A 113,672-nucleotide genomic window follows, 5' to 3' on the forward strand; every position below is an offset into this window, starting at 1 on the left:
GACGCGTGCCGCCTTGAAGAGTTCAGGCGGAAGCGAGGCGAAGTAGTTGCGGAACAACAGCGTGTTGATCGGCATGCCGAAGATGGTGTGCACGAGGACGATGCCGCCGAGCGTCGAAAACAGCCCAAGTTCGCGCAGCACCATGACGAGCGGATAAAGCATGACCTGATAGGGAATGAAGGCGCCGAACAGCAGGATGGTGAAGAAGATTTCCGATCCCTTGAATCGCCAGTTGGCGAGCGCATAGCCGTTGACCGACGCAATGGCGATCGAGACGATGACGCTCGGAACGAGGATCTTCACCGAATTCCAAAAGCCGACCTGGATGCCGTGGCAGTAAAGGCCGGTGCAGGCTTGCGACCAGGCTTTCACCCAGGGCTCGAAAGTAATCTCCATGGGCGGAGCAAAGATATTGCCCATGCGGATTTCCGGCATGCCCTTGAGCGAAGTGACGACCATCACATAGAGCGGCAGGAGATAGTAGAGCGCGGCCAGCCCGAGTATGCCATAGAGCATGATCGTGCGCGGGGCAAAGCGGCGCCTGGGCTTGGTGCCCGAAGGTTCGATGGTAGCGGCAAGTGCCATGGTTTCCTCCCTTACCGGCGCTTCTGGCGGAACTCGATGAGAGCCCACGGCACGACGAAGATGAACACGGTCACCAGCATGACGGTGGAGGCGGAAAGCGCCTGACCGAGATTGGAGCGCTGGAACATGAAGTCGTAGACATATTTAGCCGGCATTTCGGACGCGAAGCCCGGCCCGCCTGATGTCATGGCGACGACGAGATCATAGACACGCACGATGCCTGAAGCGACGATGACGAGCGTGGTGACGAAGACGCCTCGCATCATTGGAATGACGACGAAGATATAGGTCCGCCAGGCTGGAATGCCGTCAACGCGCGACGCCTTCCAGATCTCGCCGTCAATCCCCCTCAGGCCCGCCAGCATCAGCACCATGACAAGGCCGGTGCCCTGCCAGAGACCGGCAATGACGAGCGCATAAAGCACGGTCTTCTGATTGCCGAGCAGAGCGAAGTTGAAACTTGTAAAGCCCATATCCTGCATCAGCTTCGGCAGCCCGAGCGCAGGATCGAGGATCCACTGCCAGACGAGGCCGGTCACAATGAAGGACAGAGCGAAAGGATAAAGGAAAATGGTTCGGAACGTATTCTCGAAGCGGATTTTCTGATCCATCAGCACGGCCAGAAAGAAGCCGACGACGAAAGCGAAAACCAGGCTGAGAATGCCGTATGTCGCAAGATTGCCGATCGAGATGTTCCAGCGATCGGTACCCCACAGACGCTGATACTGCGCCAGACCGACAAAATTGGAGCTCGGCAGCAGCCTTGAATCTGTGAACGAATAGATGACGGTCCAGAGCGTGCAACCGACGAAGACGACGATCACCGTCAGCACCATAGGAATGGCGGCGATCTTCGCATTCAGGTTACGGAACAGACCCAGTGGCCGGACAGCGTTAGCCATCGATACCTCCGTTGGTGACCTGCCTCAGGACAGGCGAGATCCCTCGCCCGCCCCGATGCCGGCCATCGCGATTGATAGATGGTCGTCTTGCTTACTGCGCCTGCTTGAAGATGGCGGCCTGCTTCTCGATCGCCTCATCCACGGTCATCTTCGACGAGAAGAACTGCAGTCCGAGATCGGTCATCTGACCGCGCGTATCCGGGTCGATCAGCTGAGTGACACCCGGCACCACGTTGTCCGGATTCTTGAGGATTTCCAGACCCTTCTTCATGCAGCTGCTGGCCGCGCTCAGATCGATATCGCCACGCACCGGCAGGGAGCCCTTGGCGAGGTTGAACTTGACCTGGGTTTCCTTGGAAACCAGCATGCTGGCAAGCTCGAGCTGCGCCTTGGTAATGTCAGGATTGCTGTTCTTCGGGAAGTAGAAGCTATCACCGCCGGTATCGAGCAGGCCATGGAAGCCTAGACCCGGAAGGCAATCATAGTCCTTGCCGGCAACCTGCTTGGCAACGCCAAACTCGCCCTGCGCCCAGTCGCCCATGATCTGTGCGGCGGCCTTGCCTGTGATGACCATGTTGGTGGCGACATTCCAGTCGCGGCCGGAATAGCTCTCATCAACCAGATCGCGCGCCTGCGCGAAAGCGTCCCAAACCTTGCGGTTTTCGGGGCTCTTCACAGCGTCTGCGTCTTTCTTCTGGTAGATCGCCAGATAGGTCTCCTTGCCGCCGATGCCGATCTGCATGACGCTGCGCATGCCGTCAACCTGCCACGGGGCGCCGGTCGCAAGCGGGGTGATGCCCTTCTCGCGCAGCTTCGGCGCGTCGGCAACGAATTCATCCCAGTTGGCCGGGACCTTCATGCCGTTGTCTTCGAAGACGTGACGATTGACCCACATCCACTGCCAGGAGTGAATGTTGAGCGGCACGCAATAGACCCGGCCCTCATAGGTGCAGGAATTGAGGAGGCTGGCCGGACGAATGATGTCCTTCCAATGTTCCTTCTCGGCAAGGTCGGTCAGATCGGTCATCAGGCCGGCCTTGACCAACTCTTCGGCGTCGCGGCCCGTGTTGAGCTGCGTTGCACCCATGGGATTGCCGCCCAGGATACGGCTGACGATGAGGGGCGTTGCGGTCGAACCGGATCCGGCGATCGCGCCGTCGACCCAGTGATTGTCGCCCAAGGCGTTGTATTGCTCAGCCAGAACCTTCACGGCAGCTGCTTCGCCGCCCGATGTCCACCAATGCGTTACCTCAAGATCGGTCGCATTTGCTGAGAAAGCGGGAAACGCGACAGATGCAAGCAAAGCGGCAGCCATCAAACGAATATTCATGAGTTCTCCTCCCTCACTGAAACGTTGCCGGAAAAACGTATTCGAATCATTTTCAACGCGCAACCGCCTGACCATAAATTTTTCATGACTGCGTGAATATACAATCATTGATTACATTTTACCTGTGGAAGATAACTTCATTCCATCGTGATATTGGTCGCCAAAAAATCTGAAAACTCTCCACAAATAGCTGATATTAAATATTTTATCTCGGGGACGCACTCATGCGGCCCTCTTGCATAATCTTGGTCGACTCAATTTTCGAGACAGGAGTCGCGAATACAACCACGAGAATAGGCATGAAAATGGGCGTAAAAATAGGGCTCGACTTTTCAACTGTATCGTTACAGTTTTTCTCATCGCATTGGCGAAGCCGCATGGCGTCTATGCTTGCGGTGGCCATGTAGGCAATATAAGCGGATTGGCTGCGGGAGGCGGCCGGGAGGCAAGCGTGAGCGAAATGGACAATAAAAAAATGTCAGGGAGCGGCGCGCCAGCCACTCCCGAACGGCCGACATTGAAAACAATCGCCTTCATGACGGGGTTAGGGATCACCACCGTTTCTCGCGCATTGAAGGATGCCCCTGATATCGGAGCCGAGACCAAGGAGCGGGTGCGCATGGTCGCCCGACAATTGGGTTATCAACCGAACCGCGCGGGCGTGCGCCTGAGAACCGGCAAGACCAATGTGATTGCCCTGGTGCTGAGCATCGATGAAGAAATCATGGGCTTCACCAGCCACATCGTCTTCGGCATTTCCGAAGTTCTCGCCGGCACGCAATATCACTTGGTCATCACGCCGCATTCGCACAGCAAGGATCCACTGGTGCCGGTGCGCTACATTCTCGACACCGGCTCGGCCGATGGCGTCATCATATCGCGTACGGAGCCGGATGATCCGCGCGTCGAGCTCATGCATGAGCGCGGCATGCCTTTCTCGACGCATGGGCGGACGGATATGGGCATCATCCACCCCTTCCATGACTTCGACAACGAGGCCTTCGCGCATGAGGCCGTGCGGGCACTGGTCGCAAGAGGTCGGCGCCGCCTGGCCTTGCTGCAGCCCTCCAGCAAGCTGACCTATTATTCGCACACCCGCATCGGCTTCCAGACGGGCTTGCATCAATATGGCGCCGAAGAAATCCCCTTGAGGATTACGACCGACAACGCGCTGGCCGATATCAAGGACACGGTCGAGGCGTTGATGCGCTCACCGCATGCGCCTGACGGGATCGTCTGCTCCAGCAGCGGCGGTGCGATTGCCGTCAATGCCGGCATCGAGGCGGCCGGCTTCCGCCTGGGCCGCGATATCGACATGGTCGCCAAACAATCGACAGACGTGCTGAGCTGGATCAGGCCCGAGATCATTACGGTATCGGAGGATTTCCGCCATGCCGGCCGCGAACTCGCCAAGGCGGTCATCGCCCGTATCGACGGTGTCGAACCGGAACTGCTGCAAAGCATCAGCCCACCCGTCTGGCCGACGAGCTGACAGCGAAAAGCCCGCCGGATTCCTCCGGCGGGCTCTTTCATAATCCCATCCGACTGTTTTCTCAGCCCTGAGCCCCGCTGCCCCATGGGCCATGGTGAATGTCCTTGCCGTCGACGCGGTCGAAGCCGTGTGCGCCGAAAAAGTCACGCTGGGCCTGGATCAGGTTGGCGGTGCCGCGCGCCTGGCGATAGGCATCGAAATAGGTCAGCGCCGAAGCAAGGGCTGGAACCGGCAGGCCGGATGCGGTCGCAGCCGAAACGATGCGACGCAGCGACGGGATCGATTCCTTGACCATCTCGGCAAAGGCCGGGGTGACGATCAGGTTCGCCGCATCCGGGGTCTTGGTGAAAGCGCTGGTGATCTCGTCGAGGAACTGCGAACGGATGATGCAGCCGGCACGCCAGATCTTAGCGATGACAGGCATCGGCAGCGACCAGTTGAACTCCTTCGAGGCCTCGGCCATGACGGCAAAGCCCTGGGCATAGGCGCCGATCTTGGCAGCGAAGAGTGCCAGCTCCAGGTCCTTCAGTAAGTCGGGACCGAAGGCGATCGGGAACTTGTAGTCGGGCGTGCCAAAAATCTTCTCGGCTGCTTCGCGCTGGCTCTTGATCGCCGAGAGGCTGCGGGCGGCAACGGCAGCCTCGATCGCCGTCGCGGGAATGCCCATGTTCTGGGCTTCGATAGCAGACCACTTGCCGGTACCCTTTTGGCCGGCCTTGTCGAGGATGATATCGGGCATGGCGCTGCCGGTTGCCGGGTCCTTCGCAGCCAGAACCTTCTCGGTGATCTCGATGAGGTAGGAGTTGAGGCGACCCTTGTTCCAGTCGCCGAAGATCGAGCTGATCTCGGCCGCGCTCTTGCCGAGACCGTCACGCAGGATGCCGTAGATTTCGGCGATCATCTGCATATCGGCATATTCGATGCCGTTGTGGATGGTCTTGACGAAGTGACCGGCGCCATCATTGCCGAGCCAGGCAACGCATGGATCGTTGTTGTATTTCGCAGCGATCGAGGTCAGCACCTTCTCGACGCGCTTGTAGGACTCTTCCGTGCCGCCGACCATGATCGACGGACCATGACGCGCCCCTTCCTCGCCACCGGATACGCCCATGCCGATGAAGGTCAGGCCGGTATCTTTCAGACGATCGAAGCGAGCGATCGTATCGCGGAAATTGGCATTGCCGGCATCGATCATGATGTCGCCCTTGTCGAGATAGGGCTGCAGCGCCGCCATCTGCTGGTCGACCGGCTCACCAGCCTTGATCATGATGATGATCGGCCGTGGCGGGCGGATCGCCTCGACGAATTCCTCGATCGTCTTGCAGGGAATGATCTTGTCCTTGAGTGCGCCCGCATTCGCATAGAATTCATCCGTTACCTGAGGTGTACGGTTGAACACCGCGATCTTGTTGCCTTTCTCGGCGATGTTGAGCGCCAGATTCGATCCCATCACAGCAAGACCGATCAGCCCGATTTCTGCCTTTTCCACGACAATCCTCCAATGAGCCGTTGACTGCGCCCGGCCCCACCCTGAAGACCCGGAAGACACAGCAACATCCGATATGACGCAATGCCACCGACGCTCGACGCGACCGGCGACAGCCCTGCGTTGGGGCTGTTGTTGCACTCCGGACGGAAAACGGCAAGTCTTCGAAAGCCGTGAATCGTTCTCTTTGCAGGACTGTGCAACAATGTTGCGGAATTCGCGATTCATCCGTTTCCGAACTAACGTTTTTTCTGCCGATCGCAGTCCTATGAGGGTGATATAGAGGAGGAAACCATCATGTCGACCATGAGCGCGCAGATCGTACATGTCTCCATCGCTCGCGACTGGAGGGAGGTCTACGACTACGCCAGCCGCCCGGAAAACATGCCTTTCTGGGCCTCTGGCCTGGCATCGGGACTGACGCAGGATGGGGACGACTGGATCGCCGAAGGCACGCTCGGGACTGCACGCGTGCGCTTCGCGCCTCACAATGACTTCGGCGTCATCGATCATTGGGTAACACTGGAATCGGATTTGCAGGTCTACAATGCCTTGCGCGTCGTACCGAACGGCGACGGTTGCGAGGTCATGTTCAATGTGCTCCAGCTACCAGGCATGGATGAAGCAAAATTCGCAGCCGATGCCGCGCATGTCATGCGCGATCTGAAGACACTCAAAGAGTTGATGGAGCGCTGATCGCCCTTACAGCGAGCGCAATGTCCAGTCGACGAGTTCGCCGGTCACGCCAGCAAATGCAGCGTCGAGCGCGCGGACGAAATCGGGATTGCTGCCACCACTGACCGGCACGACCTTCCGGAACACGTTCTGGGCCTTCACCGTGCCGGTGCGATCGTTCAGGATCTTTTCGGAGATCTCGACGATTGCCGTCTTCTGGCCGCCAGACGCATTGATTTCGAAGGAGCGGATATCGGTGACGATCTGATAGTCGATCGCAAGCCCCTGCCCTGGCACGCCGACGCCGCCGAGCTTGCCGGTGTTTTCGAAGGCCTCGACCAGTTTCGATTGCACCATCTTGCTCAGCTTGTCGCTCCATTGCGATTTGCCGAGGTATTGAATTTCCGAGGGCGAGACACGAATGACGATCTGATTGCTGTCCAACGCCTGCAGCGCGGTTGGCGGCGGGATGAGGATCTGGCGGCTTTTGACCGAAGGTCCATTCGCCTTCGCCGACGCGGAAAGATCGTAGGTATCGTTGTTGGAGGAAGTTCCACAGCCCCCCAGCAAAGCTGCAAGCAACGGCAACGCGATCACAGCTTTCCACACCTGATGACGCTCACTCGACACGCAACCGACCATATTTCGCTTATCCCCTGGAGACCAGATGTCGCTCTTCATCAATGCCGCGCGCGGCCGTCATAAGTCTTGACCGTATCCCCGCCGAAAATCAGTCGTTGCGGATTGCGATCGAAATTAGTGATTGTACTATTCAGGTTGTCAACCGTGCCCCGCATGTCGTTGATGAGGGTCTGGGCATCGCGCAAGCCGCTGCTCGAAAATTTCTGCAGATTGTCGGCGATCGGCCCAATGCGGGAATTGAGATTGTCCGCCATCTTCTTGAAGGATTCGAGCGTGTCCTTGGCTTCTGCGAACAGTGATTTCGTACTGTCGTCGCCGAGCAGGGAATTGACCTTGGTCAGGATGCCGTCGACCTTGCCGGAAGCCGCGTTGAGTTTGGTGGAGATGTCGCGGGCATTGGCGATCGTCTGGTCGATATCCTGCTGATGCGCGGCAACGGAATTGGCGACGTCGCGGATCGATGCGACCGCCGTGCGCGCCTGTTTCGTCACGTCGGCAATATCATCAACCGATCCCTTGATCTTGGCCGGATCGATCTGTGCGACGATCGCATCGACCCGGTCCAGCGTCTTTTGTGCATTCTGACCGAACGTCGTATAGGTGTCGGCCGTCTGCTTGAAGCTCGCAATCGTCGCCTTCAGGTCGGTCGTCGCGTCGGCAACATTGGCCGTGATCTTGTCGGCATTGGCGATGACGTCGTTGACCTTCTGGGCATCGACCGCACGCACCAGCTTCTCGATCGCATCCAATGTCGAATCCACGCGGACCGAAACCGTCTTGAAGGTATCGGAAAGCTGCCCGACGCTTGCCAGGAACTTGTCAATATTGTCGGAATTGTCGGCGATGGCCTTCGAGAATTTCTGCGCATTGCGCACGGTATCCGTTAGCGGCCCGCGCGAATCCGAGACGAAGCCCTGAATGTCGCCAATCGTATCATTGGCGCGGTTCAGGATCTTATCGGCCGTCGTCAAGAGATTGGTGACGCTCGATTGATCCGCAAGCAACACCGCCCGCTTACCCGTATCGATCGAACGCTTCAAAATATTCTCGTCGCCATTGCGTCCGCCCGAAAGCTCGATATAGGCGGCGCCCGTCAGACCCTGGATCTCAAGAATGGCCTTGGTCGAGGTATAGACGGGCGCATCTGCACGCACCTGCGTGAAGGCAAGCGAATAGTTCGGATCGTCGGCATCGATCGACAGACCCTGCACCGAACCAACCTGAATACCGTTGAAGCGAACTGGCGAGCCGACGCTCAAGCCGTTTGCCGAGCCGGGAATGCGCACGACGAGCTCGACCATCGGGCCGCCGCGGCCATACTCGGCCATCCAGTAGACGAAACCGAAGGCAGCCGCGATGACGAGCAGCGTGAAGAACCCAACGATCGTATAATTGGCTTTGGTTTCCATAGTCTCCAGTCACTTCTCGCGGCTGTGGGCGCTTGCGCCTTTGTCGTCGTTGTGCCCCTTGATGTCCTCGCGCGGCACGATCGAACGTGCGCGTTTACCCCTGAAGTAGGATTGCACCCAGGGATCATCACAGGCGAGCATGTCCTCAACCGTACCTTCCACCAATACCCGCTTCTGTCCGAGGACAGCAATACGGTCACAGACGGAAAATAGGCTGTCGAGGTCGTGAGTCACCATATAAACGGTCAGGCCGAGCGTGTCGCGCAGCTTGGCGATCAGTTCATCGAATTCCGACGCACCGATCGGATCGAGACCCGATGTCGGCTCATCGAGGAAAACGAGATCAGGGTCGAGCGCCAGCGCTCTGGCAAGCGCCGCGCGCTTGATCATGCCGCCGGAAAGTTCGGAAGGATATTTGTCGGCGGCATCAGCGGCCAGACCCACCATGCGGATCTTCATCAGCGCCAACTCGTCCATCATCTCCTTGGGCAGGTCCAGATATTCCCGCATCGGCACCTGGATGTTTTCCTTGACCGTCAGTGAGGAAAACAGTGCGCCTTGCTGGAAGAGAACGCCGAGCCGCATGTCGAGGCGGTTGCGGTCCTGCTCGTCGAGCTTGTCGTAATCTTCGCCGAGAATCTCAATCTTGCCCGAGCGGCGCGGCAATAGCCGCAGCACCGTTCGCAGCAGCACGGACTTACCCGCCCCGGAAGCGCCGACGAAACCGAGAATCTCGCCGCGATAGATGTTGAGGTTCAGTTTGTCGAGGACGATTTTCGATCCGAAGCCAACGGTGACATCCCGTGCCGACAGCACGATGTCCCTGCCCTGCTCATCCTTTTCCAACGGGATTTCCGAGTGAAGCGCGCTCATCGTTATCTTCCCTCAGAAATCGATTGCTGCGTAGAACATGGCGAAGAGCCCGTCCATGAGGATAACGACGAAGATCGACTTCACCACCGATGACGTCACGTGCTGACCAAGAGACTCGGCACTGCCTCCCACCTTCAATCCCTCGACCGCCGCGACGATGCCGATAACGAGCGCCATGAACGGCGCCTTGATCATGCCCGAAATGACCGTCGAAAGGCTGACGGCCTCATGCAGTCGCGAGATGAAGGTTGCAAACGTGATGCCGGAATATGCCCAGGACACCAGGGCGGCACCAAAAAGCGCAGCGAAGTTGGCAATGACGGTCAGCAGCGGCAGAGCAACCGTCAGCGCCACCAGCCGTGGGAAAATCAAAACACCAATGGGATTGAGACCCATGACCTTCAGCGCATCCACTTCCTCGCGCATTTTCATGGAGCCGATTTCGGCCGTAATTGCGCTGCCGGAACGGCCGGCGATCATGATCGCGGTCAGAAGCACGCCGATTTCGCGCAATTGCAGGATTCCGACGAGATCGACCACAAAGATTTCCGCGCCGAAATAGCGCAGCTGGAAAGCGCCCTGCTGAGCGATGATCGCACCGATCAGCGACGACATCAGCAGGATGATTGGAACGGCGCGCACTGCCATGTGGTCGATCTGATTGATGATCGAGGCCGGCGAAACGCCACTGCCGCGGCCGAATTTGAGCTGCGCGCCGCGGACGGCGGAACCCAGAATGTACATGGCGGCAACGAGATTGCCCCAGATCTCGTAGACGGTTTTGCCGATGGGCGCCAATATGCGCTCCGCCAATGATGTCCTCGGCTTTGCAGCCGCCGCCTCATCGTCCGGATGCGCATCGAACGCGGTCAGCAATTCATCGATATGCGGATTGGAACCCTCGATCGTGACATGGGCCTTGTGCGCTTCCTGACTTTCCTTCAGCCGGCGGATCAGCAGCGCACCCGCCGTATCGACATCGGAAAGACCGGAAAGATCGATCACGACGTCGCCGCCGGAACTGCGCTTGGACAGCTGCTCGATCTGCCGCAGCACGCCATGCACACTGGCGCTGCGCCAATTGCCTTGCAGCCGATAGCGATGGCCTGCGCCCTCGGGCGCATCATCGATCTTCGGTGCATCGGACCTTTGCTCGGCTGCTTTCAAACTCATGCGTCTTTCAAATCTGGCACAACATACGCCGACTCGGTGAGTCCGCATGGTCAGTGCTTAATACACCGACTATGCATGGAATTTCCATCTCGCGCCGGCGCCAACATATGTCACGGCTTTTTGATATCCAAATGAATTTGTTGCACCGCGTCAGGATACGCCGTGAGCGCCTCCGCCGATTGCCGGCTTTCTCGCCTGCAGCCCATAGGCAAAAACGACCATGGCGAGCCCAAAGGCGGCGATGCCGGCCATGACATAGTAACTCGTCAGGTCGAGCCAGGCGTAGAGATAGCCGGATGCAAGCGTCATCAATCCCAGGAACATGCCATTGTAGAAATAATAGGCGCCTTGAGCCGATGATTCCTGCGTCTCATGGACGGACGCCACGATACGACGCTGAACGCCGGTATGGACGCAGGCATAGGTGCATGAATGAAAACATTGCAGCACAAAATAGCCGATGAAGCCGAAATTGCTCGGAAACAGGACCCAGCGCAGAATGCACATGGTCGAACCGAAGAAGATGAGCGTCCAGGCGCTGAACCTCCTGCTCAGTTTTCTCGACAGGAAAAACACCATCACCTCGGCCGTGACGCCAATGCTCCACAGCACGGCTATCTCGGCGCCGGAAAAGCCGAGCTTATGCCAGTAGATCGACGCAAATGTATAGAGCATCGCATGGCTCGATTGCTGTATCGATACGCCGATCATGGTTATAAGCAATTGCGGCGAGCGCAGATTTCCGGTCGGCGATTGCAGATTGATCGGTTGGTTGCGCCGGCGCGTCGGCCCGATACGTGGCGCGAAAAAGCCCATCATCGTCGTCAGAATGAACCCCGCCACCATCACGGGCAATACTGTCGTGCCGCCCCACATGCCGATCAGCTGGCCGCCGAGAAGGGTCGACAGGATAAAGGTGATCGATCCCCAGACCCGCATGGAACCGTAGTCGAAACCCCAGCGGCGCACACCCGACATGGCAATCGATTCGACCACCGGTACGTAAGGCGCGTAAGTAGCGCCCTGAATGCCGTAGACCAGAAGCACCGGCCAGAAATCGCTGGTCCAGTAAAGCGCGATTGCCGTCAGCAGCGACAAGGCACCCGACCATAACAATACATCGGCCCGCTCTCTCATGTGATCGGCCAGTACCGCGATGATGGGTGTCACGAGGACGCGCACGACCATGGGAATGGCGATCACCAGGCCAATCTCGTGATCGTTGAAATTCAGCCCCGCCAACCAGACGGGAAAGAAGGGTACGGCAATGCCGTTGACGAACAACGGAGCGCAATAGGACAAGGCGGCGCGCAAGCGGAAATAAGGAGGCGCACCCTCGCCCTGGAAGGACTTGATCGCGGGAATCATGACAGACCTGAAGGGGAACGTACTTGTCCCTATCATGCTATCGAGAATACGACTATGGCGAGAAATGGCCAAAACCGTAACGTTTCGGAAAAATCCGAAGCCAGGGCTGTCTTGCAGCGATCAATAATTATGACAAGCCATTATCAAGCCTGTGAAGAGCCAGAAATCAGGCCGCCTGTGCGCCGAGGGCCTGCGGTATTTCTCCGACCTGCGAGCCGACTGGCTGCGTTTCGAGAATATTCTGCCACGTGATCAGCTCGAACGTGCCGTCTTCGTGTTCGGCAATCGCCGTGCAGCTTTCCACCCAGTCGCCCGTGTTGATGTAACGGATCCCATCGAGATCCTCGATCACGGCATGGTGGATATGACCGCAGATGACGCCATCTGCATCATTGCGCTTGGCCTCTTCGGCCACGACACGCTGAAACTCGCCGATGAAATTGACGGCGTGCTTCACCTGCAGCTTTGCCCAGGCCGAAAAGGACCAATAGGGCATGTTCAGGCGTCGGCGCACCGCCGCAAGTCCGATATTGATCAAGATGGCCATGTCGTAAGCCCAGTCTCCGAGATAGGCGAGCAGGCGGGCATTGCGGACAACGACATCGAATTCGTCGCCGTGCAGGATGAGATATTTCTTCCCGTCGGCCGTTTCATGCATGGCGCGCTGCGCCACCTCGATACCGCCGAAGTGCATTCCGGGGAAGTCACGCAGGAATTCGTCGTGATTGCCGGGGATATAAACGATGCGCGTGCCCTTGCGCGCCTTGCGCAGGAGCTTCTGTACGACGTCGTTGCAATCCTGGGGCCAGTACCAGTTTCGCTTCAGCCGCCAGCCATCAACGATGTCGCCAACCAGGAAGATGGTATCGGCCTCGTGATAACGGAGAAAATCGAGCAGGTAATCCGCCTTGGCGGCCTTCGAGCCGAGATGCACGTCAGAAATGAATAGCGTTCGGAAATGCCGGGGGTCCATGTTTTCATTCACGAACTTTATGTCCGTGCCCTATCCTACATTGGCTATTCCAAAACCAGACTCGTGTTTCAGGAAGATGACAAACCCTGTGCTTGGCGGCCCAGCGGCGACGTTCAACCAAGTTTCGCGGCAACTGCGAGGTCAGGACGATTGCTTGTAAAGCTGGCGATACCAAGGCGAAACATGGCCCGCGCCGCCTCGCTTGGATGAGCCGCCCATCTGTGCACTTTCACGCCATTCTTTCCAAGATGACGCGTTCGCAGCCTTCGACTTGCGGAAAGGACATCGCGCGATCTGCGATCATTGCGGAAAAGGCAATTCAGTTTTGCCACGACAAAAACGCCTTGTGACCTCAATTCCATACTGTGAAGGCGAAGCGATTGATGTATGCAGAAGACTCAAAGCGCAGGCAGGAATGGAGACGCAAGTTGGATACGAACGACACTTCGAAAGCAGCCAAGAACATGGCGAGCGGAAATTTCGACGAGCAGGCGCTTTATTTCCATCGTTATCCCCGTCCCGGCAAGCTCGAAATTCAAGCGACCAAGCCGCTGGGCAATCAGCGCGATCTGGCACTTGCCTATTCCCCCGGCGTCGCTGCCCCCTGCATCGCCATCCGCGACAACCCCGAAACGGCAGCTGACTATACATCCCGCGCCAATCTCGTAGCGGTGATTTCCAACGGTTCCGCCGTGCTCGGGCTCGGCAATATCGGTCCGCTCGCTTCGAAGCCTGTTATGGAAGGCAAGGCCGTTCTCTTCAAGAAATTCGCCGGCATCGACGTCTTCGACATCGAAATCGCAGCACCGACGGTCGATGAGATGGTCAATACCGTCTCGGCGCTCGAGCCGACCTTCGGCGGTATCAATCTCGAAGACATCAAGGCGCCGGAATGCTTTGACGTCGAGCGCCGCCTGCGCGAGAAAATGGAAATTCCGGTCTTTCACGACGATCAGCACGGCACCGCCATCATCGTCGCCGCCGCCATCCTCAATGGGCTGGAACTGGCCGGCAAAAAGATCGAAGACGTCAAGATCGTCGCTTCCGGCGCGGGGGCGGCGGCGCTCGCCTGCCTTAACCTGCTCGTCATCCTCGGCGCCAGGCGCGAGAACATCTGGGTCCACGATATCGAGGGTCTGGTCTACAAGGATCGCAACGTCCTGATGGACGCGTGGAAATCCGTCTACGCTCAAGATAGCGACAAGCGCGTGCTCGCCGAATCCATTCCGGGCGCCGACGTCTTCCTCGGCCTGTCGGCTGCCGGCGTGCTGAAACCCGAATTGCTGGCGCAGATGGCCGAAAAGCCGCTGATCATGGCGCTCGCCAACCCGACGCCGGAAATCATGCCGGATCTCGCCCGTGCCGCCCGTCCCGATGCAATGATCTGCACTGGCCGCTCGGACTTCCCGAACCAGGTCAACAACGTCCTCTGCTTCCCCTATATTTTCCGCGGAGCGCTCGATTGCGGCGCCAAGACGATCAACGAAGAGATGAAGATGGCCGCCGTGCGCGCCATTGCCGCGCTTGCCCGCGAGGAACCTTCCGATGTCGCCGCCCGCGCCTATACAGGCGAAACGCCGGTCTTCGGGCCCAATTACCTGATCCCCTCGCCCTTCGACCCGCGCCTGATCCTGCGCATTGCGCCGGCTGTGGCGAAGGCAGCCGCGGAAAGCGGCGTCGCCCTGCGCCCGATCAAGGATTTTGACGCCTATATGGACGAGCTCAACCGCTTCGTCTTCCGTTCGGGCTTCGTGATGAAGCCGATCTTTGCGGCTGCGAAGATTGCCGAGCGCAAACGCGTCGTCTTCTCCGAAGGCGAAGATGAGCGCGTGCTGCGCGCCGCCCAGGTCCTGCTCGAGGAAGGCACCGCCGTCCCGATCCTAATCGGTCGTCCTTCCGTCATCGAGACGCGCCTCAAGCGCTACGGCCTGAAGATTCGCCCTCATACGGATTTCGCTGTCATCAATCCCGAAGACGATCCGCGCTTCCGCGAGTATGTCGAACTTTATTTCTCGCTGGTCGGCCGCGCGGGCGTTATCCCAGAAGCAGCCCGCACGATCGTCCGTACCAACACAACCGTTATCGGCGCGCTTGCCCTCAAGCGCGGCGAAGCTGATGCGCTCATCTGCGGTCTCGAAGGCCGTTATGAGCGTCATTTGCGCATCGTCCGCCAGGTCATCGGCAAGCGGCCTGATGTTCGGGATTTCTCGGCATTGAGCCTGCTCATTTCGCAGCGCGGCGCCACCTTCTATACCGATACCTATGTGACGTTTAATCCGTCCGCCGAGGAAATCGCGGAATCCACCTGGCTGGCAGCCGAGGAGATCAAGCGCTTCGGTATCGAGCCCCGCGCCGCTCTCGTCTCCCATTCCAACTTCGGCTCACGGGAGTCGGAAAGCGCTACCAAGATGCGCGAAGCGCTGGCTCTCATTCGCGAGGCAGCGCCGGATCTGGAGGTCGACGGCGAAATGCATGGCGACAGTGCCATTTCCGAGAGCCTGCGCCGGCACGTAATGCCGGACAGCGCGCTCTCCGGCGAAGCCAATCTACTGGTCTTCCCCAATCTCGATGCGGCCAATATCACGCTCGGCGTGGTCAAGACCATGACCGATGGTCTGCATGTCGGCCCGATTCTGCTCGGGACGGCGCTCCCGGCCCACATTCTCTCGCCGTCTGTCACTTCGCGCGGCGTGGTCAACATGGCGGCGCTCGCCGTCGTCGAAGCCTCGCAGATCGCCTGATATCACGTCTAGCAGCCACAGCCAGAATGACACCGCGTTTCATGCATTCGCGGTGTCGCCTATCCCCTGGCTATCGGCGGCTGCGACCTGCAATTTCACGAAAATCCTCTCGAAATCCGTGCTTTTTCATGGATACGTTGTTAAGCTGCTGCGTGTAATCTTCAGCGACTTAAAACCGCTTTCGAGAGCAGAACCGTGAACCGCGGCATAAAACAAGCTTCCATTGCCTTCTTTTCCCTGCTGACGGCCACATCGGCGGCCCTCGCACAGGTCGATCTCTGCGACGAACTGCGCGGCCGCTATGTCGACATCAGCGAAGTGATCGGCGCCAGCCAGGAAACACGCCAGCTCTCGCGCGCCATCGTGCAGCAGAACCTGATGATCCGCCGGACGATGAGCGATCTGCGCAACCAGGGCTGCGTCGAAGGCGACGATGGCGTTTTTGACGGCCAGGACAGTCAGGGCGTCTGCGATGACATCAGGCAATCGATCGATCAGATGCGGCACGATCTCTCCCTGCTGATGGATCAGCGCGAGCAGAGCGTTGGCCGCGTCGATGCCGTTGCCATGCAGCGCCGGCAGTTGCTGGACACGATGCAGCGCAACGGCTGCAGCCTGCCGGCTTCGGCAACGCCGGATATTGTCATCGATACCCACACGAAAATGGATGCCTATGCGCCGCAGGAGCAGTCCCTGGCCAAGCCCGAAAGCTCCATTACCGTCATCGAGACGCCAAGGCTCCAGAAGAATTCCAGCCTCGAACAAAAGCAGGCACCACCGACGGCGGCGCCCAAGGTAACACAGGCGCAGCCGCAGCAATTTCCGCCGGATCGCCCCTACGATCCTTCGGCCCATAAGGTTCGCCAGGTCGGCCCGCAATTTCTCGCGACCGACCAGGGCAGCATCGACCTTAAACATCCGAAAGAGGCCGGGCCGCAGCCGGCACAATAATGCGTGGGCGGATGTTGCCCATCTCCGCCCGACTGCGTTGATTTCATGTCGTTCAAGGCTGGCGCAACAAGGAGATGATGGCCTCATCGCCCGTCTCTCTCGCGAGATCGCGATAGGACTGTCCGGAAACATCCCTGACCGAGCGATCCGCACCCTTCGCCAGCAGGATGCGCACCGCCTCGCCGCAGCGATTGACAATGGCAAAGCCAAGCGGCGTCATCCAATCGCGATCGGTGGCCTGCCCATGAGGGCGGAAGTCTCCGAAGCGGATATTCACCTGTTCCGGATGCCTATCGAGAATAGCAGCCAGCTGATCGACCTGACCGAAAGTGGCCGCCGCGAAAATATCGAGCGGATAGGCCTTCAGAAACTCGACCATCTCATCCTTGCCGTTATATTCGGCCCAACCGATCGGCGGCGCATGAAAATTGGGATCACGAACGGTGGTGTCCGCTCCATGCTCGATCAGCAGCTTCGCCATCTCCATATGGCCATGCAGCGCGGCTTCATGCAGCGGTGTTCGGCTTGTCATTGCATTGACGTCAAAATCCAGCGCCAACATGAGACCCACGGCGCGCAGATCATTTTCGCCAGCAGCCTCGTGCAGCATGTCGGGATGAGCTTTATCCATCGCTGCTACGATATTAAGATTGTTTCCGCCCTGCTGCTTGAAAAGCATCATGATCTGCTCTGCGTCGATGTCACCCGCCTTAATCTGAAGATAGGCCCAATCCTCCAGCTTCAGGCGAACCGCGACGGCACCCTTCTGAATAAGGTATGCTGCCAGCTTGCTATCGCCACTCAGGCGAACCCATTCATAGGGAGTCCTGCCGTTAATGGGCTTATGGACATCAGCGCCATTCTCCACCAGCAGACGTACCCGCTCGCCCATGCGATGTTCCAGCGCCCAGGCAAGCTGATAGTCGAAAACAGTCTGCATGTTCTCGACGAATTTGCCGTCTTCGCGCACGAACCAATTGTTCTTATCCCTAGCGGACAAGCCATATTCGATCAGCAATTTCAGGCATGTATCGTCCCGCTCGAACATGCGGTTGTAGAGCGCCTGACTATCATTGGCTTCAGCGCCCGCATCGAGCAGCAGCCGCGCGAATGCCTCGCATTCCGGATGCGGCGGCTGACGATCCTTTCCCGCCTCGCCTTCGCCGAAGACGCCGGTCAAAACGGTGAAGCGATACTGACCGGCATCGAGAAAGAAGGCGTTGACATCGGCCCCGCGCCGAACCAGCTCACGGGCTGCCGGCAGGCTGGAACGACCCGGCACGCGAGCATAGGCTGCGTACATCAGCGGAGTGAGATCATGCGGCCCGCCCCTGCGATCGAGAAGCTGTGGCTGTCGATCAAGCCAGCGACCTACCCGGTCGGCGTCGCCAAGCGCGGCGGCGACATGGATGCTTTCGTCGGCAATCTCCGGATGGGACTCCAGCAGCATTAGCGCCTCATCGAAGCGCGCGGGATCGGCGGGAATATTGGCAAAATACGAAACGGTCGCCAGCGACAGGAAACGGTTGGCGAGCTGATCCCGTGGGATATGCTTGCGATCGCCGCTTTCCAGATGTGCCTTGAGCTTCGCCCAACTCGAAAAGCCGAATTCGCGGGCAAGAACGAGCTGAATGTCCTGCAGTCCAACGCTGGCTATATCCGCAAAATAGGGCATAACGCGGCTGCGCGCCGAAGTATCGCCGGCTTGAACGGCCTTAAGGAAAGACTTGGCCTGCTTTTTAAGGGAATCGAGAGTGGCGTCGACAGCCAAAGAGCGCGTGGTCACGGTAGACCTCCTTCCATTTACGTCCGGTATCCGCGCCCACAGACTGAAAAGAGGTGTGGCAGTCTCACTTTAAATGCATCAGGTGGGCCTAGCCCTTCCCGCGGATCGGATGCGCCCTGAGAACGCATCCAGATCTATCGCGCCGGTTGCGCTCTGTCCAGAGCTCAGGCAGGCTCGTAGCGGACATAGGCGAACTCGTCCCCATCCGGTGACCAGTTCGGCACATTGATCGATCCCTGCCCGCCAAAGAGCTCGAACAGCGTCGTCAGGTTGCCGCCATCCATATCCATCAGCCGCATCCGCACATTGAGATCGCGCGGATGATCAAAGACGTCAGGATCATAGGAGATCAGGACCACCTTGTCGTTCTTTGGCGACGGATGCGCGAACCAATTGCCGTAATTATCATGGGTCACCTGCTCGAGGCCGGTGCCATCAGGATGGATGCGCCAGATTTGCATCAGGCCGGTGCGGCTCGAATTGAAATAAATCCATCGCCCGTCGGCCGAATAGTCAGGTCCGTCATTGCGGCCCTCGCCATGCGTCAGGCGGGTCTCTTCGCCGCCATCGATCGAGATCGTATAGATATCGAAAACGTCGTTGCGGATGCCGCAGTAGGAGAAGCGCTTTCCGTCCGGCGACCAGCCATGCCAGTAAGAGGGCAGATTGGTCGTCACCTGCCTTGGCGTGCCGCCCTCTGCCGGCAGAACATAGATGCAGGATTTGCCATGCTGCGTCTTGTCGGAAATGGCAATCAGTGAACCGTCCGGCGAGATGCCGTGATCGTTGTTGCACAGGGTCGCAAAGCCGGTATCGATCTGGACGATCCCACTGCCATCCAGCGGCAGCCGATAGAGCAGCCCGTCGCCATTCAGCAGCAGATAGCGGCCGTCAGGCGAATAGTTCGGCGCCTCGATCAGCTGGTCCGTTTGCCAGACGATCCGGTTCGCACCCGTGCGGATATTATAAATCTCGACCGAGCTGCGCATTCTTCCTCTCCCTTGCCGTTGGATGCCGCGATCAGCGATCGCGGAACCGGTTGGTGATCGGATAGCGGCGATCGCGACCGAAATTCTTCTTGGTGATCTTCACACCCGGCGCAGACTGGCGGCGCTTGTACTCGGCGAGATAGAGCAGATGTTCAACGCGATGTACGGTCGCGACATCATGGCCTCGGGCCACGATCTCCTCCACCGACATCTCCTTTTCCACCAGGCATTCGAGGATATCGTCAAGCACCGGATAGGGCGGCAGTGAATCCTGGTCCGTCTGGTTCGGCCTTAGTTCCGCCGAAGGCGCCTTGTCGATGATATTATGGGGGATGACCTCGCCCGAGGGGCCGAGCGCGCCCGGCGGCACGTGCAGGTTGCGCCAGCGCGACAGCGCGTAGACCTGCATCTTGTAGAGATCCTTGATCGGGTTGAAGCCGCCGTTCATGTCGCCATAGAGCGTGGCGTATCCGACAGACATTTCCGACTTGTTGCCCGTCGTCACCACCATCGAACCGAACTTGTTGGAGATCGCCATCAGGATGGTGCCGCGGGCGCGGCTCTGCAGGTTTTCCTCGGTGATGCCGCTTTCCGTGCCTTCGAAAAGATCGGACAGAGCCGAACTGAAGCCGGTAACGGGATCCTCAATCGGCACGATATCGTAGCGGCATCCGAGCGCCTTGGCGCAATCGGCCGCATCCTTCAGCGAATCCTGCGAGGTATAGCGATAGGGCAGCATGACGGTGCGCACACGCTCTTCGCCAAGCGCATCGACGGCAATCGCCGCGCAGATCGCAGAGTCGATACCGCCGGACAGGCCAAGCACGACCGACTTGAAGCCATTCTTGTTGACATAGTCGCGGAAGCCCAGCAGGCAGGCGCGATAATCCGCCTCCTCGCCCTCCGGAATATGGGCCATCGGCCCTTCGGCGCAATGCCAGCCATCGCCATTCTTCTTCCAGGTCGTCACCGCCAGCGCGGTCTCGAACTGGCTCATCTGGAAGGCCAGGGTCTTGTCGGCATTGAAACCGAAGCTGGCGCCATCGAAAACCAGTTCGTCCTGGCCGCCGAGCTGGGCGGCATAGATCATCGGCAGGCCCGTCTCGATGACCTGCTTCAGCACGACCTGATGGCGCACGTCGACCTTGCCGCGATAGTACGGCGAGCCATTCGGCGACAGAAGGATTTCCGCACCGCTTTCAGCCAGCGTCTCGCAGACGCCGAGCTCGCCCCAGATGTCCTCGCAGATCGGGATACCCAGTCGCACGCCGCGGAAATTGACCGGACCGGGCATGGCGCCCTGATCGAACACGCGCTTCTCGTCAAACTCGCCGTAGTTCGGCAAGTCTACCTTGTCACGGATCGCAATCACCTTGCCGCCATCGAGAACGGCAATCGAATTGTAGCGGCCCGTCTCGTCCTGCCGGGGAAAGCCGATGATCACGCCAGGGCCGCCATCGGCCGTATCGGCAGCCAGAGCTTCCACCGCCTTCCAGCAGGCGCGGATGAATGCCGGCTTCAGCACGAGATCTTCCGGCGGATAGCCGGAAATGAACAACTCCGTCAGCAGGACGATCTGCGCGCCTTCGCGCGCCGCTTCGGCCCGGGCCTCACGCGCCTTGGCGAGATTGCCGGAGACGTCGCCGACCGTCGGATTGAGCTGCGCGACGGCGATGCGGATGGTGTGGGTAATCTGGCTTTGCTCTGTCATGCCATACATTTAGCGATGCCATCTTTCTTCCGCAACCGCCTTCCTTCCCGCACACGCATCAAAGATCGCACTACGCGCAGAGGAGGTATTTTTGCCCCAAAAAATACCAGGCCAGCCTTGCAGTTCATGAAGAATTCATGACAGAAGCGTGACACTTATATGAATATTTTGTAGCTTTTGGAGAAAGCATTGGTCGCATTGGTCATCGAGTCCGCCTTGGCGGGCAAGCTTGCCCTTTTCCAGAAGATCGGCGCGGCAAAACAGAAGTCTGCCGCTCTGCGCCTGCTTCTGAGCCTTACGCTGACCCTCCTTTTCTCCCTGTCCATCGTTATGACGGTCGAATGGGTTGCACGCGGCGAATTCGCCTCCGCTTGGACCTATCTCCTTTCCCCGTCCCGTCCGGGCCTTGCCACCATCGGCGTTGTCATGCTGACCATGCTGACACTGGATGCCTTGATCGGTCGCGCGCATCTATCCGCTTTGATCGTCGCTCCAGTGCTGCTCATACCGGCCTTCATTTCCAGCCAGAAGCAGAATTTTCTCTCCGATCCGCTCTACCCTTCGGACTTCCTGTTTGGGCGGCAGATCATGGAGCTGATGCCGGTCATGGTACGTGATCGCCCTTGGACGGCGATTGCCCTGGCAATCGGCATCATCGCCGGCACCGGCGCCATGATCCTGTTCTGGCGCTATATCCGGAGCCACACGGTCGCACTTTCGCGAAACGAGCGCCTTGCCCGGCTTTCGATCTGCCTGCCGCTGGCAGCACTTTTCGCCTCACAGATGGACCCCACACAATATTCCTATGTTCGCGAGAAGCTGGGGATCATACCGATCGTCTGGGACCAGACGGAAAATTACAACCACAACGGCTTCATCGTCGCCTTCGCGCTGAACCTGCCCATGGCCGACATCAAGTCACCGGCCGGATACGGCGCTGGCGCCATCGACACCATGCCCGCAAGAAATTACGGCTATCTCTCCGGTCCGCGCCAAAAGCCCGACATTATCATGCTGATGAGCGAATCCCTCTGGGATCCGACGCGACTTTCCAACATCGCCTTCACACCGGATCCGATGCCGACGATCCGCGCCAGACAATCGGGCAATGTCTTCTCGCCGGAATTCGGCGGCATGACCGCCAATGTCGAGTTCGAGGCACTGACGGGCTTTTCCAACGCCTTTCTCCCTTATGGCAGCATTCCCTATCAGCAATATGTGCGCCGCCCGCTGCCGTCGCTTGCCACTTTCTTCCGCGGCGAAGGCTATACGGCGCGCGCACTGCATCCCTTCAGCGGCTGGTTCTGGAACCGTAACGAGGTCTACAGGGCTTTCGGCTTCGAAGAATTTCATACCCAGGAGACTTTGCCGCCCATGGATAAACGCGGCATGTTCGCAGCCGACGACTCCCTTATGAAGGAAATCATGAGCGAAGGAGACGCCGCCGAGCGTCCCTTCTTCTTCTTCGCGGTCACTCTTCAGGGACATGGGCCTTACGAAGCCGACCGCTATTCTGAGAATACCGTCGATATCGCGGGCAATTTGAACGACGATGACCGTGCGGCGCTCGCTACCTATGCACAGGGCGTTCGCGAAGCCGATGACAGCCTGAAGATGCTGATGGATTGGGCCGAAAAGCGCGACCGGGAAACCATTATCGTCCTCTGGGGCGATCATCTGCCGCCGCTCGGCAGCGTCTATCCAAACACCGGCTACATGCCGCAGCAGGTGGCAACCCGCAAGGCGCCGCTCGACGTCATGAAGAAGGAGCACGAAACGCCGCTCGTCGTCTGGTCGAGCAAGAAGGGCGTTCGCAAGGACATCGGTACCATCAGCCCCTCGCAGCTGCCTTATCACCTGCTGAAAACGGCAGGCTATGAGCATCCTTTCTATACGGGCTTTCTCGGCCGCGTGCAGAAGAAATACAACATCGTCGACCGCTATCAGCTGGCAACCCGCGACAGCCAGACCTTCCCCGATTGGGGCCGCAAGGAGCCGGAGCTTGACCCGACCGTGCGCGACTATCGCTATCTGCAGCACGACATGATGTTCGGCCACCAATATGGTTTGGAGCGCTTCTTCCCGTCTCATGCGGAGCTAATGGGCCAGGAAGACAGCTAGCCCATTATAAACATGAGTTAGTGCGGGTGTTTTTTTGCGATAACAGTACGCGCAGCAGCTCCATGCGCAATCGAGTTTGAAACCCTTCCCTCGTTGCATTTTTCCCCATTGGTCGAATAGTTGCATTCAATGCCACAAGGACCTTGGAGCCCTCCCAATGCATAATCTTCCCAACTTCGTTCATCTGCATTTTGACAAGACAGCCGATCAGCTCGGCGATATCGAAAAGCGCGTTCTTAAAAAGGCGCACGAGCGGAAAATCATCTCCACCGATATCAACGCCGCCATCTCGGCGGAATCCTCCCGGGGGCAGCGTCTCGCAGACAGCATCGCCCGTGTCGGCGGCTCATGGTCCTTCATTATCGCCTTCCTGCTGTTTCTGGCCTTCTGGTGCGTCATCAACACGATCCTCCTCACCACGAACGCCTTCGACCCCTACCCCTTCATCTTCCTGAATCTCGTTCTCTCCATGCTCGCCGCGATTCAGGCGCCGATCATCATGATGTCACAGAACCGGCAGGCCGAGCGGGATCGTTTCGAGGCGGCCAAGGATTATGAAGTCAATCTCAAGTCCGAGCTGGAAGTGCTGTCCCTGCATCAGAAGATCGATATGCAGGTGTTGACCGAGCTTGCGGTGGTGCGTGAAGAACTCGCCAAACTGAGCAAGCTCGTTGCTGAAAAAGGCACCATCTAAAGGTCAATCGGAGGGGCCTGCCGTCAACAGCCCCGGTCGCCCCTGCCGATATTGCGGCAGTCCGTCGCTGATCTCGTAATAATCGCCCTTGTCGGCGCAATAGATATGATAGCCCATCTCAAGGCCGCTCGGCTGATCGAACAGACCGGCCATGATCGATATTTCATCGGCGCCATCGGCCACCCAAAACAGAGCCGAGCCGCAGATCCTGCAAAAGCCGCGGTGAGCGAATGTGCTGGCACGATACCAGGTGATCGCCTCTTCTCCCTCGATGACAAGATTTTCGCGTGCGACATTGGTCGCGGCATAATAGAGCCCGGTCTGTTTGCGGCACTGCGAACAATGGCAGGCGACCACTTCGCGCAGTTTTCCGTGCGTCCTGAAACTTACACTGCCGCAGAGGCAGGCTCCCGTGTGTTCGTGGCTCATCATCGCTCCCCTTATTTTGAGGCAGCCTTGCCGAGAACGGAAGTTGGGTCAATTTCAAAGAACTGAAGCGTCTTTCAGCCAAGCTGATCGCTCCTAGCGCAAAAGCGAACGGGCCGGTTTTCGCCGGCCCGTTCGAGAGATCATGAATGCGGCTTCGCTCAGCCGTGTGCGCGCATACGCTTCTCGTCCCGACCGCCCTTCATCCGCTCAGCGAGCAGGAAGGCAAGTTCCAGCGCCTGGTCGGCATTGAGACGCGGGTCGCAATGTGTGTGATAGCGATCCTGGAGATCCTCGGCGCCGACCGCGCGGGCGCCGCCCGTGCATTCGGTCACATCCTTGCCGGTCATCTCGATATGGATGCCGCCCGGATGCGTGCCCTCGGCGCGATGGATCTGGAAGAAGCTTTCCACTTCCGACAGGATGCGTTCGAACGGACGCGTCTTGTAGTTGTTGAGCGTGATCGTATTGCCGTGCATCGGGTCGCAAGACCAGACGACCTTGCGGCCTTCCTTCTCAACGGCGCGAATGAGGCGCGGCAGGTTGTCGGCAACCTTGTCGTGACCGAAACGGCAGATCAGCGTCAGGCGGCCAGCTTCGTTCTGCGGGTTCAGGATGTCGATCAGATTAAGCAGATCGTCCGCCTGCAGCGAAGGACCGCACTTCAGACCAATCGGGTTCTTGATGCCGCGGAAATATTCGACATGGGCGTGGTCGGCCTGGCGCGTACGGTCGCCGATCCAGAGCATGTGGCCGGAGGTGGCGTACCAGTCGCCGGTCGTGGAATCGACGCGGGTAAAGGCTTCTTCATAGCCAAGCAGCAGCGCTTCGTGGCTGGTGAAGAAATCGGTTTCGCGCAGGCTTGCGTTGCTCTCGGCGGTGATGCCGATCGCACGCATGAAATCCATGGTCTCGCCGATACGATCGGCAAGCTTGCGGTAGCGCTCGCCCTGCGGGCTGTCCTTGACGAAGCCGAGCATCCACTTCTGGACGTTTTCCAGGTTGGCATAGCCGCCCATGGCGAAGGCGCGCAGCAGGTTCAGCGTCGCGGCAGATTGACGGTAGGCCATCATCTGACGGTCGGGATTGGGAATGCGTGCTTCCTCGGTAAACTCGATGCCGTTGATGATGTCACCGCGATAGCTCGGCAGCGAGATGCCATTCTGCGTTTCGATGTTCGACGAGCGCGGCTTGGCGAACTGACCGGCAATGCGGCCAACCTTGACGACCGGCAGCTGCGCACCGAAGGTCAGCACGACGGCCATCTGCAGGAAGGCGCGGAAGAAGTCACGGATCGTGTCGGCACCGTGCTCTGCAAAGCTTTCGGCGCAATCGCCGCCCTGAAGCAGGAAACCATTGCCCTCTGCGACATTGGCGAGATGCGCCTTCAGGCGACGGGCTTCACCGGCAAAAACGAGTGGCGGATAGCTTGCAAGCTGCGCTTCGGTCTCTGCCAGCGCTACCTTGTCCGGAAAATCCGGCACCTGTTGGATCGGTTTCTGCCGCCAACTGCTCGGGGTCCAATTCTGTGCCATCTCACTCACCTGCTTGTACGCCCGATCTCGGTCGGGCGGCCCGTCGTCGTAAATAACGCGCGCTTATAAACCTTTGCCGCCCGCTTGCAAAGGCGGGCAAACTACTGTGCGAATCTTTTATGGTGCAGTCGATCTCAGAGCCAAAACGAGCGCGTTACACGCGCTCGCCGTTGCGAATGCGATAGCTCGGCGAATACATCGTCACCAATTCTTCCGCCGCCGTCGGATGCACCGCCATGGTGCGGTCGAAATCGTCCTTGGTACAGCCGGCCTTCAGTGTGATGCCGAGAAGCTGCGCCATCTCGCCGGCATCGTGGCCGAGAATATGGGCGCCGATCACCTTGCGGTCCGCGGCGTTGACGATCAGCTTCATGATCATCTTCTCGGCTCGGCCCGAAAGCGTCGCCTTCATCGGCCGGAACTGCGCCCGGTAAACTTCGAGCTCCGGATAACGCTTGGCAGCGTCTTCCTCGGTCAGGCCGACCGTACCGATCTCCGGCTGCGAGAAAACGGCCGTCGGGATGAGTTCGTGATCCGGCCGGGTCGGATTGTCCTTGTAGACCGTCTCGATGAAACACATGGCCTCGTGGATCGCCACCGGTGTCAGCTGTACCCGGTCGGTGACGTCGCCGAGCGCGTAGATGTTCGCAACGGAAGTGCGCGAATATTCGTCGACGATAATGGCGCCCTGGTCGTTGATTGCGACCCCGGCAGCCTCAAGCCCGAGATTTTCGGTATTCGGCGTACGGCCGAGCGCCAGCATGACGGTATCGACCGTCAGGAGCTTATCGTTCTTCGTCCGAACACTGAGCCTGCCCTCTACCTTCTCGACGTTCTCAATGATGTCATGGCAGAGAATACGGATGCCCTTCTCCTCCATGGCCTCGTGAAGGCCTTTGCGCAGGTCCTGATCGAAGCGCGAGAGTATCTCGGCGCCGCGATAGATCAGCGTCGTCTCGACGCCCAGACCATGAAAGATGTTGGCGAACTCGACGGCGATGTAGCCGCCACCGGCAATGAGGATCGATTTCGGCAGTTCCTTCAGATGGAACGCTTCGTTCGAGGAGATGCAAAGCTCGTGACCCGGCAGTGCCGTGTGCAGATTCGGCCGACCGCCAGTCGCAATGACGATGGTCTCGGCGGTCACGGTCTGGCCGGTCTTCAGCAGCCTGATCGTGTGGGCATCGACCAGCTCGGCGCGGGTATCGAAGATCTCCGCCTTGGCATTGTCGAGCCCCTTGCGATAGAGGCCCTCCAGTCGGGCGATTTCCTTGTCTTTCGCCTCGATCAGTTTCTTCCAGTCGAAGCTGCTGTCGCCGACCGTCCAGCCGAAACCGGCCGCATCCTCGAAATGCTCGCTATATTGCGAAGCGTAGACGAACAATTTTTTCGGCACGCAGCCGCGAATGACGCAGGTGCCGCCATAGCGATATTCCTCGGCGATCCCGACCTTCTTGCCAAGCGATGCGGCCACGCGCGCGCTGCGCACACCGCCCGAGCCGCCGCCAATCACGAAAAGGTCGAAATCAAACGAAGGCATGGATCGCTCCTGTAGACATCAAGTTGCGCGCGAAGCGCCATTGGGGGTCGGCACTCATATAGGGAGCCGAGACCCAAAAAGAAAAGCCCGGAATCGATCCGGGCTTCGAATTTGTAACTGCTTGCCGCAGATACCGAAAACTACAAACCTAGCTGTCGAAACCGCTGCGGCGGCGAACCGTTGATTACTGCTTCGGCGCCGGCTGAGCGGCCGCACCGGCATCCGGCGTAACGACCGGCTGCTTGACGACCTTCTGCAGGGCATCGTTGCTCTGCTTTGCGAGATCGCGCGAAATGCCCTGGCTCCAGATATCGGCCGCCTTGTAGAGTTCGCGGGTGGCGAGCGGACCGTCCTTGAGAAGCTTCTTGCCTGCCGCCGAATTGTAGAAATCTGCAATCGCCTTCAGTTCGTCGGCAGAGAAGGCCTTGGCATAGGTGATGGCCGCTTCACGCTCCAGATCGGCACGGCGCGGTGCGAGCGCGAGCGCGGTGGCGTCGACGGTCGAGTTGATCGCATCGCCGAAATTCGGGTTTGCCTGGATCATCGTGCTCTTCAGCTGCTCGGCGAGGTTCGGCAAGATGTTGTCGAACTGGTTGGTGATGCCGAGAGCATTGATCGCGGCGCGGGCAGCCTTGATCTGATCCTCGGAAACCTCTTGAGCGCTTACGGAACCGAAAGCAATGCCGGAAAGAAGGATGGTTGCAGCGGCAAGACGGCCAAGACCCGCAAATTTGATCATGAGATGAGTGCTCCTATGTATTGTTCGCCTGCAACGTGCGCGCACCGGCGGGGCCGGCAATGATCGCTTGTGTCGCCATATGGATAAAGAGCCCGTGTTCGACAACGCCGGGAATCGAATAGAGCTCGCTCGACAGCGCCTCTGCATCAGGAATACGGCCGAAAGATGCATCGACGATATAATGCCCCCCATCGGTGACAAAGAGGCTGTCGCCCGCGCGGCGCATGTTGAGCGCGCCGGAAAGCCCAAGACGCGAGGCCGCCTTCTCGATGAGGATGCGAGTGGAAACGAGACCGAAGGGATTGACCTCGATCGGTAGCGGAAAGGCTCCGAGGGTCTCAACGACCTTGCTCTGATCCGCGATCACGATCATGCGGGCTGAGGAAGCAGCAACGATCTTCTCGCGCAGCAGCGCGCCGCCGCCGCCCTTGATCAACGTCAGCGCACCATCCAGCTCGTCGGCTCCGTCGATGGTCAGGTCAAGTTCCGGAAGATCGTCGAGCGACTTCAACGGCACGCCGAGTTCGTTGCAGAGCTTGGCCGTTCTTTCAGATGTGGGAACGCCCTCAATCGAGAGGCCGGCGGCGACCTTTTCGGCGAGCAGGCGAACGAATTCCTCCGCCGTGCTGCCGGTGCCGATCCCGAGCCGCATGCCGCTTTCGACGTGAGCGAGCGCGGCTCTCGCAGCCTCGATTTTCATCTGGCGGGCGTCCATGCGCCACCTGCTCCCATTGTTACGTTGGTCTGCTGTTTACACGGCTCTCCAGCCAAACGAAAGCCAAAATAACGGCATGATATAGAAATCCCCGAGGCCTTCCCGCCTAGGCTTTCCGGCGCTTCGGTTGCAATTGCCCGCGCGATCTTTTAACTCCGGAAGACGCACTCTTTTCTATGCAAAGGCCGATTCCTCGTGAAATCTCCCCTTGTCGTATTCGATCTCGACGGCACGCTGCTGGACACGCATGCGGACCTGATCGTCAGCCTGAACCATACGATCGCCGCACTCAAGCTTCCGCCGGTCACTTACGACGACGTGACGCATCTCGTTGGCAACGGCGCGCAGGTGATGATCGAGCGGGCCTGCAAGCTGCATGGCTATACGCTGACATCGGAAGAATTACCGGCTCTGCTACAGCGCTTCATAACCCATTATTCCGAGACGATGCCCGGCGTCACGCAGCCCTACCCCGGGCTCCTGGCCGCGCTTACAACACTGCGGAACAAAGGCTACAAGCTCGCCGTCTGCACCAACAAGATGGAATCGCTCGCGCGCACACTTCTCGACCGGCTCGAACTGACCCAATATTTCGAGGCCATTACCGGCGGCGACACCTTCACTGTCCGCAAGCCGAATGCCGAACACCTGATCGGCACCATCGAGCGCGCGGGCGGCGACATCGCCCGGACGATCATGATCGGTGACAGCATCAACGACATCCTTGTCGCCCGCAATGCCGGCGTCCCCTCCATCGCGGTCCCCTTCGGCTACTCCGATGTCGGCATCGAAACGCTTGGACCGAACCGCATCATCTATCACTATGACGAGCTGACGCCTGAACTGGTCGAGGGACTGCTGGCGGCCTGAGAATACTAAAATCCCTGTTGGTTCGAACGGCGCGGTTGTAACGGGTCTTGCGCGATTCACGCGCTTCAGCCACAACTTATCGACGTTCTGCTATCAGCGTCATAACCGCGCAAGCGAAAGGCCCGCTGCGCGATGTTGCCGAGGTGGGACGATCACTCGATAGCGGAGCGCTCCCCCTTGCTCGTAGCAGATCCTGAAGACCGTAACGCCGGTAGATTGCCAAGCCGCAGGGGGTGGTTTGCTCCTATTGTCCGAACATTGATTATCTGTGGTGCACTATGCGCAGGTATTTGGTTCTACATCTACGGCGACCGCATTATAGGGTACGTCGAGACGGAAACCGGAGCTGGAGCCAAACCCGATGCCGCTCTGACCGCGGTCTATAAGCATTTCGACATCGCACCTTTGCCGAATATTGTTGCAGGCAGACCCGCGATGGCAGCCGATCTCGATATGTTACGGCGAGAGCATTGTGATTGGAACGCGGTCTACAAATTCGCAGATGAGCTAACGAAGCAGGGCTATCGCCGCGAAGCGGCCAAAGTCTTCATTGCCTTCTCCGACAAGTGCAAGCCGTCGAACATCGCCTTGAGCTCAGCGGCACAAATTCTTGACGATCTCAGCGACTTCGACGAAGCGCTGAAAGTCTCTAACCAAGTGATAGCAATGTCCCCGGGGATGCCCGATTTCTATTTCCAGCGAGCGCGAATTCGCCAAAATGCCAAGAAATATCGGGACGCCATTGACGACTACTATTCGGTCATCGGCCTTACCGACAATATCGCGATACTGAATAGTGCCGTATTTGAGGGAATCTCCGCCAGCTACCGCGAGCTTGGTGAATATTGCGAGGCGATCGGACCGCTGCAACTCTGGGTTTCAACTAACCCCGATAGAAACGACACAGCGGTCGTGCGTGGGATCATTAAACTCTATGAAACAATGGGCAAATGCGCCTCGACTTACGCGACAGGCAGCGATCGATTTCCGACGCAGGGCAAGAACGTCATCCTTGCCAAGGTCTCGATCAATGGCACAGACGGCGTGTTCATCGTCGACACCGGTGCAAGCTTCGTCGCGGTGAGCAAAGCTTTCGCCGCACGAGCCAAGCTGCCGGTCGACGGCAACAACGGAATATCTCTTCAAACGGCAAACGGCGTTTCTCAAGCCACACGCACAACGGCGACCACCGTGAAGGTCGGTCATGTCCAAGCTAGCGATATCACGGCCGTGGTTCTCGACGACACCGCGGCACTTGGCGCCGAAGTCGACGGACTACTCGGTCGTTCCTTCCTCTCCCGCTTCGACGTTACCTTCGGCAGCAGGGAATGGCGGATCGAGGCGAAGAATTGAACTGAAACGCCCGCTGACGCTGCGTGATATTCTCATACGACAGGCAACAAAAAACGGCGGCACATGGCCGCCATTTTTGTTTTCGCCACTGAACAGACTTTAGATCTGAGCAGTCCGCGCCTTTGAGGTCGCATCGAGCGCCTTCTGTGTGGCAGCATCGCGATCGTAGACATCGTTGAAATACTGGATTACGCCGTCCTTGTTCGGCCAGGCGGTGAAATAGGCGATGTAGATCGGGAACTTCTGCGGCACGGCCACAGCCTTGTTCTGGCCGGTAGCGATCTGCTTGGCGACGTCATCAACCGTGGTGTTCAGTACGGCGGCGGCCATCGCGCGCGGATCGGCAAGACGGACACAGCCGTGGCTGAGTGCGCGCATATCCTTCTTGAAGAAGCTCTTCTGCGGCGTGTCGTGCATGTAGATGGCGTGCGAGTTCGGGAAGAGGATCTTCAGTTCACCGAGTGCATTGTCGCTGCTCGGCGGCTGGCGAACCGAAATGCTCTTCGTCGAGCCATACCAGTCGACGCTGGACGAAGCGACGGCGCGACCGCCCACTTCGACCTGATAGCCCATGCGATCGAGATAGTTCGGATCGGAACGCAGCTTCGGCAGCATCTCGTTGATGATGATCGACTGCGGAACGCCCCAGAATGGGTTGAATTCGACCGTCTGCACCTGATTTTCGAAGAAGAAGGTCTGGTGCTGCTTGCTGCCGACGACGACGCGCATCGACAGCTGCTCCTGATTGTTATTGTAGTAATAGACCATGAAGGCCGGCTGATTGATGAAGACGTAACGCGGGCCTAGTTCGTCCGGCAGCCAGCGCAGCTGCTCCATGGCGATGACCAGCTTCTGGATCTTCACATCGTTGTTCTCGCCGACCATCGCGCGAACGGAGGACGGGCCGATCACGCCGTCGGCCGTCAGACCCTTTTCGCGCTGAAAGTCCTCGACCAGCGACACGAGCTCGGGCGTGTAGCTCGGCGTGCCCAGATAAGCGGAGAAAAGATCGGCGTGAGCCGTTTTCAGTGCATTCGAGCCGCGATGCTCTATCGCCTTGACGATATTGGCCATTTCCGGCGAGCTATCACCCGGCTTCAGCGTACCGGCGAGCGAAATGGAAATGTGACTGCCGTCCGTTCCGGCCTCGGAACGCAGCTTCGCAAGCTCCGCCTTCAATTCCATGAATTGCGGGTTGGACGGGCTGCGGCTGTTGAGATAGGCGGCAGCATCGGGGCTGGCGCGCAATACATCGAGCATAGCCGTCAGATTGACGTCCTTGCGCTTGAAGTCGTGATAGCCGGAGATCTTGTTCGGGTCGAGACGACCGCGAACCGTATCCTGGACGAACATCAGCACCTTGCTGGAGAGCGTGAGCTCAAATTGCATGAGAGCCCGATCACGCAGCACCGGGTCGGCATTTGCGGCATTGTCGCCGGGCAGTGTTACCGCATAGTCGGCAGGATCGAGGCCGACGGAACCAGCATCGGCAAGGACCGCCATCGCGGCCTTCGCCTTGTCGCTGACGGCATGATCTGCAACCCAGAGAAGCGGCTTGCTCTGATCGGCATAATAGGTTTCGATCGCCTTGGCGATATCGTTGGTCGCCATGACACGGGCATCCGCCAGATAGCGGCGCTGCGAGACTTCGGCATCAATAGCAACCGGCGTGGGAGAGGCATCTGCAACGGCGCCGGTCACAACCGGATCGGCGAAATGCACTGTCGACACCAGCCGCATCTGGTCGGCCTTGTAAGTATAGTATTTCGGCGCATCGACGGTCGGCAGCGGCTGCTTTGCCCGCGGAGGCTCAACGGAGTTCAGCGTCTGCGCCGGGTTGACGGGAACCGGAGCCGAAACCTGCGTGCTCTGCTGACGGCCCTGACCGCCACGGATAAAATCCATGAGGGTCATAGCACTTGCGGAGGTTGCGCCAATCGAGGAAAGGCAGCAGGAAAGAGCCAGGACGGATGCTGTGGCTTTGATGGCAAGTTTCATTCTCTAATCAGTCCCTGTATCGTACGGTAACTTCGAGCTCGACGGTGCTGTTTTCAACTCGGCCGCGATGTCTCAGACATCATACACCCACTACACTGAAAACGACGAGACCCCGCCTTTCGTTCAATGCCTCAACTTCACGTGACGAAGCAGTGGCGTCTTCCGCGCTTAGTCCACACCGAATTATGAAATTATTGGTTAATCTTTTATTGAAATTTCCCTGGCTTTTTGAGGGGCGTAAAATGCGCCTCCGCGAATATATGCCAGGCGTGTTAAAAAGGGCACGCCCGACGACCGCATTGAAAACATGATTTTTATAATCATGAATGGCGCTTTGATGTTTTCATGAGCACGGTTCGCACCTATATGGCTGCTATCTGTCTCAATGGAAAGCAGGACCACGAAGATGACGTCCACCCGCACCGAAACCGATACCTTCGGCCCGATCGAAGTCGCCAGCGACCGCTATTGGGGCGCGCAGGCGCAGCGCTCGCTCGGCAATTTCAAGATCGGCTGGGAAAAGCAGCCGCTCTCGGTCGTCCGCGCCCTCGGCATCGTCAAACAGGCGGCTGCGCGCGCCAATATGGAGCTCGGCCAGTTGGATCCGGCGCTCGGCAAGGCAATCGTCGATGCGTCACAGGAAGTCATAGATGGCAAGCTTAACGATCATTTCCCGCTTGTCGTCTGGCAGACCGGCTCGGGCACGCAGTCGAACATGAATGCCAACGAAGTGATCTCCAATCGCGCAATCGAGATGCTCGGCGGCGTTATGGGTTCGAAAAAGCCCGTGCATCCGAACGACCACGTTAACATGAGCCAGTCGTCGAACGATACCTATCCGACTGCCATGCACATCGCCTGCGCCGAGCAGATCGTCCATCACTTGCTGCCGGCGCTCAGGCACCTGCATGCGGCCCTGGAAAAGAAGGTCGCCGACTTCGCCCATATCATCAAGATCGGCCGCACTCACACGCAGGATGCAACGCCACTGACGCTCGGCCAGGAATTCTCAGGCTATGCCGCCCAGGTCGCCTCGTCGATCAAACGCATCGAGCTGACCCTGCCGGGCCTTTGCGAACTCGCCCAGGGTGGCACCGCGGTCGGAACCGGCCTCAATGCGCCGATCGGCTTTGCAGAGAAGGTCGCTGACGAGATCGCCAAAATCACCGGCCTGCCCTTCGTTACCGCCCCGAACAAGTTCGAGGCGCTGGCCGCCCATGATTCGATGGTCTTCAGCCATGGCGCCATTAATGCCGCGGCAGCCGCACTCTTCAAGATCGCCAACGACATCCGCCTGCTCGGCTCCGGCCCGCGCTCCGGTCTCGGCGAACTGGCGCTGCCGGAAAACGAACCGGGCTCGTCGATCATGCCGGGCAAGGTCAATCCGACACAATGCGAAGCGCTGACGCAGGTCTGCATTCACATCTTCGGCAACAATGCAGCCCTCACCTTTGCCGGCAGCCAGGGCCATTTCGAGCTCAACGTCTACAATCCGATGATGGCCTACAACTTCCTGCAGTCGGTGCAGTTGCTCGGCGACGCCGCCGTCTCCTTCACCGACAACTGCATCGTCGGCATCGAAGCCCGCGAGGACAATATCAAGGCCGGTCTCGAACGTTCGCTGATGCTGGTGACGGCACTCGCGCCGAAGATCGGCTACGACAATGCCGCCAAGATCGCCAAGACCGCTCACAAGAACGGCACGACCCTGAAGGAAGAAGCTCTGGCGAGTGGATTGGTATCATCGGAAGAATACGATGCCATCGTCCGGCCGGAAACGATGATCGGTCCGAAGTAAGTTCCTCCTTCAGCGATTACCAGGCATAGTCCTCCAATGCCAAAGCCGTGTGCATGGCTCCTCTCCCCGCTCCTGCGGGGAGAGCGAGTTTATCGTGCAAGATCAGCAGCTTCAGTCGGTGCTGCAAATGCGAAACAAGTCCCTCTCCTCGCAAGCGGGAGAGGGTTAGGGTGAGGGGCCGGGCACAGGGCCTCAGCATCAAAAAAGACTCACCCCGTCCTGCGCATACCCGTCGACAATCTCCCATTTTGAAATGTCGACCGACAGCCAAACAATTGCTTTTGCCTCAAGCCGGATTTAGATCGTTTCCAAACATCTTCCCCGCCATCCGGCTTGAAAGGTTTCCCAAATGGCTGACGATCTGTTTCCTCTCGGCGACGACACGACCCCCTACCGCAAGATTTCGGGCGATTACGTCTCCGTCGACACCTTCAAGGGCCAGGAAATCCTGACCGTCGAACCCGAGGGCATCCGCCTGCTCGCCGAGACGGCTTTCGCCGATATCAACCACCTGCTGCGCCCCGGCCACCTGAAGCAGCTCGCCTCGATCCTGGAAGACCCGGAAGCCACCGATAACGACCGCTTCGTCGCCTACGATCTGCTGAAGAATGCCAATATCGCCGCTGGCGGCGTGCTTCCCATGTGCCAGGACACCGGCACCGCCATTATCATGGCCAAGAAAGGCCGCCGCGTCTGGACCGAGGGCGGCGACAGCAGCGCGCTGGCAAAGGGCGTACTCGATGCCTATGAGAAGAAGAACCTGCGCTACTCGCAGCTCGCACCGATCAAGATGTTCGAGGAAAAGAACACCAAAAACAATCTGCCCGCCCAGATCGATATCTATGAGGAAGGCACCGACGCCTATGAATTCCTCTTTGTCGCCAAGGGCGGCGGCTCGGCCAATAAGACCTTCCTCTATCAGGGCACTCCGTCGCTTCTGACGCATGACCGCATGCTGGATTTTCTGAAGGAGAAAATCCTGACGCTCGGTACGGCCGCCTGCCCGCCTTATCATCTCGCCATCGTCATCGGCGGCACGTCTGCCGAGATGAACTTAAAGACGGTCAAGCTCGCCTCGACACGGTATCTCGACTGTCTTCCCACGGAAGGCTCCGAAAGCGGACATGCCTTCCGGGATATCGAAATGGAGAAGGAAATCCACAAGCTCACGCAGAGCCTCGGCGTCGGTGCCCAGTTCGGCGGCAAGTATTTCTGCCATGATATCCGCGTCATCCGCCTGCCCCGTCATGGCGCATCGCTGCCGATCGGCCTCGGCGTCTCCTGTTCTGCCGATCGCCAGGCCAAGGGCAAGATCACGCGCGACGGCATCTTCATCGAGCAGCTCGAAACCGATCCGTCCAAGTACATGCCCGAGATCGATGAAGCCAAGCTCTCGGAGTCCATGGTCCGCATCGATCTCAACCGGCCTATGGCGGATATCCTGGCAGAACTATCCGCACATCCCGTCAAGACACGGCTGTCGCTCACCGGCACGATCATCGTGGCACGCGACCTGGCGCATGCCAAAATCCGCGAGCGCCTGGAAAAAGGCGAAGGCATGCCGGAATACCTGAAAAACCATCCGGTTTATTACGCCGGCCCGGCAAAGACACCGGCTGGCTATGCTTCCGGTTCCTTCGGCCCGACAACCGCGGGCCGCATGGATAGTTACGTCGACCAGTTCCAGTCCTTCGGCGGCTCCATGGTCATGCTCGCCAAGGGCAACCGCTCGCGTGCCGTACGGGAAGCTTGTAAGAAATATGGCGGCTTCTATCTCGGTTCGATCGGCGGGCCGGCTGCCCGCCTTGCTCAAGATTGCATCAAGAAGGTAGAGGTTCTCGAATATCCGGAACTCGGCATGGAAGCCGTCTGGAAGATCGAAGTAGAGGATTTTCCCGCCTTCATCGTCATTGACGACAAGGGCAACGATTTCTTCCAGGAACTCAATCTCGGATAGAAAAAACCACTTGCGATCGAACATATCGAAAGGGGCGCATCAGCGCCCCTTCTGTAAAACCATCCTTCAATTGTAATTATTTCCGAATAAAACCGTAATCACAGAGGATTTTTCACAATCACGTCCTTAATATTTTCTCAAAGAATCTTTGCATAGATAAAGAAGGGATTTAACCAATACATGTTACGGAGCTCACGATGAGTACGGCGATTGCGCCCAAGGCGCAAATTCCCGACGTGGCAGGGCAGATTACATACGCCATGCGATCCATGGGGATCGCACCTATTCCGCGCAATTACGAACTTTTCTATGAAGCTTATATAGGCTCCAATCTCGCTCTCACCCGTGAACTGGCAGCCCTCGGCAAGAGCGCCACCCAGGAAGAGCTGGACGACATCGGAGCCAAATATTTTCCGCATCACGCGGGTCGTGTCTTCGACGATGCGCATACCCGTCTGACCACCGAACTCGATGCCGTCCTGCGCGCCCTGCGCCAGGAACAGACGACGCTCCAAAGCTACAATCGCCTGCTTGGCGAGACCTGTGAGAGCATAAGTTCGAGGAGCCACAACAGCGCCGAACTGCTGCGCGGCGCCATCGACATGCTCGCCGCAGCGACAGGCGACACCATGGCTCATGGTGAAAAGACGGTCGAGAACGTCGTCCAGCGGAGCCAGGAAATGGAGCTGGTTCGCAAGGAACTGGACGAATATAAGCGCATCGCCAATACCGACGCACTGACCCGGCTTTCCAATCGTCGCGCCTTCGAGGACCGGCTGGTCTCGATCTTCGACAATCAGCTGACCAGACCGACGACCGCTCTGGTGCTTGCCGATATCGATCATTTCAAGCGGATCAACGACACTTTCGGCCATCCGGTCGGCGACAAGATCTTGGCGACCGTCGCCTCGATCATCCGCGCCAATGTGCGCCGCGACGTTTTCGTCGCCCGCGTCGGCGGCGAGGAATTCGCCCTCATTCTGGAAGCCACCAGCATCGAGGACGTTACGACAGTCTGCGAACGGGTACGTCGCACCTTGGAAGCGACGCCGTTCAAGAATTCGCGCACCAGGGTCGATTATGGTCCGATCACTCTCTCCCTCGGCATCTGCATGGCTTCGGAAGCAGCCGATTCGGGAGAGCTGTATAACAAGGCCGATCTGGCGCTCTACTGCGCCAAGAATGCCGGCCGCAATTGCAGCAGCGTCTATCAGGACGGCATGCAGAAGGATTTCACCAAAAGTTGGCTCATCTACAAGAATTAGAAGCGAAGCCAACCAACCGCCGGCGCTGCTTTCCCAGGCATGCCGGCGGCTTGTTTACCAAAGCGTCTTGGCGGCCCGCGCCGGCGCCTCGCGGTCATAGGTTTCCTGATCGAAATCGGCCTTTGCAGCCTTGAGCATCATGCCTGGACTCGGCAGACTTGCCGGATCGACGAACCGCTCCGCATTCCACAGCTCGGCCCGCATCACCGCTCGCGCGCACTGGAAATAGACTTCCTCAATCGTGATGACGACAACGCAGCGCGGATGCTTCCCATCCATCTCGAAACTGTCGAGCAATGCTGGCTCGATCGAGACGACAGCCCGACCGTTGAGCCGCATCGTCGTATTCGATCCCGGGATGAGAAACATCAGCGCTATGCGCGGATCGCGCACGATATTCGCAAGAGAGTCGACGCGATTGTTGCCGCGCCAATCCGGCAGATGCAGGGTCTTCTCATCCTCCACGCGAACGACTCCACCCAAGTCGCCGCGCGGTGAACAATCAAGCCCTTCAGGCCCGACCGTTGCCAGAGCCATGAAGGGCGATACTTCGATCATCCGGCGATAAAGTGGTGTCAGGACACTCGTTACCTTCGTGATCGACGCTTCGCCGGCGTCGCCATAGAGCTGCTTCAGTTCCTCGACGGATGTGACGATGTGCATGCGGCCTCACGCTTCTCTATGGCAATCCACTCAGATCCGAGGCAGCGCAGACATCGTTATGACGAGCGACGCAGCGGAGTTCGGTAGAACGATAGCACCGTCCCGTCATGATTTTCGAGCGAATTTTCCTCCTCGATATCTTCGGCAAGGAAGCTCTGGATGGCGTCAAGCACGGGTGCAGCACTCACAATGCGCCGGTGCCCGAAACCGTTGGCCCAGAAGATACGGACATGCGCGCCCTCGGCGGCATAGCCGCGCGCGTGATCGGCGCTCACTTCCTTGTCATCCTCGGCATGGACGACAAGAACTGGCCGGCTCGGATCGAGCCGGTCGCGCTTCTGGTCATAGGAAGCGAGCGTCCTGCCCGTTACCAGGCGAACCTCGTCTTCCAGGGCCGCCTGCGTCGCTGGTCCAAGTCGCATCAGGCGGCCGAAATCCTTAAACAGCCAGCCCATGGCGCTCGGCGCGCCGATCAACACCAGTTTGCCTGGCCAAATCGGTTCGATGCCAGGCAGAAAGCCTGCAGATGCCAGCGTCAGCGATGCGCCGCCGAAAGAATGTCCGATCGCGGCATCGAAGGCTCCGAAACGGGCCGACGCCGCGGCAATGGCGGAGACGGCCAAACGCACATTCAAGAACCGCCCGCCTGAGCGACCATGCCCGGGAAGATCGAGCGAGATCACCTCCGCTCCATCGTCGGCAAGGAATGCGGCCAGTTCGGACATGTATTCACTGCTGGAACCCCAGCCATGGACCACGAGATAGCGCTTGCGCGTTCCCTTGGCTCCGCCGTTGAAGCGGTAGGCCATGGCACGGCCGCCCGGAAGCGGCAGCATCACCTGCTCTGCTGCGAGAAGACGCTGCCTGCCTTCCATATGCGCCGCCTTGGCCTTCGAGCCGCGTGGGCGACGCGAAGGCGTCAGACAGAAAAGCCGGAAAGCCGCCTTGCCGGCGAGCCGCGGAGACAGCCTTTCGAGACCGGCGAGACTCGACCGGGTGACCTTGAGCGCAAAGGATGGCATAGTGGGAATCCGATAATGTTCAACTATGAACAATAAAGTACAACGATGAACAAAAATCAACCCCTTCCCTGGGACCATCCGCGTTTTCGAAGCTGGATCGCCGTGGCGCGCGCCTGCCAGCTGATGCAACAATCACTCGGACGGGCATTGGCGCATCTCGACATCAAGCCGCCGCACCTCGACATTCTCGTCAACCTGTTTCGCTTTGAAGGCATTTCCCAGCAGGAACTCGCCCGCAAGCTATTGGTCGGCCGCTCCAACATGAGCATGTTGCTGCCGCAGATGGAAAAGCGGGGGCTGATCGAACGGCGCGGCGACAAGCAGGACAAACGCGTGCTCCGCCTCTACCTGACGGAGGAAGGGCGCCGTGTAACCGAGGAAGCCATGATCATCCAGACTGCGCTCATCGACCGGATGCTCTCGGATGCGCCGATCGAAGAGTGTGAAGCGATCACCGTGCATATGGAACGCGTCGTCAGTCTCCTGCTACAGGAAGAACGTGAACCGCTAGAGCTTGCTGGCGATCAATGATCGCCGGCTGAGCGCGCCGAAGGAACGACCCGGTTCAGCGAGGCGAATTCCCAGATCGCAACGACGACGAGTACGGCCGTGGCGAGGATGCCGAGCTGATAGACCACAACCATCGGCAAGGTAAGCAGCAACAGCGCCAGCCCAACAAGCCCCGCCATATGCGATAGCGGCGGCCGGCCGGTGGTTACCCCTTTGAACCAGAGATTTCCAAGGAGAAAGACCGCCGGTCCGCCGAGTAGCGCGGCTGCAGCGTGCATGTCGGCGGCATCATGTGGATGAGCAAAGAGAAATTCATCTCCGACGACGCTCAGGATAATGCCGGCGAGGATGGGAATATGCGCATAGGTAAATGCCTGCCGCGCGAGACTACCCGGCATGTCGTCATGCTCGATGCGATGAGCCGCCCTTTCATGCCCAAACTGAAAATAAATCCACCACAGCGCAACCGTGCCGACGAAGGCGGTGATAAACACCGCCACGATCAACGGCGTAACCGGCTGCTCGGCAAAGGTTTTGCCAGCCTGCAGCACTGCTTCGCCGAGGCAAATGATAACGAAGAGCGCGCAACGTTCGGCCAGATGCGCGCCCGACACATTCCAGTCCGCCGGCGTCGATTTGCCAAGCCCAGGCACCCGGAAGCCGAGCGCAGGGGCCGAATATTCGATGACGAGAGCGATCAGCCAAAGCACAATAAGAGCATCGCCTTCGATCAGCGCGCCCGAAATCCAGAAAATGCCGGACAGGACGAGCCAGCAGGTGATCCGCAGGAAATTGCGATGGTTGGCCGCGCTGGCATTCTTGAGAGCGTAGACTGTGAACAGCGAGCGCCCGACCTGCATGAAGACGTAGGCGCCGGCAAAGAAAATCGCTTTCTCGCCAAAAGCCTCGGGAATAGCGGCGGAGAGGATAAGTCCCGCAAACATCAGCGTAAACAGCATGATACGCACCGGCATGCGGTCGGGATCGAGCCAGTTCGTGACCCACGCCGTGAAAATCCAGACCCACCACACTGCAAAGATCAGCATGATGGCTTCGAGCGCTCCCAATGGGGTGAAATGCTCGGCCAGCGCATGCGCAAGCTGCGAGATCGAGAAAACGAAAACCAGATCGAAAAACAGCTCGACGAAGGAAACCTTGCTCTCGTTCTTGCTGCCCTTGGCGCGAAGCCAGTTTTCCCTACCCCCAAGGATCATGCTTACGCCCCCTATCCGTTATCGGAGTTTGCTAGTGCGACCTTCCAGCCGGGTCGCGGCTGAGACCCTTTTCCTTCAGCTCAGCCTCATAGGCCGCGAAAAGCTCCTGGCCCCTTTCTCCAAGCTCGCGCAGATAGGACCATGTGAAAATGCCGGTATCGTGCATGTCGTCGAACCCGATGCGAACGGCATAGTTGCCGGTCGGCGTCATGGACATGATGCCGACATTGCGCTTGCCCGGCACGGTAACCTTTTGTCCCGGCCCATGTCCCTGGACCTCGGCGGAGGGGGACAGCACCCGCAGCATCTCGGCCGGCAAGTTAAAGCTCGCGCCGTTATCGAACGTCACGATGAGGTGACGGCGATCCTTCGAGACCCGCAATTCGGTCGGCCAAACGTCACTCATCGATTTTCCCATGCCTTTCAGTGTGTTTTCGAGAATTATGCCGCCACAGCTCCACACGCAAGTATAATTGAAAGTCATTTTCCTTGACGCAACAATCGCCTATGCACACATTAGCAGCGTGATGGAGATTTGAGTGAACAGCATTGTCGGTACGATAGGCGGCGCCTCGCCGCTGGCAGCGGATAGAAGCCCGATGATTGACCCTTTCGGGCGCGCGGTCACCTATTTGCGCGTTTCCGTCACCGATCGCTGCGATTTCCGCTGCACCTACTGCATGGCCGAACACATGACCTTCCTGCCCAAGAAGGATCTGCTGACGCTGGAAGAACTCGACCGGCTCTGTTCCGCCTTCATCACCAAGGGCGTGCGCAAGATCAGGCTTACCGGCGGCGAACCTCTGGTGCGCAAGAATATCATGTTTCTGGTCCGCAAACTCGGCGAGAGCGTGAAAAATGGCGCACTCGACGAATTGACCCTGACGACCAACGGTTCTCAGCTCGCCCGCCATGCCGAAGAACTTTACGATAGCGGCGTCCGGCGCATCAACGTGTCGCTCGATACTTTGGATCCTGATAAATTCCGTACGATCACCCGCTGGGGAGATTTCTCCAAGGTGATGGAAGGCATCGACGCGGCGCAGAAGGCCGGCCTGAAGATCAAGCTGAATGCCGTCGCGCTCAAAGGCTTCAACGATACCGAAATTCCCGACCTGCTGCGGTTCGCGCATGGTCGCGGCATGGACCTGACCGTCATCGAGACCATGCCCATGGGCGAGATCGACGAAGACCGCACCGACCAGTATCTGCCGCTCTCCCAGTTGCGCGCCGATCTCGAAGATCAGTTCACGCTGACGGACATCCCTTACCAGACGGGCGGCCCTGCCCGCTATGTCGAAGTCACAGAGACCGGCGGTCGCCTCGGCTTTATCACGCCGATGACCCATAATTTCTGCGAGAGCTGCAATCGCGTGCGGCTCACCTGCACGGGTACGCTCTATATGTGCCTGGGGCAGAACGATGCGGCCGACCTGCGCACAGCGTTGCGCGCAAGCGAGGATGACGCCCTGCTCCACGCCGCAATCGACGAAGCCATTACCCGCAAGCCCAAAGGTCATGACTTCATCATCGACCGCACGCACAACCGCCCAGTGGTCGCGCGCCACATGAGCGTTACCGGCGGCTAAATTAAATCGAGACAATCTACATGCAGCTTGAGCTTATTCGCAACGCGACGCTGAAGATCAGCTATGGCGGCCATGTGCTGCTGATCGACCCTTACTTTGCACCGCGCCATAGTCTTCCGTCCTTCACTGGCCGCTCTCCCAATCCGATGACGGAACTGCCACGTTCGATCGACGATATTCTCCAGGGCGTCGAGCTGGTGATTGTATCGCATCTGCATACCGATCATTTCGATGCTGTGGCCAAGGAGCGCGTGCCGAAAACATTGCCGATCCTTTGCCAACCCGGTGACGAAGGACGTATCCGCGACGCCAGCTTCACAAATGTGACCCCGCTTGCGCAATCGATCACTTGGCAAGGGCTGACAATCACGCCCCGGCAGGGCAGCCACGGTGTCGGGCCAGTAGTGGAAAAAATGGGGCCGGTCATCGGCCTCACGCTGGAAGCTGCCGGCGAACCTACCGTCTATTGGGCTGGCGATACCGTGCTTTACCCTCCGGTCATCGAAACGATCCATGAATTCTCGCCCGATATCATCGTCACCCATTCCTGCGGCGCCCGTTGGGACGGCGACCTGATCGTCATGGATGACAAACAGACGCTCGAAGTCAGCCGGCTCGCACCGCAAGCGACTATCGTCGCAACCCATATGGAAGCGCTCGATCACGCGACCGTCACACGCCAGGATCTTCGCCAAACCGCAGAAGCAGGTGGTCTCGATCCGTTGCGCCTGTTAATCCCCGCCGATGGTGAAACGCTGAATCTCGGCCGGTAATTCGTCCGCGGCGCCGTGATCGCGACAGTAAGCTTCAATCAAAATGCGCCGAACCATTAGCCCGGCGCATCAATCGGTTATTGGCCTTATCTAAAGCACCGCTTTATGCGGCGCGATATCGCGCATCCGTACTGCTGTAGCTCGCATATTCCACCTCGCCATCGCCGGTGCGGAAGCGATCAATCTTTTCCGACAGCATGTCGACCCGCTGGCGAAGGCCGTGGATCTCCGCGTTGTTCTCCTCAACCATCGCCGCGTTGCGCTGCGTGATCAGTTCGACTTCGGAAACGGCACGCGTCACTTCCTCGATACCAGTCGACTGCTCGGTGGTGGCAGAGGAAATATCGGCAACCAGCCTCTGGACGCCGGTGACATGGTTGATGATCTCAGCCAGTGCCGCGCCGGTCTGCTCGACCAGATGTACGCCATTCTGCACTTGGGCAGAACTTGCCGAAATCAGGCCCTTGATCTCCTTCGCCGCATTGGCACAGCGCTGCGCCAGTTCGCGCACCTCCTGGGCGACGACGGCAAAGCCGCGGCCCGCTTCGCCGGCACGGGCTGCCTCGACCCCTGCATTTAGCGCCAAGAGGTTGGTCTGGAAGGCGATCTCGTCGATGACGCCGATGATCGTGGCGATCTTCTCGGAGGAACGGTTGATCTCGCTCATGGCGCCCACAGCCTTGGCAACCACTTCGCCCGACTGCGTCGCATAAGCCTGCGTCTCATTGACGGAGGTCGCCGTCTGCCGTGCACGATCGGCGGTCGAGCGCACGACGTCGCTGAGGCGATGCAGCGCCCGCGAGCTTTCCTCAAGAGCGGCCGCCTGCTGTTCGGTGCGCCGCGCCAGATCGTCAGCCGACATGGCAAGGTTGCCGGTGCCGCCCTTGATTTCCTCGGCCGTATAGCGAACGTCCGTCAGGGTTTCGCGCAGAGCTTCGACCGCATGATTGTAGGTGAAGGCCATTTCCACGAAATCGGCGGAAAGATCCTCACGCATGCCCTCCTCCAGATTGCCGTCGGCAAGCTTGGCGAGAACATCGGCCAGCGCATTGAGCGCCTGCTTCTGCTCGGCTTCGATGCGGGCGCGCTCGGCGGCGCGGCGGGCGGCCTCTTCGGCGGAGAGCGCACGGGCGCTTTCAGCCTCCCGCTCCAGCCGGACATTTTCGAGCGCGGCATCGCGGAAGACGCTGACGGAGCGCACCATGTCGCCGATCTCGTCGCCGCGATTGCGGCCGTCGATCGCGACTTCCAGGTCACCGCTGGCAAGGCGTGTCATGACGTCGGTGACACGCTTCAGCGGTCCACGCAGGGTTTCCACCAGCATCAGTCCGCCGATGATGGCAAGCAGCGTGCCGACGATCATGGCGATGACCGAGACATTGGCCGAGCGTTCGCTGTCTTCCTTGCCGAGTTCCTGCGCCTGGGCGACAAAGCCACGCAGCGAGGTCATCGCATCGGCCAGTAGGGTATTGGACTGAACGCGCGTCGTCTTCCAGTCGGCTGCCGTCTGAAGCAGATCGGCCGATCCATTGGTCAGGCCGTCGATCAGCGGCTTCATGTGAGCGGAAAAATCACGCATGGTGGCGTTGGTCTGGCCAAGTTCCGAGATCCTGGCAGCAACGCTCTGCAGATCCTTGAGGTCCGTAAGCACTGGCTCGCGCGATGCAGCATCGCGGACATTTTCCATACGCGAGGCATGCAGGGTCAGGCGATCGACGAGACCGAGCGCCTGATCCACGTGATCCAGAAGCTCCTTCTGGCCATCGATGATCTTGTCCAGACTGACGAAACGATCGGCGGCTGTATCGCTGTTCTTGGCCGATTGCAGCGTCATCTCGCCTTCGATCTTCACGAAGCTCTGCAGGATCGGCGCCATGGCCTCGACCTTTTGGTCGGGCGTACCGGAGCCCTTCAGGACCGCGTCGAGCTTGTCGGCAGCATCGGAGGCATTCGCAACGAGGCTGGCGCCGCGCTTCGAAACCAGTGCCTTTGAAACCGTCACCTGCTTCAAGATGGCATCGGCGTAGGTGCGTGCATCGGAAATTTCTTCCGTGGAGTCGGCTGCCATTTGGACTTGAATGCGCAGATTGCTCATCTTCTCCGAAAGGCCCTTATAAGCGGCGGCATCGTAGAGCAGTTCTTTGGCAAAGGTCTCCTTGTCGCTGAAATCCTTGCGGATGATGTCGATCTGCTTGCCGGCCGCCTTGGCGGTCGCCTCGACATTTTGCACCGCCTTCCGGATGGCTTCGACGTCGCTGTCCTGCTTCTGTTTGATAGACCAGAGCGTGGCTTCCTGCGTGCGCATCTTGGCGGCGAGCTCGGTGACCGGAACGATTTTGGCGCGCTGATCGTCGCTGAGCAGCCCGCTCAATCGACGGACACCCTGTTCCTGCGCATCGACCTTGTCGGCCAGTGCCTGGCGCGTATCATCGGAAGGTGACCCCGTGAATTCCTGGAGGGCAGCCTGCAGGTTCTCGAAATCGCTGATATTTTCGATCGTGGCGCGCGTCACGGTCATGTGACCGTTCAGAATATTGGCGGTGTGATAACCGACGAGGCCGACACCGGCGATGAGAACCACCAGCGGTACCACGAAAATTAGGACTTTGGTGACAATCCTGCGGCCTTGCAAAAGACGATCAATGAAAAACATGCGGCGCCTCAACTGGATTATTAAAAATCTCCAGCGGAGGCGGGATCGTCATTCCTGCTGCGCTGCGGTAGGTGCTTCTGCCTCATGCAAAACCGCTGTGAGCCTCGGGAAATAAGATTGAATAAGGATTAATCGCCTGCCCGAAACTCTTCGCATTGGCAAAAAAATTACAACCGCCGTATCATTTCGCGACCATTACGCGAAAAACCAACCTTTCTTTCGCAGCAATTTCGCCGCACTGCACAATCGAATTCAACTGCACCCAAAGCACAGCCGATTCCAATTTGCCGAAAACGGCGCTAATCCAGATGGGTATATCGGGGACTCATCTCTTATGCGACTGACCAAGAATACGCAGGGTGCGCTCTTCATGGCGGCTGCCATGGCCGGCTTCTCCTGCAGCGATGCGCTGTCCAAGACAGTCATCGCCACGATGAATGCAGGCGAAATCATCTTCATCCGCGGCCTGTTCACGAGTTTTTTCGTCTATCTGCTCGCTCGCCGAATGGGCGCTCTGCGCAATTGGCGCGTCATCCTGCAGCCGATGATTGCGCTGCGCATCGCCTGCGAAGCACTGGCGGCGGCAACCTATATCACCGCTCTTGGAATGATGCCCATCGCCAATGCCTCCGCCATCCAACAGGCAGTACCGCTTGCCGTGACGCTTGGCGCGATGATTTTCCTGAAGGAGCCTGTGGGATGGAGGCGATGGACGGCCATTGTCGTCGGCTTCGTCGGCGTGCTGATCATCATCAGGCCCGGCCGGGACGGGTTCACGACAGCGGCCCTCCTTGCCATCGCCTGCATGTTTGCGACCGCCGCCCGCGATCTGGCGACACGCTGCATCGATAAGAATGTGCCGTCGCTGATGGTCACGCTCTGTACGGCAATTTCCATTTCCATATTCGGAGCATTGTGCATCGTCCCCTTTGGCGGTTGGCAGCCAGTGAGCACGACATCGCTCCTGCAGATCCTGCTGGCCTCCGTGCTGGTGCTGATCGGCTACCAGAGCGTCATCTTGGCCATGCGCACGGGCGAAATCTCTTTCGTCGCGCCCTTCCGCTATCTCAGTCTCATCTGGTCGGCCCTGCTCGGCCTGATCGCCTTTGGCGAGGTGCCGGACGGATGGTCTGTTTTCGGCGCTGCCGTTGTCATCGCCTCCGGCATCTATACTTTCTATCGCGAAAGCAAACGGCGGGCGGCCGAGCCCATCGCGCAGGAATCAGAACCCGGCGTTCCCGCCTGAGGTCGCAACCATGTCCGACTTCATCGCCAATCCCGAAGATATTCCCGTCGTTCTGCTTGCGGGCGGCCGTTCCAGCCGCATGGGCGCAAACAAGGCCTTCGCACCGCTCGCCGGCGAAAGCCTGCTCGCCCGCATCGTCTCCAAGATTGAGCAACGGCAAAGCAAGCCAATCGCACTGAATGCGGATGCCGATTGGCCGGACGCTATGGGGATGCTGCTCATACCGGACACAATTCCCGGTAAATTGGGGCCGCTCACAGGTGTGCTCGCTGCGTTGCAGGACGCGCGGTCGCGTTACCTAGAGGCCTCGCATATCGCCACTCTCCCCATAGACAGCCCCTTTTTTCCAGCCGATCTTATCGCCCGCCTCGCCGAGGTCATTCACGGCCCTGACGAGATTGCCATTGCCGCATCTCTTGGTCAGGATCATCCTGTTTTCGGTCTCTGGCCCGTCTCCGCAGCCGACGATCTGGAGCGATGGATCGCCACGGACGCAAAGCGGCGCGTGAGAGATTTCCTCGCCCGGCATAAAGTGCGGCGGGTGGAGTTTCCCGCGATCCAAACGGCAATCGGGCCTCTCGACCCCTTCTTCAACATCAATACACCAGCCGATCTCGCAGAAGCGGAGGCATGGCTGGCAGCTTTGGAACGCACGTCATGACGAAATCTCGGCCCAAAATCTTCGGCATCGCCGGCTGGAAGAATTCCGGCAAGACGGGGCTTGCCGTGCGGCTGGTCACCGAGTTCACCCGGCGTGGCTATCGCATCTCGACCATCAAGCATGCGCATCATGATTTCGATATCGACAAGGTTGGCGCCGATAGTTTTCGTCATCGCGAGGCTGGCGCTCATGAAGTCACCATCGTTTCAGGCACGCGCTATGCCATCATGCACGAATTGCGCGGCGCGCCCGAACCGAGCTTCGAAGAAATACTGGCGCGTCTCGCCCCCTGCGACCTCGTTTTGATCGAAGGTTACAAGCGCGAACCGATTCCGAAGATCGAGGCGCGCCGGCTGGAAGCGGCAAAGCGCGAACTGCTCGCCCCGCAAGACCCTCACATCGTGGCCATCGCCGCGGATCATCCGGTTGAAGACGCCGGTTCGCTCGTCGTTTTCGACCTCGACGACACGATCGCCATCGCCGATTTCATCGCTGCAAAAGTGGGCCTCGGCAACCCGACGAAATAGAAGGGCCGCCGGTTTCCCGGCGGCCTTGCCGTTCAGCTGTAAGCTGATCCTTACCGGTTCGATGCGACCGGGCGCACCAGCGGCGTAATGCGGCGGATGGTGACGCGGCGGTTTTCCTGCGACGGACCGAGCGTATTCACCTTGAGATACTGCTCGCCATAGCCCTGAGTAACCAGGTTTTCGGCAGGAATGCCGTAGACATCCGTCAGTACGTTGGCAACCGATTCCGCACGTTGGTCCGACAGGATCAGATTGCTCTGGGCCGAACCCACCGCATCCGTATGGCCCTCGATCAGGAAGGTTTCTGTCGGATCGCGCTTGATGATCTTCAACATGCCATCGGCGACACCGCGAAGGGTGCTCGCCTGCGACATCGGAATCTCGGCGCTGCCCGTTGCGAAGGTGATCGTGTCGAGGTCGATGCGGCGGATCTTGTCTCGGATACGAGCCGAATAGCGGACTTCGTTGACCGAATAGATGCGCTCGACCGGCTCGACCGGAGGCTCACGCAGGAAGTCGTAATAGTCGGCGTTGCGGTTCGATGCCGTGTCGATGATGTACTGGCTCAGCGGAATGAGCAGTCGCATCGGCGGCAGGCTGTCGCCCGGATCGCGGAAGTAGTCGTCATTGTCCGGACGATCTTCCAGTTCCGGCGAGTAGAACAGCACATATTCGCGGCCGCTGGCGTCGATGCGCGAGCGCTGGATGATGTCGCCGTAGCGGTTGCGGATCGTCACGACGCGATCGCCATCGGGCTGATCGATCGTTTCACGATAGCGGTCGCGCGACAATTGTTCGTAGACCGGCCGCTCGCCACCTCGGATGAAGCGCTCGCTGTCGTCGTGACGAACGACATAGGTGTTGTCGACATTCACGATGGTCCGGTTGTCCTGATTGATGATGGTCTGGACCGTCGTTCCCTGCGGTGGGGCAAAGTCCGGCCGGCGATCGATGCGGCGGCCCTGCTCGCTGGTCACGGCTTCCATCTTGACCGGGGGTTGCGGCTGGGCGCCGGCTGCCGCGCGCTGCGCCTCGGCATCGGAGGTCGGCGGCTTGGTGTAGGCCGGTGGTGGCTGCTGGGCCGGAGCATTCTGAGCCTGTCCGCTCTGCTGAGCCTGACCCGCCTGTCCACCACCACCCTGGGCGCCCGGAGCAGCGGGGTTCTGTCCGTTGTTCCGATGCTCGCCTCGACGAACCGCATCCTTCTGGCTGTCCAGAACCGCGCTTCCGTTTTCGACCGGCAGGATGACGGGACCATTGGCAGAGGCTGGGTTTTCCGCGATCTTCTTGCGGCGCTCCAGTTCCTGCGGCGAGACCTGCTCGGCCGGAGGCACCTGGATTTCGCCAGCTTGCTGGCCATTGCCGTTTGCGGCGGGAGCCGTTGCACTACCTTGGGCCGGCGTCGCGGCGCCATTGGCGGGCTGCTGCTTGCCGGGCTGCGACGTCGCCGGGTTGCCAGCCTGAGCGGGTTGTCCTTGCGGCGTGCCCTGCTGGGCCGGCTGCTGCGGATTGGCTGCGGGCTGCTCGCCCTGCTGCTGGTTCTGCGGCTGCTTACCGTGAGTTTTATCGCTACCCTGCTTCTGGCCCTGCTGGGCGCCAGGTGTCGCTGGTGTCCCGGGCTGGGTCTCAGGTTGCGCCTGCGTCTGGGGCTGAGCTTGCGTTCCCGGCTGTGCCTTATGTCCCTGGGTAGGCTCGCCGGCCGGTGCCGGCTGCTGCTCGGCAGGCTGCTTTGCCGGAGCCTCGGTCTGACCTTGCGGCTTGGGATGGGCGTTCTGTTCGGGCTGCGCCTGCTTTCCAGGCTGAGCCTCCTGATTCGGCTGTTCGCTGGCGGCGGGAGCCTGCTTCTCGGTCGGAGCCGGCTGCTGTGCCTTCGCACCAGGCTTGGCCTTCGGCGGCTGGGCTTCCGGCTGCGCTTCCGTAGCAGGCTGCTGCTCTACCTTCGGCTGCGGCGCTTCGGCCGGCTGCTTTTGCGGCTTCGGTTGCTCTTGCTCCGCAGGCTGTTTTGCTTCCGACTGCTTGGCCTTCTGCTTCGGCTGCGGGGCTTGTGGCTCTGCCTCGGGAGCGACGGCCTTAGGCTGCGGTTTGGCTTCGGGCTGTGCCTGAGGCTGCTCTTCAGCCGGCTGCTGGCGCTGCTTCTTCGGCTCGGGTGGGGCTTCCGCGGCCGGTTGCTGCTTCTGCGGCTTGGGCTGCTCCTGCTCCGCTGGCTGCTGATGTTCGGCCTTCGGCGGCTTGGCTTCCGGCTGCTGCTGCTTCGGCGCCTTCTGCTGCGGCTCGCCTTCAGGCTCGACCTGCTTCATCTGGTGCTGCTGCTCGCCGCCACCCTGATGCTTCTGACCCTCTCCGCCTTCGGCAGGCTTCTTGTGCTTGAGCTGCTCCTCATCGGGCTGAGCTGCCGGCGCTTCCTGCTGCGCCACCTCGAAACTGGTGTCGAGGGCCATCGCGGCCACATCACCGATGCCATTGTTCAGCGGTGCTATGGGCTGTTCACGAAGTGCCGCCGCTGCTGCCGGCTCGAAGGCGAGCGATAGCGAAAGCAGCGGAAACGCGGCGCTGGCAAATAGTCTGGATCGCTTTCCCATAGGGGTCTCCTCTTATGATCTTTGTCCGCCGAATTGCGAATCTCAGCGGCAAGGCGATTGCCTCAAGATCCCGGCCAATTTTCGGTTCTCGTGAGGCTGAATCGCGGCAAGCCGCTATAAGTTCCCGCACTATTAGGTTGCCGCAATTAACCCTGGCTGAACGCAGCGGATGGGTTTCGTTCAGATTTCCCTTTGGCGGGCTTGCATTGCGCAAAGGCAGGTTGCCTTCGTAATTCCAGTTGCATTTTCCAGAAAAAAAGTACGAATATCGCCGCAAGGCGGGCTACCGGCCCGCTCCACTCGAGCCGTCTGCCAAAAACAATAATGGGCTGCCGGCCACCAACAGAGAGGGTCAATATGCGCATCTCCACTCGTCTTCTTGCCGCCGCGTCCTTTGCCGCGATGTCGCTTGTCGCCGGCGCGGCGCTTGCCGACGGCGACACGCTCGTCATCGGCACCGACGCGACCTATCCGCCGTTCGAATCACTCGATGCAGGTGGCAAGTTCGTCGGCTTTGACATCGATATAGCCAATGCGCTTTGCGATCAGATGAAGGTCAAGTGCACCTTCGTGAACCAGGATTTCGACGGCATCATTCCGGCTCTGCAGGCCAAGAAGTTCGACGCGATCGTTTCCTCGATGTCGATCACGCCCGAACGTGAGAAGATCGTCGACTTCACCAACAAGTACTACAACACGCCGCCGGCGATCGCCGTTCCGAAGGACTCCACCCTCAAGGAAGCCACCGACGAAGCCCTGAAGGGCAAGACGATTGGTGCGCAGTCGTCCACGACGCATGCGAACTACGCCTCGGCGCACCTGAAGGATGCCGAGCTGAAGCTTTATCCGTCGGCCGACGAATACAAGCTCGACCTCAGCAATGGCCGCATCGACGCCGCCATCGACGACGTGGTCGTGCTGTCGGAATGGGTAAAGTCCGATGCAGGCAATTGCTGCAAGATGCTCGGCACGCTGAAAATCGATCCGGTCATCAACGGTGCGGGTGCAGGCATCGCCGTCCGCAAGGGCGATACGGCTCTCAAGGACAAGCTGAACGCCGCGATCGCTGCGATCCGCGCTGACGGCACCTATAAGAAAATCCAGGACAAGTATTTCGATTTCGACGTCTACGGCGACTGATCGCCCGTCGATTCCCTGGGAAAAGACGACGGCGGAAGCTTGCCCTTCCGCCGTTTTTGTTTGACAACGAGAAGAATATAAGCAGAAACGCGGCAAAAGCCGCTAGGGGAAATATAGCATGAGCGGATTGTTTTCCGCCCTTGGTTCCTTGTGGACCTGGTTGAGTACGATTTTTGATCCATTGTGCGGTCCTGCGGGACTGTTCACCGTGTTCAGCATGTTCCGACCGGATACCATGCTCGCTTGCGGCGATACGGGCTGGGGCGACGAACTGGCCGGCGGATTGAAGATAACCATAGCCGTCTCGGTCCTGACGCTGCCGCTTGGCGTCATCATCGGCTTCTTCGTCGCGCTCGCGCAGCAATCCGAGGAAAGGCCGTTGCGGCTTGCGGCAGGTGTCTTCACGACGATTTTCCGTGGCCTGCCGGAACTGTTGACGCTTTTCATCATCTACTACGGCATGCAGATCCTTCTGCAATCGCTACTCGCCAAGTTCGGCTACAATGGCCCCGTCGAGATCAATGCATTCGCGGCCGGCATGGTAGCACTGGCGATCGTCTTTTCCGCCTATTGCTCGGAAGTCCTCCTCTCTGCCTTCAAAGCCATTCCCAAAGGTCAGTATGAGGCAGGTGATGCCCTTGGATTTCATCGGGCGCGAACCATGCGGCTTATCATCGTGCCGCAACTCGTACGTATTTCCTTGCCAAATCTCGGGAACCTCTGGATGAACCTGCTGAAGGATACGTCTTACGTGTCCATCATCGGCCTTGCCGACATCATCAGGCAGACGGGGATTGCCGTTCGTGCCACCAAGGCACCTTTCACCTTCTATTCCATCGCTTGCCTGTTTTATCTGACACTGGCCGTCATCTCTTCCGTCGGCCTCTTCTATCTCGATCGATGGGCTAAACGCGCGGAGGTCCATCGATGAGCCATGCCGAAGTTCTGATCGCCGCGCGACCGGCACCGCCGGAGACGGTCAGGAAACTGTCCAAAGCGCGCATTGCCGGTTATTTCTTTTTGACCCTCTGGGCCATTCTCGGTATTTCGCTGCTGGCGATGATCGTCTTCGGCTGGGACGTCGACAAGCTCGAAACCTACGGCCCGAGGCTTCTGCATGGCCTGGGCATTACGATCAAACTGGTCGCCACATCCTTCATCCTCGGCGCCATCCTCTCGATACCGCTCGCTTTCGCCCGTATGTCGAGCAATAAATTTCTAAGCACGCTGACCTATTGCTATGTCTATCTGTTTCGCGGCACGCCGCTGCTGGCCCAGATTTTCATGGTCTATTACGGTTTCCCGAGCTTCCGCTGGTTGCTGGAAGACATAGGTCTCTGGTGGTTCTTCAAGGATCCCTTCTATTGCGGCGTCTTCGCCATGACACTGAACACGGCCGCCTATCAGACGGAAATCGTCCGAGGCGCCATTCAGAGCGTGCCGAGGGGCCAGCGGGAAGCCGCCAGCGCGCTTGGTATCCATACCTGGATCGCCTTCCGCAAGATTATCATTCCCCAGGCGCTCATCGTGGCGCTCCGCCCTTACGGCAATGAGATCATCCTGCTGATCAAGAGCTCGGCCACCGTCTCCATCATCACCGTCTACGACCTGATGGGCGAGACCCGCTATGCCTTCTCACGCACCTATGATTACCAGATCTATCTCTGGGCAGCGATTTTCTACCTCGTGATCGTCGAACTCATGCGGAATGGCTGGGCACGGATGGAAGGCCGGCTGACGCGGCATCTCAAGCGCTGATCTCGCCAAGGCTGCGCCCAGGCGCAACCTTGGCAGCACTCCCACATAGATGCTGCTAACACATTGATTTCTGTGAATAAATTTAGTTCATGACATTTTTGTAAAGCTTGAGTTTACCATCTGCTGTTTCCATATTTGAGTGACCATGAGTCACGAAAAAATGGGAACGGAAAGAGAAAGCTCATGCATAACGACATGCAAAAGCAGTTGCAGGGTTATGGGTTGACCACGGCGCAGATCTTCTACCGCCTGCCCGATCATCCGCAATTCCTGCAGACCTATATCTGGCAGGACTATGATCTCGCCCCGAACTTCCCGGAAATGCGCGGCTTCCTGAAATTCTGGCAGGAAACGCTGGATGGCCCGCTGCATTCCGTGCGCTATGTCCATCGCAAGCTGATTTCAGCAACCGAATGGCGGGCGCTAAAAGGAGAATTCATCCTGCACTAAGCAGCCGGATCGCCTGGACGACGTCGCGATCGGCTGTGCCGCCGTCAGACATGCGCCTCGCCATGGATGAAATCCCCGTCGTCCGGCCCGCGACGGACCGCACCGTAGAGGACGAAGGCATAGAATACCGCGACGAGGATGATGACCGCTTCGCCGGGCATCGGTCCGAGTGCCGCATTCTCGATAATATAGCTCCACGAGTGCGGCATCTCTTGCACGCCACCATTCGTCTGGAGTCTCGGTGTTGAAATCTTCAATATCCAAGCAAGGAGCAGGATTCCATACATCCAGCAGTAATTGCGCCTTAACCGCCGCTGCGCCGCCTCTGCATAGCTGAGTAAAAGCCGCGGAGACCGAAGGCTGGCCGCGATCGGCAGCGCCCAATCGGAACTGAGTTCGGCCTGCGGCGCCAGAATCTGGGCGAAATAGTGCCGCTCCAATTGCCGCACCCGCGAGCGGTAGACATCGAAGAAGCGATATCGCCGCGCCTCGATCATCAGCAGCAGAGTGATCAGCATCATGCCGAACAGCAAAACACCGTGATGCGATGTCGGCGTCGACAGCGACACGGACAGTAGAGCCGCAACCACCGTGATCGCCCAGTTCGATGTCCGGTCGATGCGATCGCGCCAACTCGTCATCCTCCCCAATTCACCCCGATAATAATGAGTCAGCGTATTGGTGACTTCAGCCGACGTCGACGGCAAGGAGGGGCGGCCGCGCTCCGCCGGGCCGCTTGTCGGGTTGGGTGCGGTGAGTTCATTGTCCATGGTGATTCCTCCCTTATTTTTTGTTCGGATAGCGCCCTCCCCAAGCCGCCTATGCCGAAGGTCATATTCTGCGCCTGCACGGCAAGCATTGCAAAAGCCGATCAGGCATCTTAATGCCTGCGTGACAAAAGGAAGGGCCTGTAACCATGGCAAAGAAGAAGATCGACGAAGACGCTCTGGCGGAAGCCTATAACCGGGCATTGACGCTGGAGAAGGCCGGCGATATCGACGCTGCGGTGCAGGCTTACGAGCATGTTCTGGCTCTCGACCCGGAGGATCATGGCGGCGCAGCCGTGCGCATCGCCTCGATGGGACGCGGCGAAACGCCGGTCAAGGCGCCTGATGCCTATGTCGAGACGCTCTTCGATCAGCATGCCGAGGTTTTCGAGGATGTGCTGGTGGAGCAGCTCGGCTACCACGTCCCGGTTCTCGTGCGCCAGCGCCTGCAGGCGCTTGGTCTCGGCCCCTTCAAGCGCATGCTCGATCTCGGCTGCGGCACGGGCCTGACGGGTGGCACGTTGCGCGATATCGTCGAGGATATCACCGGCATCGATATTTCCGAGAACATGGTCGAAGTCGCCCATGAGAAGGACATCTACGAGACGCTCTTCGTCGCTGAGGTCGAGGATTTCCTTGACGACAACGATGAGGATGCCTTCGATCTCATCACCGCGACGGATGTCCTACCCTATCTCGGCGCCCTGGAACCGCTCTTTTTTGGCGCAGCCGAAAACATGACGCCGGGCGGCCTCTTCATCTTCTCTTCGGAGACCCTGCCTGAGGCGACCATGGCTGGACGTCCCTATATGGTCGGCCCGCATCAGCGCTTCGCCCATTCGGAAGCCTATGTACGCGAACGGCTGACTGCGACGGGTTTCGAACTCGTCGAAATCACCGACATCAACGTCCGCATGGAAGATGGCCAGCCAACGCCCGGCCATCTGGTCATTGCCCGTCGTCTCGCCGATTGAAGCGAAATACATCACGCCGAAAATAGTTATCCATTTGGATAACTATTTCCTTGCGCGGCAACCAGCAACCTGATACTTAGCCATTCAGATAAGTATCAGCTCGGAAGGTTGTCGCATGTCCCTTATTCTCTATCAGCATCCGCTCGCCTCGTTCTGCCACAAGGTCTTGATGGCGCTTTATGAGAACGGAACACCCTTCGAAAGCCGCATCATCGATCTCGGCAATGCGGAATCGCGTGCCTCGCTGGTGCGCCTCTGGCCTCTCGCCAAGTTTCCAGTCCTGCGCGATGAAGCACTCGACAGCACCGTTCCGGAGACCAGTATCATCATCGAATATCTCGACCGGCATTATCCCGGCGCAACGCAGCTGTTGCCGACCGAACTTTCGGATGCCCTGTGCGTCAGGCTCTGGGATCGCTTCTTCGATCTCTATGTGCAGGAGCCGATGCAAGCGATCGTCGCGGACGTCCGCCGCACAGACGAGAATCGCAGCCCGCAAAGCGTCGCCGACGCCGAGACCTTACTGCGCACCGCCTACGGCATGATCGAAAAGCAGCTGGACGGAAAGATTTGGATCACCGGCGACAGCCTGACCATGGCGGATTGCGCCGCCGCGCCAGCTCTGTTCTACGCTGAAACCCTTGTCCCCTTCGCCAAAGAGCATGGTCGGCTGAGAGCTTATTATCAACGCCTTATCGAGCGCCCGTCCTTCGCGCGCGTATTGCAGGAAGCAATGCCTTATTTCCATATGTACCCTTATAGTGACAAGCTGCCGGCGCAGTTCCGGCCGGAAAAGCCGAATGCTTGAGGAAACACAGGCACTCGACCGGATGTTCCAAGCCCTGTCCGACCAGAGCCGGCGCGGCATGATCGACAGGCTCGGACGTGGACCGGCCTCGGTCACGGAACTGGCACAGCCGCTCGACATGGCGCTGCCGACCGTGATGAAACATCTGCAGGTGCTGGAGACGAGCGGACTGGTACTATCTGAAAAGACCGGCCGGGTGCGCACCTATCACCTGCGCAAGGAAGCGCTGGCAGCTGTCGAGCGCTGGATTGCCGAGCGCAAGGCGTCCTGGAACAGGACCTTCGACCGGCTCGACCTCTTTCTCGCTGATACATCGACGGAGACGACAGACGAATGAGCATCAGATCGACAGACCATACGACCATCACCATAGAGCGTTATTTCAAGGCGCCCCTGCCGAAGGTTTTCAATGCCTGGGCAATCCCCGAACAGAAGCAGCGATGGTTTGCCTGTCACGGCGAATGGAAGCAGCTGGATTTCCAGCTCGATTTCCGCACTGGCGGCAGCGAAAGCAACCGTACTGCCTCCACGGATGGCGTCGTGCATGCCTATCAGGCGCGCTATATCGACGTCGTCCAGAACGAGCGCTTCATCTATGCCTTTGACATGATGCTCGACGACGTCAGGATTTCCGTGTCGCTCGCAACTGTCAATTTTGCCTCAGAACCCGGCGGCACGAAAATGACCTTCGTCGAGCAGGTCGTTTTCCTCGACGGCTATAGCGACAATGGCTCGCGCCTCATGGGCACGGAAATCGGCTTTGACAATCTCAGGCTCTACGTCGAGGGGAACGATAGCGGGCCGAATTAACCCCGTGCGTCACCAAGGATCGCCGCCAGCAGCTGCCCTTCGAGCTCTGCCAGCGCCGGATTGCCATGGCGGCGCGGATGCGGATAGGGAATGGCAAGATCGAGCACGATCCTGCCCTCGTCCAGCACCACGACGCGATCGGCCAGATGCACGGCTTCGCTGACGTCGTGGGTAACAAGCACGGCGGTAAAGCCCAATTCACGCCAGACGCGGTTCAGCAATTCCTGCATGCTGATGCGGGTCAAAGCATCCAGCGCACCGAGCGGTTCATCGAGCGCGAGGATACCGGGTTTGCTGACAAGCGCACGGGCCAGCGCCACGCGCTGCTTCTGTCCGCCGGAAAGGCTGGACGGCCATTCGCCGGCCTTCTCGGCCAGCTGCACCTCGGAAAGAACGGCGGCCGTTTCCTTGCGTGAAATATCCTGCGGGACGCCCTCGCCCAGACCTACCGCAACATTGTCGGCGACAGAAAGCCAAGGCAGCAAACGCGGCTCCTGAAACACGATGCGCGTATTCGGTTGCGCGTCACTGCGGTCGGCTGCCTCAAAGCGCAAATGGCCCGCACTCGGCTCTTCCAGCCCCATAAGGATGCGCAGCAGCGTGCTCTTGCCGCAGCCGCTCTTGCCGATGACGGCGACGAACTGGCCGGCGGGAATATCGAGATCGATGCCACGCAGGACGCGGTTGTTGCCGAAACTCTTCTCCAGACCCTTGATATGGATGGCTGCCGCGCCCGTAACTTGGGAGGCGACATTTTTGGCTTCCGCCCGCGGGCGATCGAGTGTGTTGACGCTCATGGGAAGCTCCTCAATTCTGATAGGCCGGGTTCCAGCGCAAGGCCCTGCGCTCGATTGCCCGTGCGACGACATCGGCGAGCTTGCCGAGGATGGCGTAGATGACCAGCGTCAGCACCACGACATCGGTCATGCCGAACTCGCGGGCATTGTTGGCCATGTAGCCGATGCCCGACGATGCCGCGATCGATTCGGCAACGATTAGCGTCAGCCACATGATGCCGAGGGCAAAGCGCAAGCCGACCAGGATGGACGGAAGGGCGCCGGGGAAAATGACCTTCCGAAACAGCGTCCAGTTGCTCATGCCATAGACCCGCCCCATTTCGATCAATCCACGGTCGACATTGCGCACGCCGTGATAGGTATTGAGATAGATCGGGAAGAGCACGCCGAGCGCCGTCAGGAAAAGCTTCGATTCCTCGCCGATCCCGAACCAGAGGATGACGAGAGGCACCATGGCGAGATGCGGGATGGTGCGCAGCATCTGAAGCGTCGTATCCGTCAGCTGTTCAGACAGCCGCGAGACGCCATTGGCGATACCAAGGAGGAAGCCGATCGAACCGCCGACAAGCAGGCCGGCAAAGGCGCGGCCGGCGCTGACAAGGATATTGTTCGGCAGCTGCCCGGAAATCGTGGTCTGCCAGAAGGCGACCACGACTGCCGCCGGCGACGGCATAATACGGGTGGAGATCCATCCAAGCGACGAGCCTAGCTGCCATGCCGCGATGACGACCACCGGCAGCAGGAACGGCAGAAATCTCTGGAACGAGATGCCTTGCCGCGCGACCCTGGCCTGGCGCGTGCGCCGCTCCGAGGCCACGCGGACGAAGGACGTGTCGAATGCCGACATGGGGATCTCCCTTTTGAGCTGGCGTTACGAGCCGGAAACGACCTTCAGATTGCCGCCATGGCTGCCGCCGGCGAAAATCTGCTTGGCGCCGAATTCGTTGCGGAACCCGGCACGTTGCTCGTCACGCTTCAACCCCAGCTCGGGGAAGAGAAGCTCTGCAACACGATAGGCTTCCTCCAGATGCGGATAGCCCGAGCCGATCACGGTTTCGATACCGAGCTCCTGATACTCCCGCAGCCTCGCGGCAACGGTCTTCGGTGAGCCGACAAGCGCCGTACCGGCGCCAGCACGCACCAGACCGACGCCGGCCCAGAGGTTGGGCGACACCTCAAGCTTGTCGCGGCGGCCGCCATGCAGTGCGGCCATGCGCTTTTGCCCGACGGAATCGGACTGGTTGACGAATTGCTCCTGCGCTTCGCGGATCGTCTCGTCGTCGAGCTTGGAAATCAGCTTGTCGGCCGCAGCCCACGCCTCTTCGTCCGTCTCGCGAACGATGAAATGCAGACGGATGCCGAAGCTGACTTCGCGTCCCCGCTTGGCAGCGGCCGCCCGCACCTTTGCAATTTTCTCGGCGACCTGTGCCGGCGGCTCGCCCCAGGTCAGATACTTGTCGACGCGACCGACTGAGAATTCGATGCCGGCATCGGAAGAGCCGCCGAAATAGAGCGGCGGGCGCGGCGCCTGCACCGGCGGTAGGCCGAGCCTTGCATTGGTGGCCTTGATATACTTGCCCTCGAAAGTGGACGAGCCCGTCTCCAGAAGCTCTTCCCAGACATGGAAGAATTCATCGGCATGGGCGTAGCGCTCATCGTGTTCCAGATGAATGCCGTCACCGGCCAGCTCCGCCGGGCTGCCGCCTACGACGATGTTGAGCAGCACTCGGCCATTCGAGACACGATCGAGCGTCGAGGCGAGACGGGCATAATAGGCGGGCGACGCCGTACCCGGGCGGATCGCCACCAGGAACTTCAGCTTCTGAGTATGTGCCGAAAGAGCTGCAGCGGTGACAAAAGATTCTTCGCAGGAAACACCAGTCGGCAAAAGCACACCCGTATAGCCCAGCCGGTCGACCGCCTGCGCGATCTGCTGGAGATAGCCGATCTCCGGGCCGCGGTTGAGATCGGCCGTGCCCAGATAGGTGCCGTCACCGGAGGTCGGAATGAACCAGAGGAAATCGATGGGTTTTGCGGTCGCGGTCATGAAGCTTTCCTGCTTTCTGGATGCGCGTGGTCGGGAGCCACCTCCCGATGTTCGATCCGGATAGTGGCATAGACCAGGGATTATATCGACAATATGGATTTTCTAATCGCCTGTATCTGGCGAAATATTTTTGCTGATAAAGCCTATGCCCGTAGTGTTTGGGGCGCAGGCGATATCCGCGTATCTTGTCAGCCTCAGCTCGCCTTCGGCCGCCAGACGATGTCCGTGACGTTGAGCTTCTTCGGAACGATGCCAAGATTGTAGAACTCGTCAGCCAGCCCCTGCTGATAGGCGATCGCCGCATCTGTAATGGTTGAGACGCCGCCAAGATTCGCACCCGGACGCGTCAGCACCACCCGCGTCACCTCGGCCGGCACACCGGTGATTTCGGACATAGCCTTAACGGTGTTGTCCAAATCCGATTGCGCCGCCGCCCCCACCTTGGCCAATTCGTCGATGACGTCGATAATCACCTGCGGATTATCCTTGGTGAAATCGCCGTTCGCCAGGAAATAGCTGAAGGAATCGACGATGCCCCGCGCAGTCGCGAGGATGCGTGTATCCGGATCAGCCTCTGCAATGGCGAGATAGGGATCCCAGATCGACCAAGCGTCGATCGCGCCCGTCTTGAACGCAGCGGACGCATCCGGCGGCGCGAGATCGAGCGGCTGGACATCGTTGATACCAAGCCCACCTTTGCGAAGCGCCTTAACGGCGACGTTGTGGGCGCTGGAGCCGCGCTTGAAGGCAAGCTTCTTTCCCTTGAGATCGGCAAGCGTCTGGATCGGCGAATCCTTGCGCACGAGAATGGCGGAGCTTTCGGGGCTGCCGGTGTAAATGCCGACATAGAGCAGATTGCCATTGGCAGCCTGCGCAAACAGCGGCGGCACATCGCCCGTGGCACCGAAATCGAGAGCACCGGCGCCGAGAGCTTCAAGTAGCGGCGGACCGGATGTGAATTCTGACCATTCCACGGATATGCCGCGATCGGAAAGTCGCTTTTCCAGCGCCCCTTCGCGCTTCGCCAATGCCAATACGCTGTTCTTCTGCCAGCCGATCCGAAGCGTCGTGGCCGCGGCCGCACGTGACTGTCGAACGGAAGGTAAAGCGAAAGCTGCCGCCGTCGCACCGAGAAGGCCGAGTGTCTGTCTGCGCGAAATCATCGAAGATCCCTTTTCATGAGGCCTCGGCGCTTCCGCGGCCATCGGCTCGTTGTCGATGGCTTAAGATCGCAAATCCATAGATTATATCGACAAAGGAAATTATGAAAATTCGCAACGAGAGCGAAATTCAATTCCAATAAATGCAAAAATTGGAAATGAGATTTCAAATCATATACCATGGTGACAAGTTGCCCGACAAATCGGTCTTTCGTCTCTCTGGCCTTTCGGCTAAGCCTTCGAAACAAATTCGGTCACGGAGTTATGAAATGGCAAAGGTCTCGTTCATCGGCATGGGCGTCATGGGCTATCCCATGGCCGGGCATTTGAAGGTCAAGGGTGGGCATGACGTCACCGTCTATAACCGCACCACCGCCAAGGCCGAGGCATGGGCCAAACAATATGACGGCATGTTTGCCCCTACCCCAGCTGAGGCCGCTGAAGGTGCCGATTTCGTCTTCACCTGCGTCGGCAATGACGACGACCTGCGCTCGGTGACGACAGGCGAGAACGGCGTCCTTTCAACCATGAAGGCGGGCTCCGTGCTCATCGACAACACGACGGCGAGCGCTGAAGTCGCCCGCGAACTCTACGCCGCCGCAAAGGAAAAAGGCGTCGACTTCATCGACGCCCCGGTTTCCGGCGGACAGGCGGGCGCGGAAAACGGCGTGCTGACCGTCATGTGCGGCGGTGACGAAGTCGTCTTCGAGAAGGCTCACCCTGTCATCGACGCCTATGCCCGCATGGTCGGCCTGATGGGGCCTGTCGGCGCGGGACAACTGACCAAGATGATTAACCAGATCTGCATTGCCGGTATCGTCCAAGGCCTGGCCGAAGGCATTCATTTCGGCAAGCAGGCAGGGCTCGATATCGAAAAGGTCGTTGAGGTCATTTCCAAGGGTGCCGCCGGCTCCTGGCAGATGGAGAACCGCCACAAGACCATGATTTCGAGCAAATATGATTTCGGCTTCGCAGTGGACTGGATGCGCAAGGATCTCAGCATCGTGCTCGAGGAAGCCCGCCGCAACAAAGCCAAGCTGCCGCTCACCGCCCTCGTCGATCAATTCTACGGCGACGTCCAGGCGATGGGAGGCAATCGCTGGGATACCTCCTCGCTGCTCGCGCGCCTGGACAAGAAGTAAAGGGCCGCAGCGAAATCAGCGGCTTCTTCTGAGCGCCTCTTCAAAACGGCGCTCAGTTCATGTCAGTCCTCGTTGGACTTGGCATTTTCCAGCAGCATGTAATCGAGCGGCAGTTCCGTCGAGTACTTGATCTGCTCCATCGCGAAAGCCGAGGAGACGTCTCGGATTTCGATCTTGGCGATCATGCGCTTGTAGAAAGCGTCATAGGCAGCGATATCCGGAACGACGACGCGCAGAAGATAGTCGACATCGCCGCTCATGCGATAGAATTCCACCACTTCCGGGAAATCAGCGATCACTTCCGAAAAGCGCTTCAGCCATTCGATGGAGTGGCTGTTGGTGCGGATGGACACGAAAACCGTGACCTTCGTGTTGACCTTTTCCGGATCGAGCAAGGCCACGCGACGGCGAATGACGCCATCCTCTTCCATCTTCTGGATGCGGCGCCAGCAGGGCGTCGTCGAGAGACCGACCTTCTTGGCAAGATCGGCTACGGCCAGAGTGGAATCCTCCTGCAGCAGGCGCAGGATTTTGCGGTCAAGACGGTCCATTTAAAGCATCCCTTCGAATTATATTCTCTCTATAGCTTATTTTTAGCGATAGAAAAGAAACTTTTTCTCAAGGAAGCAGGCTTTTCACACGTTGCTGCAAAACGGGAAGCAACTCGGCCTCGAACCAGGGGTTTCGTTTCAGCCAGCCGCTGTTGCGCCAACTTGGATGCGGCAATGGCAGGACGGACGGCGACCGGTTGGTTAGAAGGTAACGCCGCCACTGCGCGACCGTCTCGGTCATCGACCCCATGCGCTCCGCCCCAAGATGCCAAGCCTGAGCATATTGACCGATCGTCAGGATCAATTCGATCTGCGGCATCGCATCCATCGCCCGCTGCCGCCACAACGGCGCACACTCCTTGCGCGGCGGCAGATCGCTTCCCGCCTTGTCATAGCCCGGAAAGCAGAAGCCCATGCCCATTATGGCGAAGTGGTCCGGATTGTAGAAACTTTCGCGATCCACGGCGAGCCACTGACGCAAACGGTCACCCGAGGCATCGTTGAATGGCAGGCCGCTCTCGTGAACGCGCAATCCCGGCGCCTGCCCTGCGATGAGTATCCGCGCAGTCGACGATAGTGTCGCAACCGGACGCGGCTCATGTGGCAGGCGATCCGCCTCGCCCTTGGCCGGTGCGTCCCGACAGAGACGGCAGGCCGCAATCGCGGAACGCAGGATCTGCAATTCGCTCTCCTGCTTCATGGGGCGCTCCATCCGACAAGCTGGCGTAAATAGCCGAACAATCCGGCAATCGGATCGTTGTCACCAGCCATACGCTCCTCGCGCCGATAGTCGCTCGGCCTCTCGAAATCACTGGCCCAAAGCCCGGCTTTCGCCTGCCGTGCGCTCCGTTCCTCGCTCGCATAGGCACCATAGGAAACCGCCATGCCGTTGCGAACCATCGCGGCGTTGATATCGAGATCGCCGGTGACGCATGTCACCAGCAGGCGACCATAGCGATCCCTCTCCCATCCCCGGCATTCGGGCGCTCCGGTCTTAATCATTGTGGCAAGCGCCTTGCGTGCTTCTTCGCCGCAGGCCCAATCCGCGCCACTGCGCTGGCAGTGCTGCCGATATTCGGGAGCATCGATGCCTTTCAGCCTCAAGCGTTCGCCGCTGGCGGAAAGCGTGTCGCCATCGACGACATAAAACTTGCCGTTTTGAACGATTTCCGGTCGATTGTTCATCTTCAACGCGAATAATGCAAGAATGACAAGCAGCGCGAAAGTGACCACGCCGTCACGAAACAGGCGGCGCGACCGCATCACGTTGTTGCCTCCTTTAAGAACAAATCCTTGGCGAAGATGGCAAACAAATCATTTCGGCGCAGCATCTTCTTAAGATTTGAAGGCTAGTGTGTAGCCTCAGGCAGGCCAAGTTTCAATGTAACCATGAGCACCGGCGTCAGCACATCGACAGATAAAAACATTGTCGACCGATCGCGCAGTCACCGTAACCGGGCTGTGTCGAAGGCCGTGCGGCAAACGCGCGAACGCCTGCAAAGCGGCCATAGCCGCAATTTCGACCGCGAACTGATGATGATGCACATCGACACCTTACGGCAGAGTGCTGCCGTCGTGCCGATCTTCGTTATCGTGGTCGCCGTTCTCGGCGTCTACCTCACACATGATGCCGGCATTCTCTTCTGGACTATTCCGATCCTGACGGCCCATGCCATCAACATGCTGATCGGACGGCGCGCCAAGAAGCAGGAAATGTCGGCCGAAAGCGCCAGAAAGTGGCGACAGCTGCTCTTGCTGGGGCAATTGCTCGTCGGCTTCTGCTGGGCGCTCTTCACGATGCAAAATTGTGCGACCTGCGGTGGCGACAGTTTCGCCTTCTACAAAGGGACGACGCTGCTTGCGGCGATCTGCATCACGGCCATGTCCAGCTTCATGTTGCCGCGGGCTGTTCCATTTTCCTTCGCACCGGCGACCGTCGCACTGGCCGTGGCCGCGATCCTCACGCGAAGACCCTCCGATATCGCCCTCACCGCAGCCATTTCGGTTGCCGTGATATTCTTCAGCTTCATCACCAACCGCATGTATCAATCGAACCTAAAGATCCTCTCCTTCCAATCGGAGAAGGACGATCTGATTGCCGAGCTGGAAGTCGCGAAGTCGATGTCGGATGAAGCGCGCCGGCGTGCCGAGGAAGCAAACCTTGCCAAATCGCGCTTTCTTGCTTCCATGTCGCATGAGCTTAGAACGCCGCTGAATGCGATCCTCGGCTTTTCCGAGGTCATGTCGGCGGAGGTCATGGGGCCGCTCAACAATCCGACCTATCGCGAATACACCAGTGATATTCATCGATCCGGCCAGCACCTGCTCAACCTGATCAACGAAATCCTCGATCTCTCGCGCATCGAGGCCGGCAAATACGAGCTGAACGAGGAAGCGATTTCCCTCCTCGATATTGCTGAGGATTGCATCGGCATGGTGCAGTTGCGCGCCCGCGCCAAAAACATTTCGATCTCATCGCAATTCGAAGCGCAGCTGCCCTCGGTCTGGGCCGATGAGAAATCGATGCGCCAGGTGATCCTTAATCTCCTGTCGAATGCGGTGAAATTCACGCCGCAAGGCGGCGAGATCAGCGTCAAGGTTGGCTGGACGGCCGGCGGCGGCGAATATGTCGCGATCAAGGATAACGGTCCGGGCATTCCCGAAGAGGAGATCCCGATTGTCCTGTCCGCCTTTGGTCAGGGCTCCATCGCCATCAAGAGCGCCGAACAGGGCACTGGCCTTGGTCTGCCGATCGTACAGGCCATTCTCGCCAAGCATGACGGTCAGTTCATGCTGAAATCAAAGCTGCGGGAAGGCACGGAGGTCATTGCCATATTGCCGCCCAAGCGCGTGCTGCAAAGCCTGCCGGCGGTTGAGGATGCGCCGCTCGCCGAACGGCGCAAGAAGAGCTTCGCTTAAACGCGGCTCGGGTCCGCTAGACGCGCCAGCTTTTCACGGCATCTCTGAACCGCACTATCTCTTTGTTGTCTCGCAATTCCGGACGGAAGACCGCTACGCACTTTTCTTGGAATTGCTTTAGCGAAACAACAGATGGCTGCCGATGACATAAAGAAGGTAGATGCCGGACGCGACCAGCATGCAGAGAACGGCAAACGAGCCGAGGTCCTTGGCATGTTTGCCGACATTGGAAATCTCCGGCGAGATCCGGTCGATCACCTCTTCCACCGCCGTATTCATGGCCTCAACTGCGAAGACGGCGAGGAACAACACCATGGCGATCACAATCTCGCCGATGGTCGCGCCGACCGCAATCAACAGGATCAGTCCCACCCCGGCAAAAAGCAGCTCCTGGCGAAAGGCCGATTCCTGCAACAGCCGCTGAAATCCGCCCCAGGAGTAGCCTGCAGCGGCGAAAAAATGCCGAATTCCGGTCTCCTTGTTGACCGCAGATTTTGAAAACTCAGCCATTCGCGCTCCGCCCGTAGTGTCCCGGTTGCAATCTGGATGCCTTGCGAATACCGCCTCACCGTGGGCGAAGCAAGGCGACGCCGCTCGCCGCCTTCAAAATTCATTGCAGATTTATGACGAGAAACCGATCATCTACAGGAAATTGAGGCGGCGAAACGCTTATTTCAACGTCTCGCCGCCAAGTTTTCAGTGCTTGTTCGTAACCCCGGCGCTTTCGAACGTCGCCATGCCCGAATGGCAGGCGGCTGCAGCCTTGACGATGCCGGCGGCCAGTGCGGCCCCCGTACCCTCACCAAGCCGCATGCCGAGCGCCAGAAGCGGTGTCTTTCCGAGCTTCTCGATGGCGCGGAGATGACCTGGCTCGGCCGAGACGTGCCCGATCAGGCAATGGTCGAGCGCAGAGGGATTGGCGGCCTTGAGAATGGAAGCGGCAGCCGTCGCGACATAACCGTCGATGATAACAGGGATCCGTTCCATGCGTGCGGCGAGAATTGCGCCGGCCATCGCCGCGATCTCGCGGCCGCCGAGGCGGCGCAGGATTTCCAGCGGATCGTTGAGATGATCGCGATGCAGCGCCACCGCCTTCTCGACGGCAGCGATCTTGCGCTTCAGCATCTCACCTTCCGAGCCGGTGCCTGGGCCAACCCAGTCTTCGGCCTTGCCGCCATAGAGCGCGTAATGAATGGCCGCGGCGATCGTGGTGTTGCCGATGCCCATTTCGCCGATGCAGAGCAAATCTGTACCGCCGGCAATCGCCTCCATGCCAAAGGCCATGGTCGCGGCACAGTCGCGCTCGCTCAATGCCGGTTCTTCGGTGATATCGCCCGTTGGGAAATCGAGGGCGAGGTCGAAGACCTTGAGGCCGAGATCGTAGGCAACGCAGATCTGGTTGATCGCGGCTCCGCCGGCTGCGAAGTTTTCCACCATCTGCTGGGTTACGGAAGGCGGAAACGGCGTAATTCCCTGCTTGGTGACGCCGTGATTGCCGGCAAAGATCGCCACCAGCGGCCGGGTCACGGCCGGCGCACGACCGGTCCAGGCGGCCAGCCAGAAAGCGATTTCTTCCAGTCTTCCAAGCGCGCCGGGCGGCTTGGTGAGCTGCGCATCACGTTCGCGCGCGGCCACGAGCGCCCGGGCATCCGGGCCTGGAAGGTCGCGCAGCAATGCGCGGAAATCGTCGAATGGGAGGCCGCTGACGCTCATGAATGCGTTCCTTGTCTTTTGGTCTCAAATCGGGTTCTTTGCGTGCGACTCTATTAGTCCTGGGAATCGGCGTGAACAACTCCAAAAGCGCCCGATGCTGTCGCGCGCATGGCGGGGAGAGGAAGAAATGCGGGAATATATGCGTGACATCGCGCGCGCCGTCGCTTTCTTGAGCCGCGTTCCCGTGCCGTCGTCCTTCTTTGAAGGCCATGACGGCAAGCTCTCGCGCGTTTCACGCGCTTTTCCCGTTGCTGGCCTGCTGATCGCCCTACCCTCGGCGCTGACGTTCAGCGTGCTACTCGCCCTCAGCGCCGATCCGTTGATGGCCGCATTGCTGGCGCTTGCCGTGCAGACGATCCTGACCGGCGCCCTCCATGAAGACGGGCTCAGCGACACGGCGGACGGATTGGGCGGCGGCAAGGATCGCGAGCGCGCGCTCGAAATCATGAAGGATAGCCGCATCGGCACTTATGGGGCGGCAGCGTTGATACTGTCGTTCGGATTGCGGGCGGCGGCACTTGCAGCCATCGCCCGGCATCTGCCGCCTGAGGACGCCGCTGTCGCAATTCTCGCCGCGGCCACCTTGAGCCGCGGTGCCATGGTCTGGCATTGGTACGCCCTGCCATCCGCGAAACCAGATGGGATCGCGGCATCGGCAGGCAAGCCGGATGGCGATGCCATGCAGCTGGCACTGATTGCGACATTGGGCCTCGCGATACTGCTCGTCGGTCCCGCCATGGGCGTTCCGGCGTTGGTTGGCTGCCTTCTCACGACGAGCGCCGCGACATTTCTTGCCACAAGATATGTCCGTCAGAAAGTGACCGGCCATACGGGCGATACGATCGGCGCGACTCAGCAGATTTGCGAGATCGCTTCCCTCTGTACCCTTGCCATGTGCATTTGAAGCATCGATATATGATCCCATGCTGACACCTTGCATCCTCGTCTGTTCCATCGACCAGAATACCGGCTATTGCTTCGGCTGCGGCCGCACGTCGGCTGAAATCGGCGCGTGGATGAGCTATAGCGACGACGAGCGCCGTCAGATCATGGAAGTGCTTCCGGAGCGCCTGACCAAGGTCGAGCGCAAGCCGCGCCGGGAGACTCGCCGCCAAAGGATGGCACGGGAGCGCAGCGCCGTATGAACCGCCTGAACATCGTTCTCGCCATTCTCGGCATCGGCCTCGCACTGCTCATCTTCAACAACAACACTGGCTCCACCTTCGGCATGCGCAACGACGACTTCGCGCGTGTCGTCTATCTCCTGCCGATCGCTCTGATGATGAGCGCTGCGGTGTGGGCGAGCCGGCATACGGTCAGCCAGTCGATCCGCAATCTGCTGATCTGGTTCGTCATCATCATGGCGCTCGCGACCGCCTATATCTATCGCTACGATGCCCAACAGGTCGGCAATCGCGTCTTCGCCGGCCTTATGCCCGGCCACGCCGTTGTCGTCACGACGAGCGAAGGCGGTCAGGAAGTCATCCTTCACAAGCGCTCGAACGGGCATTTCGAAGCACGGGTCATGATCAATGGCCAGCCGATCGACATGCTGATCGACACCGGCGCCAGCACCATCGCCTTATCGCAAGAGGACGCCGAGCGCGTCGGCATCATTCCGGAAAACCTCACCTATTCGCAGACAGTGTTGACCGCCAACGGTCGCGCCAGGGCGGCTCCCGTGGAACTTGGCTCCGTGGCAATCGGCCCGATCAAGCGCAGGGATGTCGAGGCGAGCGTGGCCGAAGCGGGCAAGCTTGATCAGAGCCTGCTCGGCATGAGCTTTCTCGAAACCCTGGGGTCGATGCAGATGCAAACCGACGAGCTTCGGCTGCGTGATTGATGAACCGAACGCGATAGTTCGGTTGGGAGCGAAGCATTCGCCGGTCTCTTCGCTCTAAAAGACGGCATGTCCAAACCTTATAAGAGTGAATACGATGACGCCGGCAAGACCTAACCTGACGACCGAACTGCTTCTCCTCCTCGCCCTCGCCACCTGCTGGGGTGCCTCCTACACCTTCATCCGCATCGGCGTAGCAACCATCCCGCCGGTCACACTGATAGCGGCCCGCACCTTGATCGCCGGCCTTGTCCTGCTTGTGATTATTCGCTGGCGTGGTCTGAACCTGCCGCGCGACGCCGCCACCTGGAAGCGCTTCCTCATTCAATCCTGCCTCAACAGCGCCATCCCTTTCACGCTGATCGCCTGGGCGGAACAGACTGTCGATGCCGGCCTTGCGACCATATTGAATTCCACGACGCCGATTTTCGCCTTTCTGATTGCCGCCTTCCTGTTGCGCAGCGAACCGTTGACGGGCCGCAAGCTTTTCGGCGTGATTGCTGGCATGGCCGGTATCTGCCTGATCATCGGCCTCGATGCGCTGCATGGAATGGGCCGCCAGCTGCTGCCGCAGCTCGCCGTCGTCGCGGCATCGATCTGCTATGCCTGCGCCGCACTGTTCGGCCGAAATTTCAAGGGGCTGGACCCGATGATGCCGGCAGCCGGCTCGTTGCTTTGCGGTGCCGCTCTCCTGATCCCAGCAAGCCTGATTGTCGAACATCCCTGGCAGATTGCGCCGTCGACAGCCTCAATCCTGGCCCTGCTCGGCCTGTCGGTCGTCTCCACCGCGCTTGCCTTCAGCATCTATTTCCGGCTTATCCAGACCCTCGGCTCGGTCGGCACGACGGCACAAGCCTATCTCCGCGTCCCGATCGGCGTCACCATCGGCGTCGTCTTCCTTGGCGAACCTCTGTCTCCGACCGCAGCCATAGGTCTTGTCTGTGTCGTGGCTGGCGTCATGGCCATGACCATCGCCCCACGCAAGCGGATCGCAGCCGGATGAAATCCCCGTTCATCGGCTTGCATGGGACAATCAGATCAGAACGGACAAGTCGTCCCATGCAAAAATGAAATTGTCGGAACGCCAGACCGGACCCGGATCCGTGTACCGACCGATCAATTGCCCTCCGAGCGCACGATAAAAGGCAATCGCCGATTCATTGCCGACGACCACACCAAGCGCCGCACCCGAATAGCCCATGGATAAAAGTTCCCGCGCCAATTCTCGCATCAGACGACGGCCAAGTCCCTGGCGTTTGATGGAAGCATCGATATAGAGCGACTTAATCTCGCCTCGCCCCTTGAATATGGCATCGGACGGCGCGTTGATCGCGCCGATACCGACAAGCCGCCCGCCCTGCTCAGCCAAAAGCACGCGCTGATCCCGACGGGGATTTGCGAGTATATCCGCCCACCGCAAACGGCGGAAATCCTCGTCGAGAGCCTGATAAATCTCAGCAGACACCAGGTCGCGATAGGTGTCGCACCAGATCGCGCGATGCAGCCTCGCCATCTCGGCGACATCATTGGCAAGAGCAGGCCTGATCGTAATTTCCATCGTCACCCTACACTCCCCTGGACAGTGCCGCGCAGAGCGCCAACAAGATAGAGCGAGCCCGTCACCAGGATCCAGCCGCCGACCTCCGCAGCTTTCGCGACGGCATGATGAAGCGCTTTCTGCGGGTTGGGCTCGCCTTCGCAGGCCATACCCATCGAGATCGCCAATGCCTCCAGCTCCGTCGCCGCATGGGCGCGGCCCGATCCGGACGCTTCTGTAAAGACCGCATGGGCCACATATCGCGAGAGCACGTTCAAGAAGCCGGGAGCATCCTTGTCGGATGCAAGTGCGACAACCGCGATGCAATCGCCGCTGACGCTGGACGAGCGCGTGATATCGCGCAGGACTGCTTCGATATTGAATGGCACATGCGCGCCATCCATGATGACGGGCAAGCTCTGTCGCCCGCTTCGAAGCGTGGGTGGTAGGGCAAGGTCGAAGCGCTCCATCCGTCCCGGCAGCCGCGCCTTGTCGATAACGGCCGGTTCGAGCAGCCACGCGCCGACCGGCTGCCCTTTTTTGCTCGCTGTCTGCACGCTCTCGCCTTGTCGTCCCAGATGATCGAACACAAGGCCGGCCAGCGAGATATTCGTCTCAGCAATCGTCGCATCTTCGGGAAGATCGGTTCGCAGGACCTGGCAGCCAAGCTCATCGGCACGCTGCTGCAAGACCTTTCCCGCGGCATCGTCGATAGCAAGCGTGGTGGCAAGCGTGGCGCCGGACTTCAATATGCCGACCTTCTCACCCGCGATCGCCTCGCGCGTGACCCCAAGAATTTCCGTGTGCTCCAGCCCGATATTCGTGACGATGGCAACTTCGCCGAAGACGACATTGGTGGAATCCAACCTGCCGCCAAGGCCGACCTCGATGACGGCCCAGTCCAAGCCGACCTCTTTGAACACGAGGAATGCAGCGGCCGTAATCACATCGAACCAGGTCGCATCTTCACCCGCCGTCGCGGCCTGCTTTGCGCCCTCGTAGCCATCCAGAACCTGCATGATCGCCGCCGCCAGCGCATCATCCTCGACTTCCTGGCCAAGAATACTGACACGCTCGTTCACCCGGTCGACATGCGGTGATGCGTAGCGACCGACGCGCCAGCCGGCCCGCAGTAATCCCGCTTCGAGGAGCGCTGAAACCGATCCCTTGCCCTTGGTGCCGGCAACGTGGATGGCGCGAAAGCTGCGATGCGGATTGCCCAGGCGCTGCATGAGGTCGAGCATCGGCTCAAGACCGACCCGCATCTCCCCGCGCGGCTTGCGCTCCCAGTTGGTCAGCTGGTCGAGCCGGGAGAGTGCTTGGGGCAGCGAGGGATTGAGATGAGCCTGCGACATTGGATGCTTTCCTGGACCATTTTGTTGCGGCTGCAAAAGCCACGGGCCTTCTTAAGCTCGCCAGGCTAGCACCGCCATCAATTTCTCAAACGATATCCTGTGCGGAAAATCCATCCCAGGATGACCAGACAGACGACGAGGAAAAGCGTGATCATGGCAAGGCTCAAGCCAGGATTGACATCTGCGATGCCGTAGAAGCTCCAGCGGAAACCACTGACCAGATATAGGACCGGATTGAGATGGCTGACCGCCTGCCAGAAGGGCGGCAGCATGTTGATCGAATAGAAGCTGCCGCCGAGGAAGGTCAGCGGCGGCACGACCAGCATCGGGATGAGGTTCAGCTGCTCGAAATTTCCGGCCCAGATGCCGATCATGAAGCCGAACAGGCTGAAGGTGACTGCCGTCAGCACGAAGAACAGGATCATCATAAACGGATGCTCAATCCTGATTTCGACGAAGAAACTTGCCGTGGCGAGAATGATCAGGCCAATCAGCATCCCCTTGGTCGCCGCCGCGCCCACATAACCGAGCACGATCTCGGTCATGGCGACAGGCGCCGATAGCACCTCGTAGATGGTACCGGTGAACTTCGGGAAGTAGATGCCGAAGGAACCGTTGCTGATGCACTGCCCAAGCAAGGTCAGCATGATCAGGCCGGGCGTGATGAACGCCCCATAGGAAACGCCCTCGACCAGATTGATGCGCGAACCGATCGCGGCACCGAAGACGATGAAATAGAGCGATGTGGAAATGACTGGTGAGACGACGCTCTGCAGCAGAGTGCGGCGCGTGCGGGCCATTTCGAACGAATAGATAGACTTGATCGCTTCGAAGTTCATTTGCCTGTCTCCACCAGCGATACGAAAATATCCTCGAGCGAACTCTGGCGCGTCGAAAGATCCTTGAAGTGAATTCCCTCGGCAGCGAGTTTCGACAGCAGAGCCGCGATGCTCGACTGCTCGTGCTGTGCATCGAAATCATAAATGAGCGTCAGGCCGTTCGGCCCTAGCGAAAGCCCGTTGCCGTCGAGGGACTGCGGTACGGCGTGGAGTGGCTCGTTCAGATCGAGAATGAGCTGCTTGCGGCCCAGCTTGGCCATCAGTGCCTTCTTCTCCTCCACAAGCAGCAGCTCGCCGCCATTGATGACGCCGACGCGATCGGCAGCCTCCTCGGCCTCTTCGATGTAATGCGTCGTCAAAATGATGGTCACGCCGGATGCGCGCAGGCGCTCGACTACATGCCACATGTCCTTGCGCAACGTCACGTCGACACCGGCCGTCGGCTCGTCGAGGAAGAGGATCTCCGGCTCATGCGACAGCGCCTTGGCGATGAGCACGCGCCGCTTCATGCCGCCGGAAAGCTGGCGAAGCATGTTGTCTTTCTTCTCCCAGAGCGAGAGATCGCGCAAGATCCTCTCTATATATTCGGGGTTCGGCTTCTTGCCGTGAAGCCCGCGCGAGAAACTTACCGTATTCCAGACGGTTTCGAACTGATCGGTGGTCAACTCCTGCGGCACGAGACCGATGAGGCTGCGCGTGGCGCGGAAATCGCGCACGACGTCATAACCGCCCACGGTCACGGACCCACCGCTTGGATTGGCAATCCCGCAGACGATGGAAATCAGCGTCGTCTTGCCCGCGCCATTCGGCCCCAGCAGCGCCAGGATTTCGCCCCGCTCGATATCGAGATCAATGCCCTTCAGCGCCTGGAATCCGTTGGCATAGGTTTTCGTAAGATTGCGTATGGAAATGATCGCAGCCATAGTCAGGCAAAGTCCGGCTTTTGTGATGAATTTCGCGGCGTTTGCCCGCTATATAGCCGGTCTTGGGCTTTTACCACCCCACGGTAGTGAAACACAGCGTTCGTCTAAGCGGAATAAGCTGTCATCAAATCGTGACCTTCGTCGGGCATATAGCTCCTTAGGTGAGCAACGTTTGTCGCAACTCCGCCCAACGCCTCTTGGCGACACCGTCAGCGCCTGTTGTATTGGCCGATTTATTGCCTTCGCATTCATATTGCGTGCATCATCATTGCAACATGAAGTTCTTTTCTGGAGCCGGCGAGGATTCCCCGTCGTTGCCATGCTCCGCTCAAGCCGGCTCAGCCGGCTTTTTTCTTTTTGCCAGCTTACGATCTGGAAAACGACCGCTACCAGTTGCCATTGACGCCGCAGCCCGCCGGCGGCAGCGTCTTGTGCTCGAAGCGTGCCTTCAGCATCGCACAACCCTTGTCGCGAATGGGTCCGGGCATCATGGAGTTGAGACCGATGCCGACTTCATCGAACGGATCGTCGGCATAGGCGACATAAACGTACCAGCGGCCGCCGATGACGATAATGATGGCAATCAGTGCAGCAAGGAGCGCCCTTCCCAGGCTTTTCTTTCGTCTTGGTACGTCTTCCATGAACCCCTCTCTGGCACCCAATGCGCGCAGTTGAGCGCGATTCCGTCGAAAGGTAAATCAGCTTTCCCGTTTGACAAGTGTAGATGCTGTTCCGGCAAAGGGCCAATCAAAGGCTGCAATAGCGCCGGCCGCCCTTTCGGTCCCTGAGGTCGAAATGAAAGTGGTTCCAGTGCTCCGGATTGCTGCCCGGACCAAGCACGGTATCGAAATAGCGGCAGCTGTCGCTGCGTACCGCCTTGAGCAACCGCCCTTCCCGGAAGGAAAACAAACCCTTCTTCCGCACGTCGATCACATGGCCATTCTTCAGGATGAAGGTGCCGACATCGATCGCATTGCCATGCGCATGTTCCGACATCGGATTATAGCGTTGCCGGCTATTGTTCATCCGCCGGCAGGAATAGCCGCCGAGCGGTACGATCGTGCCGATGCCGGTCCAGTAGCGCGTGCGTGCGGCTGGAGCGAGTTCGTTCTTCACCCATTTGGCGAAGGCAAGCGTCACCTGGCAATTCAAAGTCACCGCCGGTCGGACGGCGATATTGCCGGAAAGGCCGCTCAGCGAAACCGGATAGGGAACCTGACATGCAGGACCGTTCGAGATCGCCGGCTTGTCGGTATAGACGACGCCCATGCGCTGCAATTCCTGGCGGCAGGCGATTTCCGAAGGCGGCATCATCCCAGGTGTTGATTGCGGCGCTTCGAACTGCTGATCGAGGCGCGGTATCGGATTTTCGACACGGGGCAGCATCGCAACCTGCGTTCCCGGCAACTGCCTCGGTATCCGCGACTGATTGAGCTCGGCCTGCGCGGCCGGGCGCTGCACGACCGAACGGTTGGTCTGTACCGGCGCATCGGTGCCGATGCCGTCGACCACGGGCTGGTCGGACTGACCTTCGGCAATGTTCTGCTGCTCCTCCTGCGCCAATCCGACCACCGAGGCGGATTGCGCCTCCTCACTTGGACCGACGCCAAGCTCGGCGTCCATGTTGACGCCCTGGGAGGGAATATCCGACTGCTGCGCTAAGCCGGCTTCGACATCCGTCGTGGTCACCGCCTCACCCGTTCCGCTGGAACGAACGGGACCGCCGCTTTTGTAATTGCTCGACGCGGAAACGACGGGATCCTGTACCCCTTGGTAGGCGAATTGCCTTTGCGGCACGCTGCGATGCGGCTTGATCGAGCCGACGCGCGAGGAGCTGTCGATGCCAGAAGGCGGCACGAGGCTATCTGCCGTACAGGCGACCAGCGCCGACGACAACAGCAATGGCAGCGCGACCCGCCGTAGAATGGGTAAAATGGCCATAGTCCTGATCCGCTGCCCCAGCCACGGTCGGTAACGATTACAAATCCTAAATGGGAAGGGTGAACGAAAGCTTACCGCAGGGGTCCCGCTGTTTTACAACGGTACCGCGTGAGCATGGAATCGCCTGAAGCAAAGCGCGTGACCCACATGAGTCCTCCATGGAAATGCCAGCATGGCTTTTCCATCGCGGCAGGATTGCATAGGCTGATTGCCGGAATCGACCGTGAACAGGAGCAGAAGAATGAATGACAGCGTCAAACCGAGAGGCGAGCTGACATTGCGCACGCTCGCCATGCCCGCCGACGCCAATCCTGCCGGCGATATTTTCGGCGGCTGGGTCATGGCGCAGATGGATTTGGCAAGCGGCATCCGCGCAGCCGAGCGGGCGCGTGGACGCGTGGTCACGGCAGCGGTCAAGGAGATGGCCTTCGAACTGCCGGTCAAGATCGGCGATACGTTGAGCGTCTTCACCGATATCGAACGCGTCGGCCGTACCTCGATCACGCTGAGCGTCGAAGCATGGGCACACCGCGCCCGTTATAACAGCCTGGAGAAAGTCACGGCTGCGACCTTCATCATGGTCGCGCTCGATGAAAGCGGCTTGCCGAAGGCTGTACCAGAGGAGAGCTGACGCGATGGATTCCGCGCACACACCGGAAGTCTACGTCTATATCAGGACGGTCATGAGCATGGTGATCGGCCTTTCGCTCGCCCAGCTTCTGACCCGGCTTGCCGGATTCGTGCAGGCGCCGGGCAAGAACAAGATTTATCTCGTCCATATCGGCTGGGTATTGTCCATGTTCCTTTTCATCATCCATTTCTGGTGGTGGGAGTATCGGCTGCAATCCATCGCGCAGATCAATTTCGGCGTCTACCTCTTTCTCATCTGCTTCTGCTGCCTCTTCTATTTCCTCTGCGTATTGCTCAATCCGCCCTCGGTCGAGGACTATGGCGGCTTCGAGGAATATTTCATCTCCCGCCGCCATTGGTTCTTCGGCCTGCTCGCCGTCACCTACGCCGTCGATCTCATCGACACATTGCTGAAGGGAGAGGCCTATTTTCGTTCTCTCGGCTGGGAATATCCAATACGCAATGTCGTTTATGTCATCCTGTGCATCATTGCCTCGATCACCGCCAACCGGCGCTTCCAGGCGGCATTCGTGATCGTCGGGCTGATCTATCAGATCACATGGATCTTCCGCCTCTACGACGTGCTTCCGGTATAGCGATCCCATCGTCCGGGGGCATTAAATCCACTGCTATTTGGGTTCCTGCGATCCCTTGACCAATACATCGCCATATTGTTCAGATCGATTACGGTCTGGGACGCAGGTGGGAGACTGAAGCCTTGAAGACAAAGAGCTACGCATTGGGGTTGGCGCTCGCTCTTTCGCTACCCTGGCTTGCTCACGCCGAGGATCCCGCCCCTGGCCCCGCCAATACGAAGATCGACCTGAAATACTGGGTGGAATTCGCAAAACAGGGCAACGCGGCGGCCCAATATGGTCTCGGCTATCGCTACGCCAATGGTGAGGGCGTAGAGCAGGATGATGCTGAGGCCGTCGATTGGTATCGAAAATCGGCGGACCAAGGCAATGCGCAGGCCCAATATGCATTGGCCTACATGTATGCCAGCGGCCGGGGCGTCGACACCGATCTGAAACAGGCAAATGACTGGTATTTGAAGGCGGCGCAAAACGGCAATGCCGATGCTCAATATGCCATCGGCTATTCCTATGCCAATGGCCGCGGTATGGCTGTCAGTAATGAAAACGCCGTCACCTGGTACCAGAAATCCGCCGCTCAGGGACAGGCGCAGGCGCAATATGCGCTCGGCTACATGTATGCCAATGGCCTCGGCGTGCATCAGGACGAGGCGATCGCACTCGGCTGGTATCGCAAAGCGGCCGACCAAGGCCGGCCCGATGCCCAGTACGCCATCGGCTATATGTACGATAACGGCCAAGGCACGGAAGAAAACCAGGAGCAGGCCGTCGCCTGGTATAAAAAGGCCGGCGACCAAGGAAGCGCGCAAGGCCTGTATGCGGTCGGCTATGCCTATGCCAATGGCAAGGGTGTCGAACGGAACGATGCCGAAGCCTATTCCTGGTATATGAAGGCAGCGATAAAAGGACGCGCTGACGCGCAATACGCCGTCGGCTACAGTCTTGCAAACGGGATAGGCGTCGCCAGGGACTACAGGCAGGCACTGCAATGGTATCGCAAAGCTGCCGATCAGGGCCGCCCCGACGCCCAATATGCCATCGGCTACCTCTATGCCAACGGCCAGGGCGTGAAGACCGACGATGACAGCGCGGCGAGATGGTATCGCAAGGCCGCCGAACAAGGCGACGCACAGGGTCAATATGCCCTCGCCTACATGTATGCGGCCGGCCGCGGCATTGGCAGGGACTATGGCAAGGCCTTTGACTGGTTCCAGAAAGCCGCCAGCCAGGGTCATGCTGACGCCCAATACGCACTTGGCTACATGTATGAAAACGGTCAGGGGACGACAGCTGACAAATCGGCCGCCGCAAGCTGGTACCGCAAGGCGGCCGACCAGAACAATTCACAGGGCGAATATGCCCTCGCCTACCTCTATTATCAGGGCGCCGGCGTTCCCAAGGACTATGGCCAAACGGTCGCTCTCTTTCGCAAAGCAGCCGATCACGGCGACGCCCGGGCGGAATACGGTCTTGGATATCTGTATTATAACGGCTATGGCGTGCCTAAGGACTCCAAGATTGGTGCGGACTGGTTCAACAAGGCGGCGGCTAAGGGATTGCCGGAAGCGCAGCATGGACTCAGCTACATGGAAGCCAATGGCGACGGTCCGATCAAGGATCTTGGACCGCTTGGACAAGGGGCCGCCGGCAAAAAGGGCTCGGGCGTCAGCACGGGCTGGCTCTTGTTTCATTTGCTGATGGTGCTCGTGCCTTAGAGCTCGGCATCTTATTCAACGAATTTCGATTGAGGGGTAAGTCGTGAATTGGAAGAAGGGGGCAGCAGGTTTGCTCTTCGCACTGGCGTCCATGGGAACGGCACAAGCCGATGTCGGACGAAACAGCTACGATCGCGGCGATATCAAATCGGGCTTGGATTACTGGCGCCCCCTGGCAAACAAGGGCAACGTTGCCGCACAGCTGAAGCTCGGACAAATGTACGAGGACGGCAACGGCGTCGAAAAGAATCTTACGCTCGCCCTCAGCTGGTACAAGAAGGCCGCCGATCAGGGCAATGCCGAAGCGCAGTTCAACGTCGGCACCATGTACGACCAGGGCGAAGGCGTCACCGCCGACAAGAGCCAAGCCATTGTCTGGTACAAGAAGGCTGCGGCACAGGGATACCTCAATGCACAATATAATCTCGGTGTCGTCTACGACACGGGCCAAGGCGTAGCGCAGGATAAGCCGCAGGCCTTTGCCTGGTACAGCAAGGCCGCCGAACAGGGCGATGCCGATGCGCAGTTCAATGTCGGCACCATGTACGACCAGGGCGAAGGCACGGACAAGGACAAGAGCAAGGCCGTCACCTGGTATCGCAAGGCGGCCGAGCAGGGAAAAGTCGAGGCGCAATACAATCTGGGCATCATGTATCGCGACGGCGAAGGCGTCGCCAAGGATGGCGCTGCGGCCTTCTCCTGGTTCAAGAAGGCCGCCGAACAGGGCGATGCGAGCGCGCAGTTCAATATCGGTGCAATGTATGCCGATGGCGACGGGATCAGGCAGGATGATGCTCAAGCAATCGTATGGTTTCTGAAAGCAGCGGCGCAGAATGATGTCGAAGCCGAATACAATCTCGGCGTCATGTTCCGCGATGGTGAAGGCGTCACCAAGAACGGTCCGAAGGCGATCTACTGGTTCGAGCGGGCAGCCGAACATCGCTATGCCGATGCCGCCTACAATCTAGCCATGATGTACCGTGACGGCGATGGCGTCGCTGCGGATGCGGGCAAGGCGGCCGAATGGTTCCGCAAGGCAAAGCGCCTGGGCTATGACGGCAACGCGGACGGCGAACAGGATGAGCCATCCGGCGAGCAAACCATTCCGATATGAATGAATGCGATGGACGATCGGTATCGCTGGGGCCCATCCGTCGCCTGCCTTCGCTCCCAGCGAATCGCAGCAAAACATGCTAATGCGCTCAACTTGAAGTGAGTGATGCGACGTGGTGGGCGTCGTGACACGCGCTAAGCCGGGGGGAACTATGAGTTTTGCTGCTTCCGATCATCAAATAAGCTCTCTGCCGCGTCGCCATTTTTGGCGGCGGCTTGGCGCCTACACGGTCGATATCGTCATTTTCCAGGTCGCTTTTACCCTGCTGTTTCTCGTGCTGTCGGCGGCCACGCCGTGGGACTTGACCTTGCCGCTTCTTCAGAAGCAACAATGCGAAGAAGCAACTTCGGCGCCTCTCGTTGCGAAAGTGGAGGCCGAATGGCCGCTGCAGCCAGGCGAAGTGAGGAGCAACCAGCTTTGCCGCATCTCCTGGCTGGGCAGCGATGGATACACGGTCTTCCTTTCAATCGTCGCATCGCAGCAGGGATCGGCCACATTGAAGCGCGCCTTTTCCATACCCGTCGACGGCAACGGCAATCCGGTCGATCCGAATATCGCCGCAAGGCCGACCTCGAGCGTCGTTCTGCTGTTCCTTCCCTTCGCCTTCGCCCTTTGCTCCATCGGCGGCAAGCGGACGCCAGGCAAGCGATTGACCTCGCTGCGCGTGACAACGGTGGAAGGCGACACCCTGCCCTTCGGGCTTGCCGCCAAACGGGAAATATTCAAGTTTCTGCCATTGATGCTGGTCGCCACAGTCAATCTGGTCGGCCTGTTTCTGCTGCCCTCATATCAGCCTCCGATCGATCAGCTAATTCAGCAGGCGCGCGATACCAACCTTCTCAGTGCCATCGGCTTCTTCGCCTTGACGGGAGCGTTGGCGCCGCTTCTGTTCGTATTCGCGCTCATCTGGTGGGCCTTCCCATTCATCGTGTGGCGCGGCCAGACTTTCTACGACCGCTTCTGTGACACCATCGTCATCAAGGCGTAACCATCAAAATCGGGGGGATTGCCTTGACGGACGAAGAGATGGAAGACTGTCGCCGCGCCAGGCCTGATTTGCTGCTTCTTCTTTTCAGAGGATAGATCGCCGTGAACCTGAAATATCTCATGCCCTCCTTTTCGCTTCTGCCGCCACTTCGCATGGTTTTGCTGGCCTCGGCGGTCGTGTTGCCGCTCTCTCCGCTTCCGATAGCGGCGACACCGGCAGAGGCCGCGCCAGGCTCGTGCTGGTCGCTGCTGCAGAGCAAATTTGGGCCGCAGATCGAGAAGTCGGTGAACGAGGCCGATCCCTGCAAGAAACTGCCCGGCGTCGATCATAAGGACAAGTTCGAGGTGAAGTCGCTCGATGTCTGCGACGGCCCGAACGGTGGCGTGCAGATCAATGCTCATGCCGAGATGGCCTGCAAATCGCATGGCGTATTGAAGACGACGATCAAGGGTGAACTCGATGCCTCCATGACGGTCGATGTCGGCGCATGCCACATCACCGACCTGCATCTCGGCATCAACGGCCCGATCGGCGAACTGATATCCTCGGTCGGCGGGCTGCAGGAGCTCGCCCGCGGCTTCGCCCAGGCCAAGATCTCGGAAATTTGCGGAAAATAAACGAAAGGGCCGGCGATATCAGCCGGCCCTCGCGACCTTGATGGCGAGTCTGTTCAGGCCCTTATGGCGCTATCCGCTTGGCCTTCATCCTTCCCGCCGAACCGAATACCCTTCTTCTCGAAGCCAAAGCCGGCGAAAACAGCAACGACCACGGCGACGATGCAGGCCACGATCAACAGCGCCAGCGCATAGTCGCCGTTCCATTGCTTGGCCAGCCCCGCCTGGATCGAGGCATTGCCCGAAGCCAGCAGATTGCCGAGCTGATAGGCAAATCCGGGGAAGGTGCCGCGCACCTCATCCGGCGACAATTCGTTGAGATGCACGGGAATGATGCCCCAGGCGCCCTGGACGAACAGCTGCATCAGGAAGGCGCCGATTGCGAGCATGACCGGCCCCTGACCCCAGACCCAGAGCGGAGCGACGGGTATGGCCAGCAATGCCGCGATAACGATCGTCCGCCGCCTGCCCCAACGCTGCGACAGGGAACCGAAGGTCAGGCCGCCGACAATCGCACCGATATTGTAGACGATGGCGATGGCGCCGACCGTATAGGAATCATATTGCCGCTGGGTTTCCAGGAAGGTCGGATAGAGGTCCTGGGTGCCGTGACTGAAGAAATTGAACGCAGTCATCAAAAGCACTGCCCAGATGAACAGCGGAATATTCTCACGCAGGACGGTGAGGAACGGCCGTTGCGGCTTGGCCTGCCGCTGAAGGAAAGCCGGAGATTCCTCCACATTGCGCCTGATATAGAGCACCAGCAGCGCCGGCACCGCGCCGACGAAGAACATGCCGCGCCAGCCGATGATCGGGAACAGCAGAAAGAAGACGATCGAGGCGAGCAGATAGCCCGAGGGATAACCAGCCTGCAGGATACCGGACACAAGGCCGCGCGAGTCCTCGGGTATGGTTTCCATCACGAGCGACGCGCCGACACCCCACTCCCCGCCCATGGCGACGCCGAAGAGCGCGCGCAGCACGAGAAACATCGTCAAGCCGGTCGAAAAGCCGGTCAGGAATTCGAAGACGGAATAAAGCAGCACGTCGACCATCAGGGTCGCGCGCCGCCCGAAGCGGTCCGCCGCGAGCCCGAAGATCAGGGCGCCCACCGGCCGCATGGCAAGGGTGAGGAAGATCGCCACGGCAACCGCGGGGACATCCGTGTGAAATTCCTCGGCTATATGCTTGAGAACGAAAACCAAAATGAAGAAATCGAAAGCGTCCAACGTCCAGCCCAGATAGGCTGCGATCACGGTGTTTCGTTGCTGGGGGGACAGGGAACGTAAGCTATCCAATGCGGTCATCATGATCCTCCGACCGGATGGCGGCGGCGAGGCGGGCAATACCGGATGCCGTCGAAGCTAGGGGAACCCGGCACTGGCCGGGCATGTCGACGTTGCGGCTGGCTCCTCCCTTGGCGCCTGCGAGGATCGCGCTATGCGGACTTTGGATCAGCGATAACGCATCGGCCGCCCTTGGGTTGTAACATATTTGACATCGCCGGCGAATGGAAAAATCCGCCATTTTGTTTCCCTTTTGTACTCTTTACCCCTTCACATCTGCACGATCTGTCGCCATATTCGCCCCATGGCCAAATCATCGAAAAAATCCTCCGCCCCGAACGGTTTCGAAGAGGCGCCGCAGGCACCGTTTGAAGGCGCGCCGCTCAGCGGCAGCGTTGCCGACTGGGTGAAGCAGCTCGAAGCCGATGCGGAAGCATCGAGCGTCGAAACCCAGCGCGAGATTGCCTCGAAAGCCGGCAAGCACCGCAAGAAGGTGGAGATCACCGCCGGCAAGACCGCGCGTGGCGTCTCCATGGGTGGGTCGACCGACCCCAAAACGCGCGCCGCCGCAGGCCTCAATCCAGTCTCCGGCCTCGATATCGCGCTCGAAGATGCCGACAAGATTTCGACGAGCGGCGTAACGGCGACGGTGGAAGCCCTGTCGAAGCTGATCGAGAGCGGTAATCCGCTGCATAAGAACGGCAAGATCTGGACTCCGCACCGCCCTGCCCGCCCGGAAAAATCCGAAGGCGGCATCGAGATCCGCATGGCCTCGGAATACCAGCCGGCTGGCGACCAGCCGACGGCGATCCGCGATCTCGTCGAAGGGCTGCAAAACGGTGACCGCAACCAGGTGCTGCTCGGCGTCACCGGTTCCGGCAAGACCTTCACCATGGCCAAAGTGATCGAGGCGACGCAGCGCCCGGCCGTCATCCTCGCGCCGAACAAGACGCTGGCGGCCCAGCTTTATTCCGAATTCAAGAACTTCTTCCCGGATAACGCGGTCGAGTATTTCGTCTCCTACTACGATTACTACCAGCCGGAAGCCTATGTGCCGCGCTCGGACACCTATATCGAGAAGGAGAGCTCGATCAACGAGCAGATCGACCGCATGCGCCACTCGGCGACGCGTTCGCTGCTGGAACGTGACGACTGTATCATCGTCGCCTCGGTCTCGTGCATCTATGGTATCGGCTCGGTCGAGACCTATACGGCCATGACCTTCCAGATGAATGTCGGCGACCGGCTTGATCAGCGGCAACTGCTGGCCGACCTCGTGGCGCAGCAATACAAGCGCCGCGACATCGACTTCACGCGCGGCTCCTTCCGTGTACGCGGCGACACGATCGAAATCTTTCCGGCCCACCTGGAGGATGCCGCCTGGCGCATTTCCATGTTCGGCGACGAGATCGACGCCATCACCGAATTTGACCCCCTCACCGGCCAGAAGACCGGTGACCTGAAATCGGTGAAGATCTACGCCAATTCGCACTATGTAACACCGCGCCCGACGCTGAACGGCGCCATCAAGGCGATCAAGGAAGAGCTGAAACTGCGCCTTGCCGAGCTGGAAAAGGCAGGCCGCCTGCTGGAAGCGCAGCGCCTGGAGCAGCGTACCCGCTATGACGTCGAGATGCTGGAGGCCACCGGCTCCTGCCAGGGCATCGAAAACTATTCGCGCTATCTGACCGGTCGCAATCCCGGCGAGCCGCCGCCGACGTTGTTCGAATACATTCCCGACAACGCCATCATCTTCATCGACGAGAGCCATGTCACCGTGCCGCAGATCGGCGGCATGTACCGAGGCGACTTCCGCCGCAAGGCGACACTGGCCGAATACGGCTTTCGCCTGCCCTCCTGCATGGATAACCGTCCGCTGCGCTTCGAGGAATGGGACGCCATGCGCCCGGACACGATCGCGGTGTCGGCAACACCCGGCGGCTGGGAGATGGAGCAATCCGGCGGTGTCTTCGCCGAACAGGTCATCCGCCCGACCGGCCTCATCGATCCTCCGGTGGAGGTCCGTTCGGCCCGCACGCAGGTTGACGACGTGCTTGGCGAAATCCGCGAAACCGCCGCCAAGGGCTACCGCACGCTCTGCACCGTGCTGACCAAGCGCATGGCCGAGGATCTGACGGAATATCTGCACGAACAGGGCGTGCGTGTGCGCTACATGCACTCCGACATCGACACGCTGGAGCGCATCGAGATCATCCGCGATCTTCGCCTCGGCGCCTTCGACGTGCTAGTCGGCATCAACCTGCTGCGCGAGGGTCTCGACATTCCCGAATGCGGCTTCGTCGCCATCCTCGATGCCGACAAGGAAGGCTTCCTGCGCTCGGAAACGTCGCTGATCCAGACGATCGGCCGCGCCGCGCGTAACGTCGACGGCAAAGTCATCCTCTATGCCGATACCATTACCGGCTCGATGCAGCGCGCCATGGACGAAACCAATCGCCGGCGCGAAAAGCAGATGGCCTACAACAAGGAACACGGCATCACGCCGGAATCGGTCAAGGCGAAGATTTCCGACATCCTCGACAGCGTCTACGAGAAGGACCATGTCCGCGCCGATATCGGCGGCGCCTCCGGCAAGGGCTTTGCCGATGGCGGTCATCTTGTCGGCAACAATCTGCAGGCCCATCTCAACGCGCTGGAAAAATCCATGCGCGATGCCGCCGCCGACCTGGACTTCGAAAAGGCGGCACGGCTGCGCGACGAGATCAAGCGCCTCAAGGCCGTCGAGCTGGCCGCCATGGACGATCCGCTCGCACGCGAGGAGGCGAAGAGCCTCGAAAGCCGCGGTTCCGCAACGGGCAAGCGTGCGCCGCCGGCGCCGGATTCCCGATCCTATTTCGCCAAGCCTAACCTCGACGAAATGGGTCCGGGCAGCGATGCCGGCACGCCGCTCTTCCGCAAGAATACGCTGGACGAAATGACCGTCGGCCGCACCGAAAAGCCCGTCACGGGCAAGGTACCGGACAAGCCGATCACCCGGGCAAAGCCGGGCGTCGGCTCCTATGAGGACCCGGTGGACGAGAAGCAGCGCAAAGGACGGACAAAAGGCAAGACGGGGCGACCGGGGCGATAAAGCGACCTAGATTATCGGATATCTGCGCCCGACGCTGCCGATTTACGAAGGCTGAGAGGCCTGCGAACATGGCAATGCCTTGCTGACGAGGCCGCAGCCGCTACATGCCATCATCTGAAGAGGCCCACGGGGGAGACGGAAGGCGCTTGAGCGCATATCGGGCCGGTGGGAAGCGATAGCAAACCTGGGGAGAAAGACTGATGTCCGAGCCTTTGATCGTCCGTCGCGAGACCCATGTCTCGGCGCCGCCTGCAGCCATATTCGCATTGCTGACCGATCCCGAAAAGATCCTGCGCTGGATGGGCACGGAAGCGCGGACGGAGCCGCAGCCCGGCGGCATCTATCTCGTCAACGTCACCGGCGCCCGCGTCGCGCGCGGCTCCTTCCGCGAGGTCGTGCCGGTGCATCGCCTCGCCTATAGCTTCGGCTGGGAAGGCAGCGAGGAAGTGCCTCCCGAATCGACCCTCGTGGAGATCGACCTGATAGAGCAGCCGGATGGAACGCTGGTGCGTCTCACCCATACCGGCCTGCCAACCGTTGAACAATGCGAAGCGCACGCAAAGGGTTGGGCGCATTATCTTGACCGCATGGCCACGGTAGCCGCAGGGCGCGATCCCGGCCCCGATGTCATGCGCGGTCATGATGGCAGGAGCTGACGCGACTTTGGACGCGGCGTCATCGGGCTAGATGCTCGATGGCAGCAATATCACCGGCCGGCGACAGCGATTGCCTGTGTCGTTTTGCTTTTCAACGCGGTCGGCATGGCCGCACCGGCACGGATGACAGCCGGCAAGCGCCATGGCATGATCGCCGCATGGATTTGCCCGCCTCCCTTGCCTGGCTGGTCGACGAAGCCGGCACCTCGCCCAGCCCCGAACGCTTCCTGGCCGATCTGGGCGGACACCTGTTGGCTGCCGGTCTCCCGCTTGCCGGCAGCGCCCTGACGCTTGCCGCACCACATCCGATCATCACGCAGCATACATGGCTCTGGCGCGCCGAAACCGGCGCGGTGACTGAAGCTCTCGGCTTCGCTGGCACGACGCTCGGACAGGCAGGCCGCGATTGGCTGGGCGATCTCGGCCCGATATGCGAGGAAACGATCGGGATTGCGCCCGGCAATTCCGTCCTTGCCTGGGCCGGCACCCGGTCCTTCACCGCCTTCGAAGCGGAAACCCTGCGCGAGATCGCCCGCTTTGCCGCTGCCCCCTTGGCGGGATTGGCCGCTCGCGCCACTTTATCGACGCTGCTCGAAGCCTATCTCGGCCGCCGAAGTGCGGCGCGCGTCCAGGCCGGTGCACTCAGCCGCAATAGCGGCGAGACCATCCGCGCCGCCCTGCTCTGCGCCGATCTGCGGGATTTCACCGCCCTTTCCGAAGCGACGGAACCGACCGTCATGATCGCGGCACTCGATGCCTGGTTCGACCGCGTCGCCGGCGCCGTGCATGCCTTCGGCGGCGAAGTGCTGAAATTCATGGGCGATGGCGTACTGGCGATCTTCCCCGTGAGCGGGACCCCGAAAGAAGCCTGCGAAGCCGCCTTGCGCGCCGCCACCGCCATACGCGCCGGCATGGCCCATCTCGACGCGACGCGGGCGAGCCAGGGCCTGCCGCCACTTCCGTTTGGTGTCGCGCTGCATTTCGGCGACATGCTCTGGGGCAACATCGGCGCCGCCGACCGGCTGGACTTCACCGCGATCGGCCCCGCCGTCAACCTCGTCAGCCGGCTGGAGGGCCTCTGCAAGCCGCTCGGACACAATATCCTCGTTTCGGGATCAGTCGCAGCCGAGACGACGATGCCGCTGCTGGCCTTGGGAGACTATGAATTACGCGGGATTGCCGAACTTTGCACGGTGTTTACGCTGGCGGACAAGTAAGCTTCGGATAAAATGTTATCCTCGGCAAGAGCACCGTTAGCGATGCGGAAAGTTGACCGCCTAAGTTACTGAACGACCTATTTCGGGGTAAAGCCGATATCGCGTTCTCTAAGAATATTGTAGATAAGAATCCGCACACACATGACCAGAAGGGGGAAGCGCGCTTATCGGGAATGTAAGCGGATTTTTATTTGCTGATAAGAGACTGCAAGGATAATCCCCCAGCATAACATCGATTCTACAGAGATAAATGAGATGGCATCGGTTGAATCTGAGCTCAAAACCTCAACCATAAATTACATTACGAGAAGGCATCGCCTTTTAGCCGATACAATCCTTATACATGAGTTTAGCAATGGAAAATGCGGGGCTCGTGCAGATATAGCGCTACGTAGCAACAACCTGTTGTATGCCTTCGAAATTAAAAGTGCTCGCGATTCACTTCGTCGAATAGGCAAACAAATAGAAATATACAAAAAGTACTTCGATCATGTGATTATTGTTGCAGACGAGATACACATCAACAATGCAATAGAAATTTGCGAAGCCAATCAAGCAACGTTGCTTCGTTACAAAGAAAACAGAATTACAACTATAATAAAAGGAAAAACCATACGCATATCCAATAATTTTATTAAAAACAACATGATTCCTTCAAGCTTGAATACAGACAACATCAAAGAAAATGCAAGAAATATACTAAATGAAATTATAGACCGTAGATATCATGGCAACTATGATCTTACGAGAAAAATTTTCGAGAGAAAAAAAATAGAACGCAATGAATTACTTCTTTTGAACCCGCATTTTGTAGATAGAGCAGAAAAAAGAAGGCTGTCGGAACTAAGAGAAAATAAATGGAATCTTTTTGCGAAAGATGTCACAAGTCGTCAGACCAATCATCCTCTGTCAGTTTATTGATATCGCCATCATAACCAAAAAAAGCTTGGCGAAATAAATGAATATTTATCCTAGCTGCCGTTGCTCTGACAGGTGCATTTATTGCATAGCTTGCGCCGATCTGAGTTAACTTAATTAGTTGTGTACCCCAAATATTGAGTTTTGGGTCCCAAACTGCATCAGCAATTGCTCGCTCCGCCGCTGATTGATAACCAGCTTCCCTTTGTTCGGCCGTTACTTTACGCTTACCAAAAACAATTTGCCCCACCTCTTCGCGGAAGAAACTCCAAGCAGTCGAACTAGGGAGATCAATCCTCGGCATCGGAGTTCCGCCGCCACCAAGCCTCTCGGCGCGAGCGCTTCCGCGATCACTATAAATTAGCTTTGCCGAAGGATTCTGCCTGACCATCTCAGAAAAAAATTCACGCTCAAAAATAGCTTGCTTGTTCACCTCAGCAAATTCAAATGGAAAGGTTGTTGCTGAAATTACAATTGATGCTTCTGGAAAACGAGCAGTTATAGCATCGCATTGAGCTTTGGCCGTTATGTATTGCGTTAGTATTCTACTGTCCGTTTGGCCGAAATCAAGGATAAACAGCACTTCATCGTAATTTGATTGATAAAGAAAGTCGACAAACATAGGTATTGCGTGAAATGCATGCACCGGAAACCGAACCACGGCACCTCGACCGAGCTCTTTCACCGCTACTATCTGTTTTTCGACTGCTGTGCTGTCTCCGCTTACCTGTAAGGCGGGAATAGCAACGTCATCTATTCGCGAAACAAACCTTATCCAGTTCGCGAATCCTTTACTTGGGTCCTGAAGCGATCGCATCTCTTGCCAAGCGGGACTTTCGCTCGCATGGTCAATGTCATCATCTAGCTCGATTATCCAAGGCCGCTTGCTGTACGCGTGCCGGATCTTGTCAATAGATTTTTTAAGCTCATTTGAATTAAGCCACGGCCGCAGAATAATGTGTGGAAGGATACGATCTTTGGCCAAGTCAGGAAGCTCACGTAAAGCTACCATCTCGGCGGGGCGCACCGTTAAAATAGGAACATACGTTAGTTCCCCAGGACTTATCAGCATCTATTTAAGCCCGAGCCTAATCGACATCGCATCTTCGGAAACGCCGAAGAGCTCCGCTAAAGGATGAACCCATTCTCGCTTTGCCAGACCTTTTTTTTCCCTTCGCCATTCTGAGATGACCGCCTCCGGCATTAAAATATCAGCAGCAAGCCTATTTGCCTCTGCCTCATACTTATCCGAAAGCGTCGAGCGATAGAGAATGTTGTCCATTATTCCATTACCTATGCGATCCCTGTGGAGCAAAAAATGAGCGATCTCATGAGCTAGCGTAAATCTTTGCCTCGTCTTCACCTCATGCCTGTTTATACGAATTTTGAAAGCACCAGCGACATCGGGATCGGGAGCTATCTCACCTGAAATTCCAACGTCCAGCGTTGCAGCTTTTACGGTAAGTCCTAAGTCATGTGCCAATTCACCCAGCTTAACTGGTATGGACTGCTGATGTTTTTCTAACAGAGCACATATCTCAGGTGCCAAACTTTGCCATTCCGCACTGGTCATGAAATTGCCTCACCGTATTCATCGTTTTCATCACCCCAATCGTCCGGCTTAATTTCTTGTTTGGCATAGTTTGCGACCATTGCATCAACTCTTCTTTCCAGAAGCGATCTTAAGTTTCCTCCGGTTGCAAGCTCCTTTTCCACATGCCTAATAGCGGCTTCCGCCGCATTTTGCTTCAATTGTTGGAAGCCAAAAATACCCAATATAGCAAGAACAATACTGACACATGTGATAACAACAGTTACACACGTTAATACTATCGTCACTACATCAGCGTATTGCATAGATGGACTTTCTATATTTTCATTAGGTCTGATGTGTTCAGCAAAAATAAAAAGTGATAATATAGAACCAGACAAGATTCCGCAGGCGAACGATCCAAATATATCATCACACTTGCGCAATTAAGATAACTCTTCTCGATTTGTGCATTAATGCGGTAACTAGCGTCACAATTACGTCTCTCTGGCTGCCGCGACTCCAGCTACACGAATATTATATCGTATCCGCAAAGTTGAAAAGTGGGCATAACTTTACAATCAAAGGAAATGCTTTTCGTAAGCTTGCCTAGCTCCAACCCCTTGAAATTCCCACCCAATCCTACCCGTTTCCCACCCTGCCCTGATATTGCCCCTTGCCTTTTTCCACAAACCCTGTCACCCATATGCATGCTCGGGCATTTGCATGCCGGTGACTGGACTGATTTGGTGATCCGCTTGCGACAGGCAGTGGTTGGGTCTTTTGACCCGCGCAGACGTTCTTTCCCCGTACGTGACTTCTCGACTGGCTTTCGCATGTTGCGGAAGCAAAGCCGTCCGGTCTATCCGGATAAACTAAGACTGATGGGTAAAGGACTATCCCCCATGGCCACCAAGGGCACCGTAAAATTCTTCAACCAGGACAAGGGTTTTGGTTTCATCACTCCTGACGGCGGCGCAAAGGACGTTTTCGTCCACATCTCCGCTCTTCAGGCTTCCGGCATCCAGTCGCTGCGCGAAGGCCAGCAGGTCACCTTCGACACCGAGCCGGATCGCATGGGCAAGGGCCCGAAGGCTGTCAACATCCAGGCTGCTTAAGCCTCTGGTGACTGCCTGAACAAGGTTTCGAACGGCGCGGTGAAAACCGCGCCGTTTTTTGTGAGGAGAGCACCCTCGTCCTGAAGCAAGCTTGGCTATGCCCCTCACCGCAAGTCCGTTGTCTGCCCCGGAACATCCTAACATTCCGTCATCCTCGGGCTTGACCCGAGGATCCAGGCACAGGCCCCATCGCCTCCTCTGGCGAAAAGGGATACGCTGCCAAAGCGAAACCAGCACTCTTGTCGATTTAAACGCACCAATGTGCTTGGGCGTGGATCCTCGGGTCAAGCCCGAGGATGACGGGTGTGAGGTGGTAGCGAAAGCTGCGCTCGAAGGAAGAAGGTAGTGGGGATCAGTATCCCCTCAAGCGCTCACCCGCTCACGTTCACCCGCAAAGTCCACCGCCGCGAAGGCGGCGGCAATCACTTCCGGCCCCGCCCCCGGTTTGTTGGCGTCGGTCGAAAGGATCTGGCGGTAACGGCGCGAGCCCGGCAAGCCGGTGAAGAGGCCGACCATGTGGCGCGCGACATGCTGCAGGCGGCCGCCATTTTCGATGTGGCGCTCCGCATAATCCATCATCCGGTCGCGCAGCCCGTTCCAGTCAGCCTCGGCGGCCGGTTCGCCAAAGAAGCGATGGTCAACGTCGGCGAGAATGGCGGCATTCTGATAGGCGGCGCGGCCGAGCATCACGCCATCGACGTGGGCCAAATGCGCCTCAGCCTGATCCAGCGTCTGGATGCCGCCATTGATGCCGATGAAGACCTCGGGCCAGCGCTGCTTCATGCGGTAGACGATATCGTAGTCCAGCGGCGGTATTTCGCGGTTTTCCTTCGGTGATAGACCTTTCAGCCAGGCCTTGCGGGCATGAATCCAGATCGCATCGGCGCCGGCATCGAGCACGCGCGTCATCAGTTCGGGCAGCGCCTCTTCGGGTTCCTGCTCATCGACGCCGATGCGGCATTTCACCGTGACGGGTGCCTTCGAGATCGCCTTCATCGCCGCAATGCAGGATGCGACCGTCTCCGGCGTCAGCATCAGGCAGGCGCCGAAGGTGCCGGACTGCACGCGATCCGAGGGGCAGCCGACATTGAGATTGATCTCGTCATAATGATACGCTTCGGCAATCCGCAGCGCCTCGGCAAGCTTGGCCGGATCGGAGCCGCCAAGCTGCAGCGCGACGGGATGTTCGGCAGCATCATGCCCCAGCAGCCGGTCGCGCGGCCCGTGAATGATCGCATCCGCCACCACCATCTCGGTATAGAGAAGCGCATGCCGGCTGATCTGCCGATGCAGGTATCTGCAATGGCGATCCGTCCAGTCGATCATGGGGGCAACCGCAAAGATCTTGCGGCCAGTTTTCAGTGCGTCGCTATACATGGGAAACCTTTCTGATCCGCGCTCTACACCAAATCCCTCAAAAACGCCAGTTTTCGCGGCTGTAACAATAATGCTAGCTTGCCCGAAGGAGTCGGACGGCAGCAGCCCTCTGAAAAAGATGAGAGTTTCGAAAGCGCATATGAACGCCCCACTAACGACAGTCATTCCACTACCTGCCCCTGTCCTTCTGCCGATCGAAGGTGAGACCGAGTTTTTTCCTGTGCGTCGCGTCTATTGCGTCGGCCGCAACTATGCCGACCACGCCATAGAGATGGGTCATGACCCCACCCGCGAACCGCCTTTCTTCTTTCAGAAGAACCCGGACAATCTGCTTGTCTCGAGCGATTTCCCCTATCCTTCGCTGTCAGCGGACGTGCATCACGAAGTGGAGCTAGTCGTGGCGCTGCGCGGCGGTGGCGCGGACATCCCGGTCGAACAGGCACTGGATTGCGTCTATGGTTACGGCGTCGGCATCGATTTCACCCGCCGTGACCTGCAGGGTGAAGCCAAGAAGCTCGGCCGCCCCTGGGAAATCGGCAAGGCCTTCGATCACTCGGCTCCGGTTTCCGCATTGGTTCCAGCCACCCGCGTCGGCCATCCCGACAAGGGCGGCATCTGGCTGATGCGCAATGGCGAGTCCGCCCAGAGAGGCGATCTCTCTCAGATGATCTGGAAGGTGCCGGAAATCATCGCCGAACTCTCTAAGCTATTCACGCTGGCCCCGGGCGATATCATCATGACAGGTACGCCCGCCGGCGTCGGTCCCGTTGTCCGCGGCGACCGGATCAGCTGCGCCGTCGATGGCGTCGCAAACCTGGTACTGAACGTCGTCTGATCGAGGAGGATCGACCATGCCGCTCTACGCCCTTGCCGGCCTCACACCGAAAACGCCAGGCCCCGACCGATACTGGATCGCGCCAGACGCAAGCGTGATCGGCAAGGTCGAGATCGGCGAGGATGTCGGCATCTGGTTCGGCTCGGTCCTGCGCGGCGACAATGAGCTGATCGCCATAGGCAAGGCGACGAATATTCAGGAAGGCACGATGATCCACACCGATCCGGCCTTTCCGGTTTCGATCGGCGAAGGCTGCACCATTGGTCATCACGCCATCATCCATGGCTGCACCATCGGCAACAATTCGCTGATCGGCATGGGCGCCACCGTGCTGAACGGCGCGAAGATCGGCAATAATTGCCTCGTCGGCGCCAATGCGCTCGTCACGGAAGGCAAGGAATTTCCGGATGACTCGCTGATCGTCGGCGCACCGGCAAGAGCCATCCGCACCCTGGACGAAGCTACGATAGAAGGCCTGCGCCGCTCAGCTCAGCATTATGTCGCCAACTGGCAGCGCTTCGCGCGTGACCTTAAAAGATTGGATTAGAATTTTCTTATAAGTAATTGATGGAACGCTGAATACGTTGCCGCCCGTAGCTCAAGCCGCGCAATTGGCGCAATGACCGCGAATTTCGATGGTCGACTTCTCCGCCTTGAACTTCTGCGATTTCAGCCAGTCCATCAGCCGATGATCCACTTCGTGATCGTGAAACTCGATCACCTGGCCGCAGCTTTCGCAGATGGCAAAGGCAACGAGGCCATGGCTATGGCAATCTTCGTGCGGATGCGCGCAAGCGACGAAGGAGTTGATGCTCTCGAGCCGATGCACGACGCCATATTCCAGCAGCTTGTCGAGCGCCCGATAGACCTGCAGCGGCGCCCGAAAACCTTGATCGCGCAGCTTGTCCAGGATGGTATAGGCGCTGAGCGGCGCTTCCGCCTTGGTCAGAATATCGAAAACGAGAGACTGGTTCTTGGTGAGCATCGGAGTGGTCATGATGACTGTCCTCTCTGTTGCGCCGCTGGCGTGCCGCTCCTGCGAACGAGGGGCAGCAGACTGATGATAAATAGAACGAGCGCCGCAACCACGATCGACGGGCCGGACGGCGTATCATAGCGCAGCGATCCGAAAAGCCCGCCGACAACGGCGATGGCGCCAAGCAGCGAAGCAAAGATCGCCATTGTTTCCGGCGTTGAGGCAAAGCGGCGTGCGGTGGCCGCGGGAATGATCAGCAACGCGGTGATAAGCAGGATACCGACGATTTTCATAGCGATCGCGATCACCACGGCCATCAGCAGCATGAAGAGAAGCCGCGCGCGCTCCGGCCGCAATCCTTCTGCCTCGGCAAGCTCGGGATTGACAGTCGAGGCCAGCAGCGGCCGCCAGAGCCAGGCAATCGCCGCCAGAACGAGGATGCCGCCGCCCCAGATCACCGCGATATCGGACTGGCTGACGGCCAAAATGTCGCCGAAGAGGAAGGCGATGAGATCGATCCGCACCCAGCTCATGAAGGCGACGATGACAAGGCCGATGGCCAGTGTCGCATGCGAGAGAATGCCGAGCAGCGCATCCGCCGACAGCGCCTGCCGCCGCTGCAGGAACAGAAGCAGGATCGATACGAGAGCTGCAACCGCGAAGACGGAGAGCGTCAGATTGAGCTGAAAAAGTAGCGAGAGGGCCACGCCGAGCAATGCCGAATGCGAGATCGTGTCGCCGAAATAGGCCATACGTCGCCAGATGATGAAGCAGCCGAGCGGCCCGGTCGTCAGCGCCAGCCCGACGCCGGCGACGACGGCGCGCAGGAAGAAATCGTCAAACATGGCGCTCCCCCTCGGCATGGTCATGGCCGTGATGATGATCATCGTGATCGTGGCCATGATGATGGCCATCATCGGCATGGCAATGGTCCGTAATCGAACCGTCCGCATGCTGCACGCGACCGTCAGGCAGATGCGTATGATCGTGATGGTGGCTGTAGATCGCCAGGGATTGTGCCGCCCGCGTACCGAACAGCTTCACATATTCCGGGCTCTGGCTGACGGTCTGTGGCGTGCCGCGGCAGCAGACGTGGCCATTCAGGCAGACCACAGTATCCGTCGCCGCCATCACGACATGCAGATCATGCGAGATCAGCAGGATACCGCAGCCCTGCGAATTGCGGATCGACTTGATGAGATCGTAAAGCGCGATCTCACCGCTGAAATCGACCCCCTGCACGGGCTCGTCCAGCACAAGCAGATCGGGCTTGCGGGCGATGGCGCGCGCCAGCAGCGCCCGCTGGAATTCGCCGCCGGAAAGATGCTGCACCTCGGCTTTCGCGAGATGCGCGATGCCGACGGCTTCAAGAGCAGCAACCAGCTCGCGCTCCGGCAAAGGCCCGGTCAGCGTCATCAATCGCTGCACGCTAAGCGGCAAGGTCCAGTCGATCGCAAGCTTCTGCGGCACGTAGCCGACCTTCAGATTGGCTATGCGGTCGACACGTCCTTCGTCCGGCTTCAGCACGCCGATCGCCGTCTTGGCGCTGGTCGATTTACCGGAACCGTTCGGGCCGATCAGGGTGACGATCTCGCCGCGACTGACGGAGAAATCCACGCCACGCACCAGCCAGCGTCCGTCGCGGCGGACGCCGACATCATGAAGCGACACCAGCGGCCGGCTCTTGCTGTCGATGGAAGAAAGCATGAAATTTCCAATTGCACTATTGCGCCATGCTATCGCACACGTTATAGCATAACGCAATTGATGTAATAACATAACAGACCCATTCAAGGGCATTTCTGGCATGAACGCAGCAAAAACTCTTCTTCCCCTCGCCGCCTCCCTTCTCCTTTCCGGCCTGCTCGTCAGCACAACCGCAACTGCAGCCGATGCGCCGAAAGTCGTCGTCTCCATCAAGCCGATCCACTCGCTGGTCGCAGCTGTCATGCAGGGCGTCGGCACCCCGGATCTGATCGTCGATGGTGCTGCTTCGCCGCATACCTATGCGCTCAAGCCGTCGAATGCGCGCAGCCTTCAGGAGGCGAAAGTAGTCTTCTGGGTTGGGCCGGGCATGGAAGCTTTTCTGCAGAAGCCGCTTGCCGCACTTGGTACCAATGCCACCGTCGTCGAGCTTGACGACGCACCCGGCATCGCCAAACTGAAGTTCCGCGAAGGCGGCGCCTTCGAACCGCATGACGATGGCGACGAACACGAAGCCAGCGATGATCATGCACATGATCACGACCACGATCATGGCGAGTTCGACACTCACCTTTGGCTCGATCCGCACAATGCCAAGGCGATGGTCGCCGAAATCACGACGTCGCTGGTCGCGGCCGATCCCGCCAACGCCCTCACCTACGAGGCAAATCAGAAGACCTTGGACGACAAGCTCGATGCGCTTGATGCGGAAATCGCTTCGACGCTCGCCCCCGTGAAGGACAAGCCTTTCATCGTCTTTCATGATGCCTACCAGTATTTTGAGCATCGCTATGGCGTGCGTGTCTCAGGCTCGATCACGGTCAGCCCGGAAACCATCCCGGGCGCGCAGCGCGTCGCCGAGATCCGTAGCAAGGTCGCCGATCTCGGCGCGACCTGCGTCTTCGCCGAGCCGCAATTCGAACCGAAGCTGGTCAATGTGGTCCTGGAAGGCACGGCGGCAAAATCTGGTGTTCTGGACCCGGAAGCCGCAACGCTGCCGCAAGGACCGGATCTCTATTTCGACCTGATGCGCGGCATCGCAAGCTCCCTGAAAACCTGCCTTTCAGCACAAGGCTGAACATCGCCGAAGGAAGCGAGCGCATGGCTCGCTTTTTTCACCACAGTAAATGTAATGATATTACATTACAAAAGAGGTTGTCATGAACAAGAAGCTCCCGGTTACCGTCCTCTCCGGTTTTCTCGGCGCCGGCAAGACGACGCTGCTCAATCATATCCTCAACAATCGCGAGGGCCTGCGGGTCGCTGTCATCGTCAACGACATGAGCGAGGTGAATATCGATGCGGCTCTGGTGCGCGATGGCGGCGCTAATCTCTCCCGCACAGAGGAACAGCTCGTCGAGATGACCAATGGCTGCATCTGTTGCACGCTGCGCGACGACCTGCTGAAGGAAGTCCGTCAGCTCGCGGAGCAGGATCGCTTCGATTACCTCCTAATCGAATCCACAGGCATTGCCGAGCCCCTGCCCGTTGCAACCACCTTTGAATTCCGTGACGAAGACGGACGCAGTCTTTCCGACGTTGCCCGGCTAGATACGATGGTGACGGTCGTCGATGCGGCCAATCTTCTTGCCGACTATGGATCGACGGATTTCCTCGCCGATCGCGGTGAAACCACAGGTGAAGGCGATAACCGGACCATTGTCGACCTGCTGGTCGAGCAGATCGAATTTGCCGATGTCGTCATTCTCAACAAGGTCGGTTCGGCAACGGTTGAACAACGCGACGCCGCCCGCAAGATCATCGTCGGCCTCAACCCCGATGCGCGTCTCATCGAAGCGGATTTCGGTGCAGTCGAACCGGTGGAGGTTCTCGGCACCGGACGCTTCGATATCGATCGCGCCGAAACGCATCCGCTCTGGTACAAGGAATTGCACGGTTTCAAGGATCATGTTCCCGAAACGGAAGAATATGGCATTCGCTCCTTCGTCTACCGCGCGAAGAAACCATTCGACCCCGCGAAATTCCAAGCCTTCCTCAATCGCTCGTGGCCGGGCGTTGTCAGAGCCAAGGGCTTCTTCTGGTTGGCGACGCGGCCCTATTATGTCGGCGAAATGAGCCAGGCGGGTGCGCTCGTCCGCACGGGCAAAATGGGCCTCTGGTGGGCTGCCGTGCCGCAGGATCAATGGCCGCGCGATCCCGGCTTCCAGCGGGCGCTGGCACCCTATCTCGATCCGATCTGGGGCGACCGCCGCCAGGAGCTGGTGTTCATCGGCGCCGACCCGATGAGCGAAAAACAGATTACCGCCGAACTGGATGCCTGCCTCGTCAAGGCGGACCGCTTCACGCCCGAGCGTTGGCGCAATCTGCCCGATCCCTTTGCAAGCTGGAACAGGTTACCGGCATGAAACAGCCGAAAGTGATCCGGTTCCGCTGCTACTGCTTCGAATGCAGCGGCGATAACGAAGAGACGAGCGATCGATCGCGGTCCGATACGGTCAAAGCGGATCGAGACAGCACTAAATCAAGCGAACACAATCTTCGCCTGATACCGGACATGATTGGAAAACTGCTGTTTGGGGCCTGAACGCGAGTTCAGGCCACCAGCATGCCTGCGGGAACGGCGATGATCTCGTGCATGACGAGCAATGCGCCGATCACTTCCGCCTTTGCCCGCAACGGCGTCATCGTGCAGTGGAATACCTTGCCAGGTTCGATCTGGCGATAGGAGGGATAAAGGCACTCCACCTTCTCCCCGGTAAAGCAGGCATCAAGCTTCGCCTTGAGGCTGTTTTCGAAATCTTCCGCACCGACAAATTCCGAGATATGACGTCCCACGAGTTCCATCGGCTTCGACTTCAGAAACTCCGAATTGGCGGCGTTGCTGTAGAGGTAGCGATAGTCCCGCGTCACGACGGCAACGCGATCCGGCAGGCTGTCCAGAATGACATCATTGAGAACGCTGCTTTCTTCGAAGCCGAACGCATCGTCCCGATCGATCTTCTCGCTTGAAAATGCCCGAAGAACTTCGCCTGCTGCTTCGCTTGCACCGCCGAAGTAGCGATCGATCAATACCGACAGCGATGCGGAGTTGCGCATGACGCGCGAGCGATCGTCCGATTCTTCTCGGATGAGATTGTTCATAAACTGGAGCTGCATGTAAATTTCAAGCAGGCTCGTAGCCTTATAGGCCAGGATAGCCGCGATAAGTGGCTCCAATTCGCGATCGAGTGACGCTACAAGCTCGTCATCGCCAAGTTTTATCGCACGCTGAATCTGGTTACATTTCGTGGAGAAGGCATGAAAGAGTGCCAGCAAAATTGCCCTCCTGTCCCCGCACACAGCAGGACGCAGGGGCCTCGTTTCCCGGCGTTACCATGCCCAAGGATATTCAGCTTGGTGTCCGCATTCTCACCAAACTTTCTGCATTGTGAATTAACATGACTTATCCCTACTTTCAATCCGGATGAGCGGAAGTTCTCGGGAAAGGAGAACTTTCTGAAATGCAAGGCTTACCTGGCGTAATGACTGCATGAAGACCGGATGCGAATATACAATGCAAAACTGTCGCTAACGGGCCGGAATGGATGCCTAGAAAACGCTCTTCTTGATATTCCAGCGATCATGATACCACAGCCATTGCTCAGGGTTTTCCCGCACCCAGCTCTCAACCTTGTCGTTCAGCATCTGCGCCGTTGCGGTCAGATCGAGACCGCCGGCTTCGTTGCGCGGCATCTCGAGCTTCGGCTCGATCTCCAGCCGGTAGCGATTGCCGGGCAGGCGGATGCAGCGGGCCGGATAGACCTCGCAATTGAACTGGCGCACCAGCTTCGGCAGCAGCGGATTCGTCTTTACGTCCCTGCCGAAGAACGACGTCTTCAAACCCTTGCGAAATTTCTGGTCGACCAGCACGCCGACGCCGCGACCCGCTTCCAGCTCCCGCGCAAGGCTGAACGAGGAGCCGGCGTGGGAGGGAACGAGGTTGCCCATACGTTTAGCCCGGAAGTCGAAAACCTTCTGAGCGACATAGGGATTGTTCGGCGGTCGGAAGAGTACGGTCACGGTCAGGCCAAAGGCCGCCCCCGCGACCGGCAGTAGTTCGAAATTGCCGGTATGTCCGGTAAAAACGATGAACGGGCGCGGATTGTCCCTCAGATCGAGAAAGATCGGAATACCGGAAACTTCGATGCGGCCAGGCTTGTCGCTGAAGGGATCGAAATCGAAAAGCCGGTCGAGAAACACATATTCTGCTGCCAGGCGCCCCATATTGCCCCAGCTTGCACGCGCAATTTCCTCGATCTCCGCCTCGCTCTTTTCGGGAAAGGCATTGCGCAGATTGGTCAGCATCAATTGATGCCGGCGCATGCGCGGACCGATCTTGCGGGTTAGCCAATCGGCGAAGTTGATGCCTGCATCCGCCGGAAACAGCTTCAGGAAATTCAGGAAGCCGAAAATGACCTGCGCCACCAGCCACTGCCGGAAATTTCTGAGCGCAAGGACGATCCGGGTGATGAAGAGCTTCACGCTGCTCAGTCCATCTTCAGGATGATCTTGCCGAAGATCTGGCGCGATTCCATCCGCTCCAGCGCCCGGTCGATGTCATTGAAGCCGACTTCGGTATCGATCACGGGATGAACCAGTCCGCGCGCCATCTTCTGCATCGCATCGGCCATGTTCTCCATGCGGCAGCCGAAGGAGCCAAGCAGCTTCAACTGCTGCTGGAACAGCATCATCAGGTTCATTTCGGTCGAAACGCCCGAAGTCGAACCGCAGGTGACGAGACGGCCGCCGCGCTTCATGCAGAGCATGGAGCCGGCCCAGGTGTCCTTGCCGACATGCTCGAAAACCACGTCGACACCCTTTTTCTTCGTCAGCTTGCGCACAACGCCCTCGAAGCGGTCGGTGCGATAATTGATGACGTGATCGGCGCCGAGCGCCTTCGCCTTCTCGATCTTGTCGTCGGAACCGACCGTCGTGATCACGGTGCAGCCGATCTTCTTGGCAAGCTGGATCGCGGCGGTACCGATACCCGAGCCGCCCGCGTGAACGAGGATCGTTTCGCCCGGTTCAAGCTTGGCATTGTCGAACAGCATGTGCTCGACGGTACCGAAAGTCACCGGAGCAAGCGCGGCACCCACCGCATCGACGCCGGGAGGCGCCGGAACGAGCAGGCGAGCCGGAAGATTGACCTTCTCCTGCGCGAAACCATCGAGATGGAAACCGTGGACGCCACCGACATGTTCGCACAGATTGTCACGTCCTTCGCGGCAATGGCGGCAAAGACCGCAGGTGCGCGCGCCGTAGATCGATACGAGCTGACCCGGCAGGACATTGGCAACACCCGGGCCGATCGCTTCGACCACGCCGGCAGCCTCAGCACCGATGACCAGCGGCATCTTGCGCTTGGCAAAGGCCATGCCGCGCCAGCCCCACACATCGATGTGATTGAGAGCGACGGCCTTGACGCGCAAGGTCACCTCACCCGCGCCCGGCGCATCCGGCTCCGGCAGATCGGTGATCTCAAGTTTGCGGTCGTCGATCAGTTGCAAAGCACGCATGGCAAAGTCCCTCGCCTCTCGGGCGCAGTTGTATCCTGTTTTTCAGAAGTCCGATTAAGCCGGTTCAAGCGCCATGACAAGGCTGGCATTCTGGCCGCCGAACCCGAAAGAGTTCGAAAGAACGGCACTTACCTGCTTTTCACGCTTCTTGTTCGGCACCACGTCGAGGATGATCGACGGATCGGGATTGTTGTAGTTGATGGTCGGCGGCAGCGTGCCGGTCAGCATCGTCTGCAGCGAGAACACCGCTTCGACCGCACCCGCAGCCGTCAGCGTATGGCCGATCATCGACTTGTTCGAGGAAACCGGAATGGTCGGAAGCCGCTCGCCGAAGACGGCCGACATCGCGCCATATTCCATCTTGTCGTTTTCCGGCGTCGAGGTGCCGTGCGCATTGATATAGCCGATATCGGTCTCGGCCATGCCGGCATCGGCCAGTGCCGCGCGGATCGTCGCGATCGCCGGGCCGCCATCCGGTGACGACCGAGTGCGATGGAAGGAATCGGCCTTGTCGCCCGCACCCTTCATGATGCCGAGGATCTTGGCGCCGCGCGCGACCGCTGCCTCCAGCGATTCCAGCACCAGTGTCGCAGCGCCTTCTGCGATGACGAAGCCGTCACGATCCTTGCTGAAGGGCTTGGAAGCCTTGGTCGGCGGATCGTTCTGAGTCGACAGCGCTGACAACAGCGAGAAGCGGATCAGCGCCTCGGCGCTAAGCGAACCGTCGGTAGCAACAGTCAGTGCTCGCGTGGTGCGTCCCTGACGGATCGCCTCAATACCGAGCTGTATTGCCGTCACGCCCGATGCACAGGCCGTCGACAGCGTTACCGGCAAGCCGCGCGTACCGAAGCGGTCGGCAAGGCGCTCGGAAATGGCGCCGAAGAGAGCCGCTTCATGGAAGGCCGGATCGGGACGCTGGCGCATGGCGGCGAGAAAGCGTTCATATGCATCGCCCTCATGATCTGCCGGAGGAGAGCGGTCGGCCAGTTCGAAACGGGCGCTCCATTCGGGTTCGATCGGCGGCGCAGCCAGGAACAGCGGCGCGTCGAAATCGCCAGAAATCCCGGCTTGAGCCAGAGCTTCAATGGTTGTTTCGCGGGCGAAAGCATAGGAGCGCTCGACAGCGTTCGGAGCCGGAATATCGATGAAATCCACGGTGCCGGCAATGCGCGTCGAAAGGCCGTCCGTCGGGAAGCGGGTAATGCCGTGAATGCCGGAAGTGCCAGACGACAATGCATTCCAATTGTCCTGCAGGCCCTGCCCCAGCGACGTGATGATCCCCATGCCGGTAACGGCAACGATCGGGCGTCCGAGATGATCCTTGTAAGCGGTCATATCCTGCTCCTCACGCTTCAGCTGACAATACGGCAATGCCTTCGCCGCGCACATGGCCGACGGTCGTGACCACAGCCTTGCGGGCACCCGCCGTCATCGGCTTTTCATGCGCAGCATCAAACGGCGGCACCTTGGCCTGGTTGGCGACGGCCAATGCCGCGAAGGCGAGCCCGAGCGGAAATTGGCTTTCCAGCCCATGGCCAGAAACACCGGAATAGGCGCGAATGGCCGAGCCCGGAAGCTGGGCATCGAGCACTGCCTTTTCTCGCTGGGCAAGATCGGGGATCGCTGTCGTGCCGGAAAAGACGACGGTCGCATCGCCGGACGTCTGCTTGGCTGGCGCGAGCATGCGCTCCAGTCGCGTCTCGAACTTGCCCTCGTCGCGCCGGCCGCGATCGCCCTCGACGGCATCGATGGTCGCATAGATACGGGCGCCGCGACCTTCGGCATGCGCACGCGATTCAAGAACGAGGAAGGCGCTGAGCGAACCCATGATCATGCCGCCGCCGTCTTCTGGCTTGCGCGACCAGATGGGATGCCAGTCACCAGTGGCATGCGCGTTGATCGATTCGATCAGCAGGATCATGTCGAGCCGCTCGGCGGAAAATGCGCCGCCTACGAGAGCATGGCTCGATTCACCGGACTTGATGCGGTGGAACGCGGTCTCCACTGCCGAAATGCCGGAGGCCTCTTCGCCCATGAAAGTGCGCGACGAGCCCGTGACCTTATGCACGATCGAGATGTTGCCGGCGAGCAGGTTCGAAAGCTGCGCCAGGAACAGCGTCGGCCGCAATTCGGTCGTCAGCTTCTCGTTCAGCAGCAGCTCGCGGTCGTTGCGCTTCAGGCCCTCATTGACAATCAGCGTATCGACATTGATGTCGCGCTCGCCGCCGCCGGCCGCCACGATCATGTCCATGGTGCCGCAGGCTTCCAGATCATCCTTGAAGCCGGCATCGTCGAGCGCCAAACCGGCGGTGAACACGCCGATGCGCTGCCAGTTTTCCATCTGGCGCTGATCACCACGCTTCGGGATCTGTTGCGACCAGTCTATTTCGGGCAGTGGATGCACGGGATAGGGCTTGAACTTCTCGGTTTCGACGATGGTCGCCGGCGCCTTGTCCGCGGTCAGCAAGGCGACATGCGCGTCCTTGCCAACGCCCTGGCAGGTAACGATGCCGATACCTGTGATCACCACATCATTCTGAGCCTTGCTCATTCATCAATCCTCTTCGAATGCGGCGCCGAACAAGTCGGCAGCATCAACCGTTGGCGGCGATGGCGTCGAGAAGCCCGACCTCGCCTGCCCGCTTGCGCACGATATCGCCGAGCGGCACCTCATTAAACGGCATGGTGCGCAGCTTCAACTGCGCATCGCAAACCTTCTTTCCGGCAATGGTAATACGCGCCTTGGTGACGGCGAAGCCCGAACCCTCGTGTTCCAAATCTGCTTCGATATCGAGTTCAGCTTCCGGCTCGACGAAGGTTCGCATCTTCGCGCCATCGACCGACATCAGGAACGGCATGTAGGCAAAATTCGTCGCAGCAAGCACCAGCATGCCCGAGGCCTGCGCCATCGTCTCGATAAGAAGAACGCCAGGCACCAGGGGCATGCCCGGGAAATGGCCTTCGAAAACAGGGCTTTTCGCCGGAACGACGGAATGAGCCTTCAACTGGCCCTTGGACAGATCGACGGACTCGACCCTGTCGATCATCTGGAAATATTCCAGCAGCATCAACGCCTCCGATCCAACCCGGCAATGCAGGACGCGCCGGGCGGGATACGCTATTTAAGAATGAAACCGCCCGGCCGCCATATTCAAAGGCGGCTGGGCGTCAAAAAATGCAAGGATGTCGCTCAGCCCTTGGCAGCGCGCAACTCATCGATCTTGGCACAGAGATTCTTCAGGACGAAGTATTCTTCGGTCGAGACCTTGCCTTCGTTGACTTCCTGCGTCCATTGCTCGAGCGGGATCTTGATGCCGAATTCCTTGTCGATCGCGAAAACGATATCCAGGAAGTCCAGGCTGTCGATGCCGAGGTCGTCGATCGTGTGGCTATCCGGGGTGATGGTGTCACGGTCGATTTCGCTGGTTTCAGCGATGATGTCGGCAACTTTGTCAAATGTAGCAGTCACTGCCCATACCTCTTGAAATAATAATTCATCCCCCTCATAGGGAAATCCATTCCAAAAGCCAATGGTTTCCACCAGAAACCCCGGCAATTTGGCAAGACAGTGTTGCGCAAACAGCAAAATGACTGCCGCGTCATACCTGTGAAATCACGCGCGACATGGACGCGAGATGCGGCAGCATTGCGGCCGAACCGCATGACAAAGCGCTTGTTGGCGAAAGATCACTCGCTGATCACGATGCGGGTGTTGTGGAGCCCGGCATCCGATGTCATCGCAAAGAAAGTGGCGGCATTGCGGGTATCGAGCCGCACGCAGCCATGCGACGCCGGCCGGCCGAGCCGCCGCACCTCATAGGTGCCGTGAATGGCATAGCCGCCGTTGAAGAACACGGCGTAAGGCATCGGCGCATCGTCATATTTTTTCGAGCGGTGATCCCTGGACAGCCATTTGGCCGTGTAGGAGCCGGTCGGCGTCACATACCCCCTGCGCGCCGTCGACACTCGCCAGCGATACTTCAGAGCTCCATCCTCCGAAACGGTCATTGTTTGCGATCGAAGATCGACCACTGCAAGAACAGTCCCGGCATGGGCCGAAACGGTGTGGAATTGCATGCACAGGCATGCCGTTACTGCGAACGCGATACGCCTCATCTTGCCCCTCCGACTGTTTGCTTCCTTATGAAGCAATTCAGACGATGGGAGAGTCTATCGCTATGCTGATTATACCAAATTAATACATATAGTGAGCGATTGCTTAATTTCGGAACGCTCACAAGAGCAGCAGAAAACCCAGGAAAGCGAGAAGCGTCAGCATCGTGCAGGCGGAATAGAATATGGAAATGCCGGCTTCGATGTCGTTGACCGTAGCAGTGTCGCGGCCGGAGCCGTTGATCATCGGCTCGCGCACGAGCTCACCGCCATAGATTCGCGGACCTGCGAGCTGGATATCGAGCGCGCCGGCCATAGCCGCCTCGGGCCGGCCGGAGTTGGGTGAACGATGCAGCCCGCCATCGCGGACGGCGATGCGGATCGCATTTCCAAGCGCGGAGATGCCACGTTTGATCAGAGCGCCGGCAGCAATCAACAGGATGGAGAGTCTTGCCGCCGGCCAATTGGCGATATCGTCGAGGCGCGCGGCAGCGCGGCCAAAATCGACATAGGTCTCGGATTTATGGCCGATCATCGAATCGGCAGTGTTGAGCATCTTGTAGAAGAAGAGGCCCGGCAGGCCGAAAACGCCGTACCACAGCGCCGGTGCGACGACACCGTCGGAAAAATTCTCGGCAAGGCTTTCGATGGCGGCACGGCAGATACCCGGCTCATCCAGCGTCTCGGGATCCCGGCCGACGATGCGCGACACGGCGAGACGCCCGCCTTCCAGACCATCGGCACGCAATGCCCGCGAAACTTGCTCGACATGATCGGCCAGGCTCTTCTGCGCCATGAAAACCGCCACAAGCCCCGCCTCGACCAGGATACCGAGCCAGCCGAAGAAGGCGAGAAATCCATGAATGGCCCAGCCGGCGATAACGGCGCCCATGAGCAGCGCGACGATCGACATCAGTCCGTTGCGGCGGCGAAGGACGCCCGGCAAATGTTTTGCATTGAACCGCTGGTCGAAGGATGAAATCGCCTTGCCGAACAGCACGACCGGATGCGGAAAGCGCTGCCACAACCAGTCGGGATCGCCGACGAGGCGGTCAAGCAACAAGGCCAGGACCAGAATGAGCAAATGTTCGTCGGCGGTCATGTCGAATAATCCTCTAATACCCCGGCGAGTCTTTGATCCGCTTCTTCATCTGGAGCGAGCCCGACGCGCAGCCAATTGCGGGCGTAATCGAACTTGCGGACCAGAATATGATGACGGCAGAGATGCGTATATATGCCCTCGGCGCGGTCGTCCGCAACCAGTGCAAACAGGGCCGTGCCTCCCGCAATATGCAGCCTCGAGCGGCGAAGAACCGTCTGCAGCGCCGAATGTCGTTGAAGAATGCGGTTTCGGATGGCGCTTGTGTCGCCTTCCATGAGCGACGCGGCAATCGAGAGAGCCGGTCCGGAAACCGCCCATGGACCGAGCCAATCCTCGAAACGGGTTAGGATCGCGGCCTCAGCAATCACGAACCCAAGCCGAAGGCCAGCCAGTCCGAAAAACTTTCCGAACGAACGGAAGATGACGAGGTTGGGCATCGAGGCGGCAAAGGGCGCCACGCTCGCTGCCGGCTCCATATCGCCAAAGGCCTCGTCGACAAGAAGGATCCCACCTTGGCTCCGTAACCTGTCGTGCAAGTCCCGCAACTGCTCAATGGGTAACCTCCGCCCATCAGGATTGTTGGGATTGACGGCAACCACGAGCCTGTCGTCGGCGGTAAGTTCGGCAGGCGTCGAAACCTGGCGGACCTGCAGCCCCGCCAGCGTGAAGGCTCTTGCATATTCGCCATAGGTCGGCGAGAGGATTGCGGCGCTGCCACCGGGCACCAGCCTCGGAAGCAATTGAATGACGGACTGCGTGCCGGGAACCGGCAAGGGCAGAATATCGCCGCTCCGGTAATAGTTCCTCGCCGCTTCCCGCGCCCGCTCCTGCAAATGCTGGTCAGGCAGCCTATGCCATGCCGCAACGGGGATTTCCGGCAGCGTCACCGGATTGGGATTGATGCCGGTCGACAGATCCAGCCATTCCTCCGGACGCCCGCCATATTGGCGTGCCGCAGCCGTGATGCCGCCTCCATGGACAATCCTGCTGGTCATACGGCGTCACCGGCGAGATCGATCAAATGCATGTAGGAGCCGGCAACATTGGCACGCTGCAAGCCAGCGGCACCAAGATCGTTATTGAGCGCATCCCTCACCGCAAACAGACGGTCCGCCTCACCTTCCGATACGATGGTCGAATAATGAAACTCGTGCGCCGTCATCGGCTTGTCGAAGAAGGAGCCGGCAAGCGGCACCACCCGCCGATAGCCAAGATGGCGCTGTCGTTTCTCGTAGCTGGTAACGACGGGTAATAGGCCCAGCATTTCGTGGCGCGCACCCGCCGCATCCACAAGACCTTCGCCAAGCACCATATACCCGCCGCATTCGCCATAAATGCGCACCCCGCGCGAGGCCGCCGCGTTCATGCCACCCCGGAAATGCTGGGCAGCGGAAAGCTTTCCGGCGTGCAACTCCGGATAGCCGCCCGGCAGATAGATGGCATCGGCATCAGCTGATGGAGCTTCATCCGCGAGCGGAGAAAAGAAGGATATTTCCGCGCCACGACGCTTCCAGCCGAGCAGCATATGCTCATAGCAGAAGGCGAATGCGATATCCCGCGCCACCGCAATGCGCTGACCGAACGGCATAAGCCGCGCAATATTGGCCGCCGAGGTGCGAACGAGATGCTGCTGCGCTGCCCGCAGGAGCAGATCGAAATCGCAGGCTTTCGAAATGACCTCGGCAGCCGCCTCGATAAATTGCTCGAGTGCCCCATGCTCGCCCGCCTGCACCAGACCGAGATGCCGCTCCGGCAAGGCCAGACTTGCGTCACTGCGGATAACGGCGACGACGGGCATGCGCACCGCATTCAGCGCCTGGCGCAACATGGTCTCATGCCTGTCACTGGCGACGCGATTGAGCACGACGCCGGCAATGCGGATATCGGCCCGGAAATTGGCAAAGCCGCTGACGACCGCTGCAACCGATTGCGACATGCGAGAGCAGTCGACGACGAGCACGACGGAAAGGCCAAGCAGGGCGGCAAGATCGGCCGGAGTTCCAGTGCCATCGGCAGCACCGTCGAACAGGCCCATCATCCCCTCGATCACGAGCATCCGTCCGCCGGCACGATGAAGCGCGGCATTGGCGGAAATCAGTTCGGCGCGCATGGCCCAGGGATCGAAGTTGAGACAGGAGGATCCGAGCGCTGCAGCGTGAAAGGCAGGATCAATATAATCCGGCCCGGCCTTGCCGGACGCGACCGCAACGCCCCTGTTTCGCAGTGCCCGCAGCAGACCGAGCGTAAATGTGGTCTTGCCGGAGCCTGATGAGGGTGCCGCGATCAGAAGCCCGCTCATGCCGACACCTTGCGTCCGCTTTCCCCCGGGCTTTCAGTCGCCGGCAGCAATATGCGGCCGGAAAGCGCGCCCAGCCAATCGAGCGACGGCCGCAATTTCACCACCTCGCCGACGACGACTATGGCGGGCGGCTCGAGGCCCGAGGCTTCGACATCGTCGGGCGCGCGCCCGAGCGTCGTCTCCAAAACCTGCTGCGAGGATGTCGCGGCATTGCAGACTAAGGCAACAGGTTCGTCCGCCGATCGGCCGGCGGCAATAAGATTCGCGCTGATCTGGGCAATGTGCTTCATCGCCATATACATGACGATAACGGGCGATCCCTTGCCGATCGAGTCCCAATCGATCGCGTCCGGTACGACGCCGGAGGAGTCATGACCAGTCAGGAAGGTGACGGCATGGTTGACGTCGCGATGGGTAACGGGAATGCCGGCATAGGCCAGACCACCGATCCCAGCCGTGATGCCGGGCACGATGCGGAAGGGAATGCCGTGCTGGACAAGCGTCAGCGCTTCCTCGCCGCCGCGCCCGAAAACGAAGGGATCGCCGCCCTTCAAACGCAGAACGCGCTTGCCGGCCCGCGCCAGTTCCACCAGGCGCAGCGAGATATCCCGCTGCTTGGCGGAAGGCTTGCCGCCGCGCTTGCCGGCATATTCCAACACCGCGCCAGAGCGGGCGAGTTTGAAGCAATCTTCATTGACAAGCGCATCGTGCACAATGACATCCGCCTCGGCCAATCCCTTGGCGGCCAGCAGGGTCAAAAGCCCCGGATCGCCCGGCCCGGCACCGACGAGCCAGACGGACCCCGGCTCCAGGGCCGGCAGATTGGAAAAGGCGGTATCGTTCATCCCATGTGTCCTATGCCCGGATGGGCGAAATTGCAATGTTGAGAACGGGATAAGGCGATCTCCGTTCGACATCGCTCCCATTGCGGACATTACGTCATGCATCTCTTCGACATGAGCGACAGCACGCTATGAGCTTTTCCAACGGCGACAGGGCACAGAAAACACGTCGATCGATCACTGCGTCCCCGACTCGATATATCCGGACACTCAGATAGGCTCTTGATAGGGCTGGAGAATGGTCTTCAGCGAATTGTGAAGGGGGCGCCATGCCCCCTTCACGGGGTTTAATGCTTCACCTTGCCCAGAATCACGTCGCGGATCAGATCGAGAACCTGCTGCGAGCGGATGCCGGTGCAGGCGATCTGGCTCGGCAGATTGTCCCAATCGCCGGGCGGGAAGCGGCGACCGTCCTGCTTGATAATCGTCTGGCCGTCGGCAATACCGCCGCAGACGACGCGGATCGATCCCTCGATCGTGTCGAACAGCTCTGGTGCCACGACGTAGACGCAAGCGCAGCTATCATGGACCATCATGCCGTCTTCGACCGCATGCTTGTAGAAATCGATGTAGGACTGCGAGAGGTCGGCCAAAAGCTGCACCGAAGGGCCGCCTGCCTTGGCCATGTCTGCCAGATAGCCGCGGCTCATGGTCGTCACCGAGGTCACGTCCAGACCGACCACGACGACTTTCCAGGCCGCTGTCATGACGAAATCGGCCGCTTCCGGATCGCCGTGAATATTGGCCTCCGCGACCGGAGAGACATTGCCTGGTACGTAAAAATTGCCGCCCATGATGACGACACCTTTCACGAGCTTGGCGATATCTGGATCATGCTTCAGCGCCAGAGCCAGATTGGTCATGCGGCCGACGGCAACTAGGGTAACCTCCCCCGGATGCGCGCGAACCGTGTCGATGATGAACTGATAGGCTGGCCGGGGATCGGTCGACAGATCGATCGTGTCAGGCACGTCGATGTCGCCGAGACCGTTATGGCCGTGAACCATTGTCGGCCATGGCCGCTCATGCCGCGAAGGATCGAAAGTGACGCTGGCGCCGCGCGCAATTGGGCACGGAATATTCCACTCGCGCTTCAGGAACAGCGCGTTGCGGGTCGTCGTGTCGACCGAAGCATTGCCGAAAACCGTCGTCACGCCAAGAAGGTCGATATTCGGGTGACGATGCAGGAAGAGAAGCGCCATGGCGTCGTCAACGCCCGGATCCGTATCATAAATGACCTTTTGCATGATTTTTCCTTATCAACATACTGAATAAGCTTGATCTTCCGGAAATTTCCTCCCGTCGTGGATCATGCTTGACCCATCGGCATACACGAGAACCGCCGGTGGCGGAATGCCATGACGATGTCCCTATGGAGCATTTGTGAGATTTGCGTGGCGAATTCGCTCTTCAAGCGATCCTGGCGATCGCTGCCGTGGCGAAGCTGGACTTGATCTTGGGCAGCACCAGCTCCGAATCCGAGCCGGCGGCCGCAAGCGCAGCAGCCTCGGCAACACCGTGGCAACCGACATGCGCAAAAACAATCTCGGACGGGTTCTTCAGCCTGGGTGTCTCCCGCTCCAGTGCAGCTGCCTTGAAGAAGCGCGCCGGGAGGCGAAAATGCGTGGCGGTCTCCAGGATCGCCGGTTCATCCATGCGCGTGTCGATCGACACGACGGCCAGAACCTGCTCGCTTACGATCCCAGCCTCCTGAAAGGCTCTTTCCGCAAGCATCCGCACCTCATTCCAGTCCGTGCCGCGCTCACAGCCAAGACCCAGAAGATAGCGGCGGGTGGAATTGGCGTAGATCGTCATAGTCGCTCCCAACAGCATCGACCGAGATGACAGCTGTAGCGGGCACGTTTCGACGCGTCAATTTCGCCTGATATGCCCTGATAGCAATTGCCTTGCGGCGATCGAAGTGCCAGAAGGCCGTTTAATTCCCGCCTCAGAGTTCCCCACCTTGCCAGACATCACATTTCAACTGCTGCTTTTGCTCTTTGCCGCCGCGTTCTTCGCTGGTTTCGTCGATTCGATCGCCGGCGGCGGTGGGCTGATTACCGTGCCTGCCATGCTGCTGGCCGGTATTCCGCCGCTGCAGACCCTCGGCACGAACAAGGTGCAGTCCATCTGCGGCGCGGCTTCCGCTACAATCGCCTATGCCCGGCAAGGACACGTGCAACTTCGCGAACAGCTTCCGATGGCGGCGATGGCTGTGATCGGAGGCATGCTCGGTGCATTGCTGGCGACCATCATGCCAAGCCAGGTTCTGCGCATCATCCTGCCCTTCCTTCTGATCGCGATTGCGCTCTATTTCGCCCTGAAACCCAATCTCGGCGATATCGAAAAGCATCGGCGCATGAGCGCCGGACTCTTCGGCGTAACGTTCGTGCCGCTGATCGGCTTCTATGACGGCGCCTTCGGCCCCG

110 protein-coding genes (2 of these 110 running past the window's edge) are annotated in these 113,672 nt (G+C 59.0%); 47 read left to right on the forward strand and 63 right to left on the reverse strand.

The features are described from left to right. The 3 genes from JJQ51_RS23375 to JJQ51_RS23385 form a co-directional block, all read right to left on the reverse strand. On the reverse strand, window positions 1-585 hold the 5' portion of the coding sequence (locus JJQ51_RS23375) for a carbohydrate ABC transporter permease (RefSeq protein ID WP_069613050.1). 312 nt of this gene lie to the left of the window's left edge; only the first 585 of its 897 coding nucleotides appear in the window; it begins with the start codon at window positions 583-585; the stop codon falls past the left edge of the window. Window positions 586-596: 11 nt separating this feature from the next. Further along, window positions 597-1,487: a carbohydrate ABC transporter permease gene (locus tag JJQ51_RS23380; RefSeq protein ID WP_113333117.1), complete on the reverse strand. Its 891-nt coding sequence runs from the start codon at window positions 1,485-1,487 to the stop codon at window positions 597-599. Between the two features lie 91 nt (window positions 1,488-1,578). Further along, window positions 1,579-2,817, reverse strand: coding sequence for an ABC transporter substrate-binding protein (locus tag JJQ51_RS23385; RefSeq protein WP_152096060.1), 1,239 nt, complete (start codon window positions 2,815-2,817; stop codon window positions 1,579-1,581). A gap of 460 nt (window positions 2,818-3,277) precedes the next feature. Between JJQ51_RS23385 and JJQ51_RS23390 the strand changes: the two genes are divergently transcribed. Beyond that, entirely contained in the window at window positions 3,278-4,309 is a 1,032-nt protein-coding gene (locus JJQ51_RS23390; RefSeq protein WP_113333115.1) for a LacI family transcriptional regulator, read from the forward strand. Window positions 4,310-4,370: 61 nt separating this feature from the next. On the opposite strand, the gene gndA is transcribed toward JJQ51_RS23390, so the two are convergent. Further along, window positions 4,371-5,798, reverse strand: coding sequence for an NADP-dependent phosphogluconate dehydrogenase (gene gndA / locus JJQ51_RS23395; RefSeq protein ID WP_069613054.1), 1,428 nt, complete (start codon window positions 5,796-5,798; stop codon window positions 4,371-4,373). A 294-nt stretch (window positions 5,799-6,092) separates the two neighbouring features. Between gndA and JJQ51_RS23400 the strand changes: the two genes are divergently transcribed. Beyond that, window positions 6,093-6,491: an SRPBCC family protein gene (locus JJQ51_RS23400; protein ID WP_113355283.1), complete on the forward strand. Its 399-nt coding sequence runs from the start codon at window positions 6,093-6,095 to the stop codon at window positions 6,489-6,491. Between the two features lie 6 nt (window positions 6,492-6,497). Here the strand turns inward: JJQ51_RS23400 and JJQ51_RS23405 are convergent, their stop codons facing one another. From JJQ51_RS23405 to JJQ51_RS23430, 6 genes are all read right to left on the reverse strand, one after another. Further along, window positions 6,498-7,112 (reverse strand): ABC-type transport auxiliary lipoprotein family protein, encoded by a 615-nt coding sequence (locus JJQ51_RS23405; RefSeq protein ID WP_112721200.1) that lies wholly within the window; start codon window positions 7,110-7,112, stop codon window positions 6,498-6,500. Window positions 7,113-7,150: 38 nt separating this feature from the next. Beyond that, entirely contained in the window at window positions 7,151-8,521 is a 1,371-nt protein-coding gene (locus JJQ51_RS23410) for an MlaD family protein (RefSeq protein ID WP_095435055.1), read from the reverse strand. A 9-nt stretch (window positions 8,522-8,530) separates the two neighbouring features. Then, window positions 8,531-9,394: an ABC transporter ATP-binding protein gene (locus JJQ51_RS23415; protein WP_113333113.1), complete on the reverse strand. Its 864-nt coding sequence runs from the start codon at window positions 9,392-9,394 to the stop codon at window positions 8,531-8,533. A gap of 12 nt (window positions 9,395-9,406) precedes the next feature. Continuing rightward, window positions 9,407-10,567, reverse strand: coding sequence for an ABC transporter permease (locus JJQ51_RS23420; RefSeq protein WP_113355279.1), 1,161 nt, complete (start codon window positions 10,565-10,567; stop codon window positions 9,407-9,409). Between the two features lie 150 nt (window positions 10,568-10,717). Next, window positions 10,718-11,935, reverse strand: coding sequence for an MFS transporter (locus JJQ51_RS23425; protein WP_113355277.1), 1,218 nt, complete (start codon window positions 11,933-11,935; stop codon window positions 10,718-10,720). Window positions 11,936-12,101: 166 nt separating this feature from the next. Continuing rightward, the gene (locus tag JJQ51_RS23430) at window positions 12,102-12,908 is read right to left on the reverse strand and encodes a UDP-2,3-diacylglucosamine diphosphatase (protein ID WP_069613061.1); all 807 of its coding nucleotides are present in this window, start codon (window positions 12,906-12,908) and stop codon (window positions 12,102-12,104) included. 464 nt (window positions 12,909-13,372) lie between these two features. Between JJQ51_RS23430 and JJQ51_RS23435 the strand changes: the two genes are divergently transcribed. Next, window positions 13,373-15,649 (forward strand): NADP-dependent malic enzyme, encoded by a 2,277-nt coding sequence (locus JJQ51_RS23435; RefSeq protein ID WP_113355273.1) that lies wholly within the window; start codon window positions 13,373-13,375, stop codon window positions 15,647-15,649. A 195-nt stretch (window positions 15,650-15,844) separates the two neighbouring features. Continuing rightward, on the forward strand, window positions 15,845-16,600 hold the full coding sequence (locus JJQ51_RS23440) for a hypothetical protein (protein ID WP_113355271.1): 756 nt from the start codon (window positions 15,845-15,847) through the stop codon (window positions 16,598-16,600). Between the two features lie 52 nt (window positions 16,601-16,652). Here the strand turns inward: JJQ51_RS23440 and JJQ51_RS23445 are convergent, their stop codons facing one another. The 3 genes from JJQ51_RS23445 to JJQ51_RS23455 form a co-directional block, all read right to left on the reverse strand. Then, window positions 16,653-18,386 carry an ankyrin repeat domain-containing protein gene (locus tag JJQ51_RS23445; RefSeq protein WP_113355267.1) on the reverse strand — a complete coding sequence of 578 codons (1,734 nt, stop codon included), beginning with the start codon at window positions 18,384-18,386 and terminating at the stop codon, window positions 16,653-16,655. Window positions 18,387-18,550: 164 nt separating this feature from the next. Beyond that, window positions 18,551-19,375 (reverse strand): TolB family protein, encoded by an 825-nt coding sequence (locus JJQ51_RS23450; RefSeq protein ID WP_113355263.1) that lies wholly within the window; start codon window positions 19,373-19,375, stop codon window positions 18,551-18,553. A 31-nt stretch (window positions 19,376-19,406) separates the two neighbouring features. Beyond that, on the reverse strand, window positions 19,407-21,086 hold the full coding sequence (locus JJQ51_RS23455) for an NAD+ synthase (RefSeq protein ID WP_113355301.1): 1,680 nt from the start codon (window positions 21,084-21,086) through the stop codon (window positions 19,407-19,409). A gap of 189 nt (window positions 21,087-21,275) precedes the next feature. Between JJQ51_RS23455 and JJQ51_RS23460 the strand changes: the two genes are divergently transcribed. Both JJQ51_RS23460 and JJQ51_RS23465 read left to right on the forward strand, forming a co-directional pair. Then, window positions 21,276-23,207, forward strand: a complete 1,932-nt coding sequence (locus tag JJQ51_RS23460) for an LTA synthase family protein (protein WP_113355261.1) — start codon at window positions 21,276-21,278, stop codon at window positions 23,205-23,207. A 157-nt stretch (window positions 23,208-23,364) separates the two neighbouring features. Continuing rightward, on the forward strand, window positions 23,365-23,901 hold the full coding sequence (locus tag JJQ51_RS23465; RefSeq protein WP_113355259.1) for a DUF1003 domain-containing protein: 537 nt from the start codon (window positions 23,365-23,367) through the stop codon (window positions 23,899-23,901). 3 nt (window positions 23,902-23,904) lie between these two features. On the opposite strand, the gene JJQ51_RS23470 is transcribed toward JJQ51_RS23465, so the two are convergent. The 5 genes from JJQ51_RS23470 to rpiA all read right to left on the reverse strand — a co-directional run bounded on the left by JJQ51_RS23470 (window position 23,905) and on the right by rpiA (window position 28,856). Next, complete coding sequence (locus JJQ51_RS23470) at window positions 23,905-24,330, reverse strand: GFA family protein (RefSeq protein WP_113333144.1); 426 nt, start codon at window positions 24,328-24,330, stop codon at window positions 23,905-23,907. A 158-nt stretch (window positions 24,331-24,488) separates the two neighbouring features. Beyond that, window positions 24,489-25,862 carry a class II 3-deoxy-7-phosphoheptulonate synthase gene (locus tag JJQ51_RS23475; RefSeq protein WP_113355255.1) on the reverse strand — a complete coding sequence of 458 codons (1,374 nt, stop codon included), beginning with the start codon at window positions 25,860-25,862 and terminating at the stop codon, window positions 24,489-24,491. A gap of 154 nt (window positions 25,863-26,016) precedes the next feature. Then, a complete protein-coding gene (gor, locus tag JJQ51_RS23480; RefSeq protein WP_113355253.1) occupies window positions 26,017-27,402 on the reverse strand; it encodes a glutathione-disulfide reductase in 1,386 nt (461 codons plus the stop codon). Between the two features lie 184 nt (window positions 27,403-27,586). Then, the gene (locus JJQ51_RS23485) at window positions 27,587-28,141 is read right to left on the reverse strand and encodes a DUF2059 domain-containing protein (protein ID WP_069613069.1); all 555 of its coding nucleotides are present in this window, start codon (window positions 28,139-28,141) and stop codon (window positions 27,587-27,589) included. A gap of 13 nt (window positions 28,142-28,154) precedes the next feature. Further along, window positions 28,155-28,856 carry a ribose-5-phosphate isomerase RpiA gene (gene rpiA, locus JJQ51_RS23490; protein WP_113333105.1) on the reverse strand — a complete coding sequence of 234 codons (702 nt, stop codon included), beginning with the start codon at window positions 28,854-28,856 and terminating at the stop codon, window positions 28,155-28,157. Window positions 28,857-29,051: 195 nt separating this feature from the next. On the opposite strand from rpiA, the gene JJQ51_RS23495 reads away from it, so the two are divergent. Together JJQ51_RS23495 and JJQ51_RS23500 are read left to right on the forward strand one after the other, a co-directional pair. Then, window positions 29,052-29,726, forward strand: coding sequence for an HAD family hydrolase (locus tag JJQ51_RS23495; protein WP_113333104.1), 675 nt, complete (start codon window positions 29,052-29,054; stop codon window positions 29,724-29,726). Window positions 29,727-29,903: 177 nt separating this feature from the next. Then, the gene (locus JJQ51_RS23500) at window positions 29,904-31,079 is read left to right on the forward strand and encodes a TIGR02281 family clan AA aspartic protease (protein ID WP_162746402.1); all 1,176 of its coding nucleotides are present in this window, start codon (window positions 29,904-29,906) and stop codon (window positions 31,077-31,079) included. Between the two features lie 99 nt (window positions 31,080-31,178). On the opposite strand, the gene JJQ51_RS23505 is transcribed toward JJQ51_RS23500, so the two are convergent. Then, window positions 31,179-33,077, reverse strand: a complete 1,899-nt coding sequence (locus JJQ51_RS23505) for a L,D-transpeptidase family protein (protein ID WP_113333102.1) — start codon at window positions 33,075-33,077, stop codon at window positions 31,179-31,181. A gap of 406 nt (window positions 33,078-33,483) precedes the next feature. Between JJQ51_RS23505 and fumC the strand changes: the two genes are divergently transcribed. From fumC to JJQ51_RS23520, 3 genes are all read left to right on the forward strand, one after another. Continuing rightward, entirely contained in the window at window positions 33,484-34,875 is a 1,392-nt protein-coding gene (gene fumC / locus JJQ51_RS23510; RefSeq protein ID WP_113333101.1) for a class II fumarate hydratase, read from the forward strand. A 349-nt stretch (window positions 34,876-35,224) separates the two neighbouring features. Next, on the forward strand, window positions 35,225-36,832 hold the full coding sequence (locus tag JJQ51_RS23515) for a fumarate hydratase (RefSeq protein WP_113354612.1): 1,608 nt from the start codon (window positions 35,225-35,227) through the stop codon (window positions 36,830-36,832). A gap of 197 nt (window positions 36,833-37,029) precedes the next feature. Then, the gene (locus JJQ51_RS23520) at window positions 37,030-38,097 is read left to right on the forward strand and encodes a GGDEF domain-containing protein (RefSeq protein WP_269245371.1); all 1,068 of its coding nucleotides are present in this window, start codon (window positions 37,030-37,032) and stop codon (window positions 38,095-38,097) included. A 54-nt stretch (window positions 38,098-38,151) separates the two neighbouring features. Here JJQ51_RS23520 and JJQ51_RS23525 read toward each other — a convergent pair whose 3' ends face one another. Further along, window positions 38,152-38,760 carry a pyridoxamine 5'-phosphate oxidase family protein gene (locus tag JJQ51_RS23525; RefSeq protein ID WP_113333098.1) on the reverse strand — a complete coding sequence of 203 codons (609 nt, stop codon included), beginning with the start codon at window positions 38,758-38,760 and terminating at the stop codon, window positions 38,152-38,154. A gap of 56 nt (window positions 38,761-38,816) precedes the next feature. After that, complete coding sequence (locus tag JJQ51_RS23530; RefSeq protein ID WP_269245372.1) at window positions 38,817-39,782, reverse strand: alpha/beta hydrolase; 966 nt, start codon at window positions 39,780-39,782, stop codon at window positions 38,817-38,819. Between the two features lie 45 nt (window positions 39,783-39,827). Between JJQ51_RS23530 and JJQ51_RS23535 the strand changes: the two genes are divergently transcribed. Next, entirely contained in the window at window positions 39,828-40,313 is a 486-nt protein-coding gene (locus tag JJQ51_RS23535; protein WP_113354609.1) for a MarR family winged helix-turn-helix transcriptional regulator, read from the forward strand. Here JJQ51_RS23535 and JJQ51_RS23540 read toward each other — a convergent pair. Together JJQ51_RS23540 and JJQ51_RS23545 are read right to left on the reverse strand one after the other, a co-directional pair. After that, window positions 40,307-41,506: a low temperature requirement protein A gene (locus JJQ51_RS23540; protein ID WP_152092745.1), complete on the reverse strand. Its 1,200-nt coding sequence runs from the start codon at window positions 41,504-41,506 to the stop codon at window positions 40,307-40,309. The genes JJQ51_RS23535 and JJQ51_RS23540 overlap by 7 nt on opposite strands. A gap of 31 nt (window positions 41,507-41,537) precedes the next feature. Further along, window positions 41,538-41,912 (reverse strand): gamma-butyrobetaine hydroxylase-like domain-containing protein, encoded by a 375-nt coding sequence (locus JJQ51_RS23545; RefSeq protein WP_113354607.1) that lies wholly within the window; start codon window positions 41,910-41,912, stop codon window positions 41,538-41,540. A 133-nt stretch (window positions 41,913-42,045) separates the two neighbouring features. On the opposite strand from JJQ51_RS23545, the gene moaA reads away from it, so the two are divergent. Both moaA and JJQ51_RS23555 read left to right on the forward strand, forming a co-directional pair. Further along, window positions 42,046-43,095, forward strand: coding sequence for a GTP 3',8-cyclase MoaA (gene moaA, locus JJQ51_RS23550; protein ID WP_113354606.1), 1,050 nt, complete (start codon window positions 42,046-42,048; stop codon window positions 43,093-43,095). 20 nt (window positions 43,096-43,115) lie between these two features. Next, on the forward strand, window positions 43,116-43,868 hold the full coding sequence (locus JJQ51_RS23555; protein ID WP_113354605.1) for an MBL fold metallo-hydrolase: 753 nt from the start codon (window positions 43,116-43,118) through the stop codon (window positions 43,866-43,868). A gap of 103 nt (window positions 43,869-43,971) precedes the next feature. Here the strand turns inward: JJQ51_RS23555 and JJQ51_RS23560 are convergent, their stop codons facing one another. After that, window positions 43,972-46,521, reverse strand: a complete 2,550-nt coding sequence (locus JJQ51_RS23560) for a methyl-accepting chemotaxis protein (RefSeq protein WP_113354604.1) — start codon at window positions 46,519-46,521, stop codon at window positions 43,972-43,974. 334 nt (window positions 46,522-46,855) lie between these two features. On the opposite strand from JJQ51_RS23560, the gene JJQ51_RS23565 reads away from it, so the two are divergent. Genes JJQ51_RS23565 through mobB form a run of 3 tightly spaced genes read left to right on the forward strand, consistent with a single transcriptional unit; the run spans window position 46,856 to window position 48,955 of the window. Then, a complete protein-coding gene (locus JJQ51_RS23565) occupies window positions 46,856-47,767 on the forward strand; it encodes a DMT family transporter (protein WP_113354603.1) in 912 nt (303 codons plus the stop codon). Between the two features lie 10 nt (window positions 47,768-47,777). Continuing rightward, window positions 47,778-48,428: a molybdenum cofactor guanylyltransferase MobA gene (gene mobA, locus JJQ51_RS23570; protein ID WP_113354602.1), complete on the forward strand. Its 651-nt coding sequence runs from the start codon at window positions 47,778-47,780 to the stop codon at window positions 48,426-48,428. Then, window positions 48,425-48,955: a molybdopterin-guanine dinucleotide biosynthesis protein B gene (gene mobB, locus JJQ51_RS23575; RefSeq protein WP_113333089.1), complete on the forward strand. Its 531-nt coding sequence runs from the start codon at window positions 48,425-48,427 to the stop codon at window positions 48,953-48,955. Before mobA ends, mobB begins: the two co-directional genes overlap by 4 nt. Window positions 48,956-49,005: 50 nt before the next feature. On the opposite strand, the gene JJQ51_RS23580 is transcribed toward mobB, so the two are convergent. After that, window positions 49,006-51,534 carry an OmpA family protein gene (locus JJQ51_RS23580; RefSeq protein WP_113354601.1) on the reverse strand — a complete coding sequence of 843 codons (2,529 nt, stop codon included), beginning with the start codon at window positions 51,532-51,534 and terminating at the stop codon, window positions 49,006-49,008. A gap of 357 nt (window positions 51,535-51,891) precedes the next feature. On the opposite strand from JJQ51_RS23580, the gene JJQ51_RS23585 reads away from it, so the two are divergent. The 4 genes from JJQ51_RS23585 (at window position 51,892) to JJQ51_RS23600 (ending at window position 54,882) form a co-directional block, all read left to right on the forward strand. Then, window positions 51,892-52,674, forward strand: a complete 783-nt coding sequence (locus JJQ51_RS23585) for an ABC transporter substrate-binding protein (RefSeq protein WP_113354600.1) — start codon at window positions 51,892-51,894, stop codon at window positions 52,672-52,674. A gap of 118 nt (window positions 52,675-52,792) precedes the next feature. Then, window positions 52,793-53,605: an ABC transporter permease gene (locus JJQ51_RS23590; RefSeq protein ID WP_113354599.1), complete on the forward strand. Its 813-nt coding sequence runs from the start codon at window positions 52,793-52,795 to the stop codon at window positions 53,603-53,605. Next, a complete protein-coding gene (locus tag JJQ51_RS23595) occupies window positions 53,602-54,432 on the forward strand; it encodes an ABC transporter permease (RefSeq protein WP_113354598.1) in 831 nt (276 codons plus the stop codon). The genes JJQ51_RS23590 and JJQ51_RS23595 overlap by 4 nt, the downstream gene beginning before the upstream one ends. Window positions 54,433-54,615: 183 nt before the next feature. Next, window positions 54,616-54,882 (forward strand): usg protein, encoded by a 267-nt coding sequence (locus tag JJQ51_RS23600; RefSeq protein ID WP_015340141.1) that lies wholly within the window; start codon window positions 54,616-54,618, stop codon window positions 54,880-54,882. 44 nt (window positions 54,883-54,926) lie between these two features. On the opposite strand, the gene JJQ51_RS23605 is transcribed toward JJQ51_RS23600, so the two are convergent. Continuing rightward, entirely contained in the window at window positions 54,927-55,652 is a 726-nt protein-coding gene (locus JJQ51_RS23605; protein WP_113354597.1) for a DUF2270 domain-containing protein, read from the reverse strand. A gap of 146 nt (window positions 55,653-55,798) precedes the next feature. On the opposite strand from JJQ51_RS23605, the gene JJQ51_RS23610 reads away from it, so the two are divergent. The 4 genes from JJQ51_RS23610 (at window position 55,799) to JJQ51_RS23625 (ending at window position 58,241) form a co-directional block, all read left to right on the forward strand. Then, window positions 55,799-56,623 (forward strand): methyltransferase domain-containing protein, encoded by an 825-nt coding sequence (locus JJQ51_RS23610; RefSeq protein WP_113354596.1) that lies wholly within the window; start codon window positions 55,799-55,801, stop codon window positions 56,621-56,623. Window positions 56,624-56,738: 115 nt separating this feature from the next. Next, on the forward strand, window positions 56,739-57,431 hold the full coding sequence (locus JJQ51_RS23615; RefSeq protein WP_113333082.1) for a glutathione S-transferase family protein: 693 nt from the start codon (window positions 56,739-56,741) through the stop codon (window positions 57,429-57,431). Beyond that, entirely contained in the window at window positions 57,424-57,768 is a 345-nt protein-coding gene (locus tag JJQ51_RS23620) for an ArsR/SmtB family transcription factor (protein WP_069613092.1), read from the forward strand. Before JJQ51_RS23615 ends, JJQ51_RS23620 begins: the two co-directional genes overlap by 8 nt. Beyond that, window positions 57,765-58,241: an SRPBCC family protein gene (locus JJQ51_RS23625; RefSeq protein ID WP_269245373.1), complete on the forward strand. Its 477-nt coding sequence runs from the start codon at window positions 57,765-57,767 to the stop codon at window positions 58,239-58,241. Before JJQ51_RS23620 ends, JJQ51_RS23625 begins: the two co-directional genes overlap by 4 nt. Here JJQ51_RS23625 and JJQ51_RS23630 read toward each other — a convergent pair. The 4 genes from JJQ51_RS23630 to JJQ51_RS23645 form a co-directional block, all read right to left on the reverse strand. Further along, window positions 58,238-59,038 (reverse strand): ABC transporter ATP-binding protein, encoded by an 801-nt coding sequence (locus JJQ51_RS23630; RefSeq protein ID WP_145317116.1) that lies wholly within the window; start codon window positions 59,036-59,038, stop codon window positions 58,238-58,240. The genes JJQ51_RS23625 and JJQ51_RS23630 overlap by 4 nt on opposite strands. A gap of 10 nt (window positions 59,039-59,048) precedes the next feature. After that, window positions 59,049-59,885 carry an aliphatic sulfonate ABC transporter permease SsuC gene (ssuC, locus tag JJQ51_RS23635; protein WP_152096070.1) on the reverse strand — a complete coding sequence of 279 codons (837 nt, stop codon included), beginning with the start codon at window positions 59,883-59,885 and terminating at the stop codon, window positions 59,049-59,051. A 24-nt stretch (window positions 59,886-59,909) separates the two neighbouring features. Further along, on the reverse strand, window positions 59,910-61,085 hold the full coding sequence (gene ssuD / locus JJQ51_RS23640) for an FMNH2-dependent alkanesulfonate monooxygenase (RefSeq protein WP_113333078.1): 1,176 nt from the start codon (window positions 61,083-61,085) through the stop codon (window positions 59,910-59,912). 194 nt (window positions 61,086-61,279) lie between these two features. Beyond that, window positions 61,280-62,248 (reverse strand): aliphatic sulfonate ABC transporter substrate-binding protein, encoded by a 969-nt coding sequence (locus tag JJQ51_RS23645; protein ID WP_113354593.1) that lies wholly within the window; start codon window positions 62,246-62,248, stop codon window positions 61,280-61,282. 155 nt (window positions 62,249-62,403) lie between these two features. On the opposite strand from JJQ51_RS23645, the gene JJQ51_RS23650 reads away from it, so the two are divergent. Beyond that, on the forward strand, window positions 62,404-63,387 hold the full coding sequence (locus JJQ51_RS23650; protein ID WP_269245374.1) for an NAD(P)-dependent oxidoreductase: 984 nt from the start codon (window positions 62,404-62,406) through the stop codon (window positions 63,385-63,387). A gap of 62 nt (window positions 63,388-63,449) precedes the next feature. On the opposite strand, the gene JJQ51_RS23655 is transcribed toward JJQ51_RS23650, so the two are convergent. From JJQ51_RS23655 to JJQ51_RS23665, 3 genes are all read right to left on the reverse strand, one after another. Further along, a complete protein-coding gene (locus JJQ51_RS23655; protein WP_069613098.1) occupies window positions 63,450-63,938 on the reverse strand; it encodes an Lrp/AsnC family transcriptional regulator in 489 nt (162 codons plus the stop codon). Between the two features lie 67 nt (window positions 63,939-64,005). Then, window positions 64,006-64,638, reverse strand: coding sequence for a uracil-DNA glycosylase family protein (locus JJQ51_RS23660; protein WP_113354591.1), 633 nt, complete (start codon window positions 64,636-64,638; stop codon window positions 64,006-64,008). Further along, window positions 64,635-65,204: a thermonuclease family protein gene (locus tag JJQ51_RS23665; RefSeq protein ID WP_152096071.1), complete on the reverse strand. Its 570-nt coding sequence runs from the start codon at window positions 65,202-65,204 to the stop codon at window positions 64,635-64,637. The genes JJQ51_RS23660 and JJQ51_RS23665 overlap by 4 nt, the downstream gene beginning before the upstream one ends. A 123-nt stretch (window positions 65,205-65,327) precedes the next feature. On the opposite strand from JJQ51_RS23665, the gene JJQ51_RS23670 reads away from it, so the two are divergent. Further along, window positions 65,328-66,857 carry a sensor histidine kinase gene (locus tag JJQ51_RS23670; RefSeq protein ID WP_113354589.1) on the forward strand — a complete coding sequence of 510 codons (1,530 nt, stop codon included), beginning with the start codon at window positions 65,328-65,330 and terminating at the stop codon, window positions 66,855-66,857. 117 nt (window positions 66,858-66,974) lie between these two features. Here JJQ51_RS23670 and JJQ51_RS23675 read toward each other — a convergent pair whose 3' ends face one another. Together JJQ51_RS23675 and cobT are read right to left on the reverse strand one after the other, a co-directional pair. Further along, on the reverse strand, window positions 66,975-67,367 hold the full coding sequence (locus JJQ51_RS23675; protein ID WP_092716218.1) for a diacylglycerol kinase: 393 nt from the start codon (window positions 67,365-67,367) through the stop codon (window positions 66,975-66,977). Window positions 67,368-67,553: 186 nt separating this feature from the next. After that, entirely contained in the window at window positions 67,554-68,570 is a 1,017-nt protein-coding gene (gene cobT / locus JJQ51_RS23680; protein ID WP_152096072.1) for a nicotinate-nucleotide--dimethylbenzimidazole phosphoribosyltransferase, read from the reverse strand. A gap of 127 nt (window positions 68,571-68,697) precedes the next feature. Between cobT and JJQ51_RS23685 the strand changes: the two genes are divergently transcribed. From JJQ51_RS23685 to JJQ51_RS23700, 4 genes are all read left to right on the forward strand, one after another. Beyond that, on the forward strand, window positions 68,698-69,474 hold the full coding sequence (locus JJQ51_RS23685; protein WP_113354588.1) for an adenosylcobinamide-GDP ribazoletransferase: 777 nt from the start codon (window positions 68,698-68,700) through the stop codon (window positions 69,472-69,474). Window positions 69,475-69,493: 19 nt separating this feature from the next. After that, window positions 69,494-69,715, forward strand: a complete 222-nt coding sequence (locus JJQ51_RS23690) for a DUF1289 domain-containing protein (protein WP_113354587.1) — start codon at window positions 69,494-69,496, stop codon at window positions 69,713-69,715. Next, window positions 69,712-70,413, forward strand: coding sequence for a retropepsin-like aspartic protease family protein (locus tag JJQ51_RS23695; protein WP_113354586.1), 702 nt, complete (start codon window positions 69,712-69,714; stop codon window positions 70,411-70,413). The genes JJQ51_RS23690 and JJQ51_RS23695 overlap by 4 nt, the downstream gene beginning before the upstream one ends. Before the next feature lie 94 nt (window positions 70,414-70,507). Continuing rightward, a complete protein-coding gene (locus JJQ51_RS23700) occupies window positions 70,508-71,413 on the forward strand; it encodes a DMT family transporter (protein WP_113354585.1) in 906 nt (301 codons plus the stop codon). A gap of 30 nt (window positions 71,414-71,443) precedes the next feature. On the opposite strand, the gene JJQ51_RS23705 is transcribed toward JJQ51_RS23700, so the two are convergent. From JJQ51_RS23705 to JJQ51_RS23730, 6 genes are all read right to left on the reverse strand, one after another. Beyond that, window positions 71,444-71,968, reverse strand: coding sequence for a GNAT family N-acetyltransferase (locus JJQ51_RS23705; protein WP_113354584.1), 525 nt, complete (start codon window positions 71,966-71,968; stop codon window positions 71,444-71,446). A gap of 2 nt (window positions 71,969-71,970) precedes the next feature. Next, window positions 71,971-73,302, reverse strand: coding sequence for a bifunctional folylpolyglutamate synthase/dihydrofolate synthase (locus JJQ51_RS23710; protein ID WP_113354583.1), 1,332 nt, complete (start codon window positions 73,300-73,302; stop codon window positions 71,971-71,973). A gap of 77 nt (window positions 73,303-73,379) precedes the next feature. Continuing rightward, window positions 73,380-74,141, reverse strand: coding sequence for an ABC transporter permease (locus JJQ51_RS23715; RefSeq protein ID WP_113333066.1), 762 nt, complete (start codon window positions 74,139-74,141; stop codon window positions 73,380-73,382). Continuing rightward, window positions 74,138-75,064 carry an ABC transporter ATP-binding protein gene (locus JJQ51_RS23720; RefSeq protein WP_113354582.1) on the reverse strand — a complete coding sequence of 309 codons (927 nt, stop codon included), beginning with the start codon at window positions 75,062-75,064 and terminating at the stop codon, window positions 74,138-74,140. The genes JJQ51_RS23715 and JJQ51_RS23720 overlap by 4 nt, the downstream gene beginning before the upstream one ends. Before the next feature lie 386 nt (window positions 75,065-75,450). Next, entirely contained in the window at window positions 75,451-75,705 is a 255-nt protein-coding gene (locus tag JJQ51_RS23725) for a hypothetical protein (RefSeq protein WP_113333064.1), read from the reverse strand. A gap of 106 nt (window positions 75,706-75,811) precedes the next feature. Further along, window positions 75,812-77,005, reverse strand: coding sequence for an extensin-like domain-containing protein (locus tag JJQ51_RS23730; RefSeq protein ID WP_113354581.1), 1,194 nt, complete (start codon window positions 77,003-77,005; stop codon window positions 75,812-75,814). Window positions 77,006-77,246: 241 nt separating this feature from the next. On the opposite strand from JJQ51_RS23730, the gene JJQ51_RS23735 reads away from it, so the two are divergent. The 6 genes from JJQ51_RS23735 to JJQ51_RS23760 all read left to right on the forward strand — a co-directional run bounded on the left by JJQ51_RS23735 (window position 77,247) and on the right by JJQ51_RS23760 (window position 82,665). After that, entirely contained in the window at window positions 77,247-77,636 is a 390-nt protein-coding gene (locus tag JJQ51_RS23735) for an acyl-CoA thioesterase (RefSeq protein ID WP_069613114.1), read from the forward strand. A gap of 4 nt (window positions 77,637-77,640) precedes the next feature. Next, a complete protein-coding gene (locus JJQ51_RS23740) occupies window positions 77,641-78,231 on the forward strand; it encodes a hypothetical protein (RefSeq protein ID WP_269245375.1) in 591 nt (196 codons plus the stop codon). Window positions 78,232-78,353: 122 nt separating this feature from the next. Beyond that, window positions 78,354-79,946: an SEL1-like repeat protein gene (locus tag JJQ51_RS23745; protein ID WP_145630955.1), complete on the forward strand. Its 1,593-nt coding sequence runs from the start codon at window positions 78,354-78,356 to the stop codon at window positions 79,944-79,946. A 43-nt stretch (window positions 79,947-79,989) separates the two neighbouring features. After that, window positions 79,990-81,060, forward strand: coding sequence for an SEL1-like repeat protein (locus JJQ51_RS23750; protein ID WP_269245376.1), 1,071 nt, complete (start codon window positions 79,990-79,992; stop codon window positions 81,058-81,060). Between the two features lie 151 nt (window positions 81,061-81,211). Next, window positions 81,212-82,048: an RDD family protein gene (locus tag JJQ51_RS23755; protein WP_269245377.1), complete on the forward strand. Its 837-nt coding sequence runs from the start codon at window positions 81,212-81,214 to the stop codon at window positions 82,046-82,048. Window positions 82,049-82,149: 101 nt separating this feature from the next. After that, complete coding sequence (locus tag JJQ51_RS23760; RefSeq protein ID WP_145630949.1) at window positions 82,150-82,665, forward strand: hypothetical protein; 516 nt, start codon at window positions 82,150-82,152, stop codon at window positions 82,663-82,665. A 53-nt stretch (window positions 82,666-82,718) separates the two neighbouring features. Here the strand turns inward: JJQ51_RS23760 and JJQ51_RS23765 are convergent, their stop codons facing one another. After that, window positions 82,719-83,969 carry an MFS transporter gene (locus JJQ51_RS23765; RefSeq protein ID WP_152092730.1) on the reverse strand — a complete coding sequence of 417 codons (1,251 nt, stop codon included), beginning with the start codon at window positions 83,967-83,969 and terminating at the stop codon, window positions 82,719-82,721. 283 nt (window positions 83,970-84,252) lie between these two features. On the opposite strand from JJQ51_RS23765, the gene uvrB reads away from it, so the two are divergent. From uvrB to JJQ51_RS23785, 4 genes are all read left to right on the forward strand, one after another. Continuing rightward, complete coding sequence (gene uvrB / locus JJQ51_RS23770) at window positions 84,253-87,039, forward strand: excinuclease ABC subunit UvrB (RefSeq protein ID WP_145317088.1); 2,787 nt, start codon at window positions 84,253-84,255, stop codon at window positions 87,037-87,039. A 200-nt stretch (window positions 87,040-87,239) separates the two neighbouring features. Then, window positions 87,240-87,695, forward strand: a complete 456-nt coding sequence (locus JJQ51_RS23775; RefSeq protein WP_113354575.1) for an SRPBCC family protein — start codon at window positions 87,240-87,242, stop codon at window positions 87,693-87,695. Between the two features lie 158 nt (window positions 87,696-87,853). After that, a complete protein-coding gene (locus JJQ51_RS23780) occupies window positions 87,854-88,912 on the forward strand; it encodes an adenylate/guanylate cyclase domain-containing protein (RefSeq protein WP_269245395.1) in 1,059 nt (352 codons plus the stop codon). Window positions 88,913-89,167: 255 nt separating this feature from the next. After that, the gene (locus tag JJQ51_RS23785) at window positions 89,168-89,833 is read left to right on the forward strand and encodes a sce7726 family protein (RefSeq protein ID WP_145630947.1); all 666 of its coding nucleotides are present in this window, start codon (window positions 89,168-89,170) and stop codon (window positions 89,831-89,833) included. Here the strand turns inward: JJQ51_RS23785 and JJQ51_RS23790 are convergent. From JJQ51_RS23790 to JJQ51_RS23800, 3 genes are read right to left on the reverse strand one after another with little or no spacing between them, the layout of a single operon-like run. Continuing rightward, a complete protein-coding gene (locus JJQ51_RS23790; RefSeq protein ID WP_113354573.1) occupies window positions 89,793-90,902 on the reverse strand; it encodes a beta family protein in 1,110 nt (369 codons plus the stop codon). The two genes, JJQ51_RS23785 and JJQ51_RS23790, sit on opposite strands and share 41 nt — an antisense overlap. Continuing rightward, the gene (locus JJQ51_RS23795) at window positions 90,903-91,403 is read right to left on the reverse strand and encodes an ImmA/IrrE family metallo-endopeptidase (RefSeq protein WP_113354572.1); all 501 of its coding nucleotides are present in this window, start codon (window positions 91,401-91,403) and stop codon (window positions 90,903-90,905) included. Then, the gene (locus tag JJQ51_RS23800; RefSeq protein ID WP_162748866.1) at window positions 91,400-91,762 is read right to left on the reverse strand and encodes a hypothetical protein; all 363 of its coding nucleotides are present in this window, start codon (window positions 91,760-91,762) and stop codon (window positions 91,400-91,402) included. The genes JJQ51_RS23795 and JJQ51_RS23800 overlap by 4 nt, the downstream gene beginning before the upstream one ends. 504 nt (window positions 91,763-92,266) lie before the next feature. Here JJQ51_RS23800 and JJQ51_RS23805 point away from each other — a divergent pair. Further along, on the forward strand, window positions 92,267-92,479 hold the full coding sequence (locus JJQ51_RS23805) for a cold-shock protein (protein WP_069613123.1): 213 nt from the start codon (window positions 92,267-92,269) through the stop codon (window positions 92,477-92,479). A 363-nt stretch (window positions 92,480-92,842) separates the two neighbouring features. On the opposite strand, the gene dusA is transcribed toward JJQ51_RS23805, so the two are convergent. Further along, the gene (gene dusA / locus JJQ51_RS23810; protein ID WP_113354570.1) at window positions 92,843-93,856 is read right to left on the reverse strand and encodes a tRNA dihydrouridine(20/20a) synthase DusA; all 1,014 of its coding nucleotides are present in this window, start codon (window positions 93,854-93,856) and stop codon (window positions 92,843-92,845) included. 139 nt (window positions 93,857-93,995) lie between these two features. Between dusA and JJQ51_RS23815 the strand changes: the two genes are divergently transcribed. Both JJQ51_RS23815 and JJQ51_RS23820 read left to right on the forward strand, forming a co-directional pair. Further along, the gene (locus tag JJQ51_RS23815) at window positions 93,996-94,691 is read left to right on the forward strand and encodes a fumarylacetoacetate hydrolase family protein (RefSeq protein ID WP_113354569.1); all 696 of its coding nucleotides are present in this window, start codon (window positions 93,996-93,998) and stop codon (window positions 94,689-94,691) included. Window positions 94,692-94,707: 16 nt separating this feature from the next. After that, complete coding sequence (locus tag JJQ51_RS23820; protein WP_113354568.1) at window positions 94,708-95,238, forward strand: gamma carbonic anhydrase family protein; 531 nt, start codon at window positions 94,708-94,710, stop codon at window positions 95,236-95,238. A 51-nt stretch (window positions 95,239-95,289) separates the two neighbouring features. On the opposite strand, the gene JJQ51_RS23825 is transcribed toward JJQ51_RS23820, so the two are convergent. The 3 genes from JJQ51_RS23825 to JJQ51_RS23835 are packed head-to-tail and all read right to left on the reverse strand — an operon-like array spanning window position 95,290 to window position 97,374. Further along, window positions 95,290-95,688 (reverse strand): Fur family transcriptional regulator, encoded by a 399-nt coding sequence (locus JJQ51_RS23825; protein WP_112334637.1) that lies wholly within the window; start codon window positions 95,686-95,688, stop codon window positions 95,290-95,292. Continuing rightward, entirely contained in the window at window positions 95,685-96,512 is an 828-nt protein-coding gene (znuB, locus tag JJQ51_RS23830) for a zinc ABC transporter permease subunit ZnuB (protein WP_112721157.1), read from the reverse strand. The genes JJQ51_RS23825 and znuB overlap by 4 nt, the downstream gene beginning before the upstream one ends. Next, complete coding sequence (locus tag JJQ51_RS23835; protein ID WP_113354567.1) at window positions 96,505-97,374, reverse strand: ATP-binding cassette domain-containing protein; 870 nt, start codon at window positions 97,372-97,374, stop codon at window positions 96,505-96,507. The genes znuB and JJQ51_RS23835 overlap by 8 nt, the downstream gene beginning before the upstream one ends. Before the next feature lie 100 nt (window positions 97,375-97,474). On the opposite strand from JJQ51_RS23835, the gene znuA reads away from it, so the two are divergent. Both znuA and zigA read left to right on the forward strand, forming a co-directional pair. Continuing rightward, window positions 97,475-98,449 carry a zinc ABC transporter substrate-binding protein ZnuA gene (znuA, locus tag JJQ51_RS23840; protein WP_145632756.1) on the forward strand — a complete coding sequence of 325 codons (975 nt, stop codon included), beginning with the start codon at window positions 97,475-97,477 and terminating at the stop codon, window positions 98,447-98,449. Window positions 98,450-98,531: 82 nt separating this feature from the next. Further along, window positions 98,532-99,737, forward strand: a complete 1,206-nt coding sequence (gene zigA / locus JJQ51_RS23845; RefSeq protein ID WP_113354566.1) for a zinc metallochaperone GTPase ZigA — start codon at window positions 98,532-98,534, stop codon at window positions 99,735-99,737. 187 nt (window positions 99,738-99,924) lie between these two features. On the opposite strand, the gene JJQ51_RS23850 is transcribed toward zigA, so the two are convergent. The 14 genes from JJQ51_RS23850 to JJQ51_RS23915 form a co-directional block, all read right to left on the reverse strand. Beyond that, window positions 99,925-100,647, reverse strand: a complete 723-nt coding sequence (locus JJQ51_RS23850; RefSeq protein WP_113333045.1) for a PAS domain-containing protein — start codon at window positions 100,645-100,647, stop codon at window positions 99,925-99,927. Between the two features lie 273 nt (window positions 100,648-100,920). After that, window positions 100,921-101,853, reverse strand: a complete 933-nt coding sequence (locus tag JJQ51_RS23855) for a lipid A biosynthesis lauroyl acyltransferase (RefSeq protein WP_113354564.1) — start codon at window positions 101,851-101,853, stop codon at window positions 100,921-100,923. A gap of 5 nt (window positions 101,854-101,858) precedes the next feature. After that, window positions 101,859-102,887 carry a zinc-binding dehydrogenase gene (locus JJQ51_RS23860; RefSeq protein ID WP_113354563.1) on the reverse strand — a complete coding sequence of 343 codons (1,029 nt, stop codon included), beginning with the start codon at window positions 102,885-102,887 and terminating at the stop codon, window positions 101,859-101,861. A 54-nt stretch (window positions 102,888-102,941) separates the two neighbouring features. After that, window positions 102,942-104,222, reverse strand: coding sequence for a beta-ketoacyl-ACP synthase (locus tag JJQ51_RS23865; protein WP_113333042.1), 1,281 nt, complete (start codon window positions 104,220-104,222; stop codon window positions 102,942-102,944). A 10-nt stretch (window positions 104,223-104,232) separates the two neighbouring features. Continuing rightward, window positions 104,233-105,438, reverse strand: a complete 1,206-nt coding sequence (locus JJQ51_RS23870; RefSeq protein WP_113354562.1) for a beta-ketoacyl-ACP synthase — start codon at window positions 105,436-105,438, stop codon at window positions 104,233-104,235. 43 nt (window positions 105,439-105,481) lie between these two features. Next, window positions 105,482-105,955, reverse strand: a complete 474-nt coding sequence (locus JJQ51_RS23875; RefSeq protein ID WP_095435134.1) for a 3-hydroxyacyl-ACP dehydratase FabZ family protein — start codon at window positions 105,953-105,955, stop codon at window positions 105,482-105,484. Window positions 105,956-106,077: 122 nt separating this feature from the next. Continuing rightward, entirely contained in the window at window positions 106,078-106,356 is a 279-nt protein-coding gene (locus JJQ51_RS23880; RefSeq protein ID WP_069613139.1) for an acyl carrier protein, read from the reverse strand. A gap of 218 nt (window positions 106,357-106,574) precedes the next feature. Beyond that, complete coding sequence (locus tag JJQ51_RS23885) at window positions 106,575-107,003, reverse strand: L,D-transpeptidase (RefSeq protein WP_069613140.1); 429 nt, start codon at window positions 107,001-107,003, stop codon at window positions 106,575-106,577. A 118-nt stretch (window positions 107,004-107,121) separates the two neighbouring features. Next, window positions 107,122-108,102 carry an adenosylcobinamide-phosphate synthase CbiB gene (gene cbiB / locus JJQ51_RS23890; RefSeq protein ID WP_113333038.1) on the reverse strand — a complete coding sequence of 327 codons (981 nt, stop codon included), beginning with the start codon at window positions 108,100-108,102 and terminating at the stop codon, window positions 107,122-107,124. Next, the gene (gene cobD, locus JJQ51_RS23895; protein ID WP_113354561.1) at window positions 108,099-109,097 is read right to left on the reverse strand and encodes a threonine-phosphate decarboxylase CobD; all 999 of its coding nucleotides are present in this window, start codon (window positions 109,095-109,097) and stop codon (window positions 108,099-108,101) included. The genes cbiB and cobD overlap by 4 nt, the downstream gene beginning before the upstream one ends. Next, the gene (locus tag JJQ51_RS23900) at window positions 109,094-110,401 is read right to left on the reverse strand and encodes a cobyrinate a,c-diamide synthase (RefSeq protein ID WP_269245378.1); all 1,308 of its coding nucleotides are present in this window, start codon (window positions 110,399-110,401) and stop codon (window positions 109,094-109,096) included. The genes cobD and JJQ51_RS23900 overlap by 4 nt, the downstream gene beginning before the upstream one ends. After that, window positions 110,398-111,246: a uroporphyrinogen-III C-methyltransferase gene (gene cobA / locus JJQ51_RS23905; RefSeq protein ID WP_269245379.1), complete on the reverse strand. Its 849-nt coding sequence runs from the start codon at window positions 111,244-111,246 to the stop codon at window positions 110,398-110,400. The genes JJQ51_RS23900 and cobA overlap by 4 nt, the downstream gene beginning before the upstream one ends. A 284-nt stretch (window positions 111,247-111,530) precedes the next feature. Beyond that, the gene (locus JJQ51_RS23910; protein ID WP_269245380.1) at window positions 111,531-112,490 is read right to left on the reverse strand and encodes a nucleoside hydrolase; all 960 of its coding nucleotides are present in this window, start codon (window positions 112,488-112,490) and stop codon (window positions 111,531-111,533) included. A 163-nt stretch (window positions 112,491-112,653) separates the two neighbouring features. Then, window positions 112,654-113,058, reverse strand: a complete 405-nt coding sequence (locus JJQ51_RS23915) for a cobalamin biosynthesis protein (RefSeq protein ID WP_152092713.1) — start codon at window positions 113,056-113,058, stop codon at window positions 112,654-112,656. 148 nt (window positions 113,059-113,206) lie between these two features. On the opposite strand from JJQ51_RS23915, the gene JJQ51_RS23920 reads away from it, so the two are divergent. After that, a protein-coding gene (locus tag JJQ51_RS23920) for a TSUP family transporter (RefSeq protein ID WP_269245381.1) crosses the window boundary here: on the forward strand, window positions 113,207-113,672 show its 5' portion. 320 nt of this gene lie beyond the right edge of the window; only the first 466 of its 786 coding nucleotides appear in the window; its start codon is at window positions 113,207-113,209; the stop codon falls past the right edge of the window.

This window comes from Rhizobium sp. AG207R, assembly GCF_027109195.1.
Classification (GTDB): domain Bacteria; phylum Pseudomonadota; class Alphaproteobacteria; order Rhizobiales; family Rhizobiaceae; genus Rhizobium; species Rhizobium dioscoreae.

Excerpts from the sequence above, each read along its gene's own strand:
- JJQ51_RS23380 (WP_113333117.1), bottom strand. The coding sequence starts at position 1,487 with ATGGCTAACGCTGTCCGGCCACTGGGTCTGTTCCGTAACCTGAATGCG.
- JJQ51_RS23385 (WP_152096060.1), bottom strand. The coding sequence starts at position 2,817 with ATGAATATTCGTTTGATGGCTGCCGCTTTGCTTGCATCTGTCGCGTTT.
- JJQ51_RS23390 (WP_113333115.1), top strand. The coding sequence starts at position 3,278 with ATGGACAATAAAAAAATGTCAGGGAGCGGCGCGCCAGCCACTCCCGAA.
- JJQ51_RS23400 (WP_113355283.1), top strand. The coding sequence starts at position 6,093 with ATGTCGACCATGAGCGCGCAGATCGTACATGTCTCCATCGCTCGCGAC.
- JJQ51_RS23405 (WP_112721200.1), bottom strand. The coding sequence starts at position 7,112 with ATGGTCGGTTGCGTGTCGAGTGAGCGTCATCAGGTGTGGAAAGCTGTG.
- JJQ51_RS23410 (WP_095435055.1), bottom strand. The coding sequence starts at position 8,521 with ATGGAAACCAAAGCCAATTATACGATCGTTGGGTTCTTCACGCTGCTC.
- JJQ51_RS23415 (WP_113333113.1), bottom strand. The coding sequence starts at position 9,394 with ATGAGCGCGCTTCACTCGGAAATCCCGTTGGAAAAGGATGAGCAGGGC.
- JJQ51_RS23420 (WP_113355279.1), bottom strand. The coding sequence starts at position 10,567 with ATGAGTTTGAAAGCAGCCGAGCAAAGGTCCGATGCACCGAAGATCGAT.
- JJQ51_RS23425 (WP_113355277.1), bottom strand. The coding sequence starts at position 11,935 with ATGATTCCCGCGATCAAGTCCTTCCAGGGCGAGGGTGCGCCTCCTTAT.
- JJQ51_RS23430 (WP_069613061.1), bottom strand. The coding sequence starts at position 12,908 with ATGGACCCCCGGCATTTCCGAACGCTATTCATTTCTGACGTGCATCTC.
- JJQ51_RS23435 (WP_113355273.1), top strand. The coding sequence starts at position 13,373 with ATGGCGAGCGGAAATTTCGACGAGCAGGCGCTTTATTTCCATCGTTAT.
- JJQ51_RS23450 (WP_113355263.1), bottom strand. The coding sequence starts at position 19,375 with ATGCGCAGCTCGGTCGAGATTTATAATATCCGCACGGGTGCGAACCGG.
- JJQ51_RS23455 (WP_113355301.1), bottom strand. The coding sequence starts at position 21,086 with ATGACAGAGCAAAGCCAGATTACCCACACCATCCGCATCGCCGTCGCG.
- JJQ51_RS23465 (WP_113355259.1), top strand. The coding sequence starts at position 23,365 with ATGCATAATCTTCCCAACTTCGTTCATCTGCATTTTGACAAGACAGCC.
- JJQ51_RS23470 (WP_113333144.1), bottom strand. The coding sequence starts at position 24,330 with ATGAGCCACGAACACACGGGAGCCTGCCTCTGCGGCAGTGTAAGTTTC.
- JJQ51_RS23475 (WP_113355255.1), bottom strand. The coding sequence starts at position 25,862 with ATGGCACAGAATTGGACCCCGAGCAGTTGGCGGCAGAAACCGATCCAA.
- gor (WP_113355253.1), bottom strand. The coding sequence starts at position 27,402 with ATGCCTTCGTTTGATTTCGACCTTTTCGTGATTGGCGGCGGCTCGGGC.
- JJQ51_RS23485 (WP_069613069.1), bottom strand. The coding sequence starts at position 28,141 with ATGATCAAATTTGCGGGTCTTGGCCGTCTTGCCGCTGCAACCATCCTT.
- rpiA (WP_113333105.1), bottom strand. The coding sequence starts at position 28,856 with ATGGACGCCCGCCAGATGAAAATCGAGGCTGCGAGAGCCGCGCTCGCT.
- JJQ51_RS23505 (WP_113333102.1), bottom strand. The coding sequence starts at position 33,077 with ATGAAACTTGCCATCAAAGCCACAGCATCCGTCCTGGCTCTTTCCTGC.
- fumC (WP_113333101.1), top strand. The coding sequence starts at position 33,484 with ATGACGTCCACCCGCACCGAAACCGATACCTTCGGCCCGATCGAAGTC.
- JJQ51_RS23515 (WP_113354612.1), top strand. The coding sequence starts at position 35,225 with ATGGCTGACGATCTGTTTCCTCTCGGCGACGACACGACCCCCTACCGC.
- JJQ51_RS23520 (WP_269245371.1), top strand. The coding sequence starts at position 37,030 with ATGAGTACGGCGATTGCGCCCAAGGCGCAAATTCCCGACGTGGCAGGG.
- JJQ51_RS23525 (WP_113333098.1), bottom strand. The coding sequence starts at position 38,760 with ATGCACATCGTCACATCCGTCGAGGAACTGAAGCAGCTCTATGGCGAC.
- JJQ51_RS23530 (WP_269245372.1), bottom strand. The coding sequence starts at position 39,782 with ATGCCATCCTTTGCGCTCAAGGTCACCCGGTCGAGTCTCGCCGGTCTC.
- JJQ51_RS23535 (WP_113354609.1), top strand. The coding sequence starts at position 39,828 with ATGAACAAAAATCAACCCCTTCCCTGGGACCATCCGCGTTTTCGAAGC.
- JJQ51_RS23540 (WP_152092745.1), bottom strand. The coding sequence starts at position 41,506 with ATGATCCTTGGGGGTAGGGAAAACTGGCTTCGCGCCAAGGGCAGCAAG.
- JJQ51_RS23545 (WP_113354607.1), bottom strand. The coding sequence starts at position 41,912 with ATGAGTGACGTTTGGCCGACCGAATTGCGGGTCTCGAAGGATCGCCGT.
- JJQ51_RS23555 (WP_113354605.1), top strand. The coding sequence starts at position 43,116 with ATGCAGCTTGAGCTTATTCGCAACGCGACGCTGAAGATCAGCTATGGC.
- JJQ51_RS23560 (WP_113354604.1), bottom strand. The coding sequence starts at position 46,521 with ATGTTTTTCATTGATCGTCTTTTGCAAGGCCGCAGGATTGTCACCAAA.
- JJQ51_RS23565 (WP_113354603.1), top strand. The coding sequence starts at position 46,856 with ATGCGACTGACCAAGAATACGCAGGGTGCGCTCTTCATGGCGGCTGCC.
- mobA (WP_113354602.1), top strand. The coding sequence starts at position 47,778 with ATGTCCGACTTCATCGCCAATCCCGAAGATATTCCCGTCGTTCTGCTT.
- mobB (WP_113333089.1), top strand. The coding sequence starts at position 48,425 with ATGACGAAATCTCGGCCCAAAATCTTCGGCATCGCCGGCTGGAAGAAT.
- JJQ51_RS23580 (WP_113354601.1), bottom strand. The coding sequence starts at position 51,534 with ATGGGAAAGCGATCCAGACTATTTGCCAGCGCCGCGTTTCCGCTGCTT.
- JJQ51_RS23585 (WP_113354600.1), top strand. The coding sequence starts at position 51,892 with ATGCGCATCTCCACTCGTCTTCTTGCCGCCGCGTCCTTTGCCGCGATG.
- JJQ51_RS23590 (WP_113354599.1), top strand. The coding sequence starts at position 52,793 with ATGAGCGGATTGTTTTCCGCCCTTGGTTCCTTGTGGACCTGGTTGAGT.
- JJQ51_RS23595 (WP_113354598.1), top strand. The coding sequence starts at position 53,602 with ATGAGCCATGCCGAAGTTCTGATCGCCGCGCGACCGGCACCGCCGGAG.
- JJQ51_RS23600 (WP_015340141.1), top strand. The coding sequence starts at position 54,616 with ATGCATAACGACATGCAAAAGCAGTTGCAGGGTTATGGGTTGACCACG.
- JJQ51_RS23605 (WP_113354597.1), bottom strand. The coding sequence starts at position 55,652 with ATGGACAATGAACTCACCGCACCCAACCCGACAAGCGGCCCGGCGGAG.
- JJQ51_RS23610 (WP_113354596.1), top strand. The coding sequence starts at position 55,799 with ATGGCAAAGAAGAAGATCGACGAAGACGCTCTGGCGGAAGCCTATAAC.
- JJQ51_RS23615 (WP_113333082.1), top strand. The coding sequence starts at position 56,739 with ATGTCCCTTATTCTCTATCAGCATCCGCTCGCCTCGTTCTGCCACAAG.
- JJQ51_RS23620 (WP_069613092.1), top strand. The coding sequence starts at position 57,424 with ATGCTTGAGGAAACACAGGCACTCGACCGGATGTTCCAAGCCCTGTCC.
- JJQ51_RS23625 (WP_269245373.1), top strand. The coding sequence starts at position 57,765 with ATGAGCATCAGATCGACAGACCATACGACCATCACCATAGAGCGTTAT.
- JJQ51_RS23630 (WP_145317116.1), bottom strand. The coding sequence starts at position 59,038 with ATGAGCGTCAACACACTCGATCGCCCGCGGGCGGAAGCCAAAAATGTC.
- ssuC (WP_152096070.1), bottom strand. The coding sequence starts at position 59,885 with ATGTCGGCATTCGACACGTCCTTCGTCCGCGTGGCCTCGGAGCGGCGC.
- ssuD (WP_113333078.1), bottom strand. The coding sequence starts at position 61,085 with ATGACCGCGACCGCAAAACCCATCGATTTCCTCTGGTTCATTCCGACC.
- JJQ51_RS23645 (WP_113354593.1), bottom strand. The coding sequence starts at position 62,248 with ATGATTTCGCGCAGACAGACACTCGGCCTTCTCGGTGCGACGGCGGCA.
- JJQ51_RS23650 (WP_269245374.1), top strand. The coding sequence starts at position 62,404 with ATGAGATTTCAAATCATATACCATGGTGACAAGTTGCCCGACAAATCG.
- JJQ51_RS23655 (WP_069613098.1), bottom strand. The coding sequence starts at position 63,938 with ATGGACCGTCTTGACCGCAAAATCCTGCGCCTGCTGCAGGAGGATTCC.
- JJQ51_RS23660 (WP_113354591.1), bottom strand. The coding sequence starts at position 64,638 with ATGAAGCAGGAGAGCGAATTGCAGATCCTGCGTTCCGCGATTGCGGCC.
- JJQ51_RS23670 (WP_113354589.1), top strand. The coding sequence starts at position 65,328 with ATGAGCACCGGCGTCAGCACATCGACAGATAAAAACATTGTCGACCGA.
- JJQ51_RS23675 (WP_092716218.1), bottom strand. The coding sequence starts at position 67,367 with ATGGCTGAGTTTTCAAAATCTGCGGTCAACAAGGAGACCGGAATTCGG.
- cobT (WP_152096072.1), bottom strand. The coding sequence starts at position 68,570 with ATGAGCGTCAGCGGCCTCCCATTCGACGATTTCCGCGCATTGCTGCGC.
- JJQ51_RS23685 (WP_113354588.1), top strand. The coding sequence starts at position 68,698 with ATGCGGGAATATATGCGTGACATCGCGCGCGCCGTCGCTTTCTTGAGC.
- JJQ51_RS23690 (WP_113354587.1), top strand. The coding sequence starts at position 69,494 with ATGCTGACACCTTGCATCCTCGTCTGTTCCATCGACCAGAATACCGGC.
- JJQ51_RS23695 (WP_113354586.1), top strand. The coding sequence starts at position 69,712 with ATGAACCGCCTGAACATCGTTCTCGCCATTCTCGGCATCGGCCTCGCA.
- JJQ51_RS23700 (WP_113354585.1), top strand. The coding sequence starts at position 70,508 with ATGACGCCGGCAAGACCTAACCTGACGACCGAACTGCTTCTCCTCCTC.
- JJQ51_RS23705 (WP_113354584.1), bottom strand. The coding sequence starts at position 71,968 with ATGGAAATTACGATCAGGCCTGCTCTTGCCAATGATGTCGCCGAGATG.
- JJQ51_RS23710 (WP_113354583.1), bottom strand. The coding sequence starts at position 73,302 with ATGTCGCAGGCTCATCTCAATCCCTCGCTGCCCCAAGCACTCTCCCGG.
- JJQ51_RS23715 (WP_113333066.1), bottom strand. The coding sequence starts at position 74,141 with ATGAACTTCGAAGCGATCAAGTCTATCTATTCGTTCGAAATGGCCCGC.
- JJQ51_RS23720 (WP_113354582.1), bottom strand. The coding sequence starts at position 75,064 with ATGGCTGCGATCATTTCCATACGCAATCTTACGAAAACCTATGCCAAC.
- JJQ51_RS23725 (WP_113333064.1), bottom strand. The coding sequence starts at position 75,705 with ATGGAAGACGTACCAAGACGAAAGAAAAGCCTGGGAAGGGCGCTCCTT.
- JJQ51_RS23730 (WP_113354581.1), bottom strand. The coding sequence starts at position 77,005 with ATGGCCATTTTACCCATTCTACGGCGGGTCGCGCTGCCATTGCTGTTG.
- JJQ51_RS23735 (WP_069613114.1), top strand. The coding sequence starts at position 77,247 with ATGAATGACAGCGTCAAACCGAGAGGCGAGCTGACATTGCGCACGCTC.
- JJQ51_RS23740 (WP_269245375.1), top strand. The coding sequence starts at position 77,641 with ATGGATTCCGCGCACACACCGGAAGTCTACGTCTATATCAGGACGGTC.
- JJQ51_RS23755 (WP_269245377.1), top strand. The coding sequence starts at position 81,212 with ATGAGTTTTGCTGCTTCCGATCATCAAATAAGCTCTCTGCCGCGTCGC.
- JJQ51_RS23765 (WP_152092730.1), bottom strand. The coding sequence starts at position 83,969 with ATGACCGCATTGGATAGCTTACGTTCCCTGTCCCCCCAGCAACGAAAC.
- uvrB (WP_145317088.1), top strand. The coding sequence starts at position 84,253 with ATGGCCAAATCATCGAAAAAATCCTCCGCCCCGAACGGTTTCGAAGAG.
- JJQ51_RS23775 (WP_113354575.1), top strand. The coding sequence starts at position 87,240 with ATGTCCGAGCCTTTGATCGTCCGTCGCGAGACCCATGTCTCGGCGCCG.
- JJQ51_RS23780 (WP_269245395.1), top strand. The coding sequence starts at position 87,854 with ATGGATTTGCCCGCCTCCCTTGCCTGGCTGGTCGACGAAGCCGGCACC.
- JJQ51_RS23785 (WP_145630947.1), top strand. The coding sequence starts at position 89,168 with ATGGCATCGGTTGAATCTGAGCTCAAAACCTCAACCATAAATTACATT.
- JJQ51_RS23790 (WP_113354573.1), bottom strand. The coding sequence starts at position 90,902 with ATGCTGATAAGTCCTGGGGAACTAACGTATGTTCCTATTTTAACGGTG.
- JJQ51_RS23795 (WP_113354572.1), bottom strand. The coding sequence starts at position 91,403 with ATGACCAGTGCGGAATGGCAAAGTTTGGCACCTGAGATATGTGCTCTG.
- JJQ51_RS23805 (WP_069613123.1), top strand. The coding sequence starts at position 92,267 with ATGGCCACCAAGGGCACCGTAAAATTCTTCAACCAGGACAAGGGTTTT.
- dusA (WP_113354570.1), bottom strand. The coding sequence starts at position 93,856 with ATGTATAGCGACGCACTGAAAACTGGCCGCAAGATCTTTGCGGTTGCC.
- JJQ51_RS23815 (WP_113354569.1), top strand. The coding sequence starts at position 93,996 with ATGAACGCCCCACTAACGACAGTCATTCCACTACCTGCCCCTGTCCTT.
- JJQ51_RS23820 (WP_113354568.1), top strand. The coding sequence starts at position 94,708 with ATGCCGCTCTACGCCCTTGCCGGCCTCACACCGAAAACGCCAGGCCCC.
- JJQ51_RS23825 (WP_112334637.1), bottom strand. The coding sequence starts at position 95,688 with ATGACCACTCCGATGCTCACCAAGAACCAGTCTCTCGTTTTCGATATT.
- znuB (WP_112721157.1), bottom strand. The coding sequence starts at position 96,512 with ATGTTTGACGATTTCTTCCTGCGCGCCGTCGTCGCCGGCGTCGGGCTG.
- JJQ51_RS23835 (WP_113354567.1), bottom strand. The coding sequence starts at position 97,374 with ATGCTTTCTTCCATCGACAGCAAGAGCCGGCCGCTGGTGTCGCTTCAT.
- znuA (WP_145632756.1), top strand. The coding sequence starts at position 97,475 with ATGAACGCAGCAAAAACTCTTCTTCCCCTCGCCGCCTCCCTTCTCCTT.
- zigA (WP_113354566.1), top strand. The coding sequence starts at position 98,532 with ATGAACAAGAAGCTCCCGGTTACCGTCCTCTCCGGTTTTCTCGGCGCC.
- JJQ51_RS23860 (WP_113354563.1), bottom strand. The coding sequence starts at position 102,887 with ATGCGTGCTTTGCAACTGATCGACGACCGCAAACTTGAGATCACCGAT.
- JJQ51_RS23865 (WP_113333042.1), bottom strand. The coding sequence starts at position 104,222 with ATGACCGCTTACAAGGATCATCTCGGACGCCCGATCGTTGCCGTTACC.
- JJQ51_RS23870 (WP_113354562.1), bottom strand. The coding sequence starts at position 105,438 with ATGAGCAAGGCTCAGAATGATGTGGTGATCACAGGTATCGGCATCGTT.
- JJQ51_RS23875 (WP_095435134.1), bottom strand. The coding sequence starts at position 105,955 with ATGCTGCTGGAATATTTCCAGATGATCGACAGGGTCGAGTCCGTCGAT.
- JJQ51_RS23885 (WP_069613140.1), bottom strand. The coding sequence starts at position 107,003 with ATGAGGCGTATCGCGTTCGCAGTAACGGCATGCCTGTGCATGCAATTC.
- cbiB (WP_113333038.1), bottom strand. The coding sequence starts at position 108,102 with ATGACCGCCGACGAACATTTGCTCATTCTGGTCCTGGCCTTGTTGCTT.
- cobD (WP_113354561.1), bottom strand. The coding sequence starts at position 109,097 with ATGACCAGCAGGATTGTCCATGGAGGCGGCATCACGGCTGCGGCACGC.
- JJQ51_RS23900 (WP_269245378.1), bottom strand. The coding sequence starts at position 110,401 with ATGAGCGGGCTTCTGATCGCGGCACCCTCATCAGGCTCCGGCAAGACC.
- cobA (WP_269245379.1), bottom strand. The coding sequence starts at position 111,246 with ATGAACGATACCGCCTTTTCCAATCTGCCGGCCCTGGAGCCGGGGTCC.
- JJQ51_RS23910 (WP_269245380.1), bottom strand. The coding sequence starts at position 112,490 with ATGCAAAAGGTCATTTATGATACGGATCCGGGCGTTGACGACGCCATG.
- JJQ51_RS23915 (WP_152092713.1), bottom strand. The coding sequence starts at position 113,058 with ATGACGATCTACGCCAATTCCACCCGCCGCTATCTTCTGGGTCTTGGC.